Source organism: Mesorhizobium sp. B4-1-4 (assembly GCF_006439395.2).
GTDB lineage: Bacteria > Pseudomonadota > Alphaproteobacteria > Rhizobiales > Rhizobiaceae > Mesorhizobium.
The window spans coordinates 2206227-2319875 of record NZ_CP083950.1 but is presented as its reverse complement, the minus strand read 5'-3'; the positions used below and the strand labels follow the sequence as shown (position 1 = coordinate 2319875).

105 protein-coding genes, 1 tRNA gene, 1 pseudogene and 1 riboswitch (2 of these 108 running past the window's edge) are annotated in these 113649 nt (G+C 63.0%); of the genes and pseudogenes, 49 read left to right on the top strand and 58 right to left on the bottom strand.

Annotation, left to right across the window (positions count from 1 at the left end; translation table 11 throughout):
- Positions 1 to 306 carry the beginning of a lipoyl(octanoyl) transferase LipB gene (gene lipB / locus FJW03_RS11280; protein WP_140767059.1) on the bottom strand. It extends 438 nt beyond the left edge of the window, so the window shows 306 of its 744 coding nt (coding positions 1-306); the start codon lies at positions 304 to 306; its stop codon lies beyond the left edge, outside the window.
- Positions 307 to 531: 225 nt separating this feature from the next.
- Here lipB and FJW03_RS11275 point away from each other — a divergent pair.
- A tRNA-Leu gene (locus FJW03_RS11275) sits at positions 532 to 616 on the top strand.
- Between the two features lie 168 nt (positions 617 to 784).
- Here FJW03_RS11275 and FJW03_RS11270 read toward each other — a convergent pair.
- The 7 genes from FJW03_RS11270 to FJW03_RS11240 form a co-directional block, all read right to left on the bottom strand.
- Positions 785 to 1742 (bottom strand): IS630 family transposase gene (locus tag FJW03_RS11270; RefSeq protein WP_140690776.1). Its coding sequence is split into 2 segments (ribosomal slippage): positions 785 to 1390 and positions 1392 to 1742, totalling 957 coding nucleotides; the frame shifts between segments, so codons are not numbered across the junction.
- 130 nt (positions 1743 to 1872) lie between these two features.
- Complete coding sequence (locus tag FJW03_RS11265; RefSeq protein ID WP_140765878.1) at positions 1873 to 4557, bottom strand: phosphoenolpyruvate carboxylase; 2685 nt, start codon at positions 4555 to 4557, stop codon at positions 1873 to 1875.
- Between the two features lie 217 nt (positions 4558 to 4774).
- Positions 4775 to 5674 (bottom strand): succinate--CoA ligase subunit alpha, encoded by a 900-nt coding sequence (sucD, locus tag FJW03_RS11260; protein WP_140765876.1) that lies wholly within the window; start codon positions 5672 to 5674, stop codon positions 4775 to 4777.
- Between the two features lie 14 nt (positions 5675 to 5688).
- Positions 5689 to 6873 (bottom strand): malate--CoA ligase subunit beta, encoded by a 1185-nt coding sequence (locus FJW03_RS11255; RefSeq protein ID WP_140765874.1) that lies wholly within the window; start codon positions 6871 to 6873, stop codon positions 5689 to 5691.
- A 44-nt stretch (positions 6874 to 6917) separates the two neighbouring features.
- The gene (locus FJW03_RS11250) at positions 6918 to 7871 is read right to left on the bottom strand and encodes an HpcH/HpaI aldolase/citrate lyase family protein (protein ID WP_140765872.1); all 954 of its coding nucleotides are present in this window, start codon (positions 7869 to 7871) and stop codon (positions 6918 to 6920) included.
- 13 nt (positions 7872 to 7884) lie between these two features.
- Positions 7885 to 9075, bottom strand: a complete 1191-nt coding sequence (locus FJW03_RS11245) for an aminotransferase class V-fold PLP-dependent enzyme (protein WP_140610497.1) — start codon at positions 9073 to 9075, stop codon at positions 7885 to 7887.
- Between the two features lie 124 nt (positions 9076 to 9199).
- Positions 9200 to 9766 (bottom strand): LuxR C-terminal-related transcriptional regulator, encoded by a 567-nt coding sequence (locus FJW03_RS11240; protein ID WP_413466506.1) that lies wholly within the window; start codon positions 9764 to 9766, stop codon positions 9200 to 9202.
- Positions 9767 to 10260: 494 nt separating this feature from the next.
- Between FJW03_RS11240 and mgtE the strand changes: the two genes are divergently transcribed.
- Together mgtE and FJW03_RS11230 are read left to right on the top strand one after the other, a co-directional pair.
- Complete coding sequence (mgtE, locus tag FJW03_RS11235) at positions 10261 to 11679, top strand: magnesium transporter (protein WP_140765870.1); 1419 nt, start codon at positions 10261 to 10263, stop codon at positions 11677 to 11679.
- Positions 11680 to 11816: 137 nt separating this feature from the next.
- Positions 11817 to 12203 carry a MerR family transcriptional regulator gene (locus FJW03_RS11230; RefSeq protein WP_006203215.1) on the top strand — a complete coding sequence of 129 codons (387 nt, stop codon included), beginning with the start codon at positions 11817 to 11819 and terminating at the stop codon, positions 12201 to 12203.
- A 352-nt stretch (positions 12204 to 12555) separates the two neighbouring features.
- On the opposite strand, the gene FJW03_RS11225 is transcribed toward FJW03_RS11230, so the two are convergent.
- A complete protein-coding gene (locus FJW03_RS11225; protein ID WP_140765868.1) occupies positions 12556 to 13032 on the bottom strand; it encodes a methyltransferase family protein in 477 nt (158 codons plus the stop codon).
- Entirely contained in the window at positions 13029 to 14027 is a 999-nt protein-coding gene (locus FJW03_RS11220) for a heparan-alpha-glucosaminide N-acetyltransferase (protein WP_140765866.1), read from the bottom strand. Before FJW03_RS11220 ends, FJW03_RS11225 begins: the two co-directional genes overlap by 4 nt.
- A 235-nt stretch (positions 14028 to 14262) precedes the next feature.
- Between FJW03_RS11220 and FJW03_RS11215 the strand changes: the two genes are divergently transcribed.
- Positions 14263 to 15462 carry an MFS transporter gene (locus FJW03_RS11215; RefSeq protein ID WP_140765864.1) on the top strand — a complete coding sequence of 400 codons (1200 nt, stop codon included), beginning with the start codon at positions 14263 to 14265 and terminating at the stop codon, positions 15460 to 15462.
- Positions 15463 to 15502: 40 nt separating this feature from the next.
- Here the strand turns inward: FJW03_RS11215 and FJW03_RS11210 are convergent, their stop codons facing one another.
- The gene (locus FJW03_RS11210; protein ID WP_140765862.1) at positions 15503 to 16678 is read right to left on the bottom strand and encodes an aromatic ring-hydroxylating oxygenase subunit alpha; all 1176 of its coding nucleotides are present in this window, start codon (positions 16676 to 16678) and stop codon (positions 15503 to 15505) included.
- Positions 16679 to 16816: 138 nt separating this feature from the next.
- Positions 16817 to 17014, top strand: a riboswitch (cobalamin riboswitch).
- A 35-nt stretch (positions 17015 to 17049) separates the two neighbouring features.
- On the opposite strand from FJW03_RS11210, the gene FJW03_RS11205 reads away from it, so the two are divergent.
- The 4 genes from FJW03_RS11205 to cobO are packed head-to-tail and all read left to right on the top strand — an operon-like array spanning position 17050 to position 19163.
- Positions 17050 to 17229, top strand: coding sequence for a CbtB domain-containing protein (locus tag FJW03_RS11205; protein WP_140765860.1), 180 nt, complete (start codon positions 17050 to 17052; stop codon positions 17227 to 17229).
- Between the two features lie 15 nt (positions 17230 to 17244).
- A complete protein-coding gene (locus FJW03_RS11200) occupies positions 17245 to 18045 on the top strand; it encodes a CbtA family protein (protein WP_140765858.1) in 801 nt (266 codons plus the stop codon).
- Positions 18038 to 18553: a bifunctional adenosylcobinamide kinase/adenosylcobinamide-phosphate guanylyltransferase gene (gene cobU, locus FJW03_RS11195; protein WP_140765856.1), complete on the top strand. Its 516-nt coding sequence runs from the start codon at positions 18038 to 18040 to the stop codon at positions 18551 to 18553. The genes FJW03_RS11200 and cobU overlap by 8 nt, the downstream gene beginning before the upstream one ends.
- Position 18554: 1 nt before the next feature.
- The gene (cobO, locus tag FJW03_RS11190) at positions 18555 to 19163 is read left to right on the top strand and encodes a cob(I)yrinic acid a,c-diamide adenosyltransferase (protein WP_140765854.1); all 609 of its coding nucleotides are present in this window, start codon (positions 18555 to 18557) and stop codon (positions 19161 to 19163) included.
- Positions 19164 to 19215: 52 nt separating this feature from the next.
- On the opposite strand, the gene cbiB is transcribed toward cobO, so the two are convergent.
- A complete protein-coding gene (cbiB, locus tag FJW03_RS11185; protein ID WP_140765852.1) occupies positions 19216 to 20187 on the bottom strand; it encodes an adenosylcobinamide-phosphate synthase CbiB in 972 nt (323 codons plus the stop codon).
- Between cbiB and cobD the strand changes: the two genes are divergently transcribed.
- Both cobD and FJW03_RS11175 read left to right on the top strand, forming a co-directional pair.
- Positions 20186 to 21232, top strand: coding sequence for a threonine-phosphate decarboxylase CobD (gene cobD / locus FJW03_RS11180; protein ID WP_140765850.1), 1047 nt, complete (start codon positions 20186 to 20188; stop codon positions 21230 to 21232). The genes cbiB and cobD overlap by 2 nt on opposite strands.
- Complete coding sequence (locus tag FJW03_RS11175; RefSeq protein WP_140610517.1) at positions 21232 to 21741, top strand: tyrosine phosphatase family protein; 510 nt, start codon at positions 21232 to 21234, stop codon at positions 21739 to 21741. The genes cobD and FJW03_RS11175 overlap by 1 nt, the downstream gene beginning before the upstream one ends.
- 4 nt (positions 21742 to 21745) lie before the next feature.
- Here FJW03_RS11175 and FJW03_RS11170 read toward each other — a convergent pair whose 3' ends face one another.
- On the bottom strand, positions 21746 to 22549 hold the full coding sequence (locus FJW03_RS11170; RefSeq protein WP_140765848.1) for a creatininase family protein: 804 nt from the start codon (positions 22547 to 22549) through the stop codon (positions 21746 to 21748).
- 216 nt (positions 22550 to 22765) lie between these two features.
- Positions 22766 to 23149 (bottom strand): RidA family protein, encoded by a 384-nt coding sequence (locus FJW03_RS11165; protein WP_140610510.1) that lies wholly within the window; start codon positions 23147 to 23149, stop codon positions 22766 to 22768.
- A 286-nt stretch (positions 23150 to 23435) separates the two neighbouring features.
- On the opposite strand from FJW03_RS11165, the gene FJW03_RS11160 reads away from it, so the two are divergent.
- The 7 genes from FJW03_RS11160 to FJW03_RS11130 all read left to right on the top strand — a co-directional run bounded on the left by FJW03_RS11160 (position 23436) and on the right by FJW03_RS11130 (position 30391).
- On the top strand, positions 23436 to 24440 hold the full coding sequence (locus FJW03_RS11160) for an ABC transporter substrate-binding protein (protein ID WP_140765847.1): 1005 nt from the start codon (positions 23436 to 23438) through the stop codon (positions 24438 to 24440).
- A 13-nt stretch (positions 24441 to 24453) separates the two neighbouring features.
- Complete coding sequence (locus FJW03_RS11155; RefSeq protein WP_140765845.1) at positions 24454 to 25284, top strand: ABC transporter ATP-binding protein; 831 nt, start codon at positions 24454 to 24456, stop codon at positions 25282 to 25284.
- Positions 25271 to 26122: an ABC transporter permease gene (locus FJW03_RS11150; protein WP_140765843.1), complete on the top strand. Its 852-nt coding sequence runs from the start codon at positions 25271 to 25273 to the stop codon at positions 26120 to 26122. The genes FJW03_RS11155 and FJW03_RS11150 overlap by 14 nt, the downstream gene beginning before the upstream one ends.
- Positions 26123 to 26300: 178 nt before the next feature.
- The gene (locus FJW03_RS11145; RefSeq protein WP_140765841.1) at positions 26301 to 27614 is read left to right on the top strand and encodes a cytosine deaminase; all 1314 of its coding nucleotides are present in this window, start codon (positions 26301 to 26303) and stop codon (positions 27612 to 27614) included.
- Positions 27614 to 29017 (top strand): FAD-binding oxidoreductase, encoded by a 1404-nt coding sequence (locus tag FJW03_RS11140; RefSeq protein WP_140765886.1) that lies wholly within the window; start codon positions 27614 to 27616, stop codon positions 29015 to 29017. Before FJW03_RS11145 ends, FJW03_RS11140 begins: the two co-directional genes overlap by 1 nt.
- A gap of 205 nt (positions 29018 to 29222) precedes the next feature.
- On the top strand, positions 29223 to 29804 hold the full coding sequence (locus tag FJW03_RS11135) for an NAD(P)H-dependent oxidoreductase (RefSeq protein WP_140765839.1): 582 nt from the start codon (positions 29223 to 29225) through the stop codon (positions 29802 to 29804).
- Positions 29804 to 30391 (top strand): NAD(P)H-dependent oxidoreductase, encoded by a 588-nt coding sequence (locus FJW03_RS11130; RefSeq protein WP_140765837.1) that lies wholly within the window; start codon positions 29804 to 29806, stop codon positions 30389 to 30391. The genes FJW03_RS11135 and FJW03_RS11130 overlap by 1 nt, the downstream gene beginning before the upstream one ends.
- Before the next feature lie 148 nt (positions 30392 to 30539).
- Here FJW03_RS11130 and FJW03_RS11125 read toward each other — a convergent pair whose 3' ends face one another.
- The 5 genes from FJW03_RS11125 to FJW03_RS11105 form a co-directional block, all read right to left on the bottom strand.
- The gene (locus FJW03_RS11125; RefSeq protein WP_140765835.1) at positions 30540 to 32999 is read right to left on the bottom strand and encodes a GcvT family protein; all 2460 of its coding nucleotides are present in this window, start codon (positions 32997 to 32999) and stop codon (positions 30540 to 30542) included.
- Entirely contained in the window at positions 32996 to 34177 is a 1182-nt protein-coding gene (locus tag FJW03_RS11120; RefSeq protein WP_140612360.1) for a pyridoxal phosphate-dependent aminotransferase, read from the bottom strand. Before FJW03_RS11120 ends, FJW03_RS11125 begins: the two co-directional genes overlap by 4 nt.
- Complete coding sequence (locus tag FJW03_RS11115) at positions 34170 to 35075, bottom strand: homocysteine S-methyltransferase family protein (protein WP_140612358.1); 906 nt, start codon at positions 35073 to 35075, stop codon at positions 34170 to 34172. Before FJW03_RS11115 ends, FJW03_RS11120 begins: the two co-directional genes overlap by 8 nt.
- A complete protein-coding gene (locus FJW03_RS11110; RefSeq protein WP_140765833.1) occupies positions 35072 to 37525 on the bottom strand; it encodes a GcvT family protein in 2454 nt (817 codons plus the stop codon). Before FJW03_RS11110 ends, FJW03_RS11115 begins: the two co-directional genes overlap by 4 nt.
- A gap of 96 nt (positions 37526 to 37621) precedes the next feature.
- Positions 37622 to 38164, bottom strand: coding sequence for a helix-turn-helix domain-containing protein (locus tag FJW03_RS11105; RefSeq protein WP_181169175.1), 543 nt, complete (start codon positions 38162 to 38164; stop codon positions 37622 to 37624).
- 228 nt (positions 38165 to 38392) lie between these two features.
- Here FJW03_RS11105 and FJW03_RS11100 point away from each other — a divergent pair, with 228 nt between their 5' ends.
- Positions 38393 to 39097, top strand: a complete 705-nt coding sequence (locus FJW03_RS11100; RefSeq protein ID WP_181169174.1) for a nitroreductase — start codon at positions 38393 to 38395, stop codon at positions 39095 to 39097.
- A gap of 10 nt (positions 39098 to 39107) precedes the next feature.
- Here the strand turns inward: FJW03_RS11100 and FJW03_RS11095 are convergent, their stop codons facing one another.
- The 5 genes from FJW03_RS11095 to FJW03_RS11075 form a co-directional block, all read right to left on the bottom strand.
- Complete coding sequence (locus FJW03_RS11095; RefSeq protein ID WP_140765831.1) at positions 39108 to 40547, bottom strand: MFS transporter; 1440 nt, start codon at positions 40545 to 40547, stop codon at positions 39108 to 39110.
- 176 nt (positions 40548 to 40723) lie between these two features.
- Positions 40724 to 41311, bottom strand: a complete 588-nt coding sequence (soxG, locus tag FJW03_RS11090; protein ID WP_140612350.1) for a sarcosine oxidase subunit gamma family protein — start codon at positions 41309 to 41311, stop codon at positions 40724 to 40726.
- A complete protein-coding gene (locus FJW03_RS11085) occupies positions 41304 to 44327 on the bottom strand; it encodes a sarcosine oxidase subunit alpha (protein WP_140765829.1) in 3024 nt (1007 codons plus the stop codon). The genes soxG and FJW03_RS11085 overlap by 8 nt, the downstream gene beginning before the upstream one ends.
- On the bottom strand, positions 44324 to 44620 hold the full coding sequence (locus FJW03_RS11080; protein WP_140612346.1) for a sarcosine oxidase subunit delta: 297 nt from the start codon (positions 44618 to 44620) through the stop codon (positions 44324 to 44326). Before FJW03_RS11080 ends, FJW03_RS11085 begins: the two co-directional genes overlap by 4 nt.
- Positions 44621 to 44644: 24 nt before the next feature.
- Complete coding sequence (locus FJW03_RS11075; RefSeq protein ID WP_140765884.1) at positions 44645 to 45904, bottom strand: sarcosine oxidase subunit beta; 1260 nt, start codon at positions 45902 to 45904, stop codon at positions 44645 to 44647.
- Positions 45905 to 46117: 213 nt separating this feature from the next.
- Here FJW03_RS11075 and FJW03_RS11070 point away from each other — a divergent pair, with 213 nt between their 5' ends.
- From FJW03_RS11070 to FJW03_RS11035, 8 genes are all read left to right on the top strand, one after another.
- Positions 46118 to 48682, top strand: a complete 2565-nt coding sequence (locus FJW03_RS11070; protein WP_140765827.1) for a mechanosensitive ion channel family protein — start codon at positions 46118 to 46120, stop codon at positions 48680 to 48682.
- Between the two features lie 236 nt (positions 48683 to 48918).
- The gene (locus FJW03_RS11065) at positions 48919 to 49182 is read left to right on the top strand and encodes a hypothetical protein (RefSeq protein WP_027145877.1); all 264 of its coding nucleotides are present in this window, start codon (positions 48919 to 48921) and stop codon (positions 49180 to 49182) included.
- 293 nt (positions 49183 to 49475) lie between these two features.
- Positions 49476 to 52037 (top strand): GcvT family protein, encoded by a 2562-nt coding sequence (locus tag FJW03_RS11060; RefSeq protein WP_140765824.1) that lies wholly within the window; start codon positions 49476 to 49478, stop codon positions 52035 to 52037.
- A 93-nt stretch (positions 52038 to 52130) separates the two neighbouring features.
- On the top strand, positions 52131 to 52979 hold the full coding sequence (locus FJW03_RS11055; RefSeq protein WP_140698347.1) for a DUF1194 domain-containing protein: 849 nt from the start codon (positions 52131 to 52133) through the stop codon (positions 52977 to 52979).
- Positions 52980 to 53182: 203 nt separating this feature from the next.
- Entirely contained in the window at positions 53183 to 53524 is a 342-nt protein-coding gene (locus FJW03_RS11050) for a peptidase inhibitor family I36 protein (RefSeq protein WP_140612336.1), read from the top strand.
- Between the two features lie 152 nt (positions 53525 to 53676).
- Positions 53677 to 54627, top strand: a complete 951-nt coding sequence (locus tag FJW03_RS11045) for an ABC transporter substrate-binding protein (protein ID WP_140765820.1) — start codon at positions 53677 to 53679, stop codon at positions 54625 to 54627.
- 67 nt (positions 54628 to 54694) lie between these two features.
- Positions 54695 to 55468 (top strand): ABC transporter permease, encoded by a 774-nt coding sequence (locus FJW03_RS11040; protein ID WP_140765882.1) that lies wholly within the window; start codon positions 54695 to 54697, stop codon positions 55466 to 55468.
- Positions 55465 to 56262, top strand: coding sequence for an ABC transporter ATP-binding protein (locus FJW03_RS11035; protein WP_140765818.1), 798 nt, complete (start codon positions 55465 to 55467; stop codon positions 56260 to 56262). The genes FJW03_RS11040 and FJW03_RS11035 overlap by 4 nt, the downstream gene beginning before the upstream one ends.
- Before the next feature lie 15 nt (positions 56263 to 56277).
- Here the strand turns inward: FJW03_RS11035 and FJW03_RS11030 are convergent, their stop codons facing one another.
- The 3 genes from FJW03_RS11030 to FJW03_RS11025 all read right to left on the bottom strand — a co-directional run bounded on the left by FJW03_RS11030 (position 56278) and on the right by FJW03_RS11025 (position 58229).
- Complete coding sequence (locus FJW03_RS11030; protein ID WP_413466505.1) at positions 56278 to 57216, bottom strand: GlxA family transcriptional regulator; 939 nt, start codon at positions 57214 to 57216, stop codon at positions 56278 to 56280.
- 332 nt (positions 57217 to 57548) lie between these two features.
- The gene (locus FJW03_RS30030) at positions 57549 to 57683 is read right to left on the bottom strand and encodes a hypothetical protein (protein ID WP_081295128.1); all 135 of its coding nucleotides are present in this window, start codon (positions 57681 to 57683) and stop codon (positions 57549 to 57551) included.
- A gap of 360 nt (positions 57684 to 58043) precedes the next feature.
- Positions 58044 to 58229, bottom strand: coding sequence for a hypothetical protein (locus tag FJW03_RS11025; RefSeq protein ID WP_140612321.1), 186 nt, complete (start codon positions 58227 to 58229; stop codon positions 58044 to 58046).
- Between the two features lie 224 nt (positions 58230 to 58453).
- Here FJW03_RS11025 and FJW03_RS11020 point away from each other — a divergent pair, with 224 nt between their 5' ends.
- Both FJW03_RS11020 and FJW03_RS11015 read left to right on the top strand, forming a co-directional pair.
- Positions 58454 to 59353, top strand: coding sequence for a LysR substrate-binding domain-containing protein (locus FJW03_RS11020; protein WP_006335555.1), 900 nt, complete (start codon positions 58454 to 58456; stop codon positions 59351 to 59353).
- 11 nt (positions 59354 to 59364) lie between these two features.
- Positions 59365 to 59703, top strand: a complete 339-nt coding sequence (locus FJW03_RS11015; protein WP_140765816.1) for a hypothetical protein — start codon at positions 59365 to 59367, stop codon at positions 59701 to 59703.
- Here the strand turns inward: FJW03_RS11015 and FJW03_RS11010 are convergent.
- From FJW03_RS11010 to FJW03_RS10970, 9 genes are all read right to left on the bottom strand, one after another.
- Positions 59622 to 60602 (bottom strand): alpha/beta hydrolase, encoded by a 981-nt coding sequence (locus FJW03_RS11010; protein ID WP_140612317.1) that lies wholly within the window; start codon positions 60600 to 60602, stop codon positions 59622 to 59624. The genes FJW03_RS11015 and FJW03_RS11010 overlap by 82 nt on opposite strands.
- 231 nt (positions 60603 to 60833) lie before the next feature.
- Positions 60834 to 61019 carry a hypothetical protein gene (locus FJW03_RS11005; protein WP_140612315.1) on the bottom strand — a complete coding sequence of 62 codons (186 nt, stop codon included), beginning with the start codon at positions 61017 to 61019 and terminating at the stop codon, positions 60834 to 60836.
- A gap of 257 nt (positions 61020 to 61276) precedes the next feature.
- The gene (locus FJW03_RS11000; RefSeq protein ID WP_140612313.1) at positions 61277 to 63406 is read right to left on the bottom strand and encodes an ASKHA domain-containing protein; all 2130 of its coding nucleotides are present in this window, start codon (positions 63404 to 63406) and stop codon (positions 61277 to 61279) included.
- Positions 63357 to 64331, bottom strand: coding sequence for a methyltetrahydrofolate cobalamin methyltransferase (locus FJW03_RS10995; protein WP_140765814.1), 975 nt, complete (start codon positions 64329 to 64331; stop codon positions 63357 to 63359). Before FJW03_RS10995 ends, FJW03_RS11000 begins: the two co-directional genes overlap by 50 nt.
- A gap of 81 nt (positions 64332 to 64412) precedes the next feature.
- Complete coding sequence (locus FJW03_RS10990) at positions 64413 to 65504, bottom strand: methylenetetrahydrofolate reductase (RefSeq protein ID WP_140765812.1); 1092 nt, start codon at positions 65502 to 65504, stop codon at positions 64413 to 64415.
- Entirely contained in the window at positions 65501 to 66124 is a 624-nt protein-coding gene (locus tag FJW03_RS10985) for a methylenetetrahydrofolate reductase C-terminal domain-containing protein (protein WP_140765810.1), read from the bottom strand. Before FJW03_RS10985 ends, FJW03_RS10990 begins: the two co-directional genes overlap by 4 nt.
- The gene (locus FJW03_RS10980) at positions 66117 to 66419 is read right to left on the bottom strand and encodes a virulence factor (RefSeq protein ID WP_137933169.1); all 303 of its coding nucleotides are present in this window, start codon (positions 66417 to 66419) and stop codon (positions 66117 to 66119) included. Before FJW03_RS10980 ends, FJW03_RS10985 begins: the two co-directional genes overlap by 8 nt.
- Before the next feature lie 202 nt (positions 66420 to 66621).
- Positions 66622 to 67395: a formyl transferase gene (locus FJW03_RS10975; RefSeq protein ID WP_140698328.1), complete on the bottom strand. Its 774-nt coding sequence runs from the start codon at positions 67393 to 67395 to the stop codon at positions 66622 to 66624.
- A 226-nt stretch (positions 67396 to 67621) separates the two neighbouring features.
- A complete protein-coding gene (locus tag FJW03_RS10970; RefSeq protein WP_140765808.1) occupies positions 67622 to 68251 on the bottom strand; it encodes a DUF1638 domain-containing protein in 630 nt (209 codons plus the stop codon).
- A gap of 67 nt (positions 68252 to 68318) precedes the next feature.
- Here FJW03_RS10970 and FJW03_RS10965 point away from each other — a divergent pair, with 67 nt between their 5' ends.
- On the top strand, positions 68319 to 68459 hold the full coding sequence (locus FJW03_RS10965) for an EncA/B family entericidin (protein ID WP_140765806.1): 141 nt from the start codon (positions 68319 to 68321) through the stop codon (positions 68457 to 68459).
- A gap of 168 nt (positions 68460 to 68627) precedes the next feature.
- Here the strand turns inward: FJW03_RS10965 and FJW03_RS30230 are convergent, their stop codons facing one another.
- Complete coding sequence (locus FJW03_RS30230) at positions 68628 to 68963, bottom strand: tyrosine-type recombinase/integrase (protein WP_226890631.1); 336 nt, start codon at positions 68961 to 68963, stop codon at positions 68628 to 68630.
- A 510-nt stretch (positions 68964 to 69473) separates the two neighbouring features.
- Between FJW03_RS30230 and FJW03_RS10955 the strand changes: the two genes are divergently transcribed.
- Positions 69474 to 70589: an acyltransferase family protein gene (locus FJW03_RS10955; RefSeq protein WP_140765804.1), complete on the top strand. Its 1116-nt coding sequence runs from the start codon at positions 69474 to 69476 to the stop codon at positions 70587 to 70589.
- 68 nt (positions 70590 to 70657) lie between these two features.
- Here FJW03_RS10955 and FJW03_RS10950 read toward each other — a convergent pair whose 3' ends face one another.
- Complete coding sequence (locus tag FJW03_RS10950) at positions 70658 to 71356, bottom strand: corrinoid protein (RefSeq protein WP_140495658.1); 699 nt, start codon at positions 71354 to 71356, stop codon at positions 70658 to 70660.
- Positions 71357 to 71662: 306 nt separating this feature from the next.
- On the opposite strand from FJW03_RS10950, the gene FJW03_RS10945 reads away from it, so the two are divergent.
- The 5 genes from FJW03_RS10945 (at position 71663) to FJW03_RS10925 (ending at position 77784) form a co-directional block, all read left to right on the top strand.
- Positions 71663 to 73237, top strand: a complete 1575-nt coding sequence (locus FJW03_RS10945) for a trimethylamine methyltransferase family protein (protein ID WP_140698320.1) — start codon at positions 71663 to 71665, stop codon at positions 73235 to 73237.
- Positions 73238 to 73334: 97 nt separating this feature from the next.
- Complete coding sequence (locus FJW03_RS10940) at positions 73335 to 74012, top strand: hypothetical protein (protein WP_181165715.1); 678 nt, start codon at positions 73335 to 73337, stop codon at positions 74010 to 74012.
- 192 nt (positions 74013 to 74204) lie between these two features.
- Positions 74205 to 74942, top strand: a complete 738-nt coding sequence (locus FJW03_RS10935) for a dienelactone hydrolase family protein (RefSeq protein WP_140612293.1) — start codon at positions 74205 to 74207, stop codon at positions 74940 to 74942.
- A gap of 158 nt (positions 74943 to 75100) precedes the next feature.
- Positions 75101 to 75661, top strand: a complete 561-nt coding sequence (locus FJW03_RS10930; protein WP_140612366.1) for an RNA polymerase sigma factor — start codon at positions 75101 to 75103, stop codon at positions 75659 to 75661.
- 2 nt (positions 75662 to 75663) lie between these two features.
- Positions 75664 to 77784 (top strand): VWA domain-containing protein, encoded by a 2121-nt coding sequence (locus FJW03_RS10925; protein WP_140765802.1) that lies wholly within the window; start codon positions 75664 to 75666, stop codon positions 77782 to 77784.
- Positions 77785 to 77802: 18 nt separating this feature from the next.
- Here the strand turns inward: FJW03_RS10925 and FJW03_RS10920 are convergent, their stop codons facing one another.
- A complete protein-coding gene (locus FJW03_RS10920; RefSeq protein WP_140765800.1) occupies positions 77803 to 78120 on the bottom strand; it encodes a hypothetical protein in 318 nt (105 codons plus the stop codon).
- Here FJW03_RS10920 and FJW03_RS10915 point away from each other — a divergent pair.
- Positions 78119 to 78265 carry a hypothetical protein gene (locus FJW03_RS10915; protein WP_140612287.1) on the top strand — a complete coding sequence of 49 codons (147 nt, stop codon included), beginning with the start codon at positions 78119 to 78121 and terminating at the stop codon, positions 78263 to 78265. The genes FJW03_RS10920 and FJW03_RS10915 overlap by 2 nt on opposite strands.
- A gap of 11 nt (positions 78266 to 78276) precedes the next feature.
- Here the strand turns inward: FJW03_RS10915 and bmt are convergent, their stop codons facing one another.
- Positions 78277 to 79299, bottom strand: a complete 1023-nt coding sequence (bmt, locus tag FJW03_RS10910) for a betaine--homocysteine S-methyltransferase (RefSeq protein ID WP_181173294.1) — start codon at positions 79297 to 79299, stop codon at positions 78277 to 78279.
- A 112-nt stretch (positions 79300 to 79411) separates the two neighbouring features.
- Positions 79412 to 80269, bottom strand: a complete 858-nt coding sequence (locus FJW03_RS10905; protein ID WP_140612283.1) for a helix-turn-helix domain-containing protein — start codon at positions 80267 to 80269, stop codon at positions 79412 to 79414.
- Between the two features lie 229 nt (positions 80270 to 80498).
- Between FJW03_RS10905 and FJW03_RS10900 the strand changes: the two genes are divergently transcribed.
- On the top strand, positions 80499 to 81509 hold the full coding sequence (locus tag FJW03_RS10900; RefSeq protein WP_181173293.1) for a fatty acid desaturase: 1011 nt from the start codon (positions 80499 to 80501) through the stop codon (positions 81507 to 81509).
- A 92-nt stretch (positions 81510 to 81601) separates the two neighbouring features.
- Positions 81602 to 82432 (top strand): phosphate/phosphite/phosphonate ABC transporter substrate-binding protein, encoded by an 831-nt coding sequence (locus FJW03_RS10895; RefSeq protein ID WP_140765796.1) that lies wholly within the window; start codon positions 81602 to 81604, stop codon positions 82430 to 82432.
- Here FJW03_RS10895 and FJW03_RS10890 read toward each other — a convergent pair.
- The 4 genes and pseudogenes from FJW03_RS10890 to FJW03_RS10875 form a co-directional block, all read right to left on the bottom strand.
- Positions 82397 to 83752 (bottom strand): M24 family metallopeptidase, encoded by a 1356-nt coding sequence (locus FJW03_RS10890; RefSeq protein ID WP_140765794.1) that lies wholly within the window; start codon positions 83750 to 83752, stop codon positions 82397 to 82399. The two genes, FJW03_RS10895 and FJW03_RS10890, sit on opposite strands and share 36 nt — an antisense overlap.
- A 9-nt stretch (positions 83753 to 83761) precedes the next feature.
- The gene (locus FJW03_RS10885) at positions 83762 to 86332 is read right to left on the bottom strand and encodes a GcvT family protein (RefSeq protein ID WP_226890630.1); all 2571 of its coding nucleotides are present in this window, start codon (positions 86330 to 86332) and stop codon (positions 83762 to 83764) included.
- 26 nt (positions 86333 to 86358) lie between these two features.
- Positions 86359 to 86813: pseudogene (locus tag FJW03_RS10880) on the bottom strand (endonuclease domain-containing protein).
- A gap of 135 nt (positions 86814 to 86948) precedes the next feature.
- Positions 86949 to 88526, bottom strand: a complete 1578-nt coding sequence (locus tag FJW03_RS10875) for a trimethylamine methyltransferase family protein (protein WP_140607630.1) — start codon at positions 88524 to 88526, stop codon at positions 86949 to 86951.
- A gap of 260 nt (positions 88527 to 88786) precedes the next feature.
- Between FJW03_RS10875 and FJW03_RS10870 the strand changes: the two genes are divergently transcribed.
- The 7 genes from FJW03_RS10870 to FJW03_RS10840 all read left to right on the top strand — a co-directional run bounded on the left by FJW03_RS10870 (position 88787) and on the right by FJW03_RS10840 (position 97125).
- Positions 88787 to 90694 (top strand): phospholipase D-like domain-containing protein, encoded by a 1908-nt coding sequence (locus FJW03_RS10870; RefSeq protein WP_140763360.1) that lies wholly within the window; start codon positions 88787 to 88789, stop codon positions 90692 to 90694.
- A 179-nt stretch (positions 90695 to 90873) separates the two neighbouring features.
- Entirely contained in the window at positions 90874 to 92055 is a 1182-nt protein-coding gene (locus FJW03_RS10865) for an MFS transporter (protein ID WP_140763357.1), read from the top strand.
- Between the two features lie 115 nt (positions 92056 to 92170).
- Entirely contained in the window at positions 92171 to 94234 is a 2064-nt protein-coding gene (locus tag FJW03_RS10860) for a prolyl oligopeptidase family serine peptidase (protein WP_140763354.1), read from the top strand.
- A gap of 68 nt (positions 94235 to 94302) precedes the next feature.
- Positions 94303 to 94443, top strand: coding sequence for a capsid protein (locus FJW03_RS10855; protein WP_140607626.1), 141 nt, complete (start codon positions 94303 to 94305; stop codon positions 94441 to 94443).
- Between the two features lie 49 nt (positions 94444 to 94492).
- Positions 94493 to 95872 (top strand): aspartate aminotransferase family protein, encoded by a 1380-nt coding sequence (locus FJW03_RS10850; RefSeq protein WP_140763350.1) that lies wholly within the window; start codon positions 94493 to 94495, stop codon positions 95870 to 95872.
- Positions 95873 to 96000: 128 nt separating this feature from the next.
- Complete coding sequence (locus FJW03_RS10845; RefSeq protein WP_140607624.1) at positions 96001 to 96363, top strand: hypothetical protein; 363 nt, start codon at positions 96001 to 96003, stop codon at positions 96361 to 96363.
- A gap of 117 nt (positions 96364 to 96480) precedes the next feature.
- Positions 96481 to 97125: a cytochrome c oxidase assembly factor Coa1 family protein gene (locus FJW03_RS10840; RefSeq protein WP_140607623.1), complete on the top strand. Its 645-nt coding sequence runs from the start codon at positions 96481 to 96483 to the stop codon at positions 97123 to 97125.
- 275 nt (positions 97126 to 97400) lie between these two features.
- Here FJW03_RS10840 and mmsB read toward each other — a convergent pair whose 3' ends face one another.
- The 3 genes from mmsB to FJW03_RS10825 all read right to left on the bottom strand — a co-directional run bounded on the left by mmsB (position 97401) and on the right by FJW03_RS10825 (position 99962).
- Positions 97401 to 98285 (bottom strand): 3-hydroxyisobutyrate dehydrogenase, encoded by an 885-nt coding sequence (gene mmsB, locus FJW03_RS10835; RefSeq protein ID WP_140763347.1) that lies wholly within the window; start codon positions 98283 to 98285, stop codon positions 97401 to 97403.
- Positions 98286 to 98379: 94 nt separating this feature from the next.
- The gene (locus tag FJW03_RS10830; protein WP_140763344.1) at positions 98380 to 98748 is read right to left on the bottom strand and encodes a four helix bundle protein; all 369 of its coding nucleotides are present in this window, start codon (positions 98746 to 98748) and stop codon (positions 98380 to 98382) included.
- Positions 98749 to 98795: 47 nt separating this feature from the next.
- Positions 98796 to 99962, bottom strand: a complete 1167-nt coding sequence (locus FJW03_RS10825; protein ID WP_140763341.1) for an isobutyryl-CoA dehydrogenase — start codon at positions 99960 to 99962, stop codon at positions 98796 to 98798.
- Between the two features lie 144 nt (positions 99963 to 100106).
- Between FJW03_RS10825 and FJW03_RS10820 the strand changes: the two genes are divergently transcribed.
- A complete protein-coding gene (locus FJW03_RS10820) occupies positions 100107 to 100721 on the top strand; it encodes a dimethylsulfonioproprionate lyase family protein (RefSeq protein ID WP_140763338.1) in 615 nt (204 codons plus the stop codon).
- On the top strand, positions 100721 to 102196 hold the full coding sequence (locus FJW03_RS10815) for a cobyric acid synthase (protein ID WP_140763335.1): 1476 nt from the start codon (positions 100721 to 100723) through the stop codon (positions 102194 to 102196). The genes FJW03_RS10820 and FJW03_RS10815 overlap by 1 nt, the downstream gene beginning before the upstream one ends.
- Before the next feature lie 102 nt (positions 102197 to 102298).
- Here FJW03_RS10815 and FJW03_RS10810 read toward each other — a convergent pair whose 3' ends face one another.
- The 3 genes from FJW03_RS10810 to FJW03_RS10800 all read right to left on the bottom strand — a co-directional run bounded on the left by FJW03_RS10810 (position 102299) and on the right by FJW03_RS10800 (position 104458).
- Positions 102299 to 102718, bottom strand: a complete 420-nt coding sequence (locus tag FJW03_RS10810) for a VOC family protein (RefSeq protein WP_140763332.1) — start codon at positions 102716 to 102718, stop codon at positions 102299 to 102301.
- A 71-nt stretch (positions 102719 to 102789) separates the two neighbouring features.
- Positions 102790 to 103620, bottom strand: coding sequence for a helix-turn-helix domain-containing protein (locus tag FJW03_RS10805; RefSeq protein WP_140763329.1), 831 nt, complete (start codon positions 103618 to 103620; stop codon positions 102790 to 102792).
- A gap of 52 nt (positions 103621 to 103672) precedes the next feature.
- Positions 103673 to 104458 carry a TSUP family transporter gene (locus FJW03_RS10800; protein ID WP_140694422.1) on the bottom strand — a complete coding sequence of 262 codons (786 nt, stop codon included), beginning with the start codon at positions 104456 to 104458 and terminating at the stop codon, positions 103673 to 103675.
- A 112-nt stretch (positions 104459 to 104570) separates the two neighbouring features.
- Between FJW03_RS10800 and FJW03_RS10795 the strand changes: the two genes are divergently transcribed.
- Positions 104571 to 105002, top strand: a complete 432-nt coding sequence (locus FJW03_RS10795; RefSeq protein WP_140694218.1) for a TerB family tellurite resistance protein — start codon at positions 104571 to 104573, stop codon at positions 105000 to 105002.
- A 15-nt stretch (positions 105003 to 105017) separates the two neighbouring features.
- Here FJW03_RS10795 and FJW03_RS10790 read toward each other — a convergent pair whose 3' ends face one another.
- From FJW03_RS10790 to FJW03_RS10770, 5 genes are all read right to left on the bottom strand, one after another.
- The gene (locus tag FJW03_RS10790; RefSeq protein WP_140763326.1) at positions 105018 to 106640 is read right to left on the bottom strand and encodes an ABC transporter ATP-binding protein; all 1623 of its coding nucleotides are present in this window, start codon (positions 106638 to 106640) and stop codon (positions 105018 to 105020) included.
- Positions 106637 to 107506, bottom strand: coding sequence for an ABC transporter permease (locus FJW03_RS10785; protein ID WP_140763323.1), 870 nt, complete (start codon positions 107504 to 107506; stop codon positions 106637 to 106639). Before FJW03_RS10785 ends, FJW03_RS10790 begins: the two co-directional genes overlap by 4 nt.
- Complete coding sequence (locus FJW03_RS10780; protein ID WP_140607612.1) at positions 107503 to 108450, bottom strand: ABC transporter permease; 948 nt, start codon at positions 108448 to 108450, stop codon at positions 107503 to 107505. The genes FJW03_RS10785 and FJW03_RS10780 overlap by 4 nt, the downstream gene beginning before the upstream one ends.
- A 261-nt stretch (positions 108451 to 108711) precedes the next feature.
- Entirely contained in the window at positions 108712 to 110190 is a 1479-nt protein-coding gene (locus FJW03_RS10775) for an ABC transporter substrate-binding protein (protein ID WP_140763320.1), read from the bottom strand.
- A gap of 124 nt (positions 110191 to 110314) precedes the next feature.
- The gene (locus FJW03_RS10770) at positions 110315 to 111592 is read right to left on the bottom strand and encodes an acetylornithine deacetylase/succinyl-diaminopimelate desuccinylase family protein (protein ID WP_140763318.1); all 1278 of its coding nucleotides are present in this window, start codon (positions 111590 to 111592) and stop codon (positions 110315 to 110317) included.
- A gap of 215 nt (positions 111593 to 111807) precedes the next feature.
- Here FJW03_RS10770 and FJW03_RS10765 point away from each other — a divergent pair, with 215 nt between their 5' ends.
- Positions 111808 to 112236, top strand: a complete 429-nt coding sequence (locus tag FJW03_RS10765) for a L,D-transpeptidase (RefSeq protein ID WP_140694230.1) — start codon at positions 111808 to 111810, stop codon at positions 112234 to 112236.
- 59 nt (positions 112237 to 112295) lie between these two features.
- Here FJW03_RS10765 and FJW03_RS10760 read toward each other — a convergent pair whose 3' ends face one another.
- Positions 112296 to 113279, bottom strand: a complete 984-nt coding sequence (locus FJW03_RS10760; protein WP_181168911.1) for a lipid A biosynthesis lauroyl acyltransferase — start codon at positions 113277 to 113279, stop codon at positions 112296 to 112298.
- Between the two features lie 12 nt (positions 113280 to 113291).
- A protein-coding gene (locus FJW03_RS10755) for a zinc-binding dehydrogenase (protein ID WP_140694232.1) crosses the window boundary here: on the bottom strand, positions 113292 to 113649 show its 3' end. It continues 671 nt past the right edge of the window; 358 of the gene's 1029 nt are visible here — the last part of the coding sequence; its start codon lies beyond the right edge, outside the window — the gene reads right to left on this strand; its stop codon occupies positions 113292 to 113294.

Genomic DNA, 113649 nt, shown 5'->3' with positions numbered 1-113649 from the left:
ATAGGCGACCCGCTGGCCGGGGCCATGATAGGTGTATTCGCCGCCACGCCCGGCCGAAAAGACCGGAAAGCGGTCAGGATCGATCAGGTCCTCGATGCGCGCGCTGGTGCCGGCGGTATAGAGCGGTGGATGTTCGACCAGCCAGACCATTTCTCCGGTTGCTCCGCCGCGGATCGCCTCGGCACGCGCCTCCATGAAGGCCAGCGCATCGGGGTAGGCGGTGAGGCCAGGCTCGACCAGCCATTCGACCGGCGCCGAACCGGGGAGCGGCAGGAACGACGTGGCGATCTGGCTGCGTTCTGGCATGGCTTTTTCGTTTTTCGCTTGTGCATCCCGCGGGTCAAGCCCGAAGCATGCGACCGGGCGGCATGCGTCCGCTCTCCATATGGCGACATCGGGTACAAACGTCCAGTTTCCCAATCCTGTGGACCGTTATGCCAATCGCCTGAGATTATTGCTCGCCACGCACTTGTTTCGCCGGAAACGATTTGCTACACGCCGCGAGCCGGTCGGTTCCGGCTCCTACCACGTGCGGTCGTGGCGGAATTGGTAGACGCGCAGCGTTGAGGTCGCTGTGGGGCAACCCGTGGAAGTTCGAGTCTTCTCGACCGCACCAAAATTCCCCAAAAGTGTTTCTTGGACGACTCCGTGAATCGAAGCGACCGTCGGCGCACTTTTCCCGCGCCAATTCGCCGAAGGCCGAGATGACAGCGCCGGCATAGCCGATGCGCCGGCCTTTTGGAGCGGAAGGCTGGCGCTATAGGGCAATTAGAGCATCGGGCGATTAACATGCAACGTAGCCTGCCTGTTTGAGATAGTTCCAGCATTCGGTTGGATCGAACATGGCGCAGATGCTTCCGACGGCGCGGACGAGATCGTCGTAGGTGCGCGCTTTGGCCTTTCGCAACAGGGTTTTGAGTTTTGCGAAGGCCATCTCGATCGGGTTGAGGTCCGGCGAATATTTGGGCAGGAAGAGGAACCTGGCGCCGCGCTGTTTGAGTGCCTCTGCGGCGCGCGGACTTTTGTGGACATTGAGATTGTCCAGAATAACGATGTCGCCGCGCCCGAGAGCCGGTGCGAGCTGGGTTTCGACATAGGCATCGAACGCCGCACCGTCGATGGCTCCCTCGATGATCCAGGGGGCCACCAGTTCATGGCAACGCAGGCCGGCGATGAAGGTCTGGGTATGCCATTTGCCGAAGGGCGCATCGGCGAGGAGCCTCTTGCCGCGCAGGCTGCGCCCGCGCAATGGGGTCATGTTGGTCTTCACGCTCGTTTCGTCGATGAAGACGATCCGCGCCGGCACGGCGCGCATCAGAGGCTGATGATGGTCGCGCCACTCACGCCGCGCCGCTCTCACGTCGGGCCGTTCTTGCTCCGACGCCAGCAGGGCTTTTTTTATACGTAAACCCCTCCCGGCACAGCAACTTCGACAGGTTCGACGGGTCCGCCCTGACGCCGTGCTCGTCTTCAAGCCACGCGCCAAGCTCAGGCATCGTGATGTCCGGCCTGGCCATCACTTTGTCGACAATGGCCTGACGATACGGGCCGAGTTTGCCAGACCCGGCAGGACGCCCCTGACGGGCCGGTTCGACGGAACCAGTCGCCGCATAGCGTGCCTGAACGCGTACCGCCGTCGAAGGCGCCACCTCAAACTGCGCCGCAACTGCCCGCCGCGACTTGCCCTCGGCAATGCCGCGAACAAGTCGTAGCCTCAAATCCTGCGAAACCGCTTTGCCCATGGTGCACCTCCGCATCCATAGGAATCAGATTTCAGTCGAAAAGGGAATCCCAACGATTCACCCTATTCGCCCGACGCTCTAGCCCTGGGCGATGATGCAATGTGACGAAGTGGCTCGGCAGAAGCCGGGCCTATCCCGTCCACCCGAGGCCAGCCGAGATGCAATTGATCGATACGAGCAGAGCGTCGGTCGCCCGCTTTTGATCCGCTGTCCTGGTATTTGACCTGACTTCGCGCAGCAGCTCGACCTGCAGCCGGTGAATGTCGTCCATCTGCCGCCGCAGATTGTCGAAGCGCCGCTTGAACATCGGAAAGCGTGCGGAAAGATCGCCTCCCGTGAGGTCACCGATCAGGCGTCGCGTCAACTCGTATTCGGCGGCGATGCGGGCGTAGATTCGCCCAGCCGCTTGGCTGTCGGACACCAGGCCGGCGTAGAGCCGCGCGATCTCCATGTCGGACTGGTAAAGCGTCTTCTCGGCCTCGTCGACGATCAGGCGGAAGAAGCGCGAATGCTCGAACATGCGGGCCAGAAGATCGCGCCCGGCCTCGCCGCGCACTGTGACGAAGGCGCTCAGCGCGCTGCCGATGCCATACCAGCCGGTCAACAGATGACGGTTCTGGCTCCAGGCGAACACCCAGGGAATGGCGCGCAGGTCGGCAATCCCGCTGGCGCCGAAACGGCGATCCGGTCGTGAGCCCATTTTCAGGAGTGCCAGTTCCGCGACCGGGCTCGCCTGGTTGAAATAATCGAGAAAGCCGGCCTCGGCCATCAACCTGGCATAGGATGCCTGCGACATGCCTGCCAGCGCTTCCAGCGCTTCGTCGAACTCCGGCGTTTCCTTCGGTTCGACACCGCCGGGCGCTCCGACGCTATGGGCCAGCACGCCGGCGGCGAGAACCTCGAGCTGGTTGAGGCCGGTGCCGCGATTGGCGAATTTCGACGATACGACCTCGCCCTGTTCGGTCACCCGCATGGCTCCGGCGACGGTGCCTGCCGGCTGTGCCGCGATTGCCCGGCCGGTCGGCGCGCCGCCACGGCTGACAGAGCCGCCGCGACCATGAAAGAAGCTGATCCTGACCCTATGCTTACGGCCGATGGCAGCGAGGCGCTTTTGCGCCTTTGCCAATTCCCAATTGGAAGCCAGGAAACCGCCGTCCTTGTTGGAATCCGAGTAGCCAAGCATGATCTCCTGGCGCGCGCCGAAATCCCGCACCGTCCGCCTCACCAGCGAAATGCCGAGCAATTCGTTCAGGATGACGGGTGCTGCCTGCAGATCGGCGATGGTCTCGAACAATGGCACGATCCGCAGCCTGATTGTGCCGCCGCCACCAGGCGCGGTGGAGAGTCCGCAATATTGCGCCAGTAGATAGACCGCGAGCAGATCGTCGGCCGAGCGGGTCATGCTGAGAACGAAAGAGCCGACGGCGTCGGCATCCGAGCTGGAGATCTGCTCGCGGATGACGGAGAATGTCGAAAGCAGCTCACCTGCTTCCGGCGAAAGCCGGCCTGCGTCGATCTCCAGCCGTTCGCCCCCGCTTAAGGCTGCGCGAATGCGCGCCGACCATTGCGGTGTGCCGGCCGCGACCGGATCTGTGGGATTTGTCAGCGCAAACAGCTCGGCCAGCACACGGTTGACGACCGTGGAGTTCTGCCGGATGTCGAGCGAGACGGTACGGAAGCCGAAGCTTCCGACCTGCCAAAGCAGGGGCTGCACGAAACGCCTGGCTACCGCGCGCCCTCCGATTGCTTCGAGAACGCATGACAGGCCGTTCAGATCGACACGAAACGCCTCCGCCGAGAGGTACGCCGCCGTGCCGCCGTCTCGCGTGGCCTCCAGCCGGGCAAGCAAGGCCGAAGCGAACTGGCGAAGCGGTTCGTCAGGATTGCGGGTGGCGATCTCTTGCGCCTGTCCGCTTTTATCAAGCGCCGTTTGCAGCACCGGCTTGAAGTTGGCCGGCAGCTCAACGACGTTCGAGCTGGCGCTGAGCACCGTCACCAGCCGCTGCACCTGCGTCAGATACCAGCCTATCGCGGTATTGCGGTATTCGGCCACGGCATGGGCGGTGACCAAAGCCGTCACGTTTGGATTGCCATCGCGGTCGCCGCCGATCCACGAGGCATAGCGCATGAAAGAAGGGATTCTGATCGGCTCTCCCGGATAGTGACGCTCGAAAGCGCCTTGAAGCTTGCCATAGAGCTGCGGCGTCGCCTCGAAGATGACTTCGCGAAAGAAATGCAGGCCCCAAGCGATTTCGCGTTCGACCGTCGGACGCTCCAGCCGCAGCTCGCCCGTCATCCACAGAAGCTCGATCTCGCTTTCCAGATCGGCGACCAACAGGTCACGTTCGCCCGGCGCCCAGCGCGGCTGGTCGAGTTCGGTCAGCTTGCGATAGATACGCCGGTGGATCTCCAGAACCGTGACGCGTTTGGCCTCTGTCGGATGCGCGGTCATGGTCGGGCCGACGCAAAGCTCATCGAGCGTCGCCTGGACTTCCTCCGCCGAGTGGCCGTTCGCCGCCATCTGCGCGATCACGCTGGCGAACGATCCGGGCACTTCGTCGACACCCGCGCCTTGTTCGAGTTCGCGACGCGTTCGCATGGCAAGCAACTCGTCGGCAATCGTCAGCAACTGGAACCATACGCCGCTCGCCTGAAGCGCCGGGATGCGCTGCTCCGCGGCAAGCGAGACAAGCGACCTGCGTCCGCTTAGAACAGCGGCGATCTCCGGCTCGCGCGCGCTTGCGACCTGAAGCAGCAGGCGCAACAAAAGGCTGCGCTCGTCTTCACGAAATCTGATGCGCCTGCTCTGTTCCAAACCGATTTCCTGACCCGTCCATCGATTGCCGCTGTGGCCGCACCTTGGAGCGGTTCAGTGACTGCGTGAGACGCTGAACCGCTCTAAGTATTTGTTTTACGCATCGCTGGCGTTGAACGTCGTGTCGAAGCGTTCGGTGAGGATCGCTTCGATGCTCGTCGGTTATCTGCGGGTAAACATATCAAGCGCGGCTTTGCGGCCTTCGGCCGGTCGGCCATCAAGCAGCCTTCTTTATGCGTGCCAGCGTATCCGCCACGACTTCGCCGAAGGAGGACGGCGTCGGCACGATGACGACGCCGGCCTCTTTCAGGATTTCGACCTTCTCCTGCGCCGACTCGCCGAAGGCCGAAATGATGGCGCCGGCATGGCCCATGCGGCGGCCTTTCGGCGCCGAAAGGCCGGCGATATAGGCGATCAATGGCTTGCGCATGCTGTCGCGCGCCCAGATCGCGGCTTCGGCTTCCTGCGGCCCGCCGATCTCGCCGATCATCACCACGGCATCGGTCTCGTCATCCTGTTCGAACAGCCTCAGAATGTCCTTGAAGGACGAGCCGTTGATTGGATCGCCGCCGATGCCGACGCTGGTTGACACACCAATGCCGAGCGCCTTCATCTGCGAGGCGGCCTCATAGCCGAGCGTTCCCGAGCGGCCGACAATGCCGATGCGGCCGGGCAGGTAGATCGAACCGGGCATGATGCCCATCAGCGCCTGTCCCGGCGTGATCATGCCAGCGCAGTTCGGGCCGACCAGCCGCATGCGGTCCTCGAAGCGGTAGCGGCGCATGTAGCGCTTGACCTGCATCATGTCCTGCGAGGGGATGCCGTCGGTGATGCAGACGCAGAGTTTTATCCCCGCATCCGCCGCCTCCATGATCGAATCAGCGGCGAAGGGCGGCGGCACGAAGACGATGCTGGCCTCGGCGCGGGTTTCGCGCACCGCGCCCTTGACCGTGTTGAAGACGGGCAGGCCGAGATGCGTCTGGCCGCCCTTGCCGGGGGTGACACCACCGACGAGCTTGGTGCCATAGCGCTTCATGTCCTCGGCGTGGAAACTGCCGATCTTGCCGGTGAAGCCTTGCACGATAACGCGCGTGCTGCGGTTGAGCAGGATTGCCATGGTTTCGACCTCCCTCAGGCTGCTTTTCTCTCGTTGGCCGCACGCCATGCGGCGACGGCCTTTTCGGCGGCTTCGGCCAGCGTGTCGGCGACGATCACCGCCTCGCCGGAATCGGCCAGGATGCGGCGCCCTTCCTCGGCCTTGGTGCCGGAGAGCCGCACAACCAGCGGCACGGTCACGCCAACCTCACGGATCGCCTTGACGACGCCTTCGGCGACCCAGTCGCAGCGGTTGATGCCGGCGAAGATGTTGACGAGGATGGTCTCGACATTCTTGTCGCCAAGCACGGCGCGGAAGGATTTCGCCACCCGCTCGGGCGAGGCGCCGCCGCCGATGTCGAGGAAGTTGGCCGGCTCGCCGCCGGCGATCTTGATCATGTCCATGGTTGCCATCGCGAGGCCGGCGCCATTGATGATGCAGCCGATGTTGCCGTCGAGGCCGACATAGGAGAGGCCGCGGTCGCTGGCGAAGGTCTCGCGCGGGTCTTCCTGGCTCTTGTCGCGCAGTTCGGAGATTTCCGGCCGGCGGAACAGCGCGTTCTCGTCGAACGACATCTTGGCGTCGAGCGCGACCAGGTTGCCGTCGCGTGTCACCACCAGCGGATTGATCTCCAGCATCGAGGCGTCGTAGTCGCGGAACACCTGGTAGCAGCTGAAGATGGTCTCGGTCGCCTTGCCAATCAGGCTGTCCTCCAGCCCGAGCCCGAAGGCGATCTCGCGCGCCTGGAAGCGCTGCATGCCGACGCCGGGATCGACAGTCGCGCGGATGATGGAATCAGGTTTTTTCTCTGAGATGTCCTCGATCTCCATGCCACCGGCGGCCGAGGCCACGATCATGACGCGTTCTTCCTTGCGGTCGAGCACGAAGCCGAGATAGAGCTCCTGGGCGATGTCGACCGCTTCCTCCAGATAGAGCCGCGAGATCAGCTTGCCGCGCGGGCCGGTCTGATGAGTCACCAGCTTGCGGCCGAGCATCGCTTCGGCGGCGCTCGAGATCTCCTCGTCATTGGTGCACAGCTTGATGCCGCCGGCCTTGCCGCGCGCGCCGGAATGAACCTGCGCCTTCAGCACCCATTTGCCGCCGCCGATCTCGCGCGCCCGGTAGGTCGCCTGTTCGGGGCTGTAGGCCAGCCCGCCGCGCGGCACATGCACTCCGTGACGGGCGAGCAGTTCCTTGGCCTGATATTCGTGGATGTCCATTGTTATCCTCCCGTAAACTCATGAGTGGCGACGCGCGACTCTCGTCAGCGAGCAGGTTGGCCGGCGCGTTCGATGGCTTCGTTGACCACCAGGACGTTCCTCGCCATGCGCTCCGATGCGGCGTCGATCATCTTGCCGTCGAGGGCGGCCGCTCCCTTGCCGAGCGCCTCGGCCTCCTTCAGCACCTCGAGGATGCGCCTGGCGCGCGTCACCTCCTTTTCCGGAGGCGAGAAGACGTCGTTGGCGAGCGCGATCTGCGAGGGGTGGATCGCCCATTTGCCTTCGATGCCGAGGGCGGCGGCACGCCTGGCTCCAGCGACATAACCCTCCGGATCGGAGAAATCGCCGAACGGTCCGTCGATGGCGCGCAGGCCGTATGCCCGGCAGGCGACCGTCATCCGCGACAGCGCGAAATGCCACTGGTCGCCGGGATAGTCGGGATTGAGGCCGCCGATGTTGACGGTACGCGCCTTGCAGCTTGCCGCATAATCGGCGACACCGAAATGCATCGCCTCCAGCCGACCGGGTGTCGCGGCAATGGCCTCGACATTGGCCATGCCGAGTGCGGTCTCGATCAGCGCTTCGAGACCGACGCGGGTCTTGAAACCCTTGGCCATCTCGATCTGGTTGACCATGGCCTCGACCATATAGAGGTCGGCCGGCACGCCGACCTTCGGCACCAGTATCGTGTCCAGGCGGTCACCGGCCTGTTCCATCACGTCGACCACGTCGCGGTACATGTAATGGGTGTCCAGACCGTTGATGCGCACCGAGACGGTCTTGCCCTTGGCGCGCCAGTCGATGTCGTTGAGCGCCTGGATGATGTTCTTGCGGGCGCGTTCCTTGTCGGGCGGGGCGACCGCGTCCTCGATATCGAGGAAGACGAAGTCGGCGGCGCTGTTCGCCGCCTTGTCGATCATTTCCGGGCTGGAGCCGGGAACCGCCAGCTCGCTGCGCTGCAGCCGCAATTTCTTAAGGTGGTTGATGGTGTGGCTCATCGTTGGCTCCCTCTCACGCCGCTTCGGCGACCGGCATCTGCGCCGAGGCGCGGAAGTGCTGTATGGCCGCGCCGACGCCGGAGCCCGGCGCCAGCCGCACGCCGCAATCGAGCAGCGCCATCTCGGCCGCCGAAAGCGAGGCGAGCACCATGACCTCGTTCAACCAGCCGAGATGGCCGATGCGGAACACCTTGCCGAACACCTTGTTGAGGCCGCCGCCGAGCGACGTCTGGTAGGTGCCGTAGGCGCGCTTGACGACGTCGCCGCTGTCGATGCCTTCCGGAACCAGGATGGCGCTCACCGTATCGGAATGCCATTTCGGCGCCTTGGCGCAGAGTTTCAGGCCCCACGCGTCGACCGCCTTGCGCACGCCTTCAGCGAGACGATGGTGGCGGGCGAAGATGGCGTCGAGCCCTTCGTCCTCGATCAGGTCGAGCGAGGCACGCAGGCCGCGCAGCAGCTGCGTCGCCGGCGTGTAGGGGAAATAGCCGGCATCGTTGGCGCGGATCATGTCCTCGAAGGAGAAGAAGCAGCGCCGGTGGGTGGCGGTTCTCGAAGCGACAAGCGCCTTTTTGCTCACCGACAGGAAGCCGAGACCGGCGGGCAGCATGAAACCTTTCTGCGAGCCGCTGACCGCGCAGTCGACGCCCCATTCCTCCTGACGGAAGTCGATCGAGCCGATCGACGACACGCCGTCGACGAAGAGGAGGGCAGGATGGTTTGCCTCATCGAGTGCGGCGCGGCAGCCAGCGACGTCGCTGGTCACGCCGGTCGCCGTCTCGTTCTGCGTGCAGAAGACGGCCTTGATGCGGTGCGCCTTGTCAGCCTTCAGCCGCTCCGCGTAAAGCTCTAGCGGCACGCCGGTCCCCCATTCGCAGTCGATGGCATCGACTTCGAAGCCGAGGCGCTCGGCCATGTCGACCCACAGATGCGAGAACTGGCCGAAGCGCGACATCAGCACGCGGTCGCCGGGGCTGAGCACATTGGTCATCGCCGCTTCCCAGGCGCCCGTGCCCGAGGATGGATAGATGAAGACGCGGCCGTTCTCGTTCTTGAAGACGCGCTTGATGTCCTCGAACAGTGGCAGCGTGAGATCGGGGAAGGACGCGGCGCGCATGTCCTCCATTGGCAGGTTCATCGCCTGCCGGACCTGTTCGGGGATGTTGGTCGGCCCCGGAATGAAAAGATGGGTGAAACCGGCCATGGTGCGAACTCCTCCTGATCAAGCAAAGCGGTGACGGAGAGTTTCGTTTCGATGGCGAATGGAAGCCACACCTTGGCGGGTAAGATCTTGCCGCGTGCGGGTGGGACTGGCCTACCCGTTTGGCCTACCCGAAAGGCTGTTTCTGGGTACGCTTCTCGCGCGCATAGAGCGCTACGGCCATCGCCCGGTTGCGGACGTCGAGCTTGTCGTAGAGATTCTTGAGGTGGTATTTCACCGTGTTCTCGGAAATGCCCGTCCGCGTCGCGATCTGCAGATTGGTCCAGCCGTCGGAGAGCACCGCCAGCAGCTCGCGCTCGCGGACCGTGAGCAGCGCCAGCGGCGTGTCGTTGACCTTGTTGATGTCGATAAAGGGGATGCAGATGCGCCCGTGCGCGACGGCCAGCATCGTCTCGAAGATGATGGCCGGATCGTCGAACTGAAAGCAGTAGCCCTGGGCTCCCAGCCGCACGCACTGCTTCAGGATGCCGATGTCATGGTCATTTGAAAACACCGTTATGCGCACATCAAGCTTGCGGCCCTGGACCTCGGCCAGAACATCCGCGCCATCCATGTCGGAGAGCTTCCAGCCGATGACGGCGACGTCGAATTCGCCCGCCATTGCCAGTTCCAGGAAATGCTTGCCGCTTTGCACCGAGCCCAGAAGTTCGAAACGCCCGTCGCATTCGAGCATTTCGCGCAGGGCCGATATGACGAGCGGATTGCGTTCGGCGACGACCACGCGAACGCGCCGCTCTTCGATTGCCTTGTCCGGTTTCTGCGAGCTGATCTTCAAGGGTTTCCGGCTGTTCGGGTTTCGGCCTGGGCGGTCCAGCCGATGCGTGGACCTGCATCATGACAATTCTGACCCAATTGCATAGGGGTGCTCTTTCCCCAGCGACATGCGCTGTCGCGCCGCCTGAACACCAAGCCCATCTTGTTCTCGTGAATTCGACAGGTTCCGGGCTCGACTGCCAGCACCACATCGGCGCAAGTCATCGCCAATGGAAAGTGTCCGTTTCATTCAGGATTTCCGTGGCTTAGAGCAACAGGTTGCGAACTCGAATCATGCTGTGCCCTATCTCTCTTTTTGTTTCAGCGTCGGACCCAAAACCGGTTTCCACTTTTCAAGATCATGGTCTAGACCTGACAGGCACCTTTTCGGGATTCTGATGGCGGGAGGCGCTGGTGGAAGACCAGGACAAGCAGACGACCTCCGCCAAGGCGGCTGACGAGGTCCACGCCGACATCTATGGCGAGCACGGCGCAGTGCTTTCGTCCTTCCTTGCCCAGATCGGGGCTGCGATCGCCGACCGCGACACGCTGACCCTCAAGCGTGAAGTCGACCATCTGCACCAGTCGGAACTCGGCGACCTGATCGAGGCGCTGCATCCCGAACAAAGGCGAGCGCTGGTCGAACTCCTGGGCGCCGATTTCGACTTTTCCGCGCTGACCGAAGTCGACGAGGCGATCCGCATGGAGATCGTCGACAACCTTCCGAACGCGCAGATCGCGCAGGCGGTGCAGGAACTCGATTCCGACGACGCGGTCTACATTCTCGAAGACCTTGAAAAGGAAGATCAGGACGAGATCCTGTCGCAGTTGCCGTTCACCGAACGGATCAGGCTGCGCCGCTCGCTGGACTATCCGGAAGAGACCGCCGGGCGGCGCATGCAGACGGAGTTCGTCGCGGTGCCGCCGTTCTGGACCATCGGCCAGACGATCGACTACATGCGCGAGGACAAGAACCTTCCCGATCGCTTCAGCCAGATCTTCGTCATCGATCCGACCTTCAAGCTGTTAGGGGCCATCGACCTCGACCAGATCCTGCGCACCAAGCGCGCGGTCAAGGTCGAGGAGGTCATGCACGAGACGCGCCACGCCATCCCGGCCACGATGGACCAGGAAGAGGCGGCGCGGGAGTTCGAGCAGTACGACCTGCTTTCGGCCGCCGTCGTCGACGAGAACGAGCGGTTAGTCGGCGTGCTGACCATCGACGACGTCGTCGACGTCATCCAGCAGGAAGCCGAGGAAGATCTCCTGCGCATGGGCGGCGTCGGCGACGAGGAGCTTTCCGACACCGTGCTTGCGACCTCGCGTTCGCGCGTTCCTTGGCTGCTGGTCAACCTTGTCACGGCATTCCTGGCGGCATCGGTGATCGGCCTGTTCGACCACACGATCGAGCGGATCGTGGCACTCGCCGTGCTGATGCCGATCGTGGCCGGCATGGGCGGCAATGCCGGTTCGCAAACCATGACCGTCACCGTGCGGGCGCTGGCGACCAAGGATCTCGACATCTACAATGCCGCCCGCATCATCCGCCGCGAAGTGGGTGTGGGCTTCATCAATGGCATCGTCTTTGCCGTTCTGATCGGCATCGTCGCCGCCGCGTGGTTTCGCGATCCCAATCTCGGCGGGATCATAGGAGCCGCCATGATCATCAACATGTTCGCGGCCGCACTTGCCGGCATCCTGATTCCTCTATTGCTCGACCGGTTCAAGATCGACCCGGCCGTGGCGTCGGCGGTCTTCGTCACCACCGTCACCGACTGCGTCGGCTTTTTCGCCTTCCTCGGCCTCGCAAGCTGGTGGTTCGGCGTCAGGTGAACGGGCTCAATTGACTTTTACGTAAATGCCGTGCGAGGCTTGCGTGGGGTGTCTTGTCGATTCCGGCGAGGCAAGGGTTTGTTGCGGAACAGAGGGCGACGCATGGCGTTCCTCCGGGATTCCGGCACGGAGTGACAATGCGGGAATATTATTCGATCACCGAACTGACCCGGGAATTCGACGTATCGACGCGGACACTGCGTTTCTACGAGGACGAGGGGCTGGTCCAGCCAGTGCGGCGCGGCCGCACGCGGCTGTTTCGCCCATCCGACCGCCACCTCATCCGGCAGATCATGCGCGGCAAAAGGCTTGGCTTCTCAATCAACGAAATCCGCGAGATCATCCAGATGTACAAGGAGCCGCCGGGCGAGGTCGGGCAGCTCAAGCTGATGATCAAGCGCATCGAGGAAAAGCGCGAGGACCTCCGCCAAAAGCGCCGCGACCTCGAGGAGACGCTGGCCGAACTCGACCAGGCCGAGGAATCCTGCGTCGAGCGGCTGGTGGAGCTGGGCGTGAATACGTGAACCCGCTCGCAACCGAATACTTCAGCATTCGTCTAGGCCAAACTTTTCGCAGACGTTCGAGATTGGCCGGAGCCTCCCGAACTTCGTCATCCTTGGGCGTAGCGACGCGAAGCGGAGCGAAGACCCAAGGATCCATGCCGTTACCTTGATCGTAGAGTGCCACGGGGCAGAATTCTGAACTGTTGCAACGCCTTAACGTCACGGCATGGATCCTAGGGTCCGCGCCGCGTCGCTGCGCTCCTTGCTTCGCCCTAGGATGACGAAGTTAGGGAGGCTTCGGCCAATCGCCAAGGAATGCGATCCGCTTGCGCTGCTCCAGCAGCCTGTCATTACAGAGCCAGGCGACGCTGCCTCAAATCCAGCGTCGCACCCGTTTGGTGTAGTCGCGGTATTTCTTGCCGAACTTCGCCGCCAGGATTTTTTCCTCGCCCTCGATCGCAACCTTCTGCGTAACAAACGCGGCGATGAAGGCAAACAGGAAGAACCAGGCTATCCCCGAGACGAAGGCGACGCCGATCAGCATCAGGGTGAGTGCCAGGTAGATGGGGTTACGGGTGATGCCGAACGGGCCCGAGGTGACGAGATGGTCCGGCAGGGCGATGGGGCTGAGCGTGGTCTTGGCCCGCATCATGGTGCGGATAGCGGTGACCCAGAGCGCCGCGGCGCCGAACAGTGCTACCCAGCCGGCCGCGAACAGGATGTCGCCCAGAAGATCGTCGATCCAGGGCAAGGGGTAGAGCATGCCGAGGATGACGCTGATGGCGATGGCCGCGGCGTAGATCACCGGTGGCCAAGGGATCACTCCGGGCTTCGGCTGGCTGTCGGTCATTGCGTCCCTCCCTCCGTCATCTTGTCCTCGGTCTTACCGGTGCACATGCCGGCAAGATCGGACAGATGGGCTCTCCAGTCCGCAGTCTGGTCGTTGTTGTAGAGCCGATCAAGAGAGGCCTCGCCTTCGAGCGTATCGAGCATGCAGCCGCAATAGCTCGAACAGAAGGTTGCATCACGCGTCTGCTCGCACGAGCGCTGGCAGGTTTTCAGGAAATTGACCTGCGGGGTTTCGACCTGGGCCGGCATGACTTGCGAAAACAGCCAGACACAGCCGATCAGCAGCGGCTGGTGGATCAGGTAGAAGGCGAGGCTGTGGCGGCCGATGACGACCAGCGGACTGGCCCAGCGGCCGGGCACCAGGCTCGCCAGGCGCGCTCGCATGCCGGAGGCGGAGGCGAGTTTCGTCACCCCGATGCCGATCAGCACCGCGCCGAACCATGGAAACAGCGGAACGTAGTCGTTGGAACGCGGATTGATTGCCGACAGGCCGATCCACCACAGCCACGGATGGTCCAGGGCCTCGAAGCGCAGGTAGACGGGCGCCGCGATGATCAGCGCGGCAACGACAAGCGTCAGCAGGGCGGGCAGTCGCAGGAAGGCGAGGCCAAGCAGGCTGGCGAGCGCGATCTCGTGCAGGATGCCGAAGAAGATGAAGCCATCGGGCGTCGCGATGCGGGTGACAACAGAAATGGCGACCGCCGCGCCGGCGACCATGGCGAACCGCTTCCAGAAGCCGTTCCAGCGGATCTGCTTGCCATGGGCGAGATACAGGCTGACGCCGACCAGGAACAGGAAGGTCGAGGCGATGCAGCGCGCGTAGATCTTCCACCAGCCGAAGGCGGTAAGGCCGGGATCGGTGTAACCGAAGAACTCCAGGTCCCAGGTGAAGTGATAGCTCGCCATGGCCAGCAGCGCGATGCCGCGAACGACGTCGATGGCGGCGATGCGCTTCGGTGGCTCCGGAACGGGTGCGGTCGGCGTATGGATGGTCATGGTCTCGCGATCTGATTCAGCCCCGCTTGAGGACTATCACGGTTCAACCAGACAGAAGAAGGCCGGGACCGTCGGCATAGCGCCGAGCCGCGCCGGCCGTTTGGGATCTCGCTTTAGGCCAGCGCCGGAAAGCCTTTGACCAGCTTCGTTTTTCCCCGCACGCGCGTCGGTTTCCTCTTATTGGCACCGAAATGGCCAAGGCAGATTTGGCCGGTGATTCTGCTTTGGGGAAGCAATGTCCACCCATGTGCGCCATCCGATCTGGCTCCCGGCCCTCAAGGCCACGGATGCGCGCACCTTTGCCTCGCTCTACGCGGTCGAGTCCTTCGCTCGCGCCACGGTGTCGAGCGTCATCCCGATCCAGGCCTACGAGATTCTGCACAACGAGCAGATCGTCTCGATCCTTTATACCATCGTGGCGCTGCTCGGCCTATCGGTGACCTTGTTCATGCCGATGCTGATCCGCCGCTTTGCGCGGCGCTGGGTCTACACCGCCGGCGCCTGCCTGCTCGCCATCGGATCGCTCTTCTTCGTCACCCATACGCTTGCCGGACAATTGGCCGGCATGCTGTGCCGGGTCATGGGCGCCAGCGCGTTGTCGATCACGCTCAATCTCTACATCATGGACCATATCCGCAAGACCGACTTCATGCAGGCCGAGTCGCTGCGCATGGCGTGGTCGATGTTCGCCTGGACCGGTGGCCCGACGCTCGGCATCTTCCTTTACGCGCATTTCGGCATCTATGCCGCGCATGGCGCGGTGGCGGTGTTCGCCGCGATCTTGCTGGCCCTGTTCTGGTTCTATCGGCTCAGCGACAACCAATCGATCCAACCGGGCAAAACGCGTCCGGTCAATCCGCTCGCCAATATCGGCCGCTTCGTCGCGCAGCCGAGACTGAGGCTCGCCTGGCTGATCGCCTTCGGCCGCTCCTGCTTCTGGACGACGTTCTTCGTCTATGGACCGCTGTTCATGGTGATTACCGGCGAGGGCGAACTGGCCGGTGGCTTGCTGGTCTCGGCCGGCAACGCGCTTCTGTTCATGGCCATCTTCTGGGGCAAGGCCGGAAAGCGCTTTGGCGGCCGCAAGACCATGACCTTTGCCTATTTCGCCATGTCGGCCACGCTTCTGGCGGCAGGTGCGGTCGGCGAGAGCGTGCCGCTGCTCACCGGCGCCTTTCTGCTGTGCGGCGCCTTCTTCACCATTGCGCTCGATGCGCTGGGTTCGACCGCCTTCATGCGCTCGGTGCGTACCTACGAACGCGCCCAGATGGCCGCGGTGTACCGGACCTATCTCGATTTTTCCGAACTGACGCCGCCCCTGGTCTATTCGGTGGTGCTGGCGTTCTTCGGGCTGGGTTCGGTTTTCGTCACGCTCGGCCTGCTGGCCGCCGTCTGCGGCTTCGTGACCTGGCGCTATCTGCCGAAATCGCTTTAGTGACCTCGATGGTTCTGCCGGAGCGAATTCTGAAGGCCGACTAGCCGGTTGTCTCGCGCGTTGCGTGGCGCTCGCGCACCCAGTTGTGGAAGCGGTGCAGGTCATACTCCTCGGGCATCAGCACGCCGGCCATGTGCCGCTTCGAATGCAAGCCGTTCTGGTTGATCTCGCAGATCGCGGTATCCTCCTCCAATACCTGCGTGCCGAAGGCGATGATGTTGTCGATGTCGGTCGCGGCGAGCGTCTCGGGCGCGAACAGCCATTCCGCGATCAGTCCGGTCTGCTCCGGACCAAGCGGCATCAGGCGCACGGTCCTGACATAGTCGACATGGCCGACGATAAACATCGAGGGCAGGCTGGTGGCGTAGGTCTGGCCGGCGGCGCGTTCGGCCGGCGTCAAGCCCGGGAAGAGCGGTCCATGCGCCCTGCCATCGCGCGACCAGGTTTCGGCGCCCGACCGCAGGCCACCGGAAAATTCCGGCGCGTCATTGTCGGCGTTGCGGACCCATTCGGGGTCGTCATGCCGGCTCATCAGGCCGCGGCCATAGATCGGCACCAGCCGCGACAGATCCTTGTGCACGCCCGGGCAGTGCAGGCATTCGTTGAAGTTTTCCCAGAAAATCTTCCAGTTGCAGTTCATCACCTTGCGCAGCACATGGCCTGATACCAGCGTTTCCAGCGGCCAGTTGCCGAGATTGCCGGAGGCCGGGTCGAAAGATGCCTGGGCGGAGCCGGCCGCATCCTCTCGCAGGTTGATGAACACGAAGCCGCGCCACACCGACAGGGCGACGCGATAGAGCGGATGGTCCGCCTTGTCGAAGCCGTCTGGCAGCGACTTCGACGGCACGCGCACGAGATCGCCGCGCAGCGAATAGGACCAGGCGTGATAGGGGCACGTGATCAGCCGCGCCTTCAGCCGGCCTTCGCTCTCCTGACAAAGCTGCGAGCCGCGATGCCGGCAGGTGTTGTGGAAGGCGTGCAGTTCGCCGATGTCGTCGCGCAGCACGACGATTTCCTGCGTGCCGACGCGGAAGGTGCGGAAAGCCAGCGGCTGGGCAAGATCGGCTTCGCGGCAGACGAGCAGCCAGTTTCGATACCAGATGGCTTCGAGGTCTCGTTGGTAGGTCTCCGCGTCCCAATAGGCCGATGACGGCAGCGTCGGTTCAGCCCGGGCAAGGCCGTTGTAGGGATCGCGCTCGCTGGCACTGGGCTGCATGGCTGGCTCCTGTGAAGGTGCCAGCCGACACCCGGCCAGTGGAATTGTCAAATGCGGCAAAAGCAAACTGATCTCGACATGGCGCATTCGCAATGGTCGCCGGCGGAATTGGGTTTGCCGGGGGCGTCGATTCTGCCTATAGTCCAGACTGTCGTCGGTTCCGCTTTGGAGCCAAGAGGGAATACGGTGCGGGCTGAGTTCTTGCCCAATGCCGTGGCTGCCCCCGCAACTGTGTGCGGTAGTCCGCTCCATAGGCCACTGAAGATTTTCTTCGGGAAGGTGGAGAAGGGCGCTGATCCGCGAGCCAGGAGACCTGCCGGCGACAGGAAAATGACTTCGATGCCCTCGGGTGGAGGGCGAAAGGACAAGAGATGAATACCGCTTCCGTCTCCCCCGGCACTTCTGTTTCCTCGCAGTCGCGCTTCATGCAGCTCGCGCTTGCCGCGCTGCTCGGCATTTTCGTCGTTGGCTTTGTCGGCTTTTCGCATATCGATGCGGTCCACAATGCCGCCCACGATTATCGTCATTCGATGGCGTTTCCCTGCCACTGACGCGGATTTGACATCATGAACCTGTTTCGCAACGTCGTGTTCATCGCGGCGATCGCAGGGCTCGTGGCCGGCGTCGTTCTCGCCTGCATGCAGGCCTATGCCACCGTGCCGCTGATCCTCAAGGCTGAAGTCTACGAGCAGGCCGGCGGCGGCCACCATCACGACCACGCCGCGTCGGCAGCGGCCGATACCAACGCTATGAGCCCTGCCGCGCCGGCAGGAAACGGCATGAGCTCCGCCGCGCCGGGGCCGGAGCCAGCCGCCGTGGCGGCGGAAGACGAGGGCTGGGCTCCGGCCGACGGCTTCGAGCGTTTTGGTTTCAGTGTGCTTGCCAATATCGTCACCGGCATCGGCTTCGCGCTCGTTCTAGTGGCGGTCTCGGAATTCGCCGGCGGTATCGGCAACTGGCGCCAGGGCGTGTTCTGGGGCCTGGCCGGCTTTGCCGTGTTCACGCTGGCGCCTGGCCTCGGCCTGCCGCCGGAACTGCCGGCCATGCCGGCGGCCGACCTTATACAGCGCCAGATCTGGTGGGTGGCGACCGTGGTCGCGACCGCAATCGGACTGGGCCTGATCGCGTTCCGCAGATCGCTGCCGCTGACCATCCTTGCCGTCCTGCTGATCGTCGCCCCGCACATCGTCGGCGCGCCGCAGCCCGACAGTTTCGAGACGCCGATCCCGGAAGGCCTGCATCACCAGTTCGTGGTGGCGGTAACGCTGACCAATTTGGTGTTCTGGCTGGTGCTCGGGGCGGTTGTCGGCGTGATTCGCGGACGCTTCACTGGCACCGCCACCAGCCTGCGCGACAGCTTTGCCTGATCGCAGCAAGCTGACCTTCATCATCGGTGGTGCACGCTCGGGAAAGAGCGCGCATGCTGAGGTCCTTGTCTCGGCCGCGCCTTCGCCATGGGCCTATATCGCCACCGCGCAAGCCTATGACGCGGAGATGCGCGAACGCATCGCGCTGCACCGCTCGCGGCGCGGCGACGGCTGGGCGACGATCGACGCGCCACTCGATCTCATAGGCGCGATCAAGGCTTTGCCCGACAACCAGCCGATGCTTCTCGACTGCCTGACGTTGTGGCTGACCAATCACATGCTGGCCGAACACGATATCGCAACCGAGTGCCGTCGGTTGGCGGATGTGTTGTCACGGCCGCGCGGCCCGTGGTTCGTGGTATCCAATGAAGTCGGGCAAGGCATCGTGCCGGACAATGCACTGGCGCGCCGGTTCCGCGATGACGCGGGACGGCTCAACCAGCAGGTCGCGGCGGTCGCCGATACGGTGCTGCTGATGGTGGCGGGGCTGCCGCTCAAGGTGAAATGACATGACGGAAGACAAGGATGCGGAGCGCCATCGCGCCAAGATGGCCAAGCGCAAGGCGGTGCAGGATGCCGAGGTGGCGAGCAAAACCGTCGAGAAGGGGCTGCTGATCGTCAATACCGGTCCCGGCAAGGGCAAGACGACGGCTGCCTTCGGCCTGGCGTTGCGCATGCTCGGCTATGGCAAGCGGATCGGCGTCGTCCAGTTCATCAAGGGCAAATGGCACACCGGCGAGAAGGATGCGTTCGCTGCTTTCGGCGACCGCGTCGTGTGGCACGCGATGGGCGAGGGCTTCACTTGGGAGACGCAGGACCTGAAGCGCGACATCGCCGCCGCCGAGGCCGCCTGGGGCAAGGCGCTGGAATTGATCGCCGATCCTTCGATCAGTCTTGTCGTGCTCGACGAACTCAACATCGCTCTGCGCTATGATTATCTCGATCTCGACAAGGTTGTCGCTGCGCTGAAGGCGCGGCGCGAGGGACTGCACATTGTCGTCACCGGACGCAACGCCAAACCGGCGCTGGTCGAGGCGGCGGATCTGGTCACCGAGATGGGAGTCACCAAGCACCACTTTTCGGCAGGCGTGAAGGCGCAGCAAGGGATCGAGTTCTGAGAGTTTTGCGGGCTGTGTGCGAGGCGTTCGGTAAATAGCCTCGCTGATTCCGCTACGCCACGATGGCAATCACCGAGGCCACTCCGAACAGCGCAATCAGCAGATAGTCGGCAACGCGGTAGAGTTTCAGCGCCCGCCTGATGTCGCCGCTGTCGGCTTCGCGACTGCCGCCTTCGCCCATGAAGACATCGTCGACCACCACGCCGCCATAGCTGCGCGGTCCAGCAAGCGCGAGGCCAAGCGCTCCGGCCATGGCCGCTTCCGGCCAGCCGGCGTTGGGCGAGCGGTGCTTTTTGGCGTCGCGCCACACCGCAGTCCAGGCGTTGCGGGGATCGGCTTCCTTGACCAGGAAAGCAGCCAGCACGATCAGCAGAGCCGTCAGCCGCGACGCCGGCAGGTTGATCCAATCGTCGAAGCGCGCCGCCGCCCAGCCGAACGCCTCGTGGCGCGGGGTGCGGTGGCCGATCATCGAATCGGCGGTGTTGGCCGCCTTGTAGGCAGCACCCCCGGCTAGCCCGCCGACGCCTGTCCAGAAGGCGGGGGCGACGATGCCGTCGGAAAAATTCTCGGCCAGGCTTTCGATCGCGGCGCGGCAGACGCCGGCCCTGTCGAGCGTCTCCGGATCACGGCCGACGATTCGCGAGACGGCGACACGGCCCATGGCGAGGCCACCCGAGTCGAGCGAGTCCGCCACGGCCTCGACATGTTCATACAGGCTCTTCTGCGACAGGAAAGACGTCGCCAGAAGGGCGGCAATGATCAGTCCCAGCGGAACGAACCAGAGCAGAAGGATCTGCACGCAAAGGCCGATCACCGCCGGTATCAGCACGATGACCAGAAGCGCCCGGACGCCGCGTTGGCGACGCAGCGCGTCGGGATCAGTGGCGCGGTTGAGCCTGCGATCGAGAAAGGATATCAGGCTGCCGAACCACGTCACCGGATGACCGATGGCGCGAAACAGCCAGTCCGGATAACCCAGGACGAATTCGACGGCCAGTGACAGGAAAGCGATCAGGACTGACATGAAGCTTCTTGAAGGAGCGGTGGACCATGGTGGAAGTCTTGGCCGGGCGAGGGCGCTTTTCCCCAATGCCTTGCTGCCTTTCGTCGACCTCTCGACCGGTATCAATCCGCACTCCTACCCGCTTTTCGACTTGCCCGCCACCTCGCTGTCGCGTTTGCCGGAAGCAGGCCGCGGGCGCGAGCTGACGGAAACCGCGGCCCGCACCTACGGCGCGCCGTCGCCAGCCCACGTCGTCGCGGCGCCCGGTACCCAAATCCTGTTGCCGCGCGTGGCATCGCTGGTGAGGCCCGGCAAGGCATTGGTGCTGGGGCCGACCTATGCCGAACACGCCCGGGCGGCGGCGATCGCCGGGCACGAGGTGACCGAAGTCAGCGATTTTGCGGCGCTCGCCGACGCCGACCTTGCCATCATCGTCAATCCCAACAATCCGGATGGGCGCGTCATCGAGCGCGACCGGTTGCTGGCGCTGGCCGGGGGACTGCGCGCCAAGGGCGGCCTGCTGGTCGTCGACGAGGCGTTCATGGATGTCGGCCCGCGCGAACACAGTCTGGCCGGCGATGTCGGGCAGGGCGGCATCGTCGTGCTGCGCTCGTTCGGCAAGTTCTTTGGCCTGGCTGGCCTGCGGCTTGGATTCGCGCTTTCCGATACGCCGACGGTGGACCTGCTGGAAACGCAATTCGGCCCATGGGCTGTTGCTGGCCCGGCGCTGGAATACGGTGTCCGAGCGCTCGCGGATATCGGCTGGCAGGACGCGATGCGGACATCGCTCGCGGAGGCATCGGCACGGCTCGACGCGCTGTTCGGCCGCTTCGGCGTGCCCGTGGCGGGCGGCACTACGTTGTTCCGCTATCTCGGCCTAGCGGATGCCGCAGGCCTGTTTTCCGCGCTTGGCGAGCGCGGCATCCTGCTGCGGCATTTCTCCGACCGGCCGCATGTCCTGCGCGCAGGCCTGCCGGGGAATGAGGAAGAATGGCGTCGGCTCGAATCCGCTCTTGCCGGCTGGGCTTCGCGGCGCGACGATGGCGCCAGGGAGATCGCGCGATGATGATCCATGTCTGTTCGCTGGCAAAGGTCGAGGAAACGGTGGCGAGGACCGGTGCCGATCGCCTGCTGTCGCTGCTCGCCGCCGGAACCGAGGTGGTGCGCCCGGCCTCGATCGCCAGGGAAAACCATCTGCACCTGGTCATGCACGACATTGCGATAGCGCAGGACGGCATGACCATGCCGGGAGAGGATCACGTGCGCAACCTGCTCGATTTCGCGCGCCGGTGGGACCGTGCAAGGCCGATGGTGGTGCATTGCTATGCAGGCATCAGTCGTTCGACCGCCTCGGCTTATATCATCGCCGCCGCCCTGGCGCCGAAACGTGACGAGGCCGAATTGGCTCAGACATTGCGGACGCTGTCCCCCTCGGCGACACCCAATCCGCGCCTGATTGCCGTGGCGGATGCACTGCTTGATCGCAATGGCCGCATGATCGAGGCGATCCTGTCGATCGGCCGTGGCGCCGACGCCTTCGAGGGTACGCCTTTTGCGCTGAAGATCGACGCTTAGGAGACTATCTAAGCCACTCCGCGAGCTTTGCCTTGCGCACGTCCTTGAGCAGGCTGATGAACCCGTCGGCCTGATATTCTGCCGTCAAGCGTCCTTTTTCGGCTGTCGCGATGCTGGCGTCGCCGACCACGCCGTTCGGGTTCAGGTCGCTGGCGAGCCAGGCAAAGGCGTGCGTGCCGGTGTGGCGCAGCAGCGAGAATTCCTTCTCGGCGCGGGCGACGTTGGAAACGAAATTGTCGGCCCTGCCCATGTCGACAAGGTCCGGCCGGAAATGCAGCATCAGCGAAGTCTCGACATCGCCGCCATGGATGCCGTGACGATCCTCGAGCTCGGTGTACATGCCGGCCGGCCGGCCAAAGCGCTGCCAGCTCGTCTTCACCACCAGCATCCTTTCGCGCACGCGCAATTCACGCGTGATGATGCCCATGATCTCCTCATTGCCGCCATGCGAATTGACGACGACGAGCTTGCGCACACCGGCGCGCGCGACCGACAGGGCAAGCTCGGTCCAGGCCTCGACCAATGTCGTTGCCGGCAGGGTGAGGGTGCCCGGCGCGTGCAGATGCTCGTTCGACTTGCCCACCGCCTGCACCGGCAGGATGCGGATGTCGAGATCGTCGGGCAGACCCGAAATGACCGTGTCGAGCATGCCATTCATGATCGAGGTGTCGGTCGAGACAGGCAGATGCGGCCCATGCTGCTCGATCGCCGCAACCGGCAGCACGGCAATCGTCGCCTCCGGATCGACCGAGGCATATTCGGTGGTCCGGTAGTCACCCCACCAGACGCGTCTTCTTGTTTTGTCCATTTTGACCTCGAAGAAACTGAAGCACGTCGGCCCCGCCCCTCACCCTTACCCTTTCCCCGTGAAAAACGGGGAGAGGGGGACGCTAACGTCGCAGCTTCTCCCTTCTCCCCCGTCACTATACGGGAAGAAGGTGCCGGCAGGCGGATGAGGGGCGGCGCCAGCCTTTGATAGTTTGACTTTAGACCATCGGCCAGTCGATTCGTAGCGCGGCGCTTCTCATCCGGCGGCGATTGCCTCGACCTCGACCTTGAATTCGGGCCTGGCAAAGCCGGAAACGATCATCAGCGTCGAGGCCGGCGCCGGGCTCGAAAACAGCCGGTCGCGGACATCCATATAGGGCCGCAAATGTGCGCGGTCGGTGACATAGGCATTGATTCTCACGATGTCCTGCAGTCCCAGCCCCGCCTCTCCGAGCACCGCCGCGAGGTTGCGGAAGCAGAGCTCGGCCTGGGCGCCGGCGTCCTCGGGGATTTGGTCGTCCGCCGTGATGGCGACCTGGCCCGAGCACAGCACCAGCCGCTTGCCGGCCGGCACCTCGACACCGTGGCTATAGCGGGCAAAGGGCGGCTTGATCGACTTGGGGGTGAGAAACTTGAACATGGCAATCTCCGGTTTGCCGTCAGCCTGGGACGGGTTTCATTACAGTTTCAAGATGGCGGTGCACAGCTTCAAGATGGCGGTGCATGTCGCCGGTGCGATTGTGGACAGGCGTTCAAAAAATGGGCACGATGCCTCCGGTGCAGCACGACCTTTCCGGCTTTCGCAGATGGCTGTGGTGCAGGCGGGCGGGTCCCGGCGTGAGACGCCGTGGCATGTGTCTTGCTTCTTGAATCTTTGGTGTCGAGCCTGGCGCGTGGAGCGCCGGAGCAAACAATGGGTGGTGTCGATGTACGGAAAACAGAAGATCTCGGTGGGCGTGGCAGCCTTGCTGGCCGCCAGCACGCTGGGGGCCGCGGCGAATGAAAAAGTCACCTTCGGCACCAACTGGCTGGCCGAGCCGGAACATGGCGGATATTATCAGGCCGTGGCCGATGGCACCTATACCGCCTGCGGCCTCGATGTCACTATCATGCAGGGCGGCCCGCAGGTCAGCGGGCGGCCGATGCTTCTGGCCGGCAAGATCGATTTCTATATGGGCGGCAATCTGCTGTCGGCCTTCGATGCCGTGCAGCAGGGCATTCCGATGCGAGTCGTGGCGGCCGACTTCCAGAAGGATCCGCAGGTCATCATGTCACACCCCGGCGAAGGGCTCGACAAATGGGAGGATCTGAAGAACGCCGACCAGTATATTCTGGGCGACGAGGGCGTGCAGACGTTCTTCCAATGGATGGTCATCGAGCTCGGCTTCGATGCCGCCAAGCGCGTGCCTTACACCTATAACACCGCTCCCTTCATCGCCAACAAGAAGTCGATCCAGCAGGGTTACGTCACTTCAGAGCCGTTCGCGGTCCAGAAGGCAGGCGGCTTCGTGCCGAACCAGTTCCTGCTGGCCGACTATGGCTGGGACACCTATTCGACGACGATCGAGGTGATGCAGGACACGATCGACAAGAAGCCGGAGGTGGTCCAGTGCTTCGTCGATGGCTCGGCCAAGGGCTGGTACAAATATCTCTACGGCGACAACAAGGCCGCCAACGACCTGATCAAGAAAGACAATCCTGACATGACGGACGAGCAGATCGCTTTCTCGATCGAGCAGATGAAGAAGTTCGGCCTTGCCGATTCCGGCGACACCGAAAAACTCGGCATCGGCGCCATGACGGATGCGCGGATCAAGAGTTTCTACGACAAGATGGTCAAGGCCAAGGTCGCACCCGGCGGCATCGACATCAAGAAGGCCTACACGCTGGCCTTCGTCAACAAGGGCGTCGGGCTCGAGCTAAAGAAATAGGCCGGGGTCCGGCATGATAAGGGAAAAGGTGGCGCAAGCGCCCGCGAACGCGTCGGACGTCGCTCCGGCATTGCTGGCATTGCGCGGCGTCGGCAAGGTCTTTTCCAACGGCGTGACGGCGCTGAGCGATGTCGATCTGACAATCCGGGAAGGGGATTTCCTCAGCCTGCTCGGGCCGTCCGGCTGCGGCAAATCGACGGCGCTGCGGCTGATCGCCGGCCTCTCGACGCCGACCTCCGGCGTGCTTGACTGGCGCGGCGGCGGTTCGCTCGATCGCGCCAATATCGGCTTCGTCTTCCAGGAACCGACGCTGCTGCCCTGGGCCAGCGTCTTCGACAATGTCTGGCTGCCGCTCAGGCTGAAAGGCATCTCCCGTGCCAAGGCTGCTCCGGCGATAACGGAGATGCTGGCACGGGTCCACCTGACCGGTTTCGAGGATGCGGTGCCGCGCGAACTGTCCGGCGGCATGAAGATGCGGGTCTCGATCGCGCGCGCCATGGTGACCAGGCCGCGCGTGCTGTTGATGGACGAGCCCTTCGCCGCGCTCGACGAGATCACCCGCTTCAAGCTCAACAACGACCTGCTGGAACTGTGGCAGGACGAGCGCTTTACCGTCGTCTTCGTCACCCACAGCGTTTTCGAGAGCGTGTTTCTCTCCAATCGGGTGGTCGTCATGGCGGCGCGGCCGGGCAGGGTCTTCGACGAACTTGCGATCGAGGCATCCTATCCGCGCGATGAGGTGTTTCGCACCTCGCCAGATTATGCATCCCTTTGCCGGCAGGCCTCGGACGTGCTGGTCAATGCCATCAACTCAACGGCGGGCCCGCATCATGACGGCCATTGACGAGCGGGTGCTCAAGCTCGACCCCGAGGAGGCGCGCCGGGTGCGCCAGGAACGGTTCGAGCGGATCGGCCGCTGGGTGCTGCCGCTGGCGATCATGATCCTGGCCATCTGGCTGTGGGATCGCATCTGCGTGTGGAACGCGATCCCGCAATATATCCTGCCGCGTCCCGGCGTGGTGCTGTGGACGCTCTACAACGATGCCGGCCTGCTGTTCTCGGCACTGCTGGTCACCTTGCGCATCACCTTCCTCAGCCTGCTTTTGGCCGTTGTTGGCGGCGTCGGGCTGGCGGTTTTGTTCGCGCAATCGAAATGGGTGGAGATGTCGTTCTTCCCGTTTGCCATCGTGCTGCAGGTGACGCCGATCGTGGCGATCTTTCCGCTGATCAACATCTATGTCGACAACCAGACGACCAAGCTTCTGCTGTGCGCCTGGATCGTCGCCTTCTTCCCGATTCTGTCCAACACCACGCTTGGCCTCAACTCGGTCGACCGTAATCTGCGCGATTTGTTCAAGCTCAACGGCGCGACGCGCTGGCAGCAACTGCGCTACCTCAGGCTGCCGGCGGCGATGCCGTATTTTCTCGGCGGCCTGAAGATCGCCGGCGGCCTGTCGCTGATCGGCGCCGTGGTGGCCGAGTTCGTCGCCGGCGCCACCGGTCAGTCGTCTGGGCTTGCCTCGCGCATCATCGAGGCCGGCTACCGGCTCAACGCGCCAAGGCTGTTCGCGGCGCTGTTCCTGATTTCGCTAACGGGAATCCTGATCTTCCTGGTGCTGTCCCTGATTTCGCATCTCATTCTGCGGCGCTGGCATGAGAGCGCACTGAAGCAGGAGCGATAACGTTGTTGTATTTTACGTGCCGTGGCGGCTGCTCGCTTATTCCAATGTCGGCGCTGCCCCTCACCCTTACCCTCTCCCCGTATAGAGACCGGGAGAGGGGGGCGTCAGCGCGGGAGCTTCTCCCTTCTCCCCGTCTCTATACGGGGAGAAGGTGCCGGCAGGCGGATGAGGGGCAGCGATGACCTCGGCGACTATCCCAGTATCCAGCCAGTTCGTACTCGCCAACGCCCGACTTCATGCGTCCCTGACACCAGGCCTAGCTGCAACCTTCGACAGCGATGGCTTTGCGCTTGCCGACATCAGCGTCGCCGACGGCAGGATTTCCAGCATCGAAGCGCGTGACCGCGCAACGGCGCCGGTCGACGCGGTCGATCTTGGCGGGCGTATCGTGTTGCCCTGTTTCGTCGACTGCCATACCCATATCGACAAGGGCCATATCTGGCCTCGAAAACCCAATCCCGACGGCACTTTCACGGGCGCGTTGAATGCCGCCGGCGCCGATCGCGTCGCGCGCTGGAGCGCCGAGGATCTTGCCAAGCGCATGGATTTTTCGCTGCGTTCCGCCTACGCGCATGGCACCAGGGCGCTGCGCACCCATCTCGACAGCGTCGCACCGCAGGAGGAAATCTCCTGGCCGGTGTTTGAGATGATGCGTGAGACATGGCGCGGCCGTATCGAATTGCAGGGCGCCTGCCTGCTCGGCATCGAGGGCGTGCGGGACAGGAAATGGTTCGACAGGCTGGCGAAACGGGTTGCCGCCGCCAAGGGCGTGCTCGGCGTCGTCACCTATATGGTGCCGGATCTGGAAGAGCTGCTCGACCATGTCTTCGCGCAAGCGATCGAGCATGGGCTCGACTTGGACTTCCACGCCGATGAGACCGACGACGTCGCGGCCATCTCGCTGAAGAAGATCGCCGAGGCCGCACTCTGGAACGGCTTCGCAGGCAAGATCCTCGTCGGTCATTGCTGCTCGCTGGCGCGTCAGCCCGACCTCGAGGTGCTGGACACGCTGGACAAGGTGGCGAAGGCCGGATTGGCGGTGGTGTCGCTGCCGATGTGCAATCTCTATCTGCAGGACCGGCGGACCGACCACACGACACCACGCTGGCGTGGCGTGACGTTGCTGCACGAGATGAGGGCGAGGGGTATTCCGGTCGCCGTAGCTTCCGATAACACGCGCGATCCCTTCTATGCCTATGGCGATCTCGACATGCTAGAGGTCTACCGCATGGCGACGCGCATCCTGCATTTCGACCATCCGGTCGCCGATTGGCCGCAAGCGGTCACCGCGACGCCGGCGAGCGTGATGCGGCTCGATGGCTTCGGCACGCTTGCCGCCGGCGGCGATGCCGATTTCATCCTGTTCAAGGGTCGGAGCTGGACGGAATTGCTGTCCCGGCCCGAATCGGATCGCATCGTCGTGCGCGCCGGGCGCGTGATCGACCGGCAATTGCCCGACTATGCCGAACTCGACGAACTGATGGTGGAATGATGGACGTTTCGGCGCTCAAAAGCGATCTCGACGGGATCAAACTCGACGACAATCCGGCCATCGTCCAGCAGAAGAGCCGCGACTTCTATTGGTACAGCCCGGTACTGAAACAGCAGCTCGACCATGTCACCGGCGACCTGATCGTGACGCCGAAGAACGAGACCGAACTGATCCGCGTGCTGGCCGCCTGTCATCGGTATGGCGTGCCGGTGACGCCGCGCGGCAGCGGCACCGGCAATTATGGGCAGGCGATGCCGCTTTCGGGCGGCGTGGTGCTGAACCTCGCCGAAATGAACGAGATCAGGTCGATCGCGCCGGGGCGCGTGGTGACCGGGCCGGGCGCCATCCTGGCCGATATCGACAAGGCAGCGCGCGCGCATTCCGGGCAGGAGCTGCGGTTGTCGCCCTCCACCTACAACACCGCCTCGATCGGCGGCTTCATCGCCGGCGGTTCGGGCGGCGTCGGCTCGATCAATTTCGGCGGGTTGCGCGATTTCGGCAATGTGCTGCGGCTGCGCGTGGTGACGATGGAGGCCGAGCCGAAAGTGCTCGAACTCACCGGCGAGGATCTGCACAAGGTGACCCATGCCTACGGCACCAACGGCATCATCTCGGAAGTCGAGATGCCGCTGACCGCGGCCTATGAGTGGGTCGATGTCATCGTCGGCTTCGACACTTTCATGGGCGCGGCGCGCTACGGCAATGCGCTCGCCCGCCAGGATGGCATCCTGACCAAGCTGATCACGCCGATATCGGCGCCCGTGCCGCAGCTCTATTTCAAACGGCACCAGAAGTTTTTCAGGGAAGGGCAAAGCATCTGCGTCGTGATGGTGGCGCGGCATGGGCTGGATGCTTTCCTTGCCTTCACCCGGCGGGCCGGCGGCGACGTGATCTTCAACGCCGCCGTCGCAACGCCGGACGAGAAGAAGGGCCTGCCGCCGGCCTATGAGCTGGCCTGGAACCATACGACGCTGAGGGCGCTGCGGGTCGACCCCGACATCACCTATCTGCAATCGCTCTATCCCTTTCCCAACCAGCTGGCGCTGGTCGAGAAGATGGACGCGATGTTTCCTGGCGAAGTCTTTTCGCATCTCGAATTCGTGCGGCTGGACGGCAACATCACCTGTTTCGGCCTGCCGCTGGTCAAGTTCACCACCGAGGCGAGGCTCGATGAGATCATACGGCTGCATGAGGAGAATGGCTGCCCGATCTTCAACCCGCATCGCTATACGCTGGAGGAGGGCGGGATGAAGCAGACGGATGCGGTGCAACTCACCTTCAAGCGCGAGACCGATCCGCAAGGCCTGCTCAACCCTGGCAAGATGATCGCCTGGGAAAACCCGGACTACGACTATCGTTCGGGCCGGACTTTTTTGTTCAAGGGGCTGCAGAGGGTGGGATGAGGAGAGGTTCGCGCGCGTCCACCCCCCTCTGGCCTGCCGGCCATCTCCCCCTCAAGGGGGGAGATCAACTGTCGCCTCGGCTTTCGCCAATCACCAATGCCAGAACGGAAGGGAAGCGTCGAAACTGCCAATCTCCCCCCTTGAGGGGGAGATGCCCGGTAGGGCAGAGGGGGGTGCCTCGCGGTGACCTGCGGGATCTTCTCCAGTGAATATCCTCGTCCTCTTTGCCCATCCGGTCGAGACCAGCTTCAATGGCGGCCTGCACCGTGTGATCGTCGAGCGGCTGAGGGCGGCGGGCCATTCGGTCGACGACTGTGACCTCTACGCCGAGGATTTCGACCCGAGGCTGACCCGCAAGGAGAGGCTGGACTATCACAACCAGCGCGGTCCCGGGGACGCTGTTGCGCCCTATGTCGAGCGCCTGTTGCGGGCCGATGCGCTGGTGCTTTCCTACCCGGTTTGGAACTACGGCTTCCCGGCGATCCTGAAGGGCTTCTTCGATCGCGTCTTCCTGCCCGGCGTGTCGTTCAAGCTGGTCGATGGCAAGGTGCAGCCTTCGCTGCACAACATCAAGAAGGTCGCCGCTGTCACCACCTATGGCGGCAGCCGGTTCCGCGCCATCTTGATGGGCGATCCGCCGCGCAAATTGATCAAGCGCATGCTGCGCGCAACGGTAAGGCCCGGCGCACCGGTGACCTACCTCGCGCATTACACGATGAATCTGTCGACCGACCAGACGCGGAAGGCCTTCATGACGAAGGTTGCGGCGAGCATGGATGCGTTCTGATGCGGGTCCTCGTCGTCTACTGCCATCCGGTGCCGGAAAGTTTTTGCGCCGCAATCCGCGACACCGCCTTGGACGTTCTGAGGCGCAGAGGCTGGGAGGTGCGGCTGCTCGACCTCTATGCGGAAAAATTCGACCCGGTGATGGGCTGCGAGGAGCGGCGCAGCTATAATGAGCGGGCGCCCCAGGACCCGGCGCTGAAGCCACATTTCGAACTGCTCAACTGGGCCGAGGCGATCCTGTTCGTCTATCCGACCTGGTGGTACGGGCTGCCGGCGATGCTGAAGGGCTGGCTCGACCGGGTGTGGGCCACCGACATCGCCTTCAAGCTGCCGGCCGGCAAGGGCGGGATCAAGTCGCTGATGACGCATGTCACCAAGGTCGGCGTCATCACCACCTGCGGCGCACCGACCTGGTGGAGCGTCGTCGTCGGCCAACCGGGGCGCAAGACCCTGCTGCGCGGAATGCGGGCGCTATGTGCGACGCGCTGCCGGACATTCTTCCTGGCACACTATCTGATGGATGCCTCGACGCCGCGGACACGGGCTGCGTTCCTGGCGAAGGTGCGGATGAGGCTGGAGAGGTTTTGAATGATTAGCGCCCTTCTCCCCGTTTGACGGGGAGAAGATGCCGGCAGGCAGATGAGGGGCAGCGCGAACTGATCAGACTCCGGCGCCGCCCCTCATCCGGCCCTTCGGGCCACCTTCTCCCCGTAAAACGGGGAGAAGGAAGAAGGAGCTACATCTTCACCCGCTCCGCCTTCGGATCATACATCGGCTTCAGTGACGCTTCCGCCGCAAAACGCTCGCCGGCGATCTCGATCTCGTAGTTCGAGGCCAGTACATCCGCCTCGCTCTCGCCATGGCACGGCACATAACCCAGCCCGATCGCACCGCCGAGATGGTGGCCGTAATTGCCTGATGTAACTGGGCCGACGATCTTGCCGTCGCGCAGGATCGCCTCGTTGTGGAAGAGCAGCGGTTGCGGGTCTTTCAGGCGGAACTGCACCAGCCGGCGGGCCAATCCGGCTTCCTTTTTCTTCAGCACCGCATCGCGGCCGATGAAGTCGCCCTTACCCGTCTTCACCGCGAAGCCGAGGCCTGCCTCCAGCACATTGTCCTCGTCGGTGATGTCGTGGCCGAAATGGCGGAAGGCCTTTTCGATGCGGCAGGAATCCAGCGTGTGAAGGCCGCAGAGTTTCAGCCCGACATCGGCACCAGCCTGCTCGATCGCCTCGAAGACATGAGCCGCCTGGTCGGTCGAGACATAGAGTTCCCAGCCGAGCTCGCCGACATAGGTGACGCGGTGGGCGCGGGCCAGACCCATGCCGATCTCGATCTCCTGGAAGGTGCCGAACGGGTGGGCTTCGTTGGAGAAGTCGTTGGGGCTGACCTTCTGGATCAGGTTTCGCGCATCCGGGCCCATGACGCAGAGCACGCTTTCGGCAGCGGTTACATCGGTAATGACGACGAACGCCTCGCCGATATGCCGGCGCAGCCAGGCCAGATCGCGCTGCAGCGTGGCGCCGGGGACGACGAGGAAGTAGGCTGTATCCGACAGGCGCGACACGGTAAGGTCGCTCTCGATCCCGCCACGCTGGTTGAGCATCTGCGTGTAGACGATCTTGCCCGGCGCGACGTCCATGTCGTTGGCGCACAGTTTCTGCAGGAAGGAGCAGGCGTCGCGGCCCTCGACGCGGATCTTGCCGAACGAGGTCATGTCGAACAGGCCGACCTTGTTGCGGACGGCCAGATGTTCCTCGCGCTGGTTGTCGAACCAGTTCTGCCGCTTCCAGGAATAGCGGTATTCGCGCTCCTGTCCCTCCCGGGCGAACCAGTTGGCGCGCTCCCAGCCGGCGACCTCGCCGAACACGGCGCCACGTGCCTTCAGATGCTCATGCAAGGGCGAGCGGCGCACACCACGCGACGTCGCCATCTGACGGTAGGGGAAATGATCGGCGTAGAGCAGGCCGAGTGTTTCCGAGACGCGCTCCTTGAGATAGCGGCGGTTCTTCTGGAATGGCTGGGTGCGGCGGATATCGACTTCCCACAGGTCGAAGGGCGCTTCGCCATCGTTGATCCACTGCGCCAGAGCCATGCCGGCGCCACCGGAGGAGACGATGCCGATCGAATTGTAGCCGGTCGCCATCCAGTAGCCCCGCAGTTCCGGCGCTTCGCCGAGATAGTAGCGGTCGTCGGGCGTGAAACTTTCGGGGCCGTTGAAGAAGGTGTGGATGCCGGCGGTGGCCAGCATCGGCATGCGGTTGACGCCCATTTCGAGGATGGGTTCGAAATGATCCATGTCCTCGGGCAACTGGTCGAAGCAGAAATCCTCGCGGATGCCGTTCATGCCCCACGGCTTGGCCACCGGTTCGAAGGCGCCGAGCATCATCTTGCCGGCATCTTCCTTATAGTAGGCGCACTCGTCCGGCACGCGCAGGACCGGCAAGCGGCTCAACCCGGGGATCGGCTCGGTGACGAGATAAAAGTGCTCGCAGGCATGCAGCGGGATGTTCACGCCGTTTTGCGCGCCAAGCTCGCGCGCCCACATGCCGGCGCAGTTGATGACGATGTCGGCCTCGATCGTGCCTTGGTCTTCGCCGCGTGCCCAGGACACGCCGGCAACGCGGCCCGCCTTCGTGTGGACCTTGGTGACCTTCACGTTCTCGACGATGGTGGCGCCGCGCTGGCGGGCACCCTTGGCCAAAGCCATCGCGATGTTGGCGGGGTCGCACTGGCCGTCGAGCGGCAGATGCACGGCGCCTACGACGTCGGAGACATTGAGATGCGGATATATCTCCTTGACTTCGCTGGGCGAGATCTCGCGCACGTCGACATCGAAGGCGCGGGCGAGCGAGGCCTGCCGGTAGATTTCGTGCTTGCGCTCCTCGGTCAGCGCCACGGTGATCGAGCCGACCTGGCGCATGCCGGTGCCGACCTCGGTCTCGGCTTCCAGCTTGACGTAGAGATCGGCCGAGTATTTCGCCAGCCTGGTCATGTTCTGCGAACCGCGCAACTGGCCGATCAGGCCGGCGGCGTGCCACGTCGTGCCCGATGTCAACTGCTTGCGCTCGAGCAACACGATATCGGTCCAGCCGAGCTTGGCCAGGTGATAGGCGACCGAGCAGCCGGACACGCCGCCGCCGATGATGACGGCGCGGGCTTTGGCGGGGATGGATTTGGGGGAAGGGGTATTCATGCGGCCTCGCGGCGATAGGTGAAAGCAAAACGGCGCAGCCGCAGTGCCGCCTCTTTGAGCACCGGCTCCGGCTGGCACAGGCTGATGCGGATGTGGCCGGCGGCGGCCTCGCCGAAGCTGGAGCCCGGCATCACGCCGACTTTCTCCTTGTCGAGCAGGGCGAAGGCGAATTTCTCATCGTCGGGTTCGACATCGGAGATATCGAGCATGACATACATGCCGCCCTCGGAACCGCGCACGGTCACATCGTTCGTGCCGCGCAAGGCGTCGAGCAAGACGGTGCGGCGGGCCGCATAGCGTTCGGCGATGTCACTGACGCCATAATGGTTTTCCAGTGCCTCGGCGCAGGCGATCGAGATGAAGGCTGGCAGGCCGTACGTGGTCACCAGATTGAGGTTGATGAGCAGCGCGATCATCGCTTCCGGACCCGTCAGCCAGCCCATGCGCCAGCCGGTCATGCCGTGGCTCTTGGACATGGAATTGATGACCAGCGTGCGTTCGGCCATGCCGGGCAGCGAACGCGGCGAGACATGCTCGCCGCCGCCCAGCGTCCAGTAGACCTCATCCGACAGCAGCCAGAGGTCATGCTCCCTGCAGATTTCGGCCAGTTGTTCCAGCCGTTCGCGCGAATAGACCGCACCTGTCGGGTTGTTCGGGGTGTTGATCAGGATGGCGCGGGTGTTCGGCCGCAATGCCGCGCGGATCATGTCGGCACGCGGCTGGAAACCGTCCTCGGCCGGTGTTTCGACGACGGTGAAACTGGCACCGGCGGCGCTGAACGTGTTGGGATAGGTGGCGTAGTAGGGCGCCACCACGATAGCGTGGTCGCCCTGGTCGAGCACTGCCTGCACGGCCGCGTAAAGTGCCGCCTGGCCACCGGGCGTGGCGATGACCTGATCCGGCGTTGTTTCAATGCCGGTGCATGCGGTGGAGGCCGCGGCCATCGCCTTGCGCAGGCGGGGCAGACCGGGCAGCGGCGTGTAGTGATGGTTGCTGCCGCGAACCGCCGCCACGCAGGCCTCGATCGTCTGCGAAGGCGTGTCGAAATCATGGTCGCCGACCGACAGCATGATGATGTCTTCGCCGGCTTCCTTGCGGGCCCAGGCGGCGAAATGAACCTCCCAGCCATCCTTGCCCGAAGGCACGATGCCGGAAATGCGCGATGATGGTCTAGGCATTTGTTACTCCCGAAATCTTACACCCTGTCTCTTCCAGCCGGTCGCGCAGCGCGGCAATGTGGCCCGGCCCGACCTCGCAGCAGCCGCCGACGATCTGGGCGCCGGCTTCGACCCAGCCCATCGCCTGATCGGCATAGGCCTCCGGATCGAGGTCGTGACGCGCGTGCAGCACGTCGACGGTGCCGCCATGTTGCAATGCCTCGATCGAGGTGAAGCCATTGGCATAGGCGCCAACCGGGCCGCCAAGTTCGATCAGCTCAGGCAGGGCCGCCGCGATTGCCTCCGGGCGGCAACAGTTCAGCAGCCGAGCGGCCACCGGCAAACCACCGAGGGCGTTTGCCGCGGCGGCAATCGTCTCGCCGCTGCGCAACCGGGGCTCACCGTGGTCGGCAAGCGTCCACGATACCCATACCTGCTTGCCGCTTTCCGACGCCGCAGTGACGGCCGCGCGCGCTTCCTCGGCGGACGCCATGGTTTCGCAAAGGAACAGGTCGACGCCATTCGCCTGCTCGGCGACGATACGGCGGTAGATGTCGAGCGTGTCCTGGTAGGAAATGGTCAGTGCCGGCGCGTAGCTGCCAAAAAGCGGCGACAGGCAACCGGCGATCGCCGTGTCGCCAGCCTCGTCGCGCGCTTGCCTGGCCAGGTCGATGCCGCGCTTCTGCAACGGTTTGAACAGGTCCTCCGCGCCTTCGCGCGCCAGACGTTCGGGCGTCGCCGAATAGGTGTTTATGGTAATGACGCGGGCACCGGCGCGGATGAACTCGGCATGCAGGCCGCGCACCAGATCGGGTTCGTCGATAAGAACCCTGGCCGACCACAGCGGCGTCGGCTCCGACTTGCTGCGCCGCACCAGTTCCTGGCCCATTCCGCCATCGGTGAGGATGACCCGCTTCATGCGCGCAGCCTCTCGTTCTTCGGATCCCACAACGGCTCGTCCTTCTGCACGACAGCCTTGAACCGGTCGCCGAAGATTTCGATCTCGACAGAGGTGCCCGGCTCGGTCAGGTCGGCGCGCAGCATGCCGAGCGCTATGGACTTGTCGATGCGATGGCCCCAGCCGCCTGACGTCGTTTCACCAACGATGTGGCCGCCATGCCAGAGCGTCGACATGTAGGGCGCGTCGCAATCGCCGGGGTTTTCCACCACCAGCGTGACGAAGCGTTTCTTCACGCCTTGCTGTTTCTCGTTCTGCAGCGCCGTTTTGCCACGGAAGGCGGGCTTTTCCCATTTGACGAAACGCTCCAGCCCACCCTGCAGGATCGAATAGTCGGTCGACAGATCGCCCTTCCAGGTGCGGTAGCCTTTTTCGAGCCGTAGCGAATCCAGCGCGTACATGCCAAACGGCTTAAGACCGTGTTTCTGGCCTGCGGCCCAGATGGCGTCAAAGACGGCAGCTGTGTCACCGACCCTGGTGTGGATTTCCCAACCGAGCTCGCCGGCAAAGGAGACGCGCACGAGCCTCGCCCAGTGGCCGGCTATTGTCGTTTTCTGATGCGTCAGCCATGGCAAAGTGAGATCGGCGTCGCAGACCTCGGCGAGGATTTTTCGCGAATTGGGGCCGGCGAGGATCTGGGTCGAATACTCCTCGGTGCGGTCGGTCAGCGTGAAGGCCGCATCCGCTGGCATGCGCAACTTCAGCCATTCGAAATCGTGCCATTGTGCGACCGCCGCGGTGATCAGCGTCATCTGATCCTCGCCATGGCGCACGACGGACATTTCGGTGACGATGCGCCCCTTGTCGTCGGCGAGGTAGACGAGCCCGATGCGGCCGGGCTTCGGCACCAGGCCAGTGACCTGCAGGCTCAGCCATTCGGCGGCGCCCGGGCCCTCAAGATTGAAGCGCGAGAAGCCGGGCAGGTCGAGGATGCCGGCGGCGTCACGCACGGCCAGGCACTCTTCGCGCACGCGGTGCTGCCAGGGCCCGTCGCGGCGGAAGGTCAGGGTCGCTTCCTCGGAGATATCGTCGCCGTCCTGCGCGTACCAGGTGGCGCGTTCCCAGCCATTATAGGCGTCGAAGCGGCCGCCGAGCGCCTTGGTGCGATCATGGATCGGCGACAGCTTGCGGTCGCGCCCTTCCGGCCAGGCATGGCGCGGGAACTGGATGGCGTATTCGTTGCCGTAGATTTCCATGCCCTTGGCGACGCAGTAGTCCGGTGCAGCAGCAAAAGAGGTGAAGCGGCGCGGATCGCACGACCACATGTCCCACTCCGTCTGGCCTTGCGTGACCCATTCGGCCAGCACCTTGCCGGCGCCGCCGCCTTGGGCAATGCCGAAGGTGAAGACGCAGGCCTCGAAGGCATTGGGGACGCCAGGCATCGGGCCGATCAGCGGATTGCCGTCCGGCGCATAGGGGATCGGCCCGTTGATGACCTTGGACAGGCCGGTGGTGCCGAGGATCGGCACGCGGGCGACGGCATCGGCCAGGTAGTGTTCCAGCCGGTCGAGATCGTCGGGGAAGAGCTGGAAGGAAAAATCCTCCGGCATCGGATCGTTGTGGGTGGCCCAGTGCGCGCGGCAATTGCGCTCATAGGGGCCGAGATTCATGCCGCCCTTTTCCTGGCGCAAGTAGTATGAGGTGTCGACGTCGCGCAGCAGCGGCAGTTTTTTGCCTTGTTCCTTCGACCATGCCGCCAGTTCGGGGATTTCCTCGAACAGGATATATTGATGGCTCATCACCATCATCGGCACTTCGCGGCCGAACATCCTGCCGACTTCGGCGGCGCGGTAGCCGGCGGCATTGACGACGATCTCGCAACGGATATCGCCTTGCGGTGTGGTGACCACCCATTCGTCCTTCTCACGGCGCACGCCGATCACGGGGCAGAAGCGGATGATCCTGGCGCCCATGTCGCGCGCGCCCTTGGCCAGCGCCTGGGTCAACTGCGCCGGGTCGATATCGCCGTCGCTCGGGTCGTAGAGCGCGCCTTCAAGGTCGTGCGTCTCGATAAAGGGATAGCGGCGTTTGATCTCGTCGACGCCGACCACGCCGATGTCCATGCCCTGGTAACGGCCCATGCCCTTGGCGCGCTGGAATTCCTGCATGCGCTCCTTCGAGTGGGCGAGGCGCAGCGAACCGGTGACGTGATAGTTCATGGGATAGTCGACCGCCTCGGCAAGGCCCCGGTAAAGCTCGGTCGAATAGCGCTGCATGTTCATCAGCGACCAGGACGAGGAGAAGGTCGGAACATTGCCGGCGGCATGCCAGGTCGAGCCTGACGTCAGCTCGTTCTTTTCCAGAAGCACGCAGTCGGTCCAGCCTGCCTTGGCCAGATGATAGAGCGCCGAGGTGCCGACAACGCCACCTCCGATGATCACCACGCGCGCCGTGCTCGGCAAACCCGCCATGTTCTTCTCCCAAACTTCAAGCGCGCTGCGCTTCTGCTTTTGTTTTGATGCATGTCGTCGACCCAAAACCGCGCACGGTCTTGGGCGACATGCATTTCAGTAGACGGGTGGCGAAACCACCCAGATGACAACCGCCGGCTCGGTCCCGGGATTGCGCCAGCGATAAGGCTTGCCTTCGAAGCGGAAGGAATCGCCTTCGCCGAGCCGGTGCCAGATGCCCGCGATCTCGATATCGAACTGCCCGGAGGCGACGTATCCGGCCTCCTCGGTCGGTCGGCGGGCCTCGGTCTTCAGCTCCGCGCCCGGCGCGAAGACCGAACGCACCATCTCGAAACTGCCACCGAGATCGGGCGACAGAAGCTCTTCGACCAGGCCGGATTCGCTGGTGCCAAGCGTGCGGCGCTTGCCCGCGCGCACAATCACGCCGCGCTCGCTTTCCTGGGGTACGTCGTGACTGAAGAACAGGCTGATCGGAACGCCGAACAGCTCCGCGAAGGCCCTGAGGTCGCTGAGCGATGGCGTTGACAGACCACGCTCGACCTGACTGACCCAACCGACCGAACGGTCAAGTTTCAGGGCGATCCCTGCCAGCGTCAGCCCGCGCGCCCTGCGCAGCGCCCTGATATCGCTTGCCAACACGCGTTCGTCAGGTCCCTGCAATGTTCGTGCGGTAGTGGAGGGCAAAACGCTCTCGTCATGAAAATTTCCATCCGAATTTCATGAGAAAGCAAGCTCATGAAAAAATCAAGTAGATTTTCACCGATGCTCAAGATTTGCTTGCAGGATTTTGACGGTTCATGCAAAGGCTCCGCTTCTTCGAGCGGCGAGTGGGGACGTCCGATCGACACAAAGGCTGAGGGACGGCCCATGCTGGAAAAGAAGGCTCGGATCGCGGGCGATGCCGAGATTGTCGACGAGGCGATCCTAACGCGCCGTTCGGTGCGTGCATTCCTGTCCGACATGGTCGACGACGAGACGATCCGCGCCATTCTTACGGTCGCAGCGCGCGCACCGTCGGGCACCAACATGCAGCCGTGGCGCGTCTACGTCACCAAGGGCGAGACCAAGCAGCAGATATCGGATGCCATCCTGAATTCCGGCATCCGGGCCGAAAAGGCCGACTGGGACGAGTATCGCTACTATCCCACGCAGTTTTTCGAGCCATACCTGACCCGCCGCCGTGCCAATGGCTTCGGTCTCTATGGCGCGCTCGGCATCGGCCGACGCGAGGTCGACAGGATGCGCGCCCAGCATGACCGCAACTTCGTCTTCTTCGATGCGCCGGTCGGCATGATCTTCACCATCGATCGCCGCCTCAACCAGGGTTCGTGGATCGACTACGGCATGTTCCTGCAGAACATCATGGTCGCGGCGCGGGGCAGGGGCCTGCACACTTGCCCGCAGGCGGCCTTCGCGCCCTATCACCGGCAAATCCGGCCGGTGCTCAACATTCCCGACGAAGAGATCGTCGTTTGCGGCATGGCGCTCGGCTATGAAGACACGTCCAAGCCGGAAAACGCCTTCCGCACCGATCGCGTGCCGTTGGAAGAATGGGTGACGTTCAGCGAGTAAGGCTTGTGGCCTACTCGGTCATCTGCATGCCATGGCCGCTGACATGGGCACCGTCCTGTGGCGTCAGCTTGAGATAGGCGAGCAGCGCGCAGAGCGTGATGACGCCCTCGATCATAAAGAGAATCCGGAAATCGCTGGCGACCGCCGCGCCGCCGCCGGCGAGGAATGATAGCATGGCAGCAGCGAGACCGACGCTGATGGCGACCGCCAGCTGCCACAGGATGTAATAGAGCGCGCTGAAGCGGGCGAGCTGTTCGGGCGCGATGTCGGAATAGGCGAGGTTGCCGGTCGATGCCCACTGCACGGAGCGTAACACGCCGAAGACAAAGATGTAGGTCAGCGTGATCCACACCGGCGTCGTCGCCTGCAGCAAGGCAAAGCCCGCGACCATCGCGGCGACCACGGGCGTGTTGAAGACCAGCACGCGGCGGAAGCCGAAGCGATTGAGAAGGCGCGGCATGAAGAACCGCATGACCACCGATCCGACCGCCGCGACGAAGGTCAGCGATCCCGCCTGCACCGCGCTCATGCCGAAGCCGAGCTGGAACATCAGTGGCAGCAGGAAGACGACGGAGCTGAGGCCGATCGTATCCAGACCGCCGCCAGTAAGGAATGAAATGCGGAAGGTGCGGATGCGCAGGAGCTTGAGATCGAGCAGAGGATTGCGCACGCGCAGGCAGTAGAACGAGGCGGCCGTCAGAATGACGACGGCCAGCACAAGCTCAACCGCGATCATGCTTCCGGCTACGTCCTTCGCCGCCAGCGAGTCCATGCCGAAGACCAGCAGGACCATGCCGCTGCCGACCAGCAGAAAACCCGGAAAATCGAAGGGCGTGCGCACCGGCTTGGTCATGGTGGGAAACAGCGAGGCGGCAAGCACGGCCGCCGTTAGCGCGAAGGGCACGTTGATGAAGAAGATCCAGCGCCAGGAAATGTAAGTGGTCAGCGCGCCGCCGACGAGCGGACCGACCAACGGTCCGGACTGGCCGGCCAGCGAGATATACATGTTGATCTTCAACGTCCGGCTGCGCGGAAAGGTCGACAGGATGACGACCTGGCCGAGCGTACCCATCAGCGCGCCACCGAAGCCCTGCAACGCGCGGGCGCCGACCAGCATCCAGATGTCGTTCGAGAGCCCGCACAGGGCCGACGAGGCGGCGAACACCAGCAAGGCGAAGCAGTAGACATTGCGCAGGCCGAAGCGGTCGGCGGCCCAGCCGCCGAGCGGCATTGAGATGATCAGGCTGGCGACATAGACGGTGATCAGCAGACCGAGCTGGCTGGGTGGACGAGCGAGGCTTTCGCCGATGCCGGGCAGTGCCGTCACCACGACATTCTGATCGAGGCTGGTCATGAAGACGCCGCAGGCGACCGTCAGCGGCAGCAGGAGTAAGGCTCTGGCCGACACATCGGCGCGATCCGTGGCGCCGGCGGATATTTCAGCAGTCATGGGGAGGTTCGAACCAAACGAATGCGCCGACTCTGAGACGGGATTTTCATGTCCCTTTGACCGGTTGGACGGCCACGTTTTGACATCATGGGCGCCCGCGGCGGGATTCTCTAGCGGCAGAACCGGCTGGCCTTGAGGCCAGAAGCCGCGACTAAGCGGCGGTCCGGCCACATCATCTATTGCACTTCGTAACCGACTTCCTCGCTGGCATGGCAAAGCGCCTTCCAGAACGAACGCGCGAAGGAGCGGAAGACATAGATGTCGAACTGATCGGCGCCGGTGCGCTGGATCTGGGCGAAGACATCGTGGTGGGCAGTCGAGCGGCCCGCGCCTATGGGGAAGGCCGGCAGTGCGAAATCGATGGCGAAGAACTTCGCCAGCACCCATTCGGCCTTCGGACCGGCAAGGCGAATCGCCGTGCGGCCATGCGACAGGTCCGTCACCGTGCCGATGTCCGGCATCACCACCTTGGCAAAGGCCGCGGCCAGCCCTTCGGCCTCATCGACAACCGTGAACTTTCCTGGCGCGAAGCCGAATACCGATTTCACGCCGTTACTCAGACCGCCGCCGGCGCCATCAGGCAGCGCAAGCCCGGTGACGGCGTCGATGGCTGCCATCAGTCTCTTCTCCTCGCCCGGCCATGCGGCGAGCTGCACGATCGAGCCCGGGCTCGTTTCGGTCAGGAGGATCTCGACGCCATGTTCGAAATTGCCATGCGAGCCGACGTGAAACTCCGGCTCGAGGGGGGATTGGCGCTCAACCATGCATGCGGGTCCCTTCCGGATCGTAGAAATGGTTGGAGACGATCTCCACCGGCCCGAAGCGGTTGCGCAGGGGATCGGAGACGTGGGCACGCGTGCCGTGCCTGGCCTTGCCGCCCTTGACCAGCGCCAGTGCGATATGCTTGCCGAGCGCCGGCGAGTAGCAACAGGCGGTGATGTGGCCGATCGAGCCGTGCGGATTGGCTTCGTCGATCTCCTCGACAATGTGCGAACCGCCATTGAGCGCCCGGTTGTCGAGCGCGATTAGGCCGACCAATTCCAGACGGTCGGACGCGACGAGGCCTTCACGGTCCATCATCGCCGATCCGATGAACGGTTTCTTCTTCGACAGCATCCAGTCGAGATGCAGGTCGCGCGCCGTGGTGCGGCCGTCGATCTCGGCGCCGGTGACATGGCCCTTCTCGATGCGCATCGTGCCCAGCGCCTCGAGCCCGTAGGTGACCAGCCCGAACGGCTTGCCGGCCTCGATCAGCGCCTCCCAGACCTGCGTGCCGTGGCCGGCGCCGCAATAGACCTCGAAGGCCATTTCACCGGAGAAAGATAGCCGGCAAATCATAACCGGCACGCCTGCTATCTCGCCGTGGACGATGCCCATGAAAGGCAAGGCGGCGTTATCGACCGATGTGCCAGTGACGCAGGCGGCCAGAATCTGCCGGGCCTTCGGCCCGCCGATCGCAGCGCCGGCCCATTCGTCGGTCACCGAGGTGACGTGGACCTTCAGTTCCGGCCAGATCACATCGAGGAAATACTCCAGATGCTGCATCACCTTACCGGCATTGGCCGTCGTGGTTGTCATCAGGAAATCCTGTTCGCCGAGCCGCCAGGTGGTGCCGTCGTCGAAGGCAAAACCATCCTCGCGCAGCATCAGCCCGTAGCGGGCCTTGCCGACGGCGAGCGTCGAGAACATGTTGGTGTAGACGCGGTCGAGGAACGCGGCGGCGTCGGGGCCCTGGACCGCGATCTTGCCCAGCGTCGAGACGTCGACGATGCCGGCGCTTTCGCGCGTCGCCCTGGCCTCGCGCACATAGGCCTGCTCGACCGTTTCGCCTGAAAGCCCGTAGATCATCGGCCGGTACCAGAGGCCGGCGGAATAGAGGGTTGCGCCATTTTCGACATGCCAGTCGTGCATCGGCGTCAGCCGTTCGGGCTTCAGGTCGCCAAAGCGCTCCGCCGCCAGCGAACCGATCGAGACCGGCGCGAAGGGCGGCCGGAAACGGGTCGTGCCGACTTCCGGGATCGGCTTGCCCAGCGCCTCGGCCATGATAGCGAGGCCGGGAACGTTGGAGCTCTTGCCTTGGTCGGTCGCCATGCCAAGCGTGGTGTAGCGCTTAAGATGCTCGACCGAGACAAAGCCTTCGCGATGCGCCAGCCGGACATCCTCCGCCGTCACGTCGTGCTGGAAGTCGACAAAGCTCTTGCCCCTGGCCCTGATCTCGAACACCGGCGCCGGATCGGGGTCGCCGGGTACGGCTTCGACAGAGGGCAAGGCCGCCGGAGTGCCGGTTCCACCGGCTGCCGCGAGGCCGGCGGCGCGGCCTTCGGCGATCGCCTCGACGGTGGAAAAACTGCCGGTGAAGGCGCCGGCTCCGGTCCACTGCTGTGTTGGCCACTGCTGTGTCGGCGATTGCTGCGTTGGCTTCGGCGGCAGGAAGGCTTGCCGCGCGGCATCCCATTCCGCTTTCGCACCGGCCTGGCTGGCCAGATGGATGGTCGGCGACCAGCCGCCCGACATCAGCAGGCAGTCGGCATGGATGCTGCGCGCATCGCCGGTGAGCGCGCCGGTAACCATGTCGAAGCGCTGAACCTTGATGCCTGACAGCGCCTTGCCGCCCTCGGTGGCGACGACGGCGTGGCCGGTAAAGATTTCGGCCTCGGCTTCCGTGGCGAGGCTGCGCATCTCAGCCGAAAGTTCGGGCCTGACGTCGACGACGGCAACGATCGCGGCCCCCGCTTTCTTCAGGGCGACGGCAGCGCGATAGGCGCTGTCATTGTTGGTGAACAGCGCGATCCGCTCGCCCGGCAGTACGCCGAATTCGTTGGCATAGCGTTGCGCCGCATGCGCCAGCATCACGCCCGGCCTGTCATTGCCCGGGAAAACCAATGGGCGCTCGAAGGCGCCGGTGGCCAGCACCACGGATTTGGCGCGGATCGCCCAATAGCGATGGCGCGGCTCGCCCTTGGCCGGCTGTTCCTTGTGGTCGCTGACCCGCTCGAGCGCGGCAAGCGTGTTGTTGTCGTAGTAGCCCCAGACCGTGGTGCGCGGCAGAAGCCGGACATTGTCCCGGCCTTCAAGCTGGGCAACGGTGCGCCGCACCCAATCGGTTGCCGGCGCGCCGTCGATGGTTTCATCGGACCAGTTGGCCGAACCGCCGAAACGCGGCTCGAGATCGGCCAGGATGACGCGGGCGCCATTATCGGCGGCGGCTTTGGCGGCCATCAGGCCGGCGGGGCCGGAGCCGACCACCAGCACGTCGCAAAAAGCGTTCATACGCTCGTAGCGGGCCGGGTCCTTCGCCGATCCGGCGCTGCCGAGGCCGGCGGCGCGGCGAATGAAGTGCTCGCAGAACATCCAGAAACGCGTGCCCTTCAGCGGGCCGAACACCGGTCCCATGAAGGTCTTGTAGTAGAAGCCGGCCGACAGGATCTTGCCGCCGAGCTGGTTGACGGCATGGATGTCCCAGGCGAGCGACGGGAAGCGGTTCTGGCTGACGGCGACCAGCCCATCATGGATCTCGACCATGGTCGCCGGAATGTTGGGCTCGCGAACCTCGCCTTTCAGCACCGTCACCAGCGCATTGGGTTCCTCGACGCCGGCGGTGAGCAGGCCGCGCGGGCGGTGGTATTTGAACGAGCGCCCGAACAGGGTGACGCCCTTGGCCAGCAGCGCGGACGCCAGCGTGTCGCCGGCATGGCCGGTATAGGCGACGCCGTCGAAGGTGAAGCGGATGGTCTTCAGCCGGTCGATGCGGCCGCCAGTGTCCGTGCGGCGCGGGCTCATGATTTGTCTTCCGCCTTGTGACGCGAGGCCGAACCATGGTCGCCGCGCGCGAAGGCGACGCTCGAAATCTCATGGGTCAGCGTGTTGCGCACGACCCGCAGATGCGCCCGGCAACCGCCGGAATGCTGCCAGATCTCGTTGTGGTCGCCAGCCGGGTTCAGCCGGTCATAGACATAGGCATTCCACGCCTCGAAATTCTGCGAGGCGGGGTCGGGACGCTCGCGGTTGCCGTCACCCTGATAGGTGAACTCGATGACGTCGCGCGGGCCGCAATAGGGACAGGTGATCAGCACGGTATATTCCTGATGAAGCCTTGCTTAATGAAGTCGAGGGTTGGCGCCCTGACCCTTGTCGTCGATCACCAGGCCGCGATGGAAGCGGTCGAGCGTGAAGGCGGCATTGAAGTCGTGCGGCTCGTCCTTGACGATGGTCCAGGCAAAGCACCAGCCTGAGGCCGGCGTCGCCTTGAAGCCGCCATAGCACCAGCCGCAATTGAGATACATGCCGGGCAGGGGGCCGGTGGTGATGATCGGCGAACCGTCCATCGACATGTCGCAGACGCCGCCCCAGGAGCGCAGCATGCGCACGCGGGCGAGACCCGGAAACAGCGCCAGCATCTCGCTCATCACCTCATCGACGATGGGCAGGTTGCCGCGCTGGGCGTAGCTGTTGTAGCCATCGATGTCGCCGCCATAGACAAGGCCGCCCTTGTCGGACTGCGACATGTAGAAATGACCCATGCCGAAGGTCACGACGGTATCGATGAAGGGCTTCAGCGATTCGGTGACGAAGGCCTGCAGCACGTGGCTCTCGATCGGCATCGTCTCGACGCCGGCCAGCTGCATGACGCGTCCGGTGCTGCCGGCCACCGCGACCGCCACCTTCTTGGCCCTGATATCACCACGCGATGTGGTGACGCCGGTTATGCGGTCGCCGTCGCGCAGGAAGCCGGTGACTTCGCAATTCTCGATGATGTCGACGCCGCGCCGGTCGGCGCCGCGCGCATAGCCCCAGGCCACGGCGTCGTGACGGGCGGTGCCGGCGCGCCGTTGCATCAGGCCGCCGACCACCGGAAACCGCGCCTCATTGGAGATATCGAGCGCCGGGATCAGGCGTTTGATCTCGGCCGGCGTCATCAGTTCGGCATCGACGCCGAGATGGCGCATGGCATTGCCGCGCCTCGCATAGTCGTCGAACTGGGCCGGCGTGTGGGCCAGGTTCAAGCATCCGCGTTGCGAGAACATGACATTGTAATTGAGTTCGTGCGACAGGTCCTCCCACAGCTTCATCGAGTGTTCGTAGAAGCGTGTGTTGGCCGGCAGCAGATAGTTCGAGCGCACGGCCGTCGTGTTGCGGCCGACATTGCCGGAGCCGAGCCAGCCCTTTTCCAGCACCGCGACATTGGTCATGCCGTGTTCCTTGGCAAGATAATAGGCGGTCGACAGGCCATGCCCACCGCCGCCGATGATGATGACATCATAGGAAGCTTTCGGGTCCGGCTTGCGCCAGGCCGGCTTCCAGTCCTTGTTTCCCTTGAGTGCATTCGCGAGCAGCGAAAAGGCCGAGTACTCTGCCATCATTGTCATCCGGTTCGGGCGATGCGGCAGACTATAGAGCAGGCCGCAAGCGCAAAGCCAATATTGCGCCATTGCCTTTCGACTGGCCGACTCAAGAATCGGCGATCGGGCGGAAACAGGCGGCGGATGCGACAGCTTGCTCCATGATATGGCCGTCTTTATCAAGGACGGGCTCTTCAAATGCCTTTGCCGCCCGTGAGTCGCCAAGAAATCATGCTTTTCCGCTTCTTCCGCCTGATTCTGGTCTGCGCGCTTGTCGCATCAGCGCCGCTCGGCGCCATCGCCCAGGTCGCAGGTCAGGCTCCCGCGACGCCAGGGGCCAGCCAGGCTCCCGTAGCGCCGGGTGGCAGCCCGGTTCCGGCGGCGCCCGCGGCCAGCCCGGCACCCCCGGGACTGATCGCCGATCAGCAGAAGATGATCAAGGACCTGACGGCAAAAACCGATGGTCTCGAGAAGAAGATTCAGCAGGACGGTGAGGAGGATTCAAGTCTCGTTGACATCCGCCTGCAGCTTGAGGAACTGTCCCGCGAGTCGCTGAATACCGCGCTTGCCTTCCGCACGCGCCTTGCCGAGATCAACGCCAGAGTTCAGCAGCTCGGCCCGGCGCCCGCCGCGGGCCAGCCGCCCGAGCCCGATATCGTGAGCGCCGAACGCCAGGCGCTGACGTCCGAAAAGGCCGAGATCAACGCTGTCATTTCGCAAGCCCAGGCCCTGTCGATCCGCATCAGCGGGCTGATCGACCAGATCGGCAATATGCGCAGCGCGCTTTTCCGCAATCTTTTGACGAAGCGCTATGTGCTGTCGGACGCGCTGAGCCCGCAGGTCTTTTCGGACGCCCGCGACGAGTTCCGCAACTTCTACAAGGCGGTGTCTTCCTGGCTGAGCTTCGCCTTCAAGTTCAAGTTCCAGGCCATTCTTGCGGCGACCTTCGTCGCGCTCGGCCTGGCCCTGGTGCTGCTGGTCGGCGGCAGGCGCCTGTTCGGGCGCGTGTTCGAAGCTGACCCCACTAACGAGGATCCGTCCTATCTCAGCCGCCTCTCGGTTGCCTTCTGGTCGACCCTGCTGCCCACGCTGGCGGTCGGCGCCTTTCTTGGGTCGACGATCTTCTTCTTCAATTATTACAACGTGTTGCGCGGCGATATCGGACTCTTCCTGAATGCGCTGGCGAGCGTCATCGGCGTGGTGTTCTGCGTCAACCGGCTGACCAATGCGGCCCTGTCGCCGCGCCTGCCGAACTGGCGCCTCATTCCGGTCGAAACGGGACCGGCACGCTGGCTGGTGCGCCTGGCCACGGCCATGGCCGTGGTCATCAGCTTCAACACCTTTCTGTCGATCGTGAACGACAAGATGGGCTCGCCACTGTCGCTGACCATCGCCCGCAGTTTCCTCGCAACCATTATCGTCGGCGTCATCCTGATCCTGATGGCGATGCTGCGGCCGTTCAGGGCGCGCGACGGAAGCTGGCGGCCGTGGCCGGCATGGCTGCGCTACCTGGCGCTGTCACTCGGCCTTTTCACCATCATCGCCGCCTTGCTGGGCTATATCGGCCTTGCGCTGTTCGTCTCGCTGCAGGTCGTGGTCACCGGCACCGCGCTCATTACCGCTTATATCGGCTTCCTGTCGGCGCAGGCGATCGGCGAGGAGGGCGCTTTCGCCAACACCACTGTCGGGCGCTGGCTGTCGGTCAACTCCAGCTATGAAGACACCGCACTCGACCAGCTCGGCCTCGTGGTCAGCGTCGCGATCAATCTGATGATCGTGCTGGTGTTCCTGCCGCTGATCCTGCTGATGTGGGGCTTCCAACTGGGCGATATCCAGGCTTGGGCCTACAGGCTGGCGACGGGGATCACCATCGGTTCGGTGACGATTTCGGTCACCGGCATCCTCTCCGGTGTTGTCGTCTTCATCATCGGCTATTTCCTGACGCGCTGGTTCCAGGGCTGGCTCGACGGTTCGGTGATGGCGCGCGGCAAGGTCGATACCGGGGTGCGCAACTCGATCCGGCTAGCTATTGGGTATGCCGGCGTGGCGCTGGCGGCACTCGTCGGCATCTCGGCTGCCGGTATCGACCTCTCCAGCCTGGCGCTGGTCGCCGGCGCTCTATCGCTCGGTATCGGCTTTGGCTTGCAGAATGTGGTGTCCAACTTCGTTTCCGGCCTGATCCTGCTGGCCGAGCGGCCGTTCAAGGTCGGCGATTGGATCGTCGCCGGTGAGATCAGCGGCACGGTCAAGAAGATCAGCGTGCGCGCCACCGAGATCGAAACCTTCCAGCGGCAATCGGTGATCCTGCCCAATTCAAACCTGATCAACAACGCCGTCGGCAACTGGACGCACCGCAACAAGCTCGGCCGCATCGACATCAAGATCGGTGTCGCCTATGGCAGCGACGTCAAGCAGGTCCATACCGTCCTGCTCGAAATCGCGCGCAGCCATCCGCTGGTGCTGAAGAATCCCGAACCTTTCGTGCTGTTTTCCAATTTCGGCGCGGCCGCGCTCGAATTCGAAATCAGGGTTTTCCTGGCCGATGTGATGAATGGCAACATTGTGCAGAACGACGTCCGCTTCGCCGTGCTCGAGAAATTCGACGACCAGCATATCGAAATCCCTTCGACGCCGCGAGCCGTCGTCGAGACCAAGCACGCGAAGGCTTGGCCGACTGACGACGACAAGATCGAAGCCGATTTCATAGAGCAGGAACAGGCGAAGACAGAGGCCGCGGCCGAGGCGAAACGAGCCGCCAAATCAGGACGCAAGGCGCGCAAGCCCGATCCCGACTAGATATCGGAGCCGGTCAGCTGTTCGCGATCGGAACGGGGAGTGCCGTGTGCAGATCGGTCTTGAAATCAACAGGGCCGGCGTGCGCCTGCGGCCTGCACTGGAGAAGCCAAAGCCAATTGCGGCATGAATGCGGCATTCAGTTGCGGTTCAGCTTCCATCTCATATAAGCTCCCATGCAACGGGCGAAAATGCCTTGCGAAATGCAACAGGGGCGGTGGGAACACCGATATTGCACCATGTGGAAGTCTCTCGTCGCTGCCGTCGCCTTGCTCGCCGTGAGCGGCTCGGCCCATGCCGCCAGCGCGGTCAACAAGGACGCCGAGACCCGCACGCTGGTCGTGACGGAGGGTGGCAGTAAGACCGAACTTGCGCTGGCTGGAGGGGAAACCGTTGAGTTCTGCCAGAATGGCTGCTTCGTCACCTTGCCCAATGGCGATCTTGAAGCCCTGACCGGTTCGGAAACCGTCGAAATCTCAGGCGGCGTTGCCCGCATAAAGTAATCTCTGCGGCATGGTTGGAAAGGCCGGGCATTGCTCGGCCTTTTATTGTTTCGGTAGCGGGTTAACAATGACGCCGGACATACGACCTCGGCGGCCGCCTACAACCGGGCGTTTCACTATTTTTCGACCGGTGCGCAATCGCCCCGGCATGATCAAGGTCGAAGTCGACGCGCTGCCCGCTCCTGAGATAGGACTTAGTCGCTTGGCTTTTTCCGAATGTCGCAAACAGGCTTCATCAGCCCCATCGCTCGGCCCTATAGTCCGCGCGCTTTATCACACTGGAGTCGCGGGCAATGGCAGAGTTTCCGAAAAAGGCGAAGGTCGTCATCATTGGCCTCGGCGGTATTGTTGGTGCATCGATCGCCCATCATTTGATCGAGCGCGGCTGGGACGACATTGTCGGCATCGACAAGTCGGGCATCCCGACCGATATCGGCTCGACGGCGCACGCCTCCGACTTCTGCTACACGACCAGCCACGACTTCCTATCCTGCTGGACGACACTCTATTCCATCGATTTCTACGAGAAGATGGGTCACTACGCCCGCATCGGCGGTCTCGAGGTTGCCCGCGTTGGCGACGACAGCCGCATGGACGAGATCAAGCGCAAGATCGCCTCTGCGAAAGCGTTTGGAACACGCGCGCGACTGATCGAGCCGGGCGAGATCAAGGAAAAATTCCCGCTCATCGAAGAAGAGATGGTGCAGGGCGGCCTGTGGGATCCGGATGCCGGCCTCGTCATTCCGCGCTCGCAGACTGTCGCCGGCAAGCTCGTCGACCAGGCGGAAGCGTCGGGCAAGCTGAAATCCTTCGCCAACACGCCGGCCAAGTCGCTGGTGGTCAAGGACGGCCGCATCAGCGCCGTGGTGACAGACCGTGGCACGATCGAGGCTGACTATGTCATCGTCTGCGCCGGCATTTGGGGGCGGCTGATCGCGGAGATGGTCGGCGAGGACCTGCCGGTCATGCCGATCGACCATCCGCTGACTTTCTTCGGACCCTATAATGAGTTCGCCGGCACCGGCAAGGAGATCGGCTGGCCGCTGCTGCGCGACCAGGGCAACTCGGCCTATATGCGCGACACGGGCGATCCCAAGACCGCCGAGGGCGGGCAGATCGAATGGGGCTATTACGAAGAGACCAATCCGCGTCTCTGCCACCCGCGCGACCTGCTGGAAAAGGACCAGGCGCGTTTGTCGCCCTCGCAGCGCGACCTCGACATGGAGCAGATCCTGGCGCCGCTCGAACGCGCCATGGAACTGACGCCGATCCTGGGCGAACTCGGCTACAATGAAAGCCATTCCTTCAACGGCCTGCTGCAGGTGACGGCCGATGGCGGTCCGTCCATGGGCGAGAGCCAGAAGGTGAGGGGCCTGTGGTATGCCGTCGCCATCTGGGTCAAGGACGGCCCCGGCATGGGCAAGCTGATCGCCGACTGGATGACGGACGGCCGTACCGTGATCGACCACCACGCCATCGATTATGCGCGCTTCTACCCGCACCAGACCAAGGAGCAGTTCATCTGGGATCGCTGCACCGAAACGGCGATGAAGGTCTACAATCCGGCGGTGCATCCTCGCGAGCCGTTCTCAAAGGGCCGCAACATAAGGCGCTCCCCATTCTGGGAGCGCGAGAAGGAGCTCGGCGGTTACTTCATGGAACTGGGCGGCTGGGAGCGCGCGCATGGCTATGCCGCCAACGAGCATCTGCTCGAAAAATACGGCAACCGCGTGCCGGTGCGCGAGAACGAATGGGACAACCGGCACTTCTGGCGCGTTTCCAATGCCGAGCACCTGGCGATGAGCGAGGATTGCGGCATCGTCAACCTGTCGCACTTCTCGATGTATGACGTCGAAGGACCTGACCACGTCGCGTTGCTGGAGTGGCTCTGCGCGGCCAAGATCGGCGGCGACAACAATATCGGCAAGGGTATCTACACCCATTTCCTCGACGAGGAAGGCATGGTGCGCGCCGACTTCACCGTCATCCGCATGGCCGACCGCTGCCGCGTCATCGACGGCGCCGACGCCGGCCCACGCGACTTCCAGTACATGCGTCGCACGGCGCAGGACAAAGGTTTTGACGTCACTATCACCGATGTGACGGAAAAATACGTCACCATCGGCATCTGGGGGCCGAATGCCCGCACGACCTTGCAGAAGGTGGTCGAAAATCCCGAAGGGCTGTCGCTGGAGAATTTCCCGTTCGCCGCGATCAAGCCGATCCGGATCGGCGGCAAGGACGTCACGGCTTTCCGCATCTCCTATGTCGGCGAGCAGGGCTGGGAATTGCATATGCGCTACGAGGATGGGCTGGCAGTCTGGGACGCGCTGCGCTCGACCGGCGTCATGCCATTCGGCGTCGAGACTTACGCCAACACGCGCCGCATGGAAAAGAGCCTGCGCCTGCAGAACGCCGACCTGCTGACCGAATACAATCTGCTGGAAGCCGATCTCGCGCGTCCGAAGGTCAAGGAGAACGATTTCTGCGGCAAGGCCAAGCATCTGGAATATCGCGCCCGCGAGCACCAGCCGGCGATGCTGTGCACGCTTGTCATGACCGACAACAAGGACGGCAAGGGTGTTGCCCGCTACCCCGTCGGCATCATGCCTGTGATGGATCCGGCAACCGGCGAGACGCTCGTCGACGAACTCGGCCGCCGCTCCTTCACGACGTCGGTCGCCTATGGCCCTACCATTGGCAAGAACATCGCGCTCGCCTACCTGCCCTGGGCCTATGCCCAAGAGGGCCGCAAGCTCGAGGTGGAGTATTTCGGCGAGACCTATCCGGTCGAAGTGGCCAGCGTCGGCTACAAGCCGCTCTACGACCCGGAGAACCTCAAGCCGCGCAGCTGATCGCGGACGGAGCAACGGACTGATCGCAAAAAGCCTGGCATAGAGCCGGGCTTTTGTCTTTTTAACCAGGCCGTTTTCGCTTACCCTCAAGGAATGTCTGCTTTCCCGAGCGCAAGACATTTCCTTTCGAGCTGCGCTGCGCTGGCGTTGATTCTCTGGCTGGCGCCCGGGACCCGCGCGGACGAGCCGGTCGATGTCGAACTGGTGCTGGCGGTCGACGTTTCGCTGTCGATGTCGGCGGACGAACTCGAGATCCAGCGCCATGGCTACGCGGCGGCGCTGACGCATGACAATGTGCTGCGGGCCATTGCCAATGGCACCTACGGCAAGATCGCGGTCACCTATGTCGAGTGGGCCGGCACAACATGGCAGCGCGTCATCGTGCCGTGGACGGTGATCGCCAACCGCGCTGACGCGGAGCGCGTGGTGGCGCAATTGTCGGCCCAGCCGCCCGACAGCGCGCGGCGCACCTCGATCTCCGGCGCGTTGGAATTCGGCAGCGACCTTCTCGCCGAAAGCGGCTACGAGGGGACCAGGCGCGTCATCGACGTTTCCGGTGACGGACCCAACAACCAGGGCGCGCCAGTCAATCTCACCCGGGACGCGGTGGTCAGGCAGGGCATCGTTATCAACGGCCTGCCGCTGATGACCCGAGGCGGCTTCACCAGCGCCTATGACGTCAACGATCTCGACCGCTACTACAGCGACTGCGTCATCGGCGGCCCCGGAGCCTTCATGATCCCGGTCAACGACTGGACGCAATTTCCCGAAGCTATCCGCCGCAAGCTGGTGCTCGAGCTTGCCGGTTCGGCGTCACCGCAATGGGCGGCGGAAGCAGCCGATCACCCGCCAGTGGTGCTGGCGCAGGACAAGCCGGCCGTCGACTGTCAGATCGGCGAGAAAATGTGGCGCAACCGCAACTGGAGGCTAGACAACCGCTAGAGCCAGAATGATTTCAGATCGATTCGATCTGAAATCTGAATCCGCCTTTGGATCAAAGAGATAGAGCATGATGTCGTCCGAAAACCGCTTCACAGGTTTCGGCATCATACTCCAGGCTTGCCTCGCCGGCCGAAGCGGTGGCAGAGTGCCCAGATCATGCTATTCAGGCTAGGGGCGTCGCGGCCAAACCGAGGAAACATGAGATGAAACGCCTTGTCATCCTGACTGCCGTCGCGTCGGTCCTTTTTGCCGACGGCGCCAGCGCCCAATATGACGACCAGCCCGCCTGCGTCATGTTCGAGCACTCGAATTTTCGCGGGCGGTCGATCGAGATGGGGCCCGACGATTCCGTGAATTTTCGCGGCGGCCAGTTCTGGAACGACCGTGTGTCGTCGGTGTTCGTTCGCCGGGGCTGCACGCTGGTTGCCTATGAGGATACGAATATGAGCGGCGAATCGATCGAGATCAGGCGCCGGGTCCGCGAGCTCGGGGGCGATTGGAACGACCGAATCTCGTCCGCAGAGTGCTCCTGTGATGGCTACTGATACCGGGTTTCGGGCGGCCGGCTGGTGGCCGGCCGCCGATCTGGTTGCAGGACACTGCCTGGGTCTCCGTGCGCCTCACCATCCTGTTGATTGACAAGCCGATTGACGTCTGTGAGACAATTCCCTTCAGATAAAACAAAAGGGGAACTGACATGACCAGGATCGCCGTTCTTGCCGCAACTCTGACATTTGCCGCCGGCTTGTCCGCGCCGGCCATGGCTGCCACGTCGCTGACCATAGGGATCAGCGGCTGGACCGGGTTCGCGCCGCTGACGCTTGCCAAGCAGGCAGGCCTCTTCGAAAAGCACGGTCTCGACGTGACCTTGAAGAAGGTGCCGCAGGCCAGCCGTCCGCTCGCCATCGCCAGCGGCGACCTGCAATGCGCCGCCACCACGGTCGAGACCTGGCTGGTGTGGAACGCCAGCGGGGTGACCACCAAGCAGATCTTCCAGCTCGACAAATCCTATGGCGCCGACGGCATCGTCGTACGCAACGACATCAAGACCGTCGCCGATCTCAAGGGCAAGACCGTGGCCTCGTCGGCACCGGGCACGTCGCCCTATTTCCTGCTCGCCTGGGTGCTGAACAAGAATGGCATGTCGACCAAGGACGTGACGGTCGTCAATCTGGAGCCGGACGCGGCGGCCCAAGCCTTCCTTGCCGGCCAGAACGACGCGGCGGTCACCTATGAGCCGTTCATCTCGGCCGTGCGCGACAAGGCCGACCAGGGCCATATCCTGGCGACCACGCTCGACTATCCGATGGTTCTCGATACGGTCGGCTGCACGCCCGAATTCCTCAAGGCCAATCCCGATGCCGCCAAGGCGCTCGCCGACAGCTATTTCGATGCGCTCGACCTGATCAAGAAGGATCCGCAGAGATCCTACGAGATCATGGGCGCCGACGTGAAGCAGTCGGCCAAGGAATTCGAGGATTCGGCAAAATACCTGAAATGGGCGGACAAGGCGGAGAACAAGCAGTTCTTCACCAAGGAATTCCCGGACTTTTCCAAGACCGCAGGCGCGCTTTTGCTGCAGATGGGACTGATCAAGGAAGCGCCCGACGTCACTACGCTTGCAGACACCAGCGCGGTGGCGAACTGACGGATCAACCCTGGGCATCACGCGGTGGCGCCGGGCGCCGTCGCTTTCCCTCCGACAAAGGATGAAGATGCGCCCCTTGCATCCGGTCTCGCCGGGCATTCGAACCGTGCTCGGCATTTCCTTCTTCGTGCTGTTCGTGGTCTTCTGGGCCTGGATCACACTTGGCGGCCACGTCAACCGCATCTTCCTCGCCGACCCGCTGTCGATGCTCAGGGACGGATGGCGCCTGCTGGTCGAGGACCGTTTCTGGCTCGACATATTGATCACCATCTGGCGGGTTTTCGGCGGCTTCGTGCTGGCCTCGGTCGTCGCCGTGCCGCTCGGCATCGCCATGGGCGCCTGGAAGCCGGTGGAAGCATTCCTGGAGCCCTTCGTCTCTTTTGCCCGCTACCTGCCGGCCTCGGCCTTCATTCCATTGCTCATCCTCTGGGCCGGCATTGGCGAACTGGAGAAGCTGCTGGTCATCTTCGTCGGCTCGGTGTTCCAGATCATCCTGATCATCGCCGTCAAGGTCGGGTCGACGCGGCGCGATCTGGTCGAGGCCGCCTATACGCTGGGCTCGACCAACAACAGCATCGTCAAGCGGGTGATCATGCCGGCCAATGCGCCTGAAATCGCCGAGACGCTGCGGCTTGTGCTCGGCTGGGCGTGGACCTATGTCATCGTCGCCGAACTGATCGGCTCGTCCTCTGGCATCGGCTACATGATCATCAACAGCCAGTCGCGGCTGGCGACCGGACAGATCATTTTCGGCATCATCGTCATCGGTCTGATCGGCCTGTTGTCCGATTTCGCCTTCAAGGCGTTCAACCGCTGGCTCTTTCCGTGGAGCCTGGCGTGAGCAAACTTCTCATCGAGGGAGTCTCGCGTACCTTTGCCGGCGTGCGCGGCGGACAGCCGGTCAAGGCATTGATGCCGATCGACCTGGCGGTCGCCGCCAATGACTTCATCACCATTCTGGGGCCGTCAGGCTGCGGAAAGTCGACGCTGCTCAGAATCGTCGCCGGCCTGGAGGCGCCGAGCGAAGGCCGCGTGCTGCTCGACGGCAAGGCGGTGACGCGCCCGGGACCGGACCGCGGCATGGTCTTCCAGTCCTACACGCTGTTCCCATGGCTGACGGTCGCTGAAAACATCGCCTTCGGCCTGCGCGAACGCGGCATGGCTGAAAAGGAGCGGGACGGGGTCGTCGCGTCCTATGTCGATCTCGTCGGGCTGAAGGGGTTCGAAAACCATTGGCCAAAGCAGCTTTCGGGTGGCATGCAGCAGCGCACGGCGATTGCCCGCGCGCTGGCCAACGATCCCGAGATCCTGTTGTTGGATGAGCCGTTCGGCGCCCTCGACAACCAGACGCGCGGGCTGATGCAGGAGCTTCTGCTCGGCATCTGGGAGCGGCGCAAGAAGACGGTGCTATTCGTCACCCACGACATCGAGGAGGCGATCTTCATGGCCTCGCGCGTGATCGTGATGACGGCGCGGCCCGGCCGCATCAAATCGGACGTCGCCATCGACCTGCCGCATCCGCGCCATTACACGCTGAAGACCAGCCCGGAATTCTCGGCGTTGAAGGCGCGGCTGACCGAGGACATACGCGCCGAGGCGATGCGGACAGCACAGGTGAAACCAGCCGAGGCTTGATCCGGTAGTTTCGGATCAGGCCGCCAGCAACTGCTTGCGGTCGACGCGCTCCTGCTGCGGCGAACGGGCATAGAGCTCGCGGTAGCATTTGGAGAAATGCGAGGCCGAGACGAAGCCGCAGGCGACCGCCACCTCGACCACCGGCATCGAGGACTGGATCAAGAGATGCCTGGCGCGGTCGAGCCGGATTTCCAGATAGTAGCGGGCAGGCGAGCGTCCCATCTCAGTGCGGAAAAGGCGCTCGATCTGGCGGCGCGACAGGTCGACATGATCGGCGATCTCGATCAGCGACAGCGGCTCGGAGAGGTTCGCCTCCATCAGTTCGATGATGGTCAGCACTTTCGAGTTCTGTACGCCAAGACGCGCGCGCAGCGGCAGGCGCTGGCGGTCGGTCGGGCTGCGCACGCGGTCGGTCAGCACCTGCTCGCAGACGCGGTTGACGAGGCTCTCGTCGAAATCGTCGCCGATCAGCTTCAGCATCATGTCGAGCGCAGCGGTGCCGCCGGCGCAGGTATAGATGTTCTGGTCGATCTCGAAGAGGTCGGCAAAGACATTGGCCTTGGGAAACGCTTCGGAAAATCCCGGCAGGTTCTCCCAATGGATGGCGCAGCGCTTGTTGGACAGCAGGCCGGCGGAGGCCAGGATATGCGCGCCGGTGCACAGGCCGCCGACGGCAACGCCGCGATTATACTCTTCGCGCAGCCAGGCGAAGGCCGATTTGTTCTGGTAGCGCTCGACATTGATGCCGCTGCAGACGATGGCCATGTTGGGACGATCCGGCCCCGCCATCTTCTTGCGTTCCTCCTCCAGCGAGGTGTTGACCGCGCATTCCACACCGTTCGAGGCGCGCACCGGCTTGCCGTCGATGCTGGCGAGGCGCCAGCGATAGGCCTCGTAGCCGAGCATGCGGTTGGCGGAGCGCAACGGGTCGAGCGCGGTCGCAAAGGCGATCATGGTGAAATCGGGAATAAGGAAGAATACAAACGATCGCTTGATCGGATGCTTAACGGCGTTCACGGGAACCTCACGCAGCCATGACGCGAACAGGATGTCGCGAATAGCATAGCGACATCAGGAAATCCCATGCTTGTCAATTGGCTACACCGCTTGGACAAGATTAAATTTGCGACATGGGTCGCAAATGGGCAATTCACAGGCGGGAACCCATGATGCGATCCGGGACAAGCCCGGGCGCAACGCGGCACAACAGAAACGCCGCCTTGGCTTGAGCCAGGCGGCGTTACAGTCGTGAAGGCAGCGGCAGGGAGCGCTGTCTCAAAAAAATATTAGGCGACGAAGCCGAGACGAGCGGCAGCCATAGCGCCAGTCTGGCCGGGCATGGTGTTGGCGAGGCGCTGGCGCTCGAGAGCGGTGGTCAGGTTCATTTCGCGGCGTGCAAAGAGGCGGGAAAAAAGCTTCATGATCATCTCCAATCGGTTGCTCAGACGGGTCGCCTTCGCTTGATGGAGTGGGGCAGCTCGTTTGCTGACGGTGATATAGGCTTGTGTGAGCGGAAACTAAATCGCAAAAGCGAAGCGCTTGATATGAAAAGCGACACCACATGCGACAAGGCGGGGCGGGGGGTCCAGAATTCGCGATTGTTTACAGTGGCTTAGTTCAGAAAACGAGATGCTATGCGGCTTGTTCATATGCGCCATGCAGCGGCGGCATGGCTCCTGAATTCATTTGAATACAAATAAAACGACAAGAAACGTCCAATAAAACGAGAAGGCCTGCCGGGCGGAATGCACGGCAGGCCTTCAGCACAGGGTACACACGATCTACTTTGCTCCAGCCCAGGATCCGATGCCGTTGCGCATGCCGGTCTTGGCGTCGGCAGCTTCAGGCCAGCCAATATCCTTCTGCAGTTCGATCGGCAGTGAGCGGATGGCGCGTTCGGTCTGGTAGCGGGCGCGGGCCGCGCTGAATTCGGTCGCGATGCGGCCGAGGGAGGACAGGATAGACATTTCATTTCTCCTTATGCGCCAGGCGGCGATGCCCAGGCAGCGGCTGGTTACGCCAGGTCTGTTTCAGCTTCATTTCATATCGATTGCAGGTCTGTGTCGGAGTCGTTTCATGGCTGCTTATGGCAGCATCCTCAATCGATGCAGTTGACTATGCTCCTGATCTGATGTTCAATCAAACGAAATGGAGTGATGCTTTGTATCAGAAAAATTGAAGGCCGATCGCCATGAACGCCCCACTCAATCATCCGCTGCCGCTGCTCGATCTTGACGTTTTGCGCACTTTCGTGGCGATTGCCGAGACCGGCAGCTTCACCACTGCCGCCAATGCCGTCTTTCGCACGCCGTCGGCGGTGTCGATGCAGATCAAGAAGCTGGAGGATATTCTTGGCCGCTCGGTGTTCGCCCGCGATGCCCGCTCGGTGACCCTGACGACGGATGGCGAAATGCTGCTCGGCTATGCCCGGCGGCTGCTGTCGATCAACCGCGAGGTGGTCTCGAAGTTCATCATTCCCGACATTGTCGGCGTGGTCCGGCTCGGCTCGCCGGATGACTATGGCGAGCGCGTGCTGCCGCATGTGCTGAAGCGTTTCGCGCAATCGCATCCCTCGATCGCCGTCGACGTCACCATCGACCAGAGCAGCAATCTGCGCCGCCGCATGGACGACCGCGCGCTCGACATCACGCTTCTGACCAACTCCTACAAGACCAGCGCGCTCGGCGCCGAGGTGCTTTTGACCGAGCCGATCGTGTGGGCCGGCGCCAAGGGTGGCTGCGCGCATCTGCGCGAACCGCTGCCGGTGTCGCTGTGGGAAGAAGGCTGCGCCTGGCGCGCCGGTGCGCTTGATGCGCTGGGACGCGAGGGCCGCAACTACCGCATAGCGTATATGAGCGCCCATACGGCCGGCCAGCGTGCCGCCATCATGTCCGATCTCGCCGTGGCGCCGCTGCCGAAGTCGTTCCTTGGCAACGATATGGTCGAGCTCTGCCCGAAGGACGGCATGCCCGACATCGGCACCTATAATCTGGCCATGGTGGTGGCACCGGACGCCAGCGCACCGGTCAAGGCCGTCGCCGACCACATCCGCGCGACCTTCGAAGTATTCCGGGAAACCGGAAAATTCTGACAGGTGTCGCGATGAACCGAGCTTCGGTGCTCGGCGATCTCGTCACGTTCGCAAAACCGATTGATCGTCTTGCTGAGACAATCGGCGTGCTGGGCTGGTCCGACACCCCGGTGGTGATGCTGACTGCTGGTCAGATCGTGAGCGTGCTACAACGGGCCCGAGCGGGAGCTCTTACCGCTGCCGATGTGGAAGCATGGGCTGATCTGACCGAATGCAGGGAAGACATCGACTATCAGCCGGAACATCATGAAGAAATATTGCAGGCGATCTACATGCTCGCCAAGCCGGTCTTGAATGGATCGCTTGACGAAGCCTTGACCGACCAGCTGATCGCCTCGCTTTTGCCCTGATCCGCGGGTTTTTCGCTGCTCAGAAACGCGGCCATGCGTTGGCGGGCCCGCCGCGATTCCGGCATGTCGATCAATGGCCAGACGTGGAACATGCCTTCCTCGTAGATGACATCGACCTCGACGCCCGCGGCTCGCGCCTTCTTGGCGAAGATCAAATTGTCGGGACTGAGCATGTCGCGCGAACCGGTCAAAAGGAGTGTCTTCGGTAGCACAGAGAGATCGCCGTAGAGCGGGCTGATATGCCAGTCGGTGCGGTCGATCCCGGCACTGTACATCCGGATCGCCTCCAGGCCGCCGGCGATGCCGAGCCAGGGATCCTTGCCCTCGGCCTCGAACACTTCGGGATTGGCGAGCGACATGTCGAGACCAGGCGAGATCAGCACATGGCGCGACGGCAGAGCCAATCGTTCCTCGGCGGCCATCATGGTCAGCACCACGGCCATGTTGCCGCCGGCTGAATCGCCCATGAAGATAATGTCGTCCGGCTCCGTTTCGTCGAGCATGCGGCGATAGACATCGCCGACCATGCCGAACATGGCGTGGAAGTCATGCTCGGGAGCGATGGGGTAGATGGGCACGGTGACGGCGTAGCCCAGCCGGTCGGCCATGTCGGCAATCAAATGCCAATGGTAGGGCGTGATTTCAAAGACATAGGCGCCGCCGTGCAGGTAGAGAATCCGTTTGCGCTCGCCGGCCCTGGGGGCGATCTCGTAGACCGGGAATCCGTCGACCATGTGCGCCTCTATGTTGAAACGCTGGTGCAACGAGGCTGGCGGTCGATGATCCTCCGTCTTGCGCGCGGCAGCAATCCAGCGCCGCAGGTTTTCAGGGCTGGAAAACGCCTTCTTGCGGCTGTACCTGAGCACGAAGGAAACGAAATGGCTTTTCAAACTTGGCATGCGCATACACGAGCTTCGGCTGCAGCCGACTAAGAGAATTCCCCCTCTCTTGCGAAGATCGTGCGTTGGCCAAAAATGTCAAGATTTACGCCGTGTCCACACGGCGGTGTGATCCGTGCCGCAGTCAGCGGCACGGCAAAAGTGCGGCGCGCAGCCGGTTGCTGGTCACCGCCGGGAGTATGCGAGGTCCCCGGCGCCTGACGAGCAATTTGCACTTGTCGGCGAAATTCATCAGCGCGTGGTGCCCAGGAGCAGCGAAGCGAGTGCCGCCTGTGGGTCGCTCGGCGGCGAGGCCGGCCAGCCGATGTCCTTTTGGACGTGCGCCGGCAGGGCATTCAGCGCGCGGATCGCCTTGTTCCTGGCATGGGCCTGCCTGATGGTCACACCGAAGCGGTTGAGGTTTTCGAACATCGACATTTCTATCTCCTTGAGAACTGAGGCGGCCGTGGTCGTGGAGATCTCCGGCCGCCGTTTCGACGTCCGCTAAATGCGTTGAATATGTATCGGATGGATTTCGCGAAAACAGCGTTTCGGTTTCCGGATCGACTCGATCCGGAAACATTTGCATGCAAATGAATTTTGCCCAGGTAATTGAGGCAGGCAGATGAGGGGCGGCGCCAGGATTGTCAGAAAAATGCGGCGTCAGATGACACGCGGCATTCTTCTTTGCATGACTACTCGCGGCCCCGCCGCGCCGCGTGGCCTTCGCGTGAGCGCCGGCGCGGGGTGGCATCGCCTGCCACACCGTCCTCGCTCACCGTCTTGCGTGGCGGCAGTTTCACCGCCGCCGACAGTTTCGGGAACGGATCGACCTTGTTCGGCAGTGCCATGGCATAGACGAAATGCTCCTGGAATTTTGGTTCCAGCGCGGTCTCGATCTTTTCGATCTGGCTCACCGTCTCCTCGATCTCACGGCGATAGCCGCGATTGAGCAGCGCCATCCGCGCACCGGCGCCGGCGGCGTTGCCGACGGCCGAGACCTTGTCCAGGTCGCAATCGGGGATCAGGCCCAGCACCATGGCGTATTTCGGATCGATGAACGAGCCGAAGGCGCCGGCGAAGTGGATGCGGTCGACATGCTCGGTGTGCTGCTTTTCCATCAGCAGCTTGGTGCCGGCATAGAGCGCCGCCTTGGCGAGCTGGATGGCGCGCACGTCGGTCTGGGTGATGGTGATCTTCGGCTCGCCTTCCTTCAGCACATAGGAGAAAGTGCGGCCGTTGGCGACGACACGCGGCGAGCGCGCGGCGAGCGAGCCGTCGACGACGCCATCTTCCGAAATGATACCGGCGAGATACATTTCCGCCACGATCTCGATGATGCCGGAGCCGCAGATGCCGGTGACGCCGGTCGCCTGCACGCTGTCGAGGAAGCCCGGTTCGTCGGACCACAGTTCCGAGCCGATGACGCGATATTTCGGCTCCAGCGTTTCGGGATCGATGCGCACGCGCTCGATGGCGCCGGGGGCCGCACGCTGGCCGCCGGAGATTTCGGCGCCCTCGAAGGCCGGGCCGGTCGGGGAAGAGGCCGCCACGACCCGCGCACGGTTGCCGAGCACGATCTCGGCGTTGGTGCCGACGTCGACGATCAGCATCATCTCGTCCTGGCGATGCGGACCTTCCGACAGCGTGACGGCAGCCGCGTCGGCACCGACATGGCCAGCGATACAAGGCAGCATGTAGAGCCGCGCGCCCTGGTTGAGCTTGAGGCCGATGTCGGATGCCTTGATGCGCACGGCGCCCGAGACGGCAAGCGCGAAGGGGGCGCCGCCGAGTTCGGTCGGATCGATGCCGAGGAACAAATGATGCATGATCGGATTGCCGACGAAGACGGAATCCAGGATGTCGTTGCGCTGGACGTTGCCTTCCGCGCAGACCTTGTCGACGAGGCTGGAGATCGCCTCGCGCACCGCGACCGTCATGCCTTCGCGGCCGTCCGGGTTCATCATCACATAGGAGACGCGGCTCATCAGATCCTCGCCGAAGCGGATCTGCGGGTTCGACGTGCCCGACGAAGCGGCGACGCGACCCGATAGCAGCGACACCAGATGCATGGCGATGGTGGTCGAGCCGATGTCGCAGGCGAGCCCATAGGCCTCGTTCTTGAGGCCTGGCCACAGGGCGATGACACGCGCTATGTCGCTGTCGGCATCCTTGTGGATGGCGGCGGTGGCGGTCCAGTTGCCCTTGCGCAATATGCCCTGCACCTGCGGCAGCAAATAGAAGTCGAATTCGAGGTTCTTGAGACCCCAGTCCTTCATCAGCGCGATCTTGAGCCGGTCGAGATCGCCGAGCGGCTTGTGCATGTCGGGTTCTTCGATCTCGACATAGCACATGCGGATGGCCGTATCGCGGGCGATCACCCTGGTGTCGGCATCCTTGCGGATGGTCTGCGCGTTGATGACGGTATCCTGCGGCACGTCGATGACGAGGTCGCCGAGGATTTGTGCCGAGCAGGAGAGGCGGCGCCGTTCAGGCAGGCCGCGCACGCGCTCATAGCGCTCTTCCTTGGGGCCCTTGGCCGAAATGTGGTCGTTAGAGGAGACGATCTTGTGCTTGGCGAAATTGCCTTCCTGCACCTCGACCTGGCACCGCCCACAGGTGGCGCGTCCGCCGCACACGCTCTCGACATAGACGCCAAGCTGGCGCGCTGCATCGAGCACCGGCGTGCCGACAGGAAACCGCCCGCGCTTGCCGGACGGCATGAACAGCACGAGCGGATCGGTAATGTTTGCAGGTGAATTCACGATTGCGCGCTTATCCCCTTGCCATGCGGGCTTCACGGCCGCCACGGCGGCGGCCGCCATTGCCGCCGCCTTCGCCCGGCGCGTTGACAGCGGTCGGAGCGGCAACGGCCTGGCCGCCTTCGGACGGCTTGTAGTCCTTGTAGGTCCTGATCCAGTTGGTGCAGTTCTCGTCGGTGCCGTTGAGCACATTGGCGCCGCGCACGGCTTCCATTTCCTGCGGACGCACCGGGTTCATGATAGCCGAGGTCATGCCGGCGCCGATCACCATCGGGATGAAGGCGGCGTTGATGCCGTGACGGTGCGGCAGGCCGAAGGAGATGTTGGACAGGCCGCAAGTGGTGTTGACCTTGAGCTCTTCGCGCAGGCGGCGCAGCAGGGCAAACACCTGGCGGCCGGCATCGCCCAGCGCGCCGATCGGCATGACCAGCGGATCGACGACGACATCGTGCGCCGGAATGCCGAAATCGGCGCAGCGCTGCACGATCTTCTTGGCGACGGCGAAGCGCACGTCCGGATCCATCGAAATGCCGGTCTCGTCATTGGAGATGGCGACGACCGGAACATTGTACTTCTTGATCAGCGGCAGGATGGCTTCGAGCTTCTCTTCCTCGCCGGTGACGGAGTTGACCAGCGGGCGGCCCTTGGCGACCTTTAGCGCGGCCTCGATCGCGGCGGTCACCGACGAGTCGATCGACAGCGGCAGGTCAACCAATCCCTGAACGATCTCCAGTGTCTTCACCAACAGTGCCGGCTCGGTCGCGTTCGGGTCGACGGCGGTGACGCCGGCATTGACGTCGAGCATGGTGGCGCCGCAGGCTGCCTGTTCCAGCGCGTCCTTGATGACGGTCTCGAAATTGCCGGCCACCATCTCGGCGGCGAGCTTTTTGCGGCCGGTCGGGTTGATGCGCTCGCCAATCACGCAGAAGGGCTGGTCGAAGCCGATGATGATTTCTCGTGTCGCCGAGGCAACGATGGTCCGGGTCATGAAATCTCTCCGTCGTGATATAAAGAGTTCTTTATATCGTTATCTGATTTTGATCAAGCGAATGGTCGCTCTCCGCGCGGATCAATGCGCGGTCTTCACCATGTCCACCTGGGTTTCGGTAATGTCCTCATGCAAGATGCGGTCGAGCCGGTCGGCGACCATCTGATCGTCGCGACGAATCTCACGCTTCCATGGCTGGCGGCCCTTGAGCACGCCCGATTCATCGACGATCTCGGCGACATATTCCTCCTGGCGGTAGGCCATCACATGGACACCCGAGACGCCTGATATTTCCTTCACCTCGTTGATGATGTCGATGCAGAGCTGCTTGCCTTCCTTCTTCTGGTCCTGGGCGCCCTCGAGCCGCTTGATGACGGTATCCGGAATGTGGATGCCCGGCACATTGGAGCGGATCCATTTGGCCGTCTTGGCCGAGGCGAGCGGGCCGACACCGCACAGGATGAACACCTTCTCGGTGTGGCCGAGATCGCGCGCCTTCTGCATGAACGTCTTGAACATCGGCACGTCGAAGCAATACTGCGTCTGCACGAACTGCGCGCCGGCGGCAATCTTCTTGCCGAGATGGATCGGGCGGAAGTCGAAGGGCGGCGCGAACGGGTTGACGGCCGCGCCGAGGAAGATCTGCGGCGGCGTCGTAAGCTTGCGGCCGGACAGGAACTTGCCGTTGTCGCGCATGATGCGGACGGTTTCGAGCAGCGACATGGAATCGAGGTCGAACACCGGCTTGGCCCCGGGCTGGTCGCCGGCCTGCACGCCATCGCCGGTCAGGCACAGCATGTTGGCGACACCCATGGCGGCACCGCCCAGCACGTCGCCCTGAATGGCGATGCGGTTCTTGTCGCGGCAGGCGATCTGCATGATCGGGGCATAGCCCATGCGGGTCAGAAGCGCGCAGATGCCGACCGAGGACATGTGGCAGTTGGCGCCCGAGGCATCGACGGCGTTGATGGCGTCGACCCAGCCATCGAAGATCCTGGCTCTGTTGTAGACATCCTCGGGATCGGCGCTGTCCGGCGGATTGAGCTCGGTCGTCACCGCGAATTCGCCGCGCCGCAGCACGCGCTCCAGCCGGCCGCGTGAAGAGTGGCCGGGCAGGGGATCGAGCGGCAGGTGAATGCCGTCCGGGTTCTCGTCGCGCTGACGGTCGCTCATGCGGCGGCTCCGGACTTGGCGCTGTCGGCGGCTTCGCGCGCCGCGGCAGCCTGCGCGGTGACACGTAGCCAGGCCGAAGTTTCGCGCAACGATTGATCGACCGGCTTCTGCACAGTCAGGATCTTGTCGTTGTTGACCATGTTCTGCGAACCTTCCCAGGCCTTGACCCAGACGCAGGGCATATCGGGCTCGACCTCGCAATTGCCATTGGCGCGCACGCCGCCGCATGGGCCGTTGCGCAATTGCTTGGGGCAGTTCATCGGGCACGACATGCCGGTCGACGAAAGAATGCACTGGCCACACATGCGGCAGTCGAACATGAAGCCCTTGACGCGCTTCTCGACGAACTTCACCGGCGCTTCGACGCGGCCATAGCCGATCCCTTTCCACAAGGGATGCAGCAGCAGGAAGGTGTCTGCGAAGCGGGCATAGAACCATTCGAGCAATCGCGAGTGCCGAATAGACCACAATCTCACCGCAAAGGAACGCTGTACGCGCCGCTGCGGCGACACGTCGGCCGGCTTGTAGTCGGATTTCGGCGCTGCCTTCTTGACCAATGTGGCCTGGGTAACCGGCTGGACAACCCTTTGGCCATCTTTGACAGGAGTCGTGTCAGACATTTTCTTTGCCACCCGCCTTGACCAGAGCGACCAGCCGCTCGCGGTCATATTTCGCATCAAGCTCGTGAAAGGCCTTTTCGACCTCGGCTTCGAGATCGTCGCCGACCGGGACCGGATCGGCCTTGCGCCATTCGGCGAGATAGTCGTCGGTGCCGCCGGCGCCGGTGCGCATGGCGCACATGTCGATCGCCTCGGTGAAACGCAGCGGCAGTTCGCGCTTGGCGTTCTGCCGGCCCTTCTTGACGATGACCTGGGCAGGGATGTCGCGCCAGTAGACGACGATAAGATCGGCCATGAATTCTCGCTCCTCGAACTTTGGAGCATTGCCGCAAGCCTCGTTGGCCCGCTTGTTATGGGACGACGCGCGCGCATTCAAAAGCGACGCATTTGGATGTCGTAAAATGAAAGGTGCGTTTATTCGTTTCCGGCGTGTGCCGGCGGCGGGCTGGGCGTGCCGGAAAGCTGCGTCGCGTCATGCTGGTCCGGACGAGGAAGAGCTACCAGATTCCGGTTCTGAGGCCCGTCCAGAGATAGAACCAGATGGTCGGATGATACCATTGCCGTGACGGCAAGCCCGGATCGATGGTGGCGAGCCTTCCAGCCAGGACATCGCGGACCGCCGCCACGCAGATGTCGCGCGAAAAGGCGGCCTGTCGCAGGGCATAGTTTGAGATGTTGTCGCCGCGTTCGGGTTTGCCGCGCGCCTGCCGCAGCGCGCCGCCGGTGTCGACGCCGGCATCGACCAACAGCACGGTGGTGCCGAAATTTTGCGCATCACCCGATGCCAGCGCCCAGTAGCCGCCGTTCATGCCACGGTATTTGGGCGTGATGCCGGCGTGGTAGTTGATAACGGGACAAGTGATCTTCGACAGCGTGGCGCGCGTCAGCATCCGGCAGCCGGCGAGAAACACGACGCCCGGCCGGAGGGTGGCTATGGCATCCAGGCATTCGGGTGCGTTGGCGGAGGGGACGTGTATGATCGACTGCCCCGGTTTCGGTTCGGGCTGCATGTTCTGCTCGGCGATCATCCTGTCGGCATGACCGGCAAAGAAGCGCTTTCCCAGGCGCGTCAGCACCATCGTGCCCAACTGGCCGATGACGGGGACCCAACCCTGGCGCCGGGCGCGCCTGACCAGCAATTGCTTTTTGGACTCAGGCGCTTCGAGGATGACGTTGACGGGACCCAAACTGTCGGCGATGGCGTTGATGACCGCCCAGATATGCGGCCCGCCTTCGGTGACGACGACGATGTTCGACTTCTGGGGTTCCATGGTTCGCGACGCACCGCTGGACAAGACGCGGCCGGCTCCGGCCTTGGCACGTGCTATGCTAGGGCGTCCGGGTTAATCCTTGGTGATCAGGCGCCCCGAGCATCGTCAGCGCTTGAACTCGGTCTCCGATGCGTCGCCGGCGAGAGACAGGTTGGGATTCGTCTGCAGGACAAGCTTTGCCGATGTGCTGGCTGCATTGCGGGCCGGGGAAGGGGCGGCCTAGTTGTCAGCTCTGTGCCGCGGCACTTGCCAGCCCTGCTGTCAAATCTCCGAAGCCGGTCGCGCGGCGCTCATAGGCGAGGCCAAGCATGGCGGCGGCCTTCTCGGCGACCTTGTCGAGTTCCGGATCGTCGGTCTGGGCGAGGTAGATCAGCTTCTCGTAGTTGCCGAAATAATCCTTGATCAGCTCCGGGTGCTTGTCGAGGCCGAGCGGCTTCATGAAGAAGGCATCGAACTGACGGCAGAGGAAGTCCGTCATGTAGAAGGACATCATGTCGTCGTCTGCGACCTTCGCGTAGGCTTCCATGCCTTGATAGAAGGCGAAGCAGTGCGGTCCAGCCATGCGCTCGACGCCATGTTTCTCCAGGACGCGGTCAAGCAGGCCGCCAGTGCCGCAATCGGCATAGCCGACGAAGATGTGCTCATAACCCTCTGCCTTGGCCTTCTCGATCGCCTTGTCCATGGCCGGTGCGATGCGGTCGGGATAGAAATGGAACTCCGCCGGCAAACATGTCAATTCGAGGTGATCCAGCCCGAGCTGTTCCTTGACGGCCAACACCTCGCGGGCAATCATCCCGCAGGCGATGATAAGCACCTTGTCCGCTTGATTCGGTTTGGTTTTCTGTGTCTTGGCCATGATGGAACCAGTCGAGCCGGCCTTTGTTGCCACGGGGCTAATTTATCTATCGAGGGAGACGCCGTCCATGAAACTGCTACGCGTAGGGCCTGTTGCCGTTCTTGCCTGTGCCCTGGCCCTTACGGCCTGCGCGAACACCGTCTGCGGCGTCGGCAAGGACGTCAAATCGACGGCCAGGGCGGTCAAGGACACCGTCACCAAGCCCTGATCCGCGCGGCCTTCCCAATCATCTGGGAACAAAAAAGCCGCGCTGCAAGGCGCGGTTCTTTGATGGCTCATTGCGGCGCCGTCAGGCTCAGGCGGAAGCGCGGACGTTGTGTCCGCCTAATTGCCTTGTTTTTGTTATGCAATTCTCGGTTATGTTCCAATATGTTGCTTATCCGAGGATCGAGTTGACGCCAGCAGCAAGTTCGGCGGAATCGTCTCCGCGCGGGAACAGGTGCGAATAGACGTCACCAGTGATGGCCACAGAACTATGTCCCATTCTCTCTTGAACGGTTTTCAATGGCAAGCCGAGGCCGCCATCCGCAGGCCTGTTGATTAGCCATGATGCGAAGAAGTGCCGCAGGGCGTGCATTCCATACTTGGCCTTACCGTCCTTGTTTGTGACACCGGCCACGACCTGTGCGGGATTGTAACCGCGCTGCACGATGTTGGAAAGCCGCTCGACGTTGCCGCTTCCATTCGGGAACACCAGATCGCCTTTCGGCATTCTTTCCGCCATGCATCCAGCGCAGCCGCAACGGGCGAGGGGAGCGGCACGGTTCGAAAGCCTGCCTCTGACTTCGGCGGGCCAATCTGGTTGAAGCGGTCGGCACGCTGTCTGAGATGGATGTTGGCGGCCTCGATGTCCACCCACCGGAGACCGCGTAACTCTGACGCGCGCAAGCCGCAGAAGGCTGCCGCCATCAATAGCGGGCGCCAGCGGCCAGTGGCTTCAGCCAGTACGCCCTTCACCTCCTGCCGTGTTGGAATGTCCACGCCAACGACGACCTTGCCTTTGGCGCGCCGCGCACCGGCACCGTCGCGATATTCAGCTAGCCAAGCGATATGACGTTAGTAGCAATGGTGTCGTCGGCGGCATTGGCGGTGCTGCAAGTTATTTCCCCGGATCGGTAGCAGGCACGACCGCGACAGGTGGCGAATATGCTTAACTACGCAACTGCAACCTGACCCTCTACCGGTTGTTGAACCAGATGGCCGTTGGCGCTAGTCCTGTGGGATGAAACGGAAGAATCTTGATATTGAACTGCTACGCGGCTTCGCCGTTGCGATCACGATGGTTGCGCACTTCGTCGTCATTGTACCTGAGTGGGCGGATTGGACCGGCTACTTTTGGCTAGGCGGGGGAGTAGACCTATTTTTTGCAATCTCTGGGTTTCTGATTACAGGAATTCTTATCCGGGACATAGACCCAGCCAAATTCTGGGCAACCGGCTACCAATTCTGGAGACGAAGGTTCTACAGGTTGTTTCCGGCGGCTTTCTTCTGGGGCGCGGCAGTCGTCGCACTTGGAAGCGTTTTCAACTCTTTTGGCAGCTTTGGCGAAGGCAATGGGCTGCTTGATAGCTGGGTCGCAGCGCTATTCAATCTGGAAAACTTCTACATCTACGCATGTGTCAATCAGTGGATGGGAACGTACAATCCCTCGCCTCTGTGGCCCTACTGGAGTCTGTCCCTGGAGGAGCAATTCTATCTGGCTGCGCCATTTGTGCTGGCGTTCGTAGGCGTACGTTGGTGGCTTCTGGTCGCGTGTCTGGCGCTCGCATTTTTGCAAGTCCTCACTGCTCGTCAGTTTGGGAACCTTCTATGGTTTGTTCGGACTGATTCGCTGCTTTTCGGATGCTCCATCGCGCTCGCATGGTCGTTATGGCCTGCGATCATGTCGCGCATAGCGGCCCTGCGACTCTCGATCTTGCAATCTGGGCTGGCTGCCGCCTCGGTCTTGCTTATCGTGACGGCGCGGCCCGCGCTTTCTCCCTATTTCATGGGATTCGTAGCCCTGAGCGCCGGATCTATAGTGCTGCTTGTTTCGGCTGACAGGCAGGCACTCACCGGTTCGGCGTCGATGCGAGCCCTGGCAGTCTACGTCGGCAGCCGGTCTTATTCGCTGTATCTCGTTCATCAACCTGCTTATGCACTTATCAAAGAGGTTAGCCTAAGTGCGGGGCTGCCTCTCTCCAGCGTGTCGGCGCAGATTGGGGGAACGATTGTCGCAGTTGGGCTCAGTTTTGCTGTGGCTGAATTCTCATACTTAGTTGTTGAGAATCCAGCACGGCAATGGGGGGCGAAACGAGCACAAAGAATGTATCCTCGTATCGAGACCGAGGTTGCTTAAAATGCGCAGGCCGGCAACCAGTGAAACACGCTATTATGGCCTAAGTCGTTGATTTTATCGGAAATCTGCTAGGCTGAAGCGCGGACGTTGTGCTTGCGCTTCATGTAGTCCTTGGCGGTCTCGACCGCCACCGCCGCATCGCGGCAATAAGCGTCGGCGCCGACAGCCTTGCCGAACTCCTCGTTGAGCGGCGCGCCGCCAACCAGCACGACATAGTCGTCGCGGATGCCCTTTTCCTTCATGGTGTCGATGACGACCTTCATATAGGGCATGGTGGTGGTGAGCAGCGCCGACATGCCGATGATGTCGGGCTGATGCTGCTCGATCGCATCCAGATACTTCTCGACCGCGTTGTTGATGCCGAGGTCGATGACGTCGAAGCCGGCGCCTTCCATCATCATGCCGACGAGGTTCTTGCCGATGTCGTGGATGTCGCCCTTGACGGTGCCGATCACCATCTTGCCCTGCTTGGGGGCGCCGGTGGCGGCGAGCAGCGGGCGCAGGATGAACATGCCGGCCTTCATCGCATTGGCGGACAAAAGCACCTCGGGAACGAACAGGATGCCGTCGCGAAAATCCTCGCCGACGATGCGCATGCCTTCGACAAGCGCTTCGGTCAGCACCTTATAAGGCGCCCAGCCGCGCTCGAGCAGGATGCGCGTGCCTTCCTCGATCTCTTCCTTCAACCCGTCATAGAGGTCGTCGTGCATCTGCTGCACCAACTCGTCGTCGGAAAGTTCAGAAAGGATGATCTCGTCGTCGGACATTTTTTACCCAGCTCCCTACGGCATCGCGACTGTGTCGCAAGGCACAAAATATTAGCGTTCATACCTAACCCGCAACGGGTGTGTATCCATAGCTGATTTGCGACTTCCCGCAAAAGGAAAGCGACTGGAAAATCTATTGGTTTTCTTGTCGATTTTGCGACAGGCGTTGGCGCGGACGGGCCGTTTCGAATAGGGTGCATGGCTACGATCCGGCGAAAGCCGCGCCATGCGGCCCCAACGGTTATGGACCAGCAATAGGCAGGCCAGGTCATATTCAGGCCAGGCCATATTCAGGGAAGAGCGATCATGAGCGAACACGCGGCAGTCGACCAGGAAGCGTCAAACGCGCGGCGTGGGCGCGGTGCCAGCGGCGGAGCAGCGGCCAGGCGCGCGGCGCGCTCCGGCGGCGGGCCAGGCACGCAGCTCACCTACATCAAGCGCAAGATCAACGTCTATGAGGTGCTCAACGAGGAAGGGCTGGCCCTGATCGAGAAGAACACCGATACGGTGCTCGAGGAAATTGGCATCATCTTCCGCGACGACGCCGAGGCGCTGCAGCTCTGGAAAGAGGCCGGCGCCGACGTCAAGGGCGAGCGCGTCCATTTCCCGAAAGGTCTCTGCCGCTCGCTGCTGAAGACCGCGCCATCCATTTATACCCAGCATGCCCGCAATGCCGAGCGCTCGGTGCAGATCGGCGGCAATGCCACGGTGTTCGCACCGGTCTATGGCCCGCCCTTCGTGCGCGACCTCGATGGCGTCAGGCGTTATGCCACGATCGAGGATTTCCAGAATTTCGTAAAGCTCGCCTATATGGCGCCGTCGATCCACCATTCGGGCGGCACGGTGTGCGAGCCGGTCGACGTGCCGGTCAACAAGCGCCATCTCGACATGGTCTACGCGCATATCAAATATTCCGACAAGCCGTTCATGGGCTCGGTGACCGCGCCGGAGCGCGCCGAGGACACGGTGGCGATGGCCAAGCTCGTCTTCGGTGACGACTTCGTCGAGAACAACACGGTGCTGACCAGCCTGATCAACGCCAACTCGCCGATGGTGTTCGACGAGACCATGCTGGGCGCGCTGAAGGTCTATTCGCGCCACAACCAGGCCTGCATCGTCACGCCGTTCATCCTGGCCGGCGCAATGAGCCCGGTGACGGTCGCTGGCACGCTGACGCAGGTCCTGGCCGAGGTGCTGGCGGGCGCCTCGTTCACGCAGCTGATCCGGCCGGGCGCGCCGGTGCTGTTCGGCACCTTCGCCTCGTCGATCTCGATGCAATCGGGCGCGCCGACCTTCGGCACGCCGGAGCCGTCATTGGTGTCTTACGGCGCGGCGCAACTCGCCCGCCGGCTCGGCCTGCCGTTCCGCACCGGCGGCTCGCTGTGCGCCTCGAAAGTCCCGGATGCACAGGCGGCCTATGAAAGCGCCAACACGCTGAACTCGACCATCCTTGCCGGTACCAACTTCGTCCTGCATTCGGCCGGCTGGCTCGAGGGCGGGCTGGCCTCCTGCTACGAAAAATTCATGATGGACATCGACCAGCTCGGCATGCAGCAGAAATTCTGCGAAGGCGTCGATCTGTCCGAAAACGGCCAGGCCATGGACGCCATCCGCCAGGTCGGCCCGGGCAGCCATTATCTCGGTTGCGACCACACCCAGGCCAATTTCCAGACGGCGTTCTACCGGTCCAACATCGCCGACAACAATTCCTATGAGCAGTGGCTGGCCGAGGGCGAGAAGACCGCACCGCAGCGTGCCAACGATCTCGCCCGCCGTTGGCTGGAAAGCTACGAGGCGCCGCAACTCGACCCGAGCATCGACGAAGCGCTGAAGGACTTCATCGCCAGGAAGAAGGGGTCGATGCCCGACGCCTTCACTTGAAAGGAGCCCGAGTCAGGCGGGGCTAAAGTCGCCAACATCATCCACAAGGAAGTCTGGCGGAGCGCTTTTTCCGATCCGGACAAGAAGGGATGAGTCTGTGCGCGGCATGATCGAGGAGATCGCGGCCGCGCTTGGCGCCCACGGGCTCATCCTGCGCGGCGGCTTTGTCTTTCCCGATGATGAGGATGTTCCTCCTAGCGCCTCGGGCGCTGGCGCAAGGTCCGTCCTGCTCGTAGGGCAGGCGGGCGCGGCACCCTGGCCGCATTTCCTGCGCTGGCGGGAAAGGCAGACGCAGGTCATCGCCAATCCTCTCGATGCGTGGTCACGCGACGTGATCGGCGCGGTCGCGGAGAAGTTTGGTGCCCGCGCCGTCTCGCCCTCCGACCGTCCCTATCTGCCATTCCAGCAATGGGCGATGCGGGCAGAGGGGCTAAAACGGTCGCCGCTCGGTATTCTCATGCATCCACGATACGGGCTTTGGCATGCCTATCGCGGCGCGTTGCTGTTCGAGGACGAGATCGCGCTTCCGGAGCAGGCCGCGGCGATCCATCTTTGCGACGCCTGTGTCGACAAACCCTGCCTGAAATCCTGTCCGGTCGGCGCCTATTCGATCGAGGGGTTCGCCTACCAAACCTGCCTGGCGCATGTGCGGGGAGCAGATGGGGAGCCCTGCCGGAGCGGCGGTTGCCTTGACCGAAATGCCTGTCCTCATGGCACGTCCTACCGCTATCCGCCGGAGGTCCAGGCCTTTCATATGGCGAGCTTCATGCGCTAGCGGCACGCCGCCGGCGGCAAAGATGCCGGCGAATGCACGAAAAGAACTTGCCACATACACCCCCGTGGCTCCTTTGCGGGGAATATGCGTCGTGGCCGGTCGATACGCTTTTGTGAACGCCGCCCGTCAGCCTGGCCTTGCCCTTCCAACCGGCGCCGATATGTATGTGCCACGATCAGAAGGGACCCGGCCATGGCGAAACGCAATATCGAGATAAAGACCGGCGATGGTGTCGCAAGAGCAGGGCTGTTCCGCTCGTCCGCCGCTTCACCGACCAAGGCCGGGATCATTCTCTATCAGGACGCTTTCGGTCCGCGACCGGCGCTCGACGATATGGCCGAGCGGCTGGCGGACGAGGGCTATGCGGTGCTGGTTCCCGACCTTTTTTATCGCAACGCGCCCTATGGTCCGTTCGACGCCAAGACCGCCTTCGCTGACGAGAAGACCAAGGCAGCGCTGATGGCGCTGGTCACCGGCACGACGCAGGAGATGACCATCAGCGACAGCGCCGCGTTTCTGGACGCTCTTGCCGCCGAAGGTGCCACCGGCCCGCTCGGCACCGTCGGCTATTGCATGGGCGGTGCGCGGGCGCTTAACGCGGCCGCGGCCTATCCGGACCGCATCAAGGCCGCCGCCAGCTTCCACGGCGGCAATCTGGCCAGCGATGCCGCCGACAGCCCGCACCGCAAGGCGGCCGCCTTCAAGGCGCGTGTCTATGTCGGCATGGCGGGTGTCGACCGGAGTTTTCCGCCCGAACAGTCGACGCGGCTGGAGGAGGCACTGCGGACTGCCGAAGTCGACCACACGATCGAGAACTATGTCGGCATGGCGCATGGCTGGTGCGTGCCGGACCATAGCGTTTATGACGAAGCTGGCGCCGAGCGGCATTGGAGGCGGTTGACGGCGCTGTTTGCGGAGACGCTGAGTTAGAGTTCTACTGGCGAGGAGAGCACTCGAGAGTTCGCGCCGCTCTTCATCCGGCCTTCGGGCACCTTCTCCCCGTGAACGGGAAGAAGGAAGAACGACCTCACAAAAATCTTTCCATCATCCCAAGGATTAGCCATTAGCCTTCGTCCAACAGGCAAATGATGGCGATGATGCTGGATGAGAGCGAAGCCTCCGACGCCGAACTGATCGAGCGGGCGAAGGGCGGAGACCGGGGGGCCTTCGGCAAACTGCTGGAGCGTCACTACGACTTCGTCTATCGCGCCGCCTACCGCTGGTGCGGCAGGAAGGCCGATGCCGAGGATATCGCCCAGGAAGTCTGTGCCCGGCTAGGCCGGGCGATCCGCGACTATCGCGGCGGCGGGGCCTTCACCACCTGGCTCTACGCCATGACGATGAACGCGGCGCGTGACATGATACGCAAGACCGCGCGCGAAACGGTGAAGACCGAAGCCTACGGTGTTCATGCGCTGATTTCCGGCGAGGCCTCGGCCGAACCGGAAGACCCGTCCGAGGCCCTGTGGGTGGCGGTGCGGCGGCTTCCGGACAAGCAGCGCGATGCCGTGCTGCTTGTCTATGGCGAGGGCTTGAGCCACGCGGCCGCCGCCGAGGCGATGGCGATCTCGGAGACGACGGTTTCCTGGCACATCCATGAAGCGAAGAAACGGCTGAAAACGCTGATGCGCTCGGCCGGGGAAGTGTGACCATGGTCGACGACAACGAACTCAGAAAGCTGCGCGACACAGCAGTACCGGCGCCGGGCGAGAGCGCGAAGGCACGCGCCTTCGAGGCCGCCATGCGCGCCTATGATCAGGAAAATATTTCCGTCACCCAAGGATCGGCTGCAGGGCTTCGTCTCACAGAGCGAGCACAAAAGCTCTGGAGCGAAATCATGCAAAAGAAACTCATCGCCACGCCGGCTCTTGCCGGGCTCGTCGCCCTGCCGATCGCCGGATATGCCGCCTTCCATCTGCTGAGGGAGCCGTCGCCGTTTGGCGGCGACCAGAAAATCACCGAGACGCTTGCCGACAAGCCGGCGTCAGTGAAGCCGCTGGCCAAGCAGGCGCCGAGAGATCAGCCGATCAACGAGCCGCTCGCGGCCACGGCGCCGACGACGGACAAGAAAGCCGGCGCGGATGTCGAAAGCCGCGATGCCGCCGATGCGCTTGTGGCGCCGCCCCCACCGCCGAAGCCCGAATCCACCGCTGCCGGATCGGCACAGCAGAGCGCTCAGGAGCGTGGCGTTCTGGCAGAGCCCGCGCCGGCACCGCTTCCGTTGAACAATACCGCTGGCGCGCCCAGCGCCTCGCGGGTTGCCCGCATGCAGGCTGGCGAGTCCAAACTGATGGTGCAGCAGCCGGCCATGGCGCCGGCCGATCAGATTGCGCCGCAAGGGGAAAACCGCAATCGCATCGAGGACTTCAAGACCAACCCCATTCACGCCGCGGCGGAGGATCCGGTCTCGACCTTCTCGATCGACGTCGACACCGCCTCCTATTCCTTCGTGCGCCGTTCGCTGAAGGAAGGGGCCTTGCCGCGGGCCGACACGGTCCGTGTCGAGGAGATGATCAACTACTTCCCCTATGACTGGAAGGGTCCTGACTCGGCGTCTACACCGTTCAATTCGACCGTCAGCGTCATGCCGACGCCGTGGAACGCGCACACCAAGCTGATGCATGTCGCCATCAAGGGGTTCGACATCAAGCCAACCGAACAACCGAAGGCCAATCTGGTGTTCCTGATCGACGTCTCGGGCTCGATGGATGAACCCGACAAATTGCCGCTTCTGCAGTCGGCCTTCCGGCTGCTGGTCAACAAGCTCAAGCCGGACGACACCGTATCGATCGTCACCTATGCCGGTGATGCGGGCACCGTCCTCGAGCCGACCAAGGCATCCGAAAAGGACAAGATCCTCAATGCTATCGACAAGCTGACGCCCGGTGGTAGCACGGCTGGCGAGGCGGGCATCAAGGAGGCCTACAGGCTGGCGCAAAAATCCTTCGTCAAGGACGGCGTCAACCGGGTGATGCTGGCCACCGATGGCGACTTCAATGTTGGCCAGAGCGACGACGACGACCTGAAGCGCCTGATCGAACAGGAACGCAAGAGCGGCGTCTTCCTGTCGGTGTTCGGCTTCGGCCACGACAATCTGAACGACCGGATGATGCAGACCATCGCGCAGAACGGCAACGGCACCGCCGCCTATATCGACACACTGGCCGAGGCGGAAAAAGTGTTGGTCGAGGATGCCTCCTCGACGCTGTTCCCTATCGCCAAGGACGTGAAGATCCAGGTCGAGTTCAATCCGAGCACGGTCTCGGAATACCGCCTGATCGGCTACGAGACCCGGGCGCTCAACCGTGAGGATTTCAACAACGACCACGTCGATGCCGGCGATATCGGCTCGGGCCATTCGGTCACCGCGATCTATGAGATCACGCCCAAGGGCAGCGGTGGCGAGCAGATCGATCCGCTGCGTTACGGTCAGGCCACGGTCAACAATGGCGGTGTCGCCAACGCGGACGAATATGCCTTCGTCAAGATCCGCTACAAGCTGCCGAACGAGGACGTCTCGAAGCTGATCACCACGCCGGTGACCTCGGCCAACGAGGTGTCGTCGTTCGACCAGGCGGGCACCGACCAGCGCTTCTCGGTCGCGGTCGCGGCCTTCGGCCAGAAGTTGCGCGACGAGGATGCGACCGCGAAGTTCGGTTACGACAAGATCATGGAGATCGCCACTGCCGCCCGGGGGCCCGACCCGTTTGGGTACAGGTCCGAGTTCCTCTCGCTTGTGCGCCTTGCCTCGGCGCTGGGCGGTAACCGGTAGTGGCAATACGGCCGGTTTTCAGATGATGGGGTCGTTCCGACAGCGGAAACCGGCCCGCGAGCGGGTAAGGCAGGCCGGCGAGGGGATATTCCCTTGCCGGCCTTTTTTCGCGGAATGGTCCAGTTCGTTAAATTGCGCGGCATTTCCGGTACCGGATCGCAACCCCCTGCTTGCTAAACCCGTCATGTCCACGGGCTTGAGGGAGCCGGAATTGCAGATCAGAACGTTCGTCAGTTCGATACCACCGGCACGGGACGCTTTGGCGGTTTCATCAACCCCGTCGGCCGAATCCAGACGCATCAGCGATGATGTCGCGCAGGCGCGCCACACCGCCATGTCGGCACTGACCAATGATCGTTTTCGCGCCATGCTGGAACAGATCACGGACCCCGCCACGTCGGGTGCGCTGATGACGATGCGCGGCGATAGTGTCGTCGACTTCAAGTCGGCGCAGTCAAGCTACGCCGACTACAGCGAATAAACCGAGAGATATCAGGTCCGGCTGCGACGCCGCTCGCGGCGGGCTTCGCTGGTCTCGGCGGTGTTCTCCGTCGCCACCTTGTTGCGCATCGGGCCGATACGCTCGACGATCTTCTCAACCGTCGGGCGATCCGCCTTGGTATGGGCATCGAGCGCCTTGCGCATGGCGGCAAGATGCTGGAACGAGGTGCCGCAGCAGCCACCGACAATCTTTGCCCCGGCGTCGACGGCGAGGCGCACATAGTCGGCCATCAGTTCGGGCGTGCCGGAATAGTGGATTTCGGTGCCGCGGAATTCGGGAATGCCGCAATTGCCCTTGACGATGACGGTCGCCTCCGGCTTCGCATCGGTCATGTCAAGCAGCGACGCTAGGATATCGGAGGCGCCGACGCCGCAATTGGCGCCGACGCCGAGCGGGGCCTCGGAAAGGCCATCGACGACGCCGTGTATGTCTTTCGGCAGCAGGCCCATCATGGTGCGCCCGGCAGTGTCGAAGGAGCCGGTATAGGTGTAGGGCAGACCGACGCGGATGGCGGCTTGCGCCGCGGCGCGAATCTCGTCGGGCGCCGACATGGTCTCGATCCAGGCGACTTCGGCGCCACCTTCCTTGAGACCTTCGATCTGCTCGGCGAAGGCATCGACCGCCTCGTCATAGGTCATGGCGCCAAGCGGCACCAGCAGTTCACCCGTCGGGCCGACGGAGCCCGCAACGATCACCTTGCGGTCGGCCTGGTCGGCGACAGCGCGGGCGATTTCGGCGGCGCGCTTGTTCAGCGCATGCACGCGGTCCTGCGCGTGGTGCAGCTTCAGCCGGTGGCGGGTGCCGCCAAAGGAATTGGTGAGGATGATGTCGGCGCCGGCATCGACGAAATTCTGGTGCAGGCTGGTAATGGTGTCGGGCGCCGTCTCGTTCAGCAGTTCCGGCGCCTCGCCGGCCTCCAGTCCCATGGCGAACAAATTGGTGCCCGTGGCGCCATCGGCCAAGAGCACGCCCTTTTCAGCCAGAAGTGCGTCGATCGGGTTGGTGGTCGTCATCGGATTGGCTTTCATGTTCTGAATTCGAATAAGGATATAAAGAAGTCTTTATGTCTAGTCAATGAAATAGCAACCGGACCATCGCTCAGGCGGTTGCCATTCCTCACGCCGCTCAGACAGAGCCTGATGCGAACGGCATGCCGGCCAGATTGCGCGCGAAGGCAGCGGCCTCATGCGGGTTGACGTCGGCGGCACGGATCAGATTGTCGAAATGCCGGGTCAGTGCCTGGACCGGCTGAGTGGCGTTCAGCACCACATACATGTCGCCGACATAGATGGCGGCGCGATAGGGGCCGAAGATGGTCAGCGGGATCGAATAGCGCATGCGGCCGTCATAAAGAAACAGGCGAAAGGTCGGGTAGAGGTCGTCGAGCAGTGTCGCCATATGGGTAAGCTGCTGCTGACGGTCGGCCGCGGGGAAACGGTCCCACACGCCGAGGCCGCGTGCGAAGATCTCCAGCGTGTGACGCGGCATGCAGACTTCCATGTCGGTTTCCGGGCGCCGATTGTATTCGATGCGATATCGGGTCTCGCTGGCCTGTGCCAGACGGCTCCTGTTGGTGATGTTGGCCTCGTAATCGACGAGCGCGTGGGTTCGCAGGAGATCGGGAATGCCGGCCGGCACATAGCGGATCTTGGTGCCCGCGGCTTCAGCGAACCATTTGGCGAGCAGCGTGCGGTCGAAACCGTCCGGCGCTTCCTCGATCTCCAGGCTTTCGCGGATTTCACCGGTGACGCCTTCGTCCTGGCTGAGGCCAAGCAGCCAGTCCAGCGATACCTTGAATTCGGCGGCTATGTTGAGCAGCGTTTCGGCCCTCGGCAGGCGTGTCGAGGCGCCCGACATCAACTGCGACAGAGCCGACCGATCGATGCCGACGGCTGTCGCGAATGCCGACTGGTTCAGGTCCGAGCGTGTCAGGAGCAGCTTCAGGCGCTCCCGAAAAATCGTCGACAAGTCGCGTTTATCCATCCTATCGCTCCTTGCTTCGGAAGGAAAAATTTGCGCTGAAAGAGCCCTATGGGGAGTTTAGGCGTAAACGAATCCCTAAGACTGTGTACAATGTACAACATATGCGGCCAAAAATGCGCAGACGCAACATTTTGTACACTTTGTCGCGTTGAGTGGAATCATCTCTCCTGACACAATGCTGTCAGGAACCAGTTGGGGTTCCGGCGACTGAGGGACAGTGGTCGATAGCATGGCAGGCAAGAGCATCAAGCGACGCAGTACACCGGCCATCGAATGGCCTACGGTGGTCCTCGCTTTCTTCTGTTACGGAACATGGCTTGCCGCCGGCTTCCTGCTCTGGCCCTCCTATCCCATCCTGGCGCTCGTCATGCTCGGTTTCACCTTGGCGTTGCAGTCGTCGATCATGCACGAAGTGCTGCATGGCCATCCGACGCGCAGCGCGTTGATCAATGAAGCTTTCGTCTTCCTGCCGATCGGTCTGGTCTGGCCGTTCCGCCGCTTCAAGACGCTTCATTTGCGCCACCATGCCGATGAGCGGCTGACTGATCCGCTCGACGATCCGGAAAGCTACTATCAGGCGCTGTGGCAGCATGACGAACTGCCGCCGACGATGAAATTCCTGCTCAAGATTAACAATACGATGGCTGGCCGCTTTTTCCTCGGCCCGTGGCTGTCCTGCATCGGCTTCTTCATCGACGACGCCAAGCATGCAATGGCCGGCGACAAGGCGATCCGCAAAGCCTGGCTGTTGCATGCCATCGGTCTCGCCGTCGTGGTGCCGATCGTGCAGTTCGGCTTCGGCATTCCGCTGTGGCTTTATATTTTGGCGCCGGTCTGGCTCGGCCAGTCGCTGATCGCGATCCGCACCTTTGCCGAGCATCAATGGTCCGAGCACCCGGAAGGCCGCACCGTGATCGTCGAGCGCTCGCCGCTGTCATTCCTGTTCCTCAACAACAACCTGCACTTCGTGCATCACAAGAGCCCCACCGTTGCTTGGTATCGGCTGCCGAAACTGTTTCGCGACCGCCGCGACGACTGGCTGCGGATGAACAACGGCTATGCCTATCCGAACTACTTCGCGCTGATCAAATCCTATGCCTTCAAGGCCAAGGAACCGATCGTGCATCCGGTTCTGCGGCGCGCGCCTGAGCACGGCCGGGCCTTCAAGCCGCGTATTCGCGCGCGCAACATCAATGGGCTCGGCACCGCGCCGGTGCCCGCCGAGCCGCCCAAGGAATAGTTCCTGGACAGCCCGGGATCCGTGTCGCCCAATTCTGATTGGGCGCCGTGTTTCTGCGATCCTTTCTCCAGGCATGGTGATTGAGTGCCGGCATGAGCGAATTTGTTGCTGCTTTGCCTATGTACGACTGGCCAGAAGCACTCGGCGAGGTCGATGCCCAATGGGCTCAGTTGCGTGATGCCTTCCGGCAAAAAGGGATCGATGCGCCGAAAACCATCGTACGGCGAAATGGCGACTTGCCGCCGGCTCCGGGCGGCATACTCGATGCCCAAGGAGCTTTGATCGCACCGGATCCGGCGACATTGCCGGCGGACGAACTCGATTTCCACGAAATATGGCTGCACCCGGCGCTGCTGTTCGCGCAGGCCTGCTGGGGGCCAATGGAGCTTGGGCTGTCGAGCCATGTGCAGGTGGTCGGCCAGCCGAGCTACGACGCCTATGAGGGCGGGCAGGGTGAGCTTTATTCGAGCGCGCTGGTGATGCGGGCAGGCGAGGGACCGGAGGTGCGGTCACCCGCGGACGGTATGGCCTTGCTGCCGCTCGGTGTCGTCATCCGGGGCAAGCGCTTCACCTTCAACAGCCTGGATTCCATGTCGGGCATCATCGCGCTGACGCGCGATCTGCAGGCGGCTGGCGAAAGTCTCGATATCTTTTCATCGCGGAGCGAAAGCGGTGGCCATCGCGGCTCGATCGTTGCTGTCGCCGAGGGCAGGGCGGATGTCGCCGCGATTGATTGTGAAAGCTGGGCGCTGGCGCAGCGTTTCGAGCCGGCTGCGCGCAAGGTCGTGACCGTCGGCTGGACTGCACGACGCAGAGGCTTGCCCTTCATCACCGCTAGGACGACGCCGGAAACGACAGTCCGGGCCATGCGCGACGCTCTTGCCGAACTAGCCGAGCAGCCTCGCATTCAACGGGTAGGTTGAAAGCTGCTCGTTGCCGCTTTCGGTGATCAGGATCTGCTCTTCGATCTTGACGCCGTCATGGCCACCGAGCCTGCCGATATAGCTTTCCACGCACAAAACCATGCCGGGTTCGAGCACACCGTCCGGTGTATCCGGCGTCCAGTCGCCGGCATGGGGCAGGGTCGGGTATTCGTCGGCGAGGCCAACGCCGTGGTAGAGCACGCCATAACGGGTCGGGAAACAGTCGCCCGGCGGCACCGCCGAGCGTTCGACAAGGTCGCGGAACGAGATGCCCGGCTGCATCAGTTCGGTGTTGTGCTCGATCTGGGCGGCGGCGATGCGGAACAGGTCGCGCTGTTCGTTGGTCGGCTTTGTATCGCCGCACAGCCATGTGCGGGAGAGATCGGCGCAGAAGCCGTAGGGGCCAACGAGGTCGGTGTCGAAGGCGACGAGGTCGCCGTCTTCGATAATGCGCGACGAGCATTCCTGGAACCATGGATTGGTGCGCGGGCCCGACGCCAGCAGCCGTGTCTCGATCCATTCGCCGCCGCGCGCGATGTTGCCGCGATGCAGTTCCGCCCACAATTCGTTTTCGGAAATGCCGGGCTTCAGTGCCTGTTCCATCTCACCCATCGCCGCCTCGCAGGCGACGATGGCCCGGCGCATGGCAAGAACCTCATCCGGTGATTTGATCAGCCGGGCATTCTCCATCACCGCTTCGCCATTGCCGATGGAAACACCAAGGCGTGCGAGTTCCTCGACGCCTTCCGGGTTGATGTGATCAACCGCGATACGGCTGTTACCGCCGCCATGTTCCCTGACCAGATCAGCGATGCCGGCGGCCCAGCGGCGGACCTTCTGCTCGGTCAGGTCGCCGCTGTAGAGATACATCCATGACACCGCCGGCCGTACCTCGTCGACGACGCCGGAATGGTCGGACAGGTGTTCGCAGGAAAAATAGTCGAACAGCACCACGGGACCATCGGTGGCGACGAAACAATGCCGCGTCGGGTTGTGCGCCACCCACAGCTGCATGTTGGTCGAATCGGTCGCGTATCGGATGTTGACGGGGTCGTAGAGCAGCGCACCGGCATAACCGCGACGCTTCAGCTCGGCGCGGATGCGCTCGAGCCGGTATTGGCGCATCGCCGGCAGATCGGGGGCGGCAATGCCTGCCGCCGCCCATTCCGCTTCAGCCTGGGCGCCATAGCCCAGCACATGCTGGTTGAGCGAAGCCGCCTTCTCACGGGAGGCTTCGCGCAGCGCCTCGATCGAGCCCGGTTCGAACGGCATGATCTTGCGATGGCGGCCGAAGCTTCCCTTTGGCGCCGCGCCGTCCATGGCCGACCCTCAGGTCCGCATCTTCTCGCCGCTCGGGTCGAAAGGCGCTTCGACATTGATGCGGGCAGGACGCCGGTGTCCAAGGATCTCGATCTCGAACAGCCCGGCGCTTTCGTCCTCGGCCAAGGCCGCCGGCACGTAGCCCTGCGCCATCGACTTCTGGACGTAATGCGCGTAGCCGCCCGACGTCACCCAGCCAACCACGCGCCAGTCGCCGTCGACGATGCCGCGCACGGCGGACGCGCCTTCGGCAGCCTTGGAGCCGCGTACTTCCTTGCCTGAGGTGTCGAAGCGCGGTGCGCCATAGCCATGCGGCTTTTCCACCGTGCAATAATCCTTGCTGACCTTGGCCCAGATCGGCTCGTCGCCCATCACGTCGGCGTCCGCCGCATCGACGATGAAGGAGACGCGGCGCAGTTTCGGCCCTTCCGCCTGTTCCTTGGCGGCCGCTTCGCGGCCGATGAAGTCGTTCTTTTCGAGCTTGATGAAGCGGTCCATCGAGCCTTCGAACGGTCCGTAGATCGGGCGCAATTCGCGGAACCAGGTCGGGAAGTTCTTTTCCAGGCGCATCGACAGCAAAGCGCGCATGCCGAAATCGACCAGGCCGAACTCTTCACCGGCGTCCTTAATCGCCTTGTAGACAAGACGCTGATAGGCCGGCGCCATCCAGATTTCGTAGCCGAGATCGCCGGTGTAGGTGATGCGGTTGACCATGCAGGGCGCGCCGCCGACCGCCATCTCACGGAAGTCCATGAAGCGGAAGGCCTTGGTCGAGATGTCGACATCGACCAGCTTCTGCAGCAGCTCACGCGATTTCGGTCCGGCGATCGAAAGGCCGACGAGCGTCTGGTCGAAGCGGTGAATACGGACAGAGCCATCCTTGGGCAGGTGCTTCTCGAACCAGCGCATGTGGTATTTCTGCGCGGCCGACGAGCCCCAGATCATGAAGCGGTCCTCGGCTGCCTTGGCGATGGTGAAATCGCCGATTAGCTTGCCGAACTCGTTGATCATCGGCGTCAGCACGATGCGGCCGGTCTTCGGCATGCGGTTGGTCATCAGCCGGTTGAGGAACTCTTCCGCGCCCGGTCCCGACACTTCGTATTTAGCGAAGTTGGCGATTTCGGTAACGCCGACACGCTCACGCGTGGCGTGCACTTCCTCGCCGATCGGGCCGAAGTCATTTGAGCGGTGGAAGGAGACGATGTCCTTGGGCTCCTTGCCCTTGGGCGCGAACCAGAGCGGGGTTTCCAGCCCCCACGAATCGCCCATGACCGCGTTGTTGGCGAGCATGGTGTCGTAGAGCGGCGTCGTCTGCGCCGGGCGCGCCGCCGGCAGTTCCTCGTTGGGGAAGCGGATGGAGAAGCGGCGCGAATAGTTTTCGCGCACCTTGGCGTTGGTGTAGCGCAGGCCGGCCCATTCGCCGAAACGCGCGACATCCATGCCCCAGACGTCGAAGCCGGGGTCGCCATGCACCATCCAGTTTGACAGAGCGAGGCCGACGCCGCCGCCCTGGCTGAAGCCGGCCATGACGGCGCAGGCGCACCAGAAATTGGTCAGGCCCTGCACCGGTCCGACCAGCGGGTTGCCGTCGAGCGCGAAGGTGAAGGGCCCGTTGATGATCTGCTTGATGCCGGCCTTCTCGATGCCGGGGAAATGCTTGAAGCCGATTTCCAGCGACGGCGCGATGCGGTCGAGGTCCGGCGGCAGCAGTTCATGGCCGAAATCCCATGGCGTGTTGACCGGCGACCACGGCTTGCAGGCCTTCTCATAGGTGCCGAGCAGGACGCCGTTCCGCTCCTGGCGGGTGTAGATCTCGCCCTTGAAGTCGAGCACGCCGATCATCTCGCGGCCGGTCGACTTGTTGAACTCCTCCACCTCCGGCATCGGCTCGGTGAGCAGGTACATGTGCTCCATTGCCAGCACCGGCAGTTCGACGCCGACCATGCGGCCGATCTCGCGTGCCCACAGGCCGCCGCAGTTGACGACATGCTCGGCATGGACCGTGCCCTGTTCGGTGACGACGTTCCAGGTGCCGTCCGGCTGCTGAGTCAGGTCGACGACGCGGTTGCGCAGCACGATCTCTGCGCCCAGTTTTTTCGCGGCTTTGGAATAAGCGATGGTGGTGCCCGAGGGATCGAGATGGCCTTCGACCGGGTCCCACATGGCGCCGACGAAATTCGTCTCGTCCATCAGCGGGAACATCGCCTTGGCTTCGGACGGGGTGATCAGCTCGGTGTCCATGCCGAGATAGCGGCCCTTGGCATGGGCGAGCCGCAGGAAGTCCATGCGCTCGGGCGTGTCGGCCATCATCACGCCGCCGGTCAGGTGCAGCGAGCAGGACTGGCCTGATATTTCCTCGATCTCCTTGTAGAGTTGGACCGTATAGGCCTGCAGCTTGGCGACGTTGGGATCGCCGTTCAGCGTATGGAAGCCGCCCGCCGCGTGCCAGGACGAGCCGGAGGTCAGCTCCGAACGCTCGATCAGCATGATGTCGGTCCAGCCGGCCTTGGCCAGATGATAAAGAACCGAGCAGCCGACGACGCCGCCGCCAATTACAACCGCTTTTACATGGGATTTCATGAAGATAGGTCCATCTTTGAAGAGATTTAATCGAGAGAGCAGGGCGTGAAAACAAAGCGCAAATCGGATACGGCGATGTTTTCGGTCAGCTTGCCGTCAAGCGCGGCAAGGATGGTTTCACAGACGGAAGTGCGATGTTTCATGACGTCATGGCTCCAGAGACGCAGGATGGAGTAGCCTTCGGCACGCATGAAATCGTCACGGCGACGGTCATAGGAACTGTCTGCGTGTTGGTGTCCGTCGACTTCGACAACAAGCCATCTTTCGCGGCAGGCAAAGTCGGCAAAAAGGGGCCGATGGACAACTGGCGCGTGAAACGATAGCCACCAAGCTTGCGCGCCTTCAGTTCGAGCCAAAGCATCGCCTCGGCTTGATTGCCCGCTTGCCTAAGATTTCGTGCTCGCTGGGTGGTGCCTGTTTTTCGGCGGCTGCGTGTTTCATGAACGCCTTCCCCCACTCCGTCGCCGCTTCGCGGCGCCACCTCTCCCCCCTCCGGAGGGAGAGGAAAGGCGCCGGCTGGAATCGCCGCGCACCCTTCCTCTCCCCCGTCGATCGGGGGAGAGGTGTCGAGCGCAGCTCGACGGAGTGGGGGTCGACTGTTCGTCAACAACATTGGTCAGAAGTCCGTCGGCGCGCCGCCTTCGGCCGTGCGCTTCGCGACAAAGGCGTTGAGCTCCTCGCGGATGGCCGGGTCCATGTAGGGCTCGTCGTACGAGGCCAGACGTTCCTTCCACACCTTGTTGGCTTTTTCCATCGCTGTCGGCGATCCGGCTTCCGCCCAGGTCTCGAAATTGCGCCAGTCCGACAGGATTGGCGAATAGAAGGCGGTCTTGTAGCGGTCCTGCGTGTGCTGGGTGCCGAAGAAGTGGCCGCCGGGGCCGACCGACTGGATGGCGTCGAAGCCGAGCGCTTCTTCCGACAGATCGAGCGGCGTCAGGAACTCGGCCACCATCTGCAGCAGGTCGATGTCCAGAATGGTCTTCTCGTAGGAGCAACGCAGGCCGCCCTCGAGCCAACCGGCCGCATGCATCATCAGGTTGCCGCCGCCTTGCACCGCGCCCCACAGCGAGAACACGCTCTCATAGGCCGCCTGCGCGTCGACCGTGTTGGCGGCGCAGGTGTTCGAGGTGCGGTAGGGGATCTTGTAGCGGCGTGCAAGCTGACCGCCGACGAGTTGCGCCTTCATGTATTCAGGCGTGCCGAAGGCAGGTGAACCGGACTTCATGTCGACATTGGAGGTGAAGCCGCCATAGCCGACCGGTGCGCCCTTCTTCACCATCTGGGCAAAAGCGATGCCGGACAGCGCCTCGGCATTCTGCTGCACCAGCGCGCCGGCGATGGTGACCGGGGCCATGGCGCCCGAAAGCGTGAACGGCGTGACGATGACGACCTGGCCCATGCTCGACATCTGGATGATGCCTTCCATCATCGGCACGTCGAGCTTGAGCGGCGAATTGGTGTTGATAATGGTGAATACCGACGGCTCCGCCATCAATTGCTCGCGGCTGATGCCGCGCGCGATGCGAGTGATCTCGATGCCGTCCACATTGCGCTCCTTGCCCAGCGAATAGATGTGGAACACCTTGTCGGTGAGCGTGGCGAGGTCGCGGACGCATTCGAGGTGACGGACCGACGGATGGATGTCGGTCGGCTCGACCGGATAGCCGCCGGTACAGTTCAAGATGTTGTGCATCTGCGCCAGGCGCAGGAAATTGCGGTAGTCCTGCTGGTTGCCGGGCCGGCGGCCGCGATCGATGTCGGAGCAGTTGGGCGCCGACGCCATCATCGAGATGATCAGATTGTTGCCGCCGAAACGCACATTGTGCGCGGGATTGCGAGCATGGATGGTGAATTCGGACGGACAATGGGAGACCAGTTCGAGGATCATGTCGCTGTCGAAGCGTACCCGCTCGCTGCCCTCACGCACGTCGGCGCCATGCGCCTTCATGATGCGGCGGGCCTCGTCGTGCAGCACGTCGACGCCGATTTCCCTGAGCACGCGCAAGGAGGCGAGGTGGATCGATTCCAGCTCGTCCTCGGATACCAGCCTGGTCGGCTGCAACGGGTTTTTCAGCTGGCGGAAGGCAGGCTGCTCGAACGCGGCCGAGCCACCGGCGCGTTTTCCGGCGCGGCCGCCCCGACGGGCGCGATCGGTTGCCGGAGCCGGTTCGGCGGGTTGAAGGGCGGCGGTCATGAGGAGCCTCGTAGGATGCGAAAGTGGGCGGCATAATGGACCGGCGGCGGTCCGGCCATTGCGGAGGCGGCGACCACTAGAGCGAGGGAAGCGACATGCCGGAACGGCAGTTGCATGGCGGGGACCTCACCTTGTCACCATGACGCGCCAGCAAGTGCTGAGCGCGGCCGAGTGAATGGATGCCGACGGCGCGCGCGTTACAGTACCGTCTTTTACTTCTGATATACTTGCGGGCTGAACGTCTTTGGAGGGACAGCCCCATGCCTGATGTCGTCAAGGTGCGTGCCGCGACCAACAATGAAGTCGCGTTCCTTTCCTGGGACATAGACGGGATGATCCCGGGCTGCCTCGGCTTCGAGATCGTGCGCCTCTATTCCGATACAGGCGAAGAGCGTTGCCTGGCGTCCTGGGTTCCCTTCAAGGGCCAGCGCAATCCGCGATGGATCCCGCAGGATACTGGTGTGTGGCCGGTGCAAAAGACCTTCTGGCGCGATCTCACCGTGCGGCGGCGCCGCGACAGCATCGACGTCAGACCTGACGGTGAATTGATCGCCTATCGGGTGCGCCCGGTAGGCGACATGAAGCCCGGCCTCGATCCAGTGCCGGTACGACCCGAGCAGGTCGTCGGCGGCAAGCCCGCCTACACCGGGCCGGCGCGGCCGCTGGGCTATCTCGGCCGGGGTGCGGTCAGCCCACCGATCTTCCTGGGGCAGATGTTCGGCAAGGCGCGTGTGGCCTTCACCAATGGCGTGCTGTCGACGCAATGGATGTCGCATGCACTGGCGGAAGCCGGCATCAAGGTCGGGCAGCGCGACAAGATCAGGGCGGTGCTGCAGGATCCGACCAGCAAGATACGCGCCTACCTGCATGGCGATGTGCCCGACGTGCTGACCAGCCTGCTGAAACGGGCCAAGATGGACGGCGGCGCCGTCCGGCTCGCGCTTTACGAGCTTGGCGACGACGAGCTGTGCGACGCCATCATCGCCGCGAAGGATGTCGTGGAGGTCATTCTTTCCAATTCGGGCAAGGACGACCAGACCAAGGCCTGGGACGCCGGCAACGCACCCTATAGGAAGCGCCTGCACGACGCGGGCGTGGTGGTGACGGATCGCCTCTTCAATAACAACCACATCGGCCACAACAAGTTTGCCGTCTACCGCGACGCCCAGGGGAAGCCGCAAGCGGTGATGACCGGCAGCACCAACTGGACGTCGACGGGCATTTGCGGGCAGTCCAACAACGCCTTCATCCGCGACGATCCTGCAATGGCCGAAATCTTCGACGCCTACTGGGATCGCATGAAGGCCGACGTGTTTCCGCCGCCGGCCTCGGAAAGCGCTGCCGGCCGCGTGGCACAGACGCAAGGCGTGCCGTTTCGCAAGGAGAACCACATGCCAAACCCGCTGAACGGCGCCACGGCGGTGCTGGACGGCATGACGATCTGGTTTTCGCCGAACGATCCCGACCGCAACAAGAAGGACATCTCGGTGCGGCCGGTGGATCTCGAGGATGTCTTCGCCCGCATCAAGGTTGCGAAGCGGGCGGTGCTGTTTCTGGTGTTCAATCCCTCGCTGCTCGGCGAAAACTCGATCGTCGACCAGGCCGTCGCGGCGGCGAAGGCCGATCCGAAGCTGATCGTGCAGGGCGCGATAAGCGACGAAACCGCCATGCCCAACTATGTCGCGCCGACCAAGGATCCGGTGACCCACAAGTCGAACAAGGACGGCAAGGCGCCCTTCGTCTATCCGGAAAAGATCTGGGAGGCTCCGAACGTCTCCATCGTGCGGGCGGCAAACCTGACCGGCGCCACCATCGCCCGCGACTTCCAGGCTGAGGTGCTGACCGTTGGCCATGCGATCGTGCACGACAAGATTGTTATCATCGATCCGATGGAGGAGAACGCCACCGTCATCACCGGCAGCCACAATCTTGGTTACAAGGCTTCCTACGAAAATGACGAGAACCTGGTGATCGTCGAAGGCGACAAGACCTTCGCGGCCGCCTACGCGGTGCACATGCTCGACGTGTTCGACCACTACAAGTTCCGCGCCTGGCGCAGGACGATCGGCAAGGGGCCTTCGGACGATGACGGACTTTCCATCGACGACCAGTGGCTTAAGCCTTACGCCGACGGCAAGAAGGGCGCGATCGCCGGCTATTTCCCGTAGCGTGGCCTGCCGCGCCTCTCAGGCTCATCCGATCCAGGCCCGCTCGGCCACGGTCGGGCGGACGGGTCGGTTGGCGCAAGCGGATTTCGCTTGCCGGCCCTTTCCTTCCCCCAATCGTGCCGGTAGCTAGTGACGCTTGCCGGCCCGGAGGTCAGCCGGCACTTCACATGGATGACAGCATGGTCGCAACCGGCTCGAGCGAAGGCGAAGCGGGAACGCAGTGGGCAGCGCTCGCCGGCGTTACCGCCGCACTTGCCATGTTCGGCGCCGCGCAAGGGCTGAGCTCGCCGCTGTTCACGCTCCTGATGCAGAAGCAAGGCATGTCGCCGGGATTGATCGGCCTGTCCGCGGCCATGATGCCGCTCGGACTGATCCTGTCGGCGTCGTTCGTGCCGGCGGCGGTGCGTATGGTCGGCGCGCGAAACCTGGCGGTGGGCTGTTCGCTTATCGGAGCGCTCTGCTTCCTGGGCATCGGCTATCTGCAGAACTGGGTCGCCTGGTATGTCATCCGCTTTCTGATCGGCGTGGTCATCAATCCGCTCTACATCCTCGGCGAGGTGTGGGCGCTGTCGCTGGCGCCGCCTTCGCGGCGCGGCCGGGTGATGGGCGTGTTCAACACGCTGATGGGCGCCGGCTACGCCGCCGGCCCGTTCACCCTGACACTGGTCGGTACGCAGGGCTGGGCTCCCTTCAGCGTCGGTATTGGCGGCTTCGTGCTCTGCGCCGTCATCCTGCGCCTTGTCTCTTCGAAGCTCACCGGTTTCGAGGATGATGGGCAGCCGGCCGGCAGCTTTGCCGGTTTTGCCCGGCTGGCGCCGGCGCTGCTGCTGGCCGTGCTGGTCTCGGCCGCCGTCCAGCAAAGCACCTATGCGCTGGTCCCGGTGTTCGGCGCCGGCTATGGCCTGCCGGAAGCCGTGCTCGCCGCACTGGTGATGGCGCTGTCCCTGGGCAACATCCTGCTGCAGATCCCGCTTGGCCTGCTCGCGGAACGCTTCGGCGGCCGCCCCATGATCCTGGCCTGCGCCGTGGCGACGGCAGTTTGCGCGGCGCTGCTGCCGCTCACGATCACGACGCCGCTGATCTGGATGGTGCTGCTGGTGATGGGCGCGGTCGGCTATGGCGTCTATACGATGGCGCTTGTGGAACTCGGCAGCCGCTTCAAGGGCACGCTGCTCGTCACCGGCAATGCGGCTTTCGCCTTGCTGTGGGGCGTTGGCGGCATTGTCGGCCCGCCCGGCGCCGGCCTGTTGATGCAGGGCATCGGCCCGCTGGGGCTGCCCGTGGTGATCGCAGGGCTTGATGCCGTGCTGGTCATCTTCGCGCTCTATCGCTCGTCCGTGCGCCAGAGCGGCAAGGCGTGATGGTGGCGGTTCGGACGACGTCGCGCGAAGGCCTGAATCCTCTTCCGATATGCGGCAGCTATTGAATATCGGACATGGCATGTCGATGTTGCATGCCGAAGCAATCGGAGATTCCATGACCAAGCCCATCGCCAAGCCAGAATCCGCTCATGAAGACCCCTTCCTCTGGCTGGAGGACAGGACGAGCGAACAACCGCTCGACTGGGTGCACCGCCAGAACGAGATCACGGTTGGCGAACTGCAGGGCGATCCATCCTATCAGGCGTCGTTCCAGACGGCGCTCGACCTGATGACGGCGGAGGACAACATCGCTGTCGGTGCGGCCATTGCCGGTCATGTCTATAATTTCTGGCAGGACAAGACCAATGCGCTCGGCCTGTGGCGCCGCACGACGGTCGCCTCCTACAAGACCGACAAGCCCGAGTGGGAGACAATCATCGACTTCGACCAGCTCGCGGCGAAAGAGGGGATCAAATGGGTCTTCAGCGGCGCCAGCCGGCTCTATCCGGACTTCAGCCGCTGCCTGCTCTCGATGTCCCCGGACGGCGGCGACGCCAGCGAGATGCGCGAGTTCGACATCGACACCAAGTCCTTTATCGAGAACGGATTCCGTGCGCCGGCCTCCAAGTCGGGTTTTGGCTGGCTGGACAAGGACACGGTCATCGTCTCGGCGGCCCTCGAGGACGCGGACAAGACCGAATCCGGCTATCCACGCGTGGTCAAGCTGTGGAAGCGCGGCACGAAACTCGAAGACGCCACGCCGATCTTCGAGGGAAAGACCGAGGACCTCGCTGTCGGGGCCGGCGTCGAATTCGACGGCGAGAAACGTCATCTGTTTCTGGCGCGAACGCTCAATTTCTTCGCATCGCACAGTTTCCTGCATCTGCCATCAGGCGAAAACAGGCGCATTCCGCTGCCCGACGACGTCACCGACACAGCGCTTTTCAAGGATCAACTGGTGTTCGGGGTGCGCACCCCCTGGACGGCGCCGGACGGCACGGCGTGCCAGCCTGATGGACTCTATTCGCTCGATTTCGCGCATTGGATCGAAACCGGCGGTTTTGGCGCCATCGAAACCTTGTTGGCGCCGGCATATCGCGTGTCGATTGCCGGGCTCGCCAGAACGCAGGACCGGTTGTTCATCAGCCTGATGGACAATGTGCGTGGCAAGGTGCTCGTCTGCCAGCGCAAGGACAGCGCCTGGTCGCTGAAGCCCGTCGCACTGCCCGAAAACGGCACTGTCGGCATCAGCCATGCCGAGCATTTCGGCTCCAGCGTGTCCTTCTCCTTCACTGATTTCCTGACGCCGAGTTCAATCATCTGGTCCGATGACGATGGTGAGACGCTTGCGACGGTGAAGTCGCAGCCGGCGCGTTTCGATGCCTCGCCGCTGATCTCGGAGCAGTTCGAGGCGCGCTCGAAGGATGGTACGATGATCCCATACTTCGTCGTGCGGCGTCGCGACCAGAAGGGGCCGGTGCCGACGCTGCTCTACGGCTATGGCGGCTTCGAAGTGCCGCTGCTGCCGGGCTATGCCGGTGTGCGAGGCAGGCTGTGGCTGGAGAAGGGCAACGCCTATGTGCAGGCCTGTATTCGCGGCGGCGGCGAGTTCGGGCCGGCCTGGCACCAGGCCGCATTGAAGGGCAAGCGCCAGAACGGCTTCGATGACTTCGCCGCGGTGGCAGAGGACGTCGTCAGGCGCGGCATCGCCACGGCTGCCTCTCTCGGCATCCAGGGTGGCTCGAATGGCGGGCTGCTGACCGGCGTTTCCCTGACGCAGCACCCGGAACTGTTTGGCGCCGTCATCGTCGAGGTGCCGCTGCTCGACATGCTGCGCTACACCGAATTGCCGCCGGGCGCTTCGTGGATGGCAGAGTATGGCGATCCGTCGAAGCCGGAAGACGCGAAATGGCTATCCGCCTATTCGCCCTATCAACATGTCACTGCCGATACCGCCTATCCGCCGGTGCTCTTGACCACCTCGACCGCCGACGACCGGGTTCATCCCGGGCACGCGCGCAAGATGGCGGCCCGCCTCCAGGAGGCCGGGCACGCGAAGGCGCTGTTCTTCGAGGAAACCGAGGGCGGACATGGCGGGCGTGGCGACCGCCGGCCGCAGGCCGCGCAGACGGCGATGAAATACGTGTTCCTGCAGAGGGCGCTGAGCGCCAACCCATAGACACATTCCCTCATGGGCCAAGCGAAGGGTGGTTCACGTCGACCAGCCTTTGCTCTAAGGTACCGACCATGGCTCTCGTCAGGATATTGGTCAGCGCAGTTGGGGCTCGCGCATTCAGGGTCGCGGTGACACCGTCACCGCGCACGCTGCGCGCCGAGCTTTTGCGGCTGTGCGCCCGCATCGGCTATTCGCCGCCTGCCTGCCTCTGATGCATTCGCCCCGGCGCAGCCGGATTGAATCCAGAGGAAACATCAAGACATGACCTATCAAAATCATTCGCTGAAGCAGCTTCAGCAGATCGACGCCGCACATCACCTGCATCCCTTCACCGACCATAGGGAATTGCGCGAGGCCGGCTCGCGCGTCATCACTCATGCCAATGGCCCGTTCATTTACGATTCCGAAGGGGCGGAGCTGCTCGACGGCATGGCCGGCCTGTGGTGCGTCAACATCGGCTATAGCCGGGACGAACTGGCCGAAGCCGCCTATGCCCAGATGAAGGAACTGCCTTACTACAATTCCTTCTTCAAATGCTCGACGCCGACGCCGGTGCTGTTGTCCAAGAAGCTGGCCGAAATCGCGCCACGCAACGTCAACCAGGTGTTCTATGGGTCATCCGGTTCGGAGGCCAACGACACCGCGTTGCGTCTTGTGCGCCATTACTGGGCGCTGGAGGGCAAGCCGGAAAAGAACCGCGTCATCTCGCGCAAGATGGCCTATCACGGCTCGACCATCGCCGGCACCTCGCTCGGCGGCATGGATGCCATGCACAAGCAGCTCAACGGGGCCGTGCCCAACATCGTCCATGTGATGATGCCCTATGCCTACGAACTGGCGCTGCCGGGGGAGAGCGACCATGAGTTCGGCCTGCGCGCGGCCAAATCGGTCGAGGATGCCATCCTCGAGGCCGGCGCCGACAAGGTCGCGGCTTTCATCGGCGAGCCGGTGATGGGCGCGGGCGGCGTCAAGATCCCGCCGGCCAGTTACTGGCCCGAAGTGCAGCGCATCTGCCGCAAATACGATGTGCTGTTGATGCTGGACGAGGTCATCACCGGCTATGGCCGCACCGGCGAGTGGTTTGCCGCGCAGACCTTCGGCATCGAACCCGACACGATCACCACGGCAAAGGCGTTGACCTCGGGCTACCAGCCGCTGTCTGCACTCTTGGTCGGCGATCGCATTGCCTCGACGCTGGTCGAGAAGGGGGGCGAGTTCAACCATGGCTACACCTATTCGGGTCACCCCGTGGCCTGCGCCGTGGCGTTGAAGAACCTGGAGATCATCGAACGGGAAGGCCTGGTCGACCGCGTCAGGAACGACACCGGGCCGTATTTCGCCAAGGCCCTGCAAGAGCGCATTGCCGGGCATGACCTGGTTGGCGAAGTGCGCTCGATCGGACTGATGGGTGCGATCGAGATCGTCAAGGACAAGGGGACCAAGGAACGGTTCCTGCCGTCGGGAAGTGCCGCGGTGACGGTCCGCGATCATGCGATCGCCAACGGCATGATGCTGCGCGCCACCGGCGATACGATGATCCTGTCGCCGCCGCTGATCTGGACCCGCGATACGATCGACATGGCCTGCGAACGTATCGGCAAAGCGCTGGATTTGGCACAGGCGGATCTGCGCAAGCGGTAGGCGAAGCTCGACCGGGCGTTTCTTCAGGAGACGCTCGGTATCGAGAAGATACCATCCTGGCCAGGGAACGATCCCACCTTTGGCGCGTAGTGTGAGCGGCGGTCGATCCGGCCGCGAAGGGGGTTTCCATGAGAAAGACCAGACGTCGACGCGTGCAGGAAGCGAACAGCATCGGCGCGGGCCTGATGCTGGCGCCGATGGTGGCGATGATGCGCCTGCCACTGATGGCCATGGAGGCCCGGAGCGGCGAGCCCTGGAGTGCGGAGACGGCAAGGGCGGTCAGCGAGAAGACCGTCGCAATGGCCGAGGGCGCGGTTGCGGCGCAAATGTCGTTTCTGCAGTCGGCGTCTCGTTTCTGGCCGGAGGTTCTTTCCGGCCAGACACCGTCGCTGCTCAACGGCGTCGCGGCTGAACGGTCGATCAGCGCCGCGCTGAAGCCGGCCAGCCGGGCTGTGAAGGCGAATTTTCGCCGGCTTTCGTCAAAGGCTTGAAATGGGTGCTGCGGAACTCTGATTTTCGGGTTGGCCCGATTCCGGGCGGAAAACCGTTTCACACTTTTCCTGGAGTTGCTTTAAAACCGATCGGTATACGTACCGACGGGAGGCAGCATGGCAGCACAACCGCTCAATCAGCCGGCCGAAATCCCGGCCGAGCTGGATCGCTGGAATTGGGGCGCCTTTTTCCTCAACTGGATCTGGGGCATCGGCAACAACACTTTCATCGCGCTGCTGGCGCTGATCCCGGTCGTCAACCTCATCATGATCTTCGTGCTTGGGGCACGCGGCAGCCGCTGGGCCTGGCAGAACAGGACCTGGCGCGATGCCGAACAATTCCGCAGGACGCAGCGCAACTGGGCAATCGCGGGCCTTGCCGTCTGGGTGGTCAGTATAGGCGGCTGCGCGACGATGGTCGGCAGCGTCCCGTTTATGCTCAAAGGTAATGGTGCCTATCACATGACCATGGATGCCATTCGCGCCGACAGCCGTGTGAAAGCCGCCATTGGTGACGATGTGACCGACAATTTCTGGGTCGGCGGGCATCTCAACGTCAATGCGAATGGCGCGGGCGATGCCCAGTTCAGCATTCCCGTTCACGGCGCTAAGGGTAAAGGGACCGTATTTTCCCACTTGGTTCGCAATGCAGGCACATGGAGCATGCGCCTGCTCGTGATCAGGGTGGACGGTTTCGATGCGCCGATCGTGTTGACCAATGAAGATCACGTGCCGATCCCGAACGCCGCGATCGGAATATAGGCTCCAGCCCGGATCGGGCGCGGCGGAAATGCAAAAACCGCGCTCCGTCGGGAACGCGGCTTTGCCAGATACGCATGGCGTTTCGCTACTCAACACTTGGCGAAGGGCTCCGGTACGCGAGACCTGATCCGGAGCGCCGGGCGGATGCGATATGTCCGCCTCGCAATCCGTTTTATAGGGACATCGTTACCGCGGAGTTATCGAGAGCTTAAGCAAATCTAAATTTGCGGCCGTCCTGCCGGGCCAACCAGGAAAAAGCCCATCAAATCCGTTGGTTACGCAGGGGCGCCGCGCAGAAAATTAATTATACCGGAGAAATCGGCGCCGCCATGCCCCTGGGCGTTGAACAGGGCATAGAGTTGTGCCGCTTCAGCACCAAGTGGCGTCACCGCGCCCGCGCCAAGTGCTGCTTCCTGTGACAGTTTCAGGTCCTTCAGCATAAGGGCGGCGGCAAAGCCCGGCTTGTAATCCTTGTTGGCGGGCGAGGTGGGCACCGGGCCGGGCACCGGGCAATAGGTGGTCAGCGACCAGCACTGGCCTGAAGAGGTCGAGGCGACGTCGAACAGCGCCTGATGCGACAGGCCGAGCTTTTCCGCCAGCACGAAGGCCTCGGCGACACCGATCATCGAAATGCCGAGGATCATGTTGTTGCAGATCTTCGCCGCCTGGCCGGCGCCATCGCCGCCGCAATGGACGATGCGGCCGGCCATCGGCTTGAGGATTGGTTCGGCCGTGGCGAATGCATCGTCGGAGCCCCCGGCCATGAAGGTCAGCGTGCCGGCGGTGGCGCCGCCGGTGCCGCCGGAAACAGGGGCGTCGATCGACAGCAGGCCGTGTTTCGCCGCGATGGCATGCGCCTTGCGTGCCGAATCGACGTCAATCGTCGAGGAGTCGATGAACAGCGCGCCTTTTTTTGCCTTGGAGGCGATGTCCTCATAGACCGACAGCACGTGCTTGCCGGCGGGGAGCATAGTGATGACTACATCGGCGTCCTTCACTGCGGCCGGTGCGTTGGCCATGACGACGACGCCGTGCTCCCTCGCGACGGTCAGGCTCTCCGTCACCAGGTCGAAGCCATGCACCGTATGCCCTGCCTTGACCAGGTTCGCGGCCATTGGATTGCCCATATTGCCGAGGCCGATGAAGGCGATGGTGGTCATAGGGGCGCTCCTTGATTTGGGGTGAGGCCTTTAGGCAGTAGGCAGTAGGCAGTAGGCAGTAGGCAGTAGGCAGTAGGCAGTAGGCAGTAGGCGACTATTCGGGTGCAAGTTTGATGATAAGTTGGCGAAGCATTTTTCCGATGCCCTCGGTCGCTAACAGCATCTGATTTGTTTGATCGTGCGTGGCTAAGCCGATTCGTTCGGCGATCTGGAGGTGCATCTCGAACTCTTTCAGGGAGCCTTGGGCAATCCTGAGAAATTGCTGATAAGAGCCTCTATTGTCTCGGCCGTACCCTTCCGCGATGTTCGCAGGAATGGAGTTGGCTGAACGACGGATCTGGCTGGTGAGCCCATATAATTCTTCTTTTGGCCACGTCTTGGTCAACGAGTAGGTAGCGACGGCCAGGTCCATGGCCTGCTGCCACACGATAAGATCCTTGTACGAATTGATCTTGCCGGTCATCTCTGCCTACTGCCTACTGCCTACTGCCTACTGCCTACTGCCTAGTTTCACCTTCCGATCAAGGCGCGCGCTATGATGACGCGCATTATCTCGTTGGTGCCTTCGAGGATCTGGTGGACGCGCAGGTCACGCACCAGCTTCTCGATGCCATAATCATGCAGATAGCCGTAACCGCCGAGCAGTTGAAGCGCATCGTTGGCGACGTTGAAACCGGTGTCGGTGACGAAGCGTTTGGCCATCGCCGACCATTTGCCGGCGTCCGGCGCCTTGCGGTCGAGTTTGGAGGCGGCGGCATAGAGGAAGATGCGCGCGGCCTGCAGTTCTGTCTCCATGTCGGCCAGCCTGAACTGCAAAGCCTGGAACTGATTGATTTTCGAGCCGAAGGCCTTGCGCTCTGCCGTGTAGGACAATGCCTTGTCGAGCGCCGACTGCGCGCCACCCAGCGAACAGGCGGCGATGTTCAGCCGGCCGCCGTCGAGGCCGGCCATGGCGATGCCGAAGCCGGCGCCTTCACCCGACAGAAGGTTTTCGGCCGGCACCTTGCAATCCTCGAAGATGACCTGGCGCGTCGACTGCATGTGCCAGCCCATCTTGTGCTCGTTGGCGCCGAAGGAGAGGCCGGGCGCGTCTTTCGGCACGATGACGGTGGAAATGCCCTTCGGCCCCTCGGCACCGGTGCGCACCATGACGGCATAGAGGTCGCTGTCGCCGGCGCCGGAGATGAATTGCTTGGCGCCGTTGAGGATGTAGTCGCCACCGCTTTTCACCGCGCGCGTCTTCAGCGCCGCGGCATCCGATCCGGAGCCCGGCTCGGTCAGGCAGTAGCTCGCCAGCCATTCCATCGAGGTCAGCTTGGGCAGGAAGCGCTGGCGCTGCTCCTCATTGCCGAAGCGGTCGATCATCGAGGCCACCATGTTGTGGATCGAGATGAAGGACGAAAAGGCCGGATCGGCATGCGACAGCGCCTCGAAGATCAGCACGGCATCGAGTCGGCCGAGCGCGGAGCCGCCGACATCGTCCCTTATGTAGATGCCGCCGAGGCCGAGCGGCCCGGTTTCGCGGATCACATCGGCGGGGAAATGTTTCCTGCGGTCCCAGTCGAGCGCGTTCGGCGCGACGCGATCGGTGGCGAACACCTGGGCCATCTCCTGGATGGCGCGCTGTTCCTCGTTGAGTTCGAACTGGCTGGTGCTCGCATCGACCGCGGCGTCCATGGCGTGCTCCCTGTATACTGGCCAGCTAGCCCGCTGGCCTGTCGTTTTTGGCTTTGCGCGCGCACCAATCTAGACCAATGATGCCGCCGCGCAACCCAGCCGATCGCGGAGCGGCTGTGCATCAATGCATGTTCGGAGCCAGATGTGACGACAAAATTCGACGAACTGCTGGAACAGTTCCGCGCCTATCTCGCTTCAGCGGACAATGCCCTGGTGCGAGACGCCGTGGCGCGCATTGGCTGGGACATGCCGGCCCGCGCACTGGAGCCACATACGCTCGGCTGCCTGCGCCATCTCGATCGCGCCGCCGGACTGACGCCGCCGGATGCGAAGCCGTTGGTGCAATTGCTGGCGCGGCAGCGCAACGATTTGCATTGGGGGCAGACCTATACGGAGGCTGATTTCGGCAAGGCCTTCATCGACAATTACGGCTGGCTGGAAATGTTCGGTACGCGTGGCCATTTCGCCAATGACGAGGTGGCGGCCGGGCTGCTGATCCTCGGGCCCGACATCGTCTATCCCGATCACCATCACGTCGCCGAGGAGATCTATATTCCGCTGACCGGTGGCACAGAGTGGCGCATGGGCGAGGGCGGTTTTCGCAAGCGGGAGGCCGGCGAGGTCGTCCACCACGCTTCGAACGTCAATCACGCCATGCGAACGGGCAAGGAGCCGCTGCTGGCGCTCTACATCTGGCGCGGCGGGCCGTTGGCGCAGAAATCCACGATCACCGGAACCGCGACGCAGGGCCGGAACTGATGGCCAGGGCAATCATGCTGCAAGGCACGGGTTCGGATGTCGGCAAGACGGTGCTGGTTGCCGGCCTCTGTCGCGCCGCAAAAAAACGCGGCCTGAAGGTGCGACCGTTCAAACCGCAAAACATGTCGAACAACGCCGCGGTCGCCGACATTCCCGACGACAACAGGCATAGCGGCGGCGAGATCGGCCGTGCGCAATGGCTGCAAGCAATCGCTTGCGGCGTCGCGCCGTCAGTCCACATGAACCCGGTGCTGCTCAAGCCCCAGACCGATGTCGCCGCGCAAATCATCGTGCAGGGCAAGGTGTTCGGCGAGGCGAGGGCGCGCGACTACCAGGCGCTGAAGGGCCGGCTGATGGACGCGGTGCTCGATTCCTGGGCGAAGGTCAGCGAGGACGCGGACCTTGTCATTGTCGAGGGTGCCGGCTCGCCGGCCGAAATCAATCTCAGGAGCCGCGACATCGCCAATATGGGCTTTGCCACGCGTGCCAATGTGCCGGTTGTGCTGGTCGGCGATATCGACCGCGGCGGCGTCATCGCCTCGGTTGCCGGTACGCATCTGATCCTGCCGGAAGAGGACCGACGCATGATCGTGGGTTACCTTATCAACAAGTTCCGGGGCGATGTCTCGCTGTTCGATGATGGCCTGAAGGCGATCGAAAAATTCACCGGATGGCGCTGTTTCGGCGTCGTGCCATGGCTGAAGGCGGCGGCAAGGTTGCCTTCGGAGGATTCGGTGGTGCTGGAACGGCTTGCGTCCGGCGAGGCGCGCGCGCTGAAGGTGGCGGTGCCGATGCTTGGTCGCATCGCCAATTTCGACGATCTCGACCCGCTCAAGGCCGAACCTCAGGTAGAGGTGGTGTTCGTACCGCCCGGTACACCGCTGCCGGCCGATGCCGGGCTGGTGGTCATTCCCGGCTCGAAATCGACGATCGGCGATCTCCTGAAATTCCGCGAGAACGGCTGGGACCGGGATCTTGCCGGGCATCGCAAGCGCGGCGGCCACATCGTCGGCATCTGTGGCGGCTATCAGATGCTCGGCCATATGGTGCGCGATCCCGACGGCATCGAAGGCAGCGTTACCGAGGCCGAGGGGCTCGGCCTGCTCGATATCGAAACGGTGATGGAGCCGGAGAAGACGGTGCGCAATGTCAGCGCGCGCTCGGTGCCGTTCGACCTGCCGCTTGAGGGATACGAGATCCATCTCGGCCGCACCACCGGGCCGGATACTATGCGACCGTCGGCGATCATCAACGGCGCCGAGGATGGTGCGATCTCGGCCGATGGCAAAGTGATCGGCACCTATATGCACGGTCTGTTCGGCGCCGACGGCTTTCGAGGAAAGTTCCTTGAAAGCCTTGGGATCAGCGGTGGCGGCATCGATTACCGGGCCGAGGTCGAGCGGGCCCTGGACGAGGTCGCCGCCGAGTTGGAGGCCCATCTCGACTGTGACGCGATTTTCGCGATGGCGCGCTGATCTCCCGGCGCTGGTGATTGCTGGAACATCCATCGCTTCGTCAGCCCTGCTTCGCGCAGGGATGACGAAGCTGGGCGTCGTCAGCCATATGGCGCTATTGGCTCAGGCCTTCTCGCCGGTCTTCGGCCAATAGGTGCCGAAGGACCAGACATTTCCTTCCGGGTCGCGGCAGATGAACTCACGGCTGCCATAGTCGCGGTCGGTCAGTTCCTGGATGATCGTGGCACCGGCTTCCTTTGCCCTGGCGTAGGCGGCATCGGCATCGTCGACGGCGATATAGATCGACTTGCCGCCGCCCGAACCTGGCTCCCCGACCATCTTGCCGTAGTCGTCATCACGCACCGTGCCCAGCATGATCATGGAGGAGCCGAACACCAGTTCGGCATGATGAACGACATCGCCTTCGCCATAGCGGGCACGGACGCTGAAGCCAAAGGCTTCGCACAGCCAGTCGATCATTTTCGCGGCATTCCGATAGCGCAGGGCAGGGTAGAGCCGTGGTGCTTCAGTGCTGCTGTTCATGTCGATCTCCTTCGGTTGGATTGGTCGATACCCAGTCTGGGCGAAGGCCGTTCCAGCGTCTTGAAGAAATGTTACCTGACCGAAAGCGCCGTCGGCGTCTCGCCTGCCAGCTCACGGAATTCGCGCACCAGATGCGCCTGGTCGGCATAGCCGCAATCGGCGGCAATGTCGGCCCAGTCAGCGGTTTGCTGCCGCGACAGGCCGAGCGCGCGGTTGAAGCGCACGATGCGCGACATCGTCTTGGGGCCGATGCCGATGGCGTTGGAAAAGCTGCCGGCCAGATGTTTGCGGCTCCAGCCCAGTCTCTCGGCGAGCGATGCAATCCGTGTCCGGCCGCCCGATGTGACGATGCGGTCATAGGCCCACGCGATCTCCGGCGGCGTTTCGGCGGCGCTCGCAAGACGGGCGGTGACGAAGGCTTCCGCAAGATCGAAACGCGCCGTCCAGTTCGGCGCGTTGCCAAGCCGTTCGCGCAGCGCCATGCCCTCGGTGCCCAGCACGTCGTCGAGCACGACCATGCTGTCGGTCAGTTCGCTCATCGGCAGGCGAAAGAAGCGGCGCGCGCCAAGCGGCGTGAAATTGATCTGGACGCAGCAGGCGGCGCCGAAGGATTCGATCATCACAGGTCCGGCGAAGAGGCCGGCGGCGAAGCTGGCGAAGCGGTCATTGTCATCAGGCGCCTTGCCAAGGCCGATGGCGAAGGGCTCTGCGAAGCTGATGACCAGCGGCACGGTCAGCGAGGCGTATTCGACATTGCAAAAATGGCCGGCAGCGGTTTCGCGGTAGCCGCAAATGTCGGTGACAACGCCCTCAAGCGCGGGATCGGGAAGAAGCCGGCGCATCTCGAAGCGTCCAGATATGGAGCGGTCCTGTTCCGTTCGGCGCTGCATCTCGATTGGCATTGGCCATCCTTCCGCCCGGCCAATCCAACATTATTCGAACAGTGGCTGTCTATCAAACGCCGATCATGACACGCAGCGGGTTGGCCGGGTCGGCCAGCAGTTTCGCCGCCAGTGCCACACACACGATCACCAGCAGCGGCTTGATCAATCTGGCGCCGATGCGCATGGCGAGGCTGGCGCCGAGGCGGGCACCCAGGAACTGGGCAACGCCCATCATCAGGCCGATCTTCCAGGAGATGACGCCGACCGCGGCGAAGACAATGAAGCCGCCGATGTTGGAGGCGAAGTTGAGCAGCTTGGTATGCGCCGTCGCCTTGAGCACGCCGTAGCCGGCAAGCGCGACGAAGGCCAGCATATAGAAGGAACCGGCGCCCGGCCCGAACAGGCCATCATAAAAGCCGATTGCCGGCACCAGGGTCAGTCCGAACAGGAAGGGCGACAGGCGCTCGGCCCGGTCGACGTCGTTCATGTTGGGTTTGAGCGCGAAGTAGAGCGCAATGGCGATCAGCACCAGCGGCAGCAGGGCGCGCAACAGGTCGCCGGGAACGATCGTGGCCAGCAAGGCGCCGACGGCGCTTCCGGCAAGCGCCAGCAGGGCCGGCGGCAATTGCCGGCGCAGGTGGACATGCCCCTTGGAGGCATAGTGGATCGTCGCCGACCCGGAGCCGAACATGCCTTGCAGCTTGTTGGTTCCAAGCGCCTCGACCGGTGAAAAACCGGCAAGCAGCAGTGCCGGGATGGTGATCAGCCCGCCACCGCCGGCGATCGAATCGACAAAGCCCGCGGCAAAAGCGGCGAAAGCGAGCATGGCGACAGTCTGCAGGCTGAGGTCGATCATCGAGATGAGAAAGCGCACTTCGCTGAGATATCAGGCGTTCGACCACGACGATCCCGTTTGCGCAAGGCTGATTCCGCGCTAATTATTGAAGTGGAATCGGAAAGGGGCTCTGATGGCGTTCGCATTGATGGACCAGATACGCTCTATCTTCGACGGCGACCCTGGCGTGCGCAAGGTGGCGGACGACCCGGTCCTCTCGGCGGAACTGTTGATGTTGTTCCGCATGATCCTGGCGGACGGCACCGTCAGCGAGAGCGAGATGATTGCCTTCCGGCGCATCTGCAAGGATGCTTTCGGTATCCCCGAGACCAGCATCGACAACGTCATCGAATATCTCAATGAGTTCGGTTACGAGACCAATGGCTCGCAGGCGATCGCGCTTTTTCGCGATCTCGACATCGAACGACGCAAGCAATTGGCCCGCCACATGGCCGAGATCGCGAAGGCGGATTCGCAACTGGCCGAGACCGAGGTGCGCCTGCTGCGCCGCACGCTCGACCTGCTCGACATCAGCCCGGTCGATGTGGTGCAGCCGGAAGACTAAGGTCGAACAGCTTGCTCACCCCTGTTCCTGCATTCTTCGCGCGATCGCTCGGTGCAGGTCCGGTGCAGCGGTGACCAGGGCTCGCGCGGCTTCTGACTGCGGGCGGTCCAGCACCTCGCTCGTCTTGCCGCGCTCGACGATCTTGCCGTCATGCATGACCAGCACCTCGTCCGTGATGGCGCGGGCGACGGTCAGGTCGTGGGTGATGAAGAGGTAGGCGATACCGAGTTTCTGGTTGAGCCCGGCGAACAAATCGAGGATCTGGGCACGGATCGACACATCGAGCGCCGAAACCGGCTCGTCGGCGACGACCAGCTTGGGACGGGTGATGATCGCGCGGGCGATCGACAGGCGCTGGCGCTGACCGCCGGAAAATTCATGCGGGTACTTGTCCATGTCGCGCTGGTCCAGGCCGACCTCGTGCAGCGCATGCGCGACCATCTCACGGCGCTCGGCGCGCGTCGGTTTTTTGTCCAGTACATGCAAGGGTTCGGCGACCAGTCTTTCGACCTTCTGGCGCGGGTCGAAGGAGCCATAGGGATCCTGGAAGACAACCTGCATGTCGCGCCTGGCCGGTTTCAGCTCGGCTTCGCTCTTGCCGGTGATGGTTTCGCCGCGAAACCGGATCGTGCCCGAACTCGGCCGGTCCAGCGCCAGGATCATGCGCGCGAGTGTCGACTTGCCGCAGCCGGAGCGGCCGACCAGCGCCACCGACTGGCCGGGCGCCATCGACAGGGAGACATCGTCGACGGCACGGATATCAGGCGCGCGCCGAAACAGCGAAGTACGCCGGCCGGGATAGTCGCGGGTCACGCCTTCAACCTGAAGCATGGGTTGGCCCAGCCCGGCGCCGTGTGGCCTGGCGCGTGCCGGTACATGCATCGAGGCTTGCGCCAGCTGGCGCGTATAGGAATGAAGCTGTTCCGACAGCGTGCGCGCGGTGTCTCCGGCCTCCATCACCTCGCCGCGGCGCATGATGGTGATGCGATCCGCCATCTCGGTCACCACAGCGAGATCGTGCGAGATCAGCAGCAGACCCATGCGGCTCTCCGCAACGAGACCGCGCAAGAGATCGAGGATCTGCGCCTGCAGCACGACATCGAGCGCCGTCGTCGGCTCGTCGGCGATCAGCAGTTTCGGTTTCAGCGCGCAGGCAATGGCGATGACGACGCGCTGGCGCTGGCCGCCGGACAGTTCGTGCGGATAGCGCGACAGCGGGAATTTCGCCGAGGGAAGGCCGACGCGGTCGAGCATTTTTCGCGCCCGCTCCTCGGCTTCGGCGCGCGTCGCTTTGGTGTGCCAGCGTATGCCTTCGGCCACCTGTTCGCCGATGGTCTTGACCGGATTGAGGGCAGTCATCGGCTCCTGAAAGACCATGCCGATGTCGTCACCGCGCAGCGCGCACATCTGGTCCTCGGTCGCCGCGAGGATATCGATGCCGTCGAATGTGACGCGCCCAGTGGCACGTGCGGTGTGCGGGAGCAGCCGCATGACTGTCAGCGCGGTCATCGATTTGCCGGAGCCGGATTCGCCGACCAGTCCCATCACCTCGCCAGGCGCGACGGAAAGCTCCATGTCCTTCAGGATTTGCGTATCGCCGATGGTCAGCGACAGATTGTCGATCTCAAGCAGGCTCATCGCTGCCGCCGCGATTTGGGGTCGAGGATGTCGGCGATGCCGTCGCCCAGAAGGTTCAGGCCGAGCACGGTGATGACGATCGCCATGCCGGGGAAGATCGCCATCCATGGCGCCGCCACCATGCGCGTCTGCGCATCGAACAGCATGCGGCCCCAACTCGGCATTGGCGGCTGCGCGCCAAGGCCGAGATAGGAGAGTCCCGCTTCGGCCAGGATTCCGAGTGCGAACTGGATGGTGCCTTGCACCAGGAGCAGCGTGGCGATGTTGGGCAGGACATGTTCGACAGTGATCTGCGTGCTGCTCTTGCCGGCGGCGCGCGCGGCAAGGATGAATTCGCGCGGCCAGATCGCCAGCGCGCCGGCGCGGGCAACGCGGGCAAAGACCGGGATATTGAAGATCCCGATGGCGATGATGGCGTTGACTGCGCCCGGCCCGAAGATGGCGGTGATCATGATCGCCGACAGCAGCGCCGGGAAGGCGAAGACGAGATCGTTGATGCGCATCAGCGCTTCGTCGACGAGGCCGCCGCGGGCCGCGGCAAAGGCGCCGAGCGGCACGCCGACACCCATGCCGATGCCGACCGCGACCAGCGCCACGGCAATCGAATTGCGCGCCCCGACCATGATCATCGACAGGATGTCGCGGCCGAAATGGTCGGTGCCGAACCAGTGCGCCAGCGCGGGGCCTTGGGTTTTGTCCGCTATGACCAGCTTCGTCACGTCGTACGGCGTCCAGATATAGGAGACGATGGCCATCGCCAGTATCAGCGCGGTGATGACGAAGCCGCTGACGAAAGCGGTGTTCCCGAACGCCTTGGCCAGGATGCCGCTGAACGTGTCCTCGGGGATGTCGATGCGCAGCGTCATTGCCGGGTCCTCAGGCGGGGATCGACCACCGCATAGGAAAGGTCGACGACGAGGTTGACGGCAATGACGGCGGCGACCAGCAGCATGACGACGCTTTCGACGACGATCAGGTCGCGCTGGGTGATCGCCTGGAATACCAGTCGGCCGAGCCCGGGTAGGTAGAAGACATTCTCGATGATGATGGTGCCGGCGAGCAGGAAGGCGAATTGCAGGCCAAGGATGGTCAGCACCGGGATCATGGCGTTACGCAGCGCGTGCCGCCACAACACGGCGCGGTAGGGCAGGCCCTTGGCGCGGGCGGTGCGGATATAGTCCTCGTTCAGCACCTCGATCAGCGCCGAGCGGGTGACGCGCGCCAGGATGGCGGCTTGCGGCAAAGCAAGCGCCACCGCCGGTAACAGCAGCGATTTCAGCGCCGGCCAGGCGCCGGCGGCCCAGCCTGGAAAACCGCCGGCCGGCACCAGGTGCAGCCAGACGGCGAAGACATAGATCAGCATCAGTGCGAACCAGAAATTGGGCACGGCCACGCCAAGCTGCGCCGCGCCCATCGCCACCGTGTCGCCGACCCGTCCACGCCGGCTGGCGGAAAACAGCCCGACCGGAATGGCGATGATGGTGGAGAGCGCCAGCGCGATCAGCGCCAGCGGCAGCGATACGGCAAGCCGTTCACGCACGAGATCGATGACCGGCACCGAATAGGTGTAGGATCGGCCGAAATCGAGGCTGAGCAGGCCGCCGGCCCAGTGCAGGTAACGCCAGGCAAGCGGCGCGTCGAGACCCATCTGGTTGCGCAACAGCTCCACCTGGCCGGCGCTGGCGTTCATGCCCAGCATCAGCCGCGCCGGATCGCCGGGGAGGACTTCCAGCACGGCGAACACCACGATGGAAGCCAGCACCAGCGTGGCGATGGCTATTGCGAGGCGCTTGAGAAGGTAGGCGGTCATGGGAGGTGGGGAAGCGCAACTTCGTCATCCTGGGGCGAAGCAGGAGCGAAGCGACGTCGCGAAGACCCCAGGATCCATGCCGTGACAGAAGTCGAAGAGCGCGGCGGTCCAAAACCAGCGTTGCCTCTTTCTGTCTCCAACTCACGTTCCCCCAGGTTCTGCGTGGCAGCATCGCTCATAAGTCGCGGAATGGATCCTAGGGTTTACGCAGTTCGCTGCGCTATCTGCTCCGCCCTAGGATGACGAACCGTTGTGCGAGCCTCACTCGCTCCATTTCACCTTGGTCAGGTCGTTGGCAGGGATCGGCGCGTTTTCCCACAACCCTTGCAGCTTGGCGTCCCAGACCCCGACCTTGGGCAATTCGTAGAGGAAGCCGACCACGGCATCGTCGGCAAGGATCTTTTGCGCTTCGGCATACAGTTCCTTGCGCTTGGCCTCGTCCGAGGTCAGATCCAGATCGGCGATGATCTTGTCGAAGGTCGGGTTGTCGTAATTGAAGTAGTAGTCCTTGCGCGAATAGATGCCGATGTCGTTCGGCTCGGTGTGGGAGACGATGGTCAGGTCGTAGTCTTTCTTGGTGAACACCTGATCCAGCCACTGCGCCCATTCGACCGGAATGATCTCGAGATTGATGCCGACGTCGCGAAGTTCCGAAGCGATGATCTCGCCGCCGAGCCGCGCATAGGAGGGTGGCGGCAGTTTCAATGTGGCCTTGAAGCCGTTCTCCAGCCCGGCCTCCTTCAAGAGTTCCTTGGCCTTGTTGACATTGTGCGGATAGAGACCGGTGAGGTCGACATAATATTTGTTGGCCGGCGACATATGCGAGCCGATCGGCAGACCGAGCCCGGCCGAGGCGCCGTCGATGATCGCCTTGCGGTCAAGCGCGTAGGAGATCGCCTGCCTCACCTGCAGCTTGTCGAAGGGTGGCTTCTTGTTGTTGATGGACAGGATGGTCTCGCCTTCGGTCGCGCCGACCACGACCTTGAAGCGCGGATCGTCCTTGACCTGAGAAACGCTGTCGGGGTCGAAGAAGGGGAAAGCCTGTATGTCGCCGGAAAGCAGCGCCGGCACCGCGGCGGCGGCATCGGGAACGATGCGGAATTCGGCCTTTTCGAGGAAAACAGGGGCGCCCCAGTAATGGTCCGATTTCACGAGGGTGATCGATGAACCCTTGGCCCAGCTCTCGAATTTGAAGGGCCCGGTGCCGATCGGCTTTTCCTTGTTGGTGTCGGCGGATTTCGGCGAAACGATCACCGCGTCGCCCCAGCCCATATTGTAGAGGAACGAGCCCTGCGGGTGGGTAAGCGTGACCTTCACGGTGGCGGGATCGACCACTTCGACCTTGTCGATGGCAGCAAAGAGCTGCTTCTGCGCGTTGATGGAGTTTTCCGCGCGGGCACGGTCGAGCGAAAACTTCACGTCATCGGCACTGAAATCGGTGCCGTCGTGGAATTTCACGCCGGTATGCAGCTTGAAAGTGTAGACCTTGCCGTCGTCTGAAACGGTCCAGCTCTCGGCCAGATCGGGCAGAACTTCGCTGTTCGGGCCGATGCGGGTGAGGCCCTCGAAGACGTTGGCGTATGTGACTTCCCTGATGGCCGCGGCCGCTCCCGCCGTCGGATCGAGATGCGGAGGCTCAAGCGGAATGCCGATGACCAGATCGGTCCGGGCGGCAAACGCCGACGTGGCGGTTGCGAACGCCAGCACGGCAGCGGCCAGTAGGGTCTTCCACAGTTTCATCGCTGAACTCCCCATGTGCTCAGATGCTCAAGCCGGCGGATAGAAGCGTGATTTCGCGCGGGAGTAAATTGCGTTTCGTGCTGTCGCGTCACGCGAAGTGAAATGTTTTTGCGCCGCGGCCTAATCATGCAGCCGTGCCGCGCAGCAGCACGTTGAGGCCGATCGCCATTACCTTGGCCGATTCCACCATGTCCGATATGCCGACCCACTCGTCCGGCCGGTGTGCCAGGTCGAGAATGCCCGGCCCATAGGCGATGCAGTCGTAGATGTGGCCGATCCGCGCAACGTGCTTCTGGTCGTAGGTGCCGGGCGAGATGACGTAATCGGGCTCGCGGTCGAAGATCGCATGAATGCCTTGCGCCACCGCCTTGACCACCGGCGCGTCACGCTCGGTCATCAGCGGCAACACTTCCATCAGGTCGCGGATCTCGTAGTCGAACTTTTTGCGTTCGCGCTTCAGCCTGTCGAGAATATCAGTCACTTCGCCCTTGACCGTGGCGAGATCCTCTTCGAGCAGGAAGCGGCGGTCGATGGTCAGCCGGCAGGAATCGGGCACGTTGGGCGAGGGCAGGCCGGGCCGGAAATCCTCGGTCTGGCCGCCATGGATGGAGTTGATGTTCATGGTCGAGCGCCTGGCACCTTCAGGCACAACGGGCATGCGCGTCATCTTGCGGTCGAGAGCCGGGAACAGTTCGTCTTCGAAGGCCTGCAGCACGGCGCCCATATGGCGTACCGCATTGTCGCCGAGGAAGGGCATCGAGCCGTGGGCGATCTCACCCTTGGTCTCGATCTCCGCCCACCAGACGCCGCGATGGCCAAGGCAGATGCGGTCCTTGTTCAATGGCTCAGGGATGATGACGTGGTCGACCCTGGGTTTCGAGAAATAACCGAGCCTGGCCAGATGGGCGACGCCGCCGAAGCCACCGGATTCCTCGTCGACCGTGCCCGATATTTCGATGGCGCCGGGAAAATCGGGGAAGACTTCCATGAAGGCTTCGACGGCGATGATGGAGGCGGCCAGGCCACCCTTCATGTCGCAGGCGCCGCGGCCGTAGACCTTGCCGTCCCTGACGATGCCGGCAAAGGGATCGACGGTCCAGCCGTCGCCGGCCTCGACCACGTCGATATGCGAATTGAAGTGGACGCAGGCGCCGGGTGATCTTCCGTCGAAACGGGCCACGACATTGACGCGCGGGTAGCGATCGGTGTCGCCAGGCGTGCCTTCGGCGCGGATGAACTCGGTTTCGAAGCCGCGCTTCTTCAGCCGCGCGCCGATATATTCGGCGCAAGGCCGGTAGGCTTCGCCCGGTGGATTGATGGTCGGAAAACGGATCAGGTCGCCGGTCAGCGCCACCATCTCGTCGCGCCTGATGTCGATTGCCTCGAGGAGTCGCTCGTTCATGCCGCGAGTTGAGCAGCGATCCCTGTGGTTTTGCAAGCCCCTCGATCGAGCCGTGCGGCGCGTCGTTGCGGCAACTATTGCGGGAAATCGTTCAAATTCGCTGCGTTGGATTGGCGAATTGGTCAAGGAGTATGTGCTATCTGTTCATCGCCATTAAAAAAGTGAAAACAACGTGATGGCGGGCAGGCAAGGGGCAATCAAAGGGGTTTGATCGTATGAAAAAGTTCTTTTTCGTGGCAGCGATGCTGGCAACCGCGCTGTTTGGTACATCGATCGCAAGTCAGGCGGCGATGCTGGTGGCGAATATCGACGTGTCGTCGCAGACGATGACCGTCCGGTATGGCTCGGCGGTTTACCGGTGGGCCGTGTCCACCGCCCGTCCGGGCTATTTCACGCCGCGCGGCACTTACCGGCCGCAGCGGACCGCGCGGATGTGGTATTCGCGAAAATACGACATGTCGCCGATGCCTTATTCCGTGTTCTTCCGCGGTGGCTACGCCATCCATGGAACGGGCGCCGTCAGGCAACTCGGCCGCCCGGCTTCGCATGGCTGCGTGCGGCTGCACACGACCAATGCCGCGACCTTCTATACGATGGTGCGGGAAGTGGGCCTCGGCAACACACGCATTGTCGTCAGCAATTAATGTCGTCCAAATCGGCTTCGTCGGCCGGCATAGAACTCGCGTTCTCGCCGGCGGCTGGCTCAAGCGTCTGAGACGGGAGCTGGCTTGGGCCGCCGTTTGCGCCGCCAGTTGCTGATCTCCCACCGCTTGTGGAACCACATCCACTGGCCAGGATCCTCGCGCACCCAACGCTCGACCACGTCGTTCAGCATCTGGGTGGCGGCGGGGACGTCGACGCTGCCGTCGGCCGTGCGCGGCAAGACCAGCTTGTCCTCGATTTCGAGGCGGAAGCGGTTGCCCGGCAGCCTGACACAGCGTGCCGGATAGACATCGCAATCGTAGTGGCGGGCAAGGGTGCCGAGCACGCGATTGCTTTGACAGGGACGGCCGAAGAAGGTCGTCTTTAGGCCATTGGAGAATTTCTGGTCGACGAGAACGCCAATGTTGCCGCCGTTTTCCAGCACCCCGGCCAAGGCAAACGAGGCGCCGGCCATCGACGGCAGCAGCGATCCCATGGTCGAGCGGCGCGTTGAAAGGATGTAGTCGGCGAGGTAGGGGTTGTTGGGCGGGCGAAACAGCGCCGTGATGTTCATGCCGAAGGTGGCCGCCGCTACCGGCAGCAGCTCGAAATTGCCGAGATGGCCGGTGAAGACGATATGCGGCTGCTTTTCGGCCGCGATCTCGATGAAGTGTTCAGTGCCCCTGACCTCGATGCGGCCGGGCTTGCTGGCGGCCGGGTCATAGTCGAACAGGGCGTCAAGGAAAATGTATTCGGCGGCAAGCCGGGCCATGTTGCCCCACATATCGGAAGCGATGGCCTGGATTTCGCCCTCGCTCTTTTCCGGATAGGCCTTGCGCAAATTGTCGATGGCGACCTGGTGACGCGCAACCCTTGGACCAATGAGGCGTGCGACGCGGTCGGCGAAATTCAGCGCGCTGTCGACCGGCAGCAGGCGCAGCATCGACATGATGATCATCGCGGCGCGTGCAACCAGCCAGTAATTCACTTGGCGCAGCTGCCGACCATAGCGGAACTTCAGGTCGCGGCGAAGCTTCTTGAGCACGGAAATCAGGGCCTAGGCGACGCGCAGGATGATCTTGCCGAAGACGTCGCGGCCTTCCATGCGCTTCAGCGCTGCATCGATATCGTCGAAGCCAACCTCGGTGTCGATGACCGGCGCGACCTGTCCGGCCGCCATCTTCTGCATGGCGTTGGCCATGTTCTCCATGCGGCAGCCGAACGATCCCAGAAGTTTCAACTGCTGCTGGAACAGCTGCATCAGGTTGATCTGCGTCGACACGCCTGATGTCGAGCCGCAGGTCACCAGGCGGCCGCCGCGCTTCAGGCACAGCATCGAGCCGGCAAAGGTATCGGCGCCGACATGTTCGAACACAACGTCGACGCCTTTCTTCTTCGTCAGCTTGCGCACGACG

Bases quoted from the DNA above. Each gene is read 5' to 3' on its own strand.
- sucD (WP_140765876.1), bottom strand. From the start codon at position 5,674: ATGGCAATCCTGCTCAACCGCAGCACGCGCGTTATCGTGCAAGGCTTC.
- FJW03_RS11255 (WP_140765874.1), bottom strand. From the start codon at position 6,873: ATGGACATCCACGAATATCAGGCCAAGGAACTGCTCGCCCGTCACGGA.
- FJW03_RS11250 (WP_140765872.1), bottom strand. From the start codon at position 7,871: ATGAGCCACACCATCAACCACCTTAAGAAATTGCGGCTGCAGCGCAGC.
- FJW03_RS11245 (WP_140610497.1), bottom strand. From the start codon at position 9,075: ATGGCCGGTTTCACCCATCTTTTCATTCCGGGGCCGACCAACATCCCC.
- FJW03_RS11240 (WP_413466506.1), bottom strand. From the start codon at position 9,766: ATGCTCGAATGCGACGGGCGTTTCGAACTTCTGGGCTCGGTGCAAAGC.
- FJW03_RS11230 (WP_006203215.1), top strand. From the start codon at position 11,817: ATGCGGGAATATTATTCGATCACCGAACTGACCCGGGAATTCGACGTA.
- FJW03_RS11225 (WP_140765868.1), bottom strand. From the start codon at position 13,032: ATGACCGACAGCCAGCCGAAGCCCGGAGTGATCCCTTGGCCACCGGTG.
- FJW03_RS11220 (WP_140765866.1), bottom strand. From the start codon at position 14,027: ATGACCATCCATACGCCGACCGCACCCGTTCCGGAGCCACCGAAGCGC.
- FJW03_RS11215 (WP_140765864.1), top strand. From the start codon at position 14,263: ATGTCCACCCATGTGCGCCATCCGATCTGGCTCCCGGCCCTCAAGGCC.
- FJW03_RS11210 (WP_140765862.1), bottom strand. From the start codon at position 16,678: ATGCAGCCCAGTGCCAGCGAGCGCGATCCCTACAACGGCCTTGCCCGG.
- FJW03_RS11205 (WP_140765860.1), top strand. From the start codon at position 17,050: ATGAATACCGCTTCCGTCTCCCCCGGCACTTCTGTTTCCTCGCAGTCG.
- FJW03_RS11200 (WP_140765858.1), top strand. From the start codon at position 17,245: ATGAACCTGTTTCGCAACGTCGTGTTCATCGCGGCGATCGCAGGGCTC.
- cobO (WP_140765854.1), top strand. From the start codon at position 18,555: ATGACGGAAGACAAGGATGCGGAGCGCCATCGCGCCAAGATGGCCAAG.
- cobD (WP_140765850.1), top strand. From the start codon at position 20,186: ATGAAGCTTCTTGAAGGAGCGGTGGACCATGGTGGAAGTCTTGGCCGG.
- cbiB (WP_140765852.1), bottom strand. From the start codon at position 20,187: ATGTCAGTCCTGATCGCTTTCCTGTCACTGGCCGTCGAATTCGTCCTG.
- FJW03_RS11175 (WP_140610517.1), top strand. From the start codon at position 21,232: ATGATCCATGTCTGTTCGCTGGCAAAGGTCGAGGAAACGGTGGCGAGG.
- FJW03_RS11170 (WP_140765848.1), bottom strand. From the start codon at position 22,549: ATGGACAAAACAAGAAGACGCGTCTGGTGGGGTGACTACCGGACCACC.
- FJW03_RS11165 (WP_140610510.1), bottom strand. From the start codon at position 23,149: ATGTTCAAGTTTCTCACCCCCAAGTCGATCAAGCCGCCCTTTGCCCGC.
- FJW03_RS11160 (WP_140765847.1), top strand. From the start codon at position 23,436: ATGTACGGAAAACAGAAGATCTCGGTGGGCGTGGCAGCCTTGCTGGCC.
- FJW03_RS11155 (WP_140765845.1), top strand. From the start codon at position 24,454: ATGATAAGGGAAAAGGTGGCGCAAGCGCCCGCGAACGCGTCGGACGTC.
- FJW03_RS11150 (WP_140765843.1), top strand. From the start codon at position 25,271: ATGACGGCCATTGACGAGCGGGTGCTCAAGCTCGACCCCGAGGAGGCG.
- FJW03_RS11145 (WP_140765841.1), top strand. From the start codon at position 26,301: ATGACCTCGGCGACTATCCCAGTATCCAGCCAGTTCGTACTCGCCAAC.
- FJW03_RS11140 (WP_140765886.1), top strand. From the start codon at position 27,614: ATGGACGTTTCGGCGCTCAAAAGCGATCTCGACGGGATCAAACTCGAC.
- FJW03_RS11130 (WP_140765837.1), top strand. From the start codon at position 29,804: ATGCGGGTCCTCGTCGTCTACTGCCATCCGGTGCCGGAAAGTTTTTGC.
- FJW03_RS11125 (WP_140765835.1), bottom strand. From the start codon at position 32,999: ATGAATACCCCTTCCCCCAAATCCATCCCCGCCAAAGCCCGCGCCGTC.
- FJW03_RS11120 (WP_140612360.1), bottom strand. From the start codon at position 34,177: ATGCCTAGACCATCATCGCGCATTTCCGGCATCGTGCCTTCGGGCAAG.
- FJW03_RS11115 (WP_140612358.1), bottom strand. From the start codon at position 35,075: ATGAAGCGGGTCATCCTCACCGATGGCGGAATGGGCCAGGAACTGGTG.
- FJW03_RS11110 (WP_140765833.1), bottom strand. From the start codon at position 37,525: ATGGCGGGTTTGCCGAGCACGGCGCGCGTGGTGATCATCGGAGGTGGC.
- FJW03_RS11100 (WP_181169174.1), top strand. From the start codon at position 38,393: ATGCTGGAAAAGAAGGCTCGGATCGCGGGCGATGCCGAGATTGTCGAC.
- FJW03_RS11095 (WP_140765831.1), bottom strand. From the start codon at position 40,547: ATGACTGCTGAAATATCCGCCGGCGCCACGGATCGCGCCGATGTGTCG.
- soxG (WP_140612350.1), bottom strand. From the start codon at position 41,311: ATGGTTGAGCGCCAATCCCCCCTCGAGCCGGAGTTTCACGTCGGCTCG.
- FJW03_RS11085 (WP_140765829.1), bottom strand. From the start codon at position 44,327: ATGAGCCCGCGCCGCACGGACACTGGCGGCCGCATCGACCGGCTGAAG.
- FJW03_RS11075 (WP_140765884.1), bottom strand. From the start codon at position 45,904: ATGGCAGAGTACTCGGCCTTTTCGCTGCTCGCGAATGCACTCAAGGGA.
- FJW03_RS11070 (WP_140765827.1), top strand. From the start codon at position 46,118: ATGCTTTTCCGCTTCTTCCGCCTGATTCTGGTCTGCGCGCTTGTCGCA.
- FJW03_RS11065 (WP_027145877.1), top strand. From the start codon at position 48,919: ATGTGGAAGTCTCTCGTCGCTGCCGTCGCCTTGCTCGCCGTGAGCGGC.
- FJW03_RS11060 (WP_140765824.1), top strand. From the start codon at position 49,476: ATGGCAGAGTTTCCGAAAAAGGCGAAGGTCGTCATCATTGGCCTCGGC.
- FJW03_RS11055 (WP_140698347.1), top strand. From the start codon at position 52,131: ATGTCTGCTTTCCCGAGCGCAAGACATTTCCTTTCGAGCTGCGCTGCG.
- FJW03_RS11050 (WP_140612336.1), top strand. From the start codon at position 53,183: ATGAAACGCCTTGTCATCCTGACTGCCGTCGCGTCGGTCCTTTTTGCC.
- FJW03_RS11045 (WP_140765820.1), top strand. From the start codon at position 53,677: ATGACCAGGATCGCCGTTCTTGCCGCAACTCTGACATTTGCCGCCGGC.
- FJW03_RS11040 (WP_140765882.1), top strand. From the start codon at position 54,695: ATGCGCCCCTTGCATCCGGTCTCGCCGGGCATTCGAACCGTGCTCGGC.
- FJW03_RS11030 (WP_413466505.1), bottom strand. From the start codon at position 57,216: ATGATCGCCTTTGCGACCGCGCTCGACCCGTTGCGCTCCGCCAACCGC.
- FJW03_RS30030 (WP_081295128.1), bottom strand. From the start codon at position 57,683: ATGAAGCTTTTTTCCCGCCTCTTTGCACGCCGCGAAATGAACCTGACC.
- FJW03_RS11025 (WP_140612321.1), bottom strand. From the start codon at position 58,229: ATGTCTATCCTGTCCTCCCTCGGCCGCATCGCGACCGAATTCAGCGCG.
- FJW03_RS11020 (WP_006335555.1), top strand. From the start codon at position 58,454: ATGAACGCCCCACTCAATCATCCGCTGCCGCTGCTCGATCTTGACGTT.
- FJW03_RS11015 (WP_140765816.1), top strand. From the start codon at position 59,365: ATGAACCGAGCTTCGGTGCTCGGCGATCTCGTCACGTTCGCAAAACCG.
- FJW03_RS11010 (WP_140612317.1), bottom strand. From the start codon at position 60,602: ATGCCAAGTTTGAAAAGCCATTTCGTTTCCTTCGTGCTCAGGTACAGC.
- FJW03_RS11005 (WP_140612315.1), bottom strand. From the start codon at position 61,019: ATGTCGATGTTCGAAAACCTCAACCGCTTCGGTGTGACCATCAGGCAG.
- FJW03_RS11000 (WP_140612313.1), bottom strand. From the start codon at position 63,406: ATGGCGGCCGCCGCCGTGGCGGCCGTGAAGCCCGCATGGCAAGGGGAT.
- FJW03_RS10995 (WP_140765814.1), bottom strand. From the start codon at position 64,331: ATGACCCGGACCATCGTTGCCTCGGCGACACGAGAAATCATCATCGGC.
- FJW03_RS10990 (WP_140765812.1), bottom strand. From the start codon at position 65,504: ATGAGCGACCGTCAGCGCGACGAGAACCCGGACGGCATTCACCTGCCG.
- FJW03_RS10985 (WP_140765810.1), bottom strand. From the start codon at position 66,124: ATGTCTGACACGACTCCTGTCAAAGATGGCCAAAGGGTTGTCCAGCCG.
- FJW03_RS10980 (WP_137933169.1), bottom strand. From the start codon at position 66,419: ATGGCCGATCTTATCGTCGTCTACTGGCGCGACATCCCTGCCCAGGTC.
- FJW03_RS10975 (WP_140698328.1), bottom strand. From the start codon at position 67,395: ATGGAACCCCAGAAGTCGAACATCGTCGTCGTCACCGAAGGCGGGCCG.
- FJW03_RS10970 (WP_140765808.1), bottom strand. From the start codon at position 68,251: ATGGCCAAGACACAGAAAACCAAACCGAATCAAGCGGACAAGGTGCTT.
- FJW03_RS10965 (WP_140765806.1), top strand. From the start codon at position 68,319: ATGAAACTGCTACGCGTAGGGCCTGTTGCCGTTCTTGCCTGTGCCCTG.
- FJW03_RS30230 (WP_226890631.1), bottom strand. From the start codon at position 68,963: ATGCCGAAAGGCGATCTGGTGTTCCCGAATGGAAGCGGCAACGTCGAG.
- FJW03_RS10955 (WP_140765804.1), top strand. From the start codon at position 69,474: ATGAAACGGAAGAATCTTGATATTGAACTGCTACGCGGCTTCGCCGTT.
- FJW03_RS10950 (WP_140495658.1), bottom strand. From the start codon at position 71,356: ATGTCCGACGACGAGATCATCCTTTCTGAACTTTCCGACGACGAGTTG.
- FJW03_RS10945 (WP_140698320.1), top strand. From the start codon at position 71,663: ATGAGCGAACACGCGGCAGTCGACCAGGAAGCGTCAAACGCGCGGCGT.
- FJW03_RS10935 (WP_140612293.1), top strand. From the start codon at position 74,205: ATGGCGAAACGCAATATCGAGATAAAGACCGGCGATGGTGTCGCAAGA.
- FJW03_RS10930 (WP_140612366.1), top strand. From the start codon at position 75,101: ATGGCGATGATGCTGGATGAGAGCGAAGCCTCCGACGCCGAACTGATC.
- FJW03_RS10925 (WP_140765802.1), top strand. From the start codon at position 75,664: ATGGTCGACGACAACGAACTCAGAAAGCTGCGCGACACAGCAGTACCG.
- FJW03_RS10915 (WP_140612287.1), top strand. From the start codon at position 78,119: ATGTCGGCACTGACCAATGATCGTTTTCGCGCCATGCTGGAACAGATC.
- FJW03_RS10920 (WP_140765800.1), bottom strand. From the start codon at position 78,120: ATGGCGGTGTGGCGCGCCTGCGCGACATCATCGCTGATGCGTCTGGAT.
- bmt (WP_181173294.1), bottom strand. From the start codon at position 79,299: ATGACGACCACCAACCCGATCGACGCACTTCTGGCTGAAAAGGGCGTG.
- FJW03_RS10905 (WP_140612283.1), bottom strand. From the start codon at position 80,269: ATGGATAAACGCGACTTGTCGACGATTTTTCGGGAGCGCCTGAAGCTG.
- FJW03_RS10900 (WP_181173293.1), top strand. From the start codon at position 80,499: ATGGCAGGCAAGAGCATCAAGCGACGCAGTACACCGGCCATCGAATGG.
- FJW03_RS10895 (WP_140765796.1), top strand. From the start codon at position 81,602: ATGAGCGAATTTGTTGCTGCTTTGCCTATGTACGACTGGCCAGAAGCA.
- FJW03_RS10890 (WP_140765794.1), bottom strand. From the start codon at position 83,752: ATGGACGGCGCGGCGCCAAAGGGAAGCTTCGGCCGCCATCGCAAGATC.
- FJW03_RS10885 (WP_226890630.1), bottom strand. From the start codon at position 86,332: ATGAAATCCCATGTAAAAGCGGTTGTAATTGGCGGCGGCGTCGTCGGC.
- FJW03_RS10875 (WP_140607630.1), bottom strand. From the start codon at position 88,526: ATGACCGCCGCCCTTCAACCCGCCGAACCGGCTCCGGCAACCGATCGC.
- FJW03_RS10870 (WP_140763360.1), top strand. From the start codon at position 88,787: ATGCCTGATGTCGTCAAGGTGCGTGCCGCGACCAACAATGAAGTCGCG.
- FJW03_RS10865 (WP_140763357.1), top strand. From the start codon at position 90,874: ATGGTCGCAACCGGCTCGAGCGAAGGCGAAGCGGGAACGCAGTGGGCA.
- FJW03_RS10860 (WP_140763354.1), top strand. From the start codon at position 92,171: ATGACCAAGCCCATCGCCAAGCCAGAATCCGCTCATGAAGACCCCTTC.
- FJW03_RS10855 (WP_140607626.1), top strand. From the start codon at position 94,303: ATGGCTCTCGTCAGGATATTGGTCAGCGCAGTTGGGGCTCGCGCATTC.
- FJW03_RS10850 (WP_140763350.1), top strand. From the start codon at position 94,493: ATGACCTATCAAAATCATTCGCTGAAGCAGCTTCAGCAGATCGACGCC.
- FJW03_RS10845 (WP_140607624.1), top strand. From the start codon at position 96,001: ATGAGAAAGACCAGACGTCGACGCGTGCAGGAAGCGAACAGCATCGGC.
- FJW03_RS10840 (WP_140607623.1), top strand. From the start codon at position 96,481: ATGGCAGCACAACCGCTCAATCAGCCGGCCGAAATCCCGGCCGAGCTG.
- mmsB (WP_140763347.1), bottom strand. From the start codon at position 98,285: ATGACCACCATCGCCTTCATCGGCCTCGGCAATATGGGCAATCCAATG.
- FJW03_RS10830 (WP_140763344.1), bottom strand. From the start codon at position 98,748: ATGACCGGCAAGATCAATTCGTACAAGGATCTTATCGTGTGGCAGCAG.
- FJW03_RS10825 (WP_140763341.1), bottom strand. From the start codon at position 99,962: ATGGACGCCGCGGTCGATGCGAGCACCAGCCAGTTCGAACTCAACGAG.
- FJW03_RS10815 (WP_140763335.1), top strand. From the start codon at position 100,721: ATGGCCAGGGCAATCATGCTGCAAGGCACGGGTTCGGATGTCGGCAAG.
- FJW03_RS10810 (WP_140763332.1), bottom strand. From the start codon at position 102,718: ATGAACAGCAGCACTGAAGCACCACGGCTCTACCCTGCCCTGCGCTAT.
- FJW03_RS10805 (WP_140763329.1), bottom strand. From the start codon at position 103,620: ATGCCAATCGAGATGCAGCGCCGAACGGAACAGGACCGCTCCATATCT.
- FJW03_RS10800 (WP_140694422.1), bottom strand. From the start codon at position 104,458: ATGATCGACCTCAGCCTGCAGACTGTCGCCATGCTCGCTTTCGCCGCT.
- FJW03_RS10795 (WP_140694218.1), top strand. From the start codon at position 104,571: ATGGCGTTCGCATTGATGGACCAGATACGCTCTATCTTCGACGGCGAC.
- FJW03_RS10790 (WP_140763326.1), bottom strand. From the start codon at position 106,640: ATGAGCCTGCTTGAGATCGACAATCTGTCGCTGACCATCGGCGATACG.
- FJW03_RS10785 (WP_140763323.1), bottom strand. From the start codon at position 107,506: ATGACGCTGCGCATCGACATCCCCGAGGACACGTTCAGCGGCATCCTG.
- FJW03_RS10780 (WP_140607612.1), bottom strand. From the start codon at position 108,450: ATGACCGCCTACCTTCTCAAGCGCCTCGCAATAGCCATCGCCACGCTG.
- FJW03_RS10775 (WP_140763320.1), bottom strand. From the start codon at position 110,190: ATGAAACTGTGGAAGACCCTACTGGCCGCTGCCGTGCTGGCGTTCGCA.
- FJW03_RS10770 (WP_140763318.1), bottom strand. From the start codon at position 111,592: ATGAACGAGCGACTCCTCGAGGCAATCGACATCAGGCGCGACGAGATG.
- FJW03_RS10765 (WP_140694230.1), top strand. From the start codon at position 111,808: ATGAAAAAGTTCTTTTTCGTGGCAGCGATGCTGGCAACCGCGCTGTTT.